At 71.4% G+C, this 114,820-nt stretch carries 94 protein-coding genes and 1 CRISPR repeat array (2 of these 95 only partly in view); of the genes, 36 read left to right on the top strand and 58 right to left on the bottom strand.

The annotated features are described in order from the left end of the window. The 4 genes from FF100_RS21020 to FF100_RS21005 all read left to right on the top strand — a co-directional run. Positions 1-1,587, top strand: partial view of a catalase gene (locus FF100_RS21020; RefSeq protein WP_139037693.1) — the 3' portion only. It extends 3 nt beyond the left edge of the window; 1,587 of the gene's 1,590 nt are visible here — the last part of the coding sequence; the start codon falls outside the window, past its left edge; it ends in the stop codon at positions 1,585-1,587. 143 nt (positions 1,588-1,730) lie between these two features. After that, positions 1,731-2,144, top strand: coding sequence for a CCDC90 family protein (locus FF100_RS21015; RefSeq protein ID WP_139037692.1), 414 nt, complete (start codon positions 1,731-1,733; stop codon positions 2,142-2,144). Positions 2,145-2,186: 42 nt separating this feature from the next. Further along, positions 2,187-2,654: a cupin domain-containing protein gene (locus FF100_RS21010; protein WP_139037691.1), complete on the top strand. Its 468-nt coding sequence runs from the start codon at positions 2,187-2,189 to the stop codon at positions 2,652-2,654. A 42-nt stretch (positions 2,655-2,696) separates the two neighbouring features. Beyond that, a complete protein-coding gene (locus FF100_RS21005; RefSeq protein ID WP_139037690.1) occupies positions 2,697-3,083 on the top strand; it encodes a RidA family protein in 387 nt (128 codons plus the stop codon). Between the two features lie 138 nt (positions 3,084-3,221). Here FF100_RS21005 and FF100_RS21000 read toward each other — a convergent pair whose 3' ends face one another. Beyond that, on the bottom strand, positions 3,222-6,974 hold the full coding sequence (locus FF100_RS21000) for a vitamin B12-dependent ribonucleotide reductase (protein WP_139037689.1): 3,753 nt from the start codon (positions 6,972-6,974) through the stop codon (positions 3,222-3,224). 501 nt (positions 6,975-7,475) lie between these two features. Between FF100_RS21000 and FF100_RS20995 the strand changes: the two genes are divergently transcribed. The 4 genes from FF100_RS20995 to FF100_RS20980 all read left to right on the top strand — a co-directional run bounded on the left by FF100_RS20995 (position 7,476) and on the right by FF100_RS20980 (position 10,948). After that, positions 7,476-7,892: an NADH:ubiquinone oxidoreductase subunit NDUFA12 gene (locus FF100_RS20995; protein ID WP_139037688.1), complete on the top strand. Its 417-nt coding sequence runs from the start codon at positions 7,476-7,478 to the stop codon at positions 7,890-7,892. A gap of 131 nt (positions 7,893-8,023) precedes the next feature. Further along, positions 8,024-8,689 carry a DUF2155 domain-containing protein gene (locus FF100_RS20990; protein WP_139037687.1) on the top strand — a complete coding sequence of 222 codons (666 nt, stop codon included), beginning with the start codon at positions 8,024-8,026 and terminating at the stop codon, positions 8,687-8,689. Positions 8,690-9,198: 509 nt separating this feature from the next. Beyond that, positions 9,199-9,960, top strand: a complete 762-nt coding sequence (locus tag FF100_RS20985) for a bacteriorhodopsin (RefSeq protein WP_139037686.1) — start codon at positions 9,199-9,201, stop codon at positions 9,958-9,960. 4 nt (positions 9,961-9,964) lie between these two features. Beyond that, the gene (locus FF100_RS20980) at positions 9,965-10,948 is read left to right on the top strand and encodes a Brp/Blh family beta-carotene 15,15'-dioxygenase (protein WP_139037685.1); all 984 of its coding nucleotides are present in this window, start codon (positions 9,965-9,967) and stop codon (positions 10,946-10,948) included. A gap of 110 nt (positions 10,949-11,058) precedes the next feature. Here the strand turns inward: FF100_RS20980 and FF100_RS20975 are convergent, their stop codons facing one another. Continuing rightward, positions 11,059-13,266: a transglycosylase domain-containing protein gene (locus FF100_RS20975; RefSeq protein ID WP_139037684.1), complete on the bottom strand. Its 2,208-nt coding sequence runs from the start codon at positions 13,264-13,266 to the stop codon at positions 11,059-11,061. 202 nt (positions 13,267-13,468) lie between these two features. Here FF100_RS20975 and FF100_RS20970 point away from each other — a divergent pair, with 202 nt between their 5' ends. Further along, on the top strand, positions 13,469-14,320 hold the full coding sequence (locus FF100_RS20970) for a type 1 glutamine amidotransferase (protein WP_139037683.1): 852 nt from the start codon (positions 13,469-13,471) through the stop codon (positions 14,318-14,320). Positions 14,321-14,324: 4 nt separating this feature from the next. On the opposite strand, the gene FF100_RS20965 is transcribed toward FF100_RS20970, so the two are convergent. Further along, the gene (locus FF100_RS20965; RefSeq protein WP_139037682.1) at positions 14,325-15,461 is read right to left on the bottom strand and encodes an acyltransferase family protein; all 1,137 of its coding nucleotides are present in this window, start codon (positions 15,459-15,461) and stop codon (positions 14,325-14,327) included. A 496-nt stretch (positions 15,462-15,957) separates the two neighbouring features. Here FF100_RS20965 and FF100_RS20960 point away from each other — a divergent pair, with 496 nt between their 5' ends. The 4 genes from FF100_RS20960 (at position 15,958) to ppx (ending at position 22,020) form a co-directional block, all read left to right on the top strand. Further along, positions 15,958-17,103 carry an AI-2E family transporter gene (locus FF100_RS20960; protein WP_425463329.1) on the top strand — a complete coding sequence of 382 codons (1,146 nt, stop codon included), beginning with the start codon at positions 15,958-15,960 and terminating at the stop codon, positions 17,101-17,103. A 24-nt stretch (positions 17,104-17,127) separates the two neighbouring features. After that, on the top strand, positions 17,128-17,862 hold the full coding sequence (locus FF100_RS20955; protein WP_139037681.1) for a P-loop NTPase family protein: 735 nt from the start codon (positions 17,128-17,130) through the stop codon (positions 17,860-17,862). Between the two features lie 294 nt (positions 17,863-18,156). Then, positions 18,157-20,421, top strand: a complete 2,265-nt coding sequence (locus FF100_RS20950) for an RNA degradosome polyphosphate kinase (RefSeq protein ID WP_425463333.1) — start codon at positions 18,157-18,159, stop codon at positions 20,419-20,421. 63 nt (positions 20,422-20,484) lie between these two features. Then, positions 20,485-22,020 carry an exopolyphosphatase gene (gene ppx, locus FF100_RS20945; protein ID WP_139037680.1) on the top strand — a complete coding sequence of 512 codons (1,536 nt, stop codon included), beginning with the start codon at positions 20,485-20,487 and terminating at the stop codon, positions 22,018-22,020. Positions 22,021-22,424: 404 nt separating this feature from the next. Here ppx and deoA read toward each other — a convergent pair whose 3' ends face one another. From deoA to FF100_RS20930, 3 genes are read right to left on the bottom strand one after another with little or no spacing between them, the layout of a single operon-like run. Beyond that, positions 22,425-23,738 carry a thymidine phosphorylase gene (deoA, locus tag FF100_RS20940; protein ID WP_139037679.1) on the bottom strand — a complete coding sequence of 438 codons (1,314 nt, stop codon included), beginning with the start codon at positions 23,736-23,738 and terminating at the stop codon, positions 22,425-22,427. Positions 23,739-23,759: 21 nt separating this feature from the next. After that, positions 23,760-24,581, bottom strand: coding sequence for a purine-nucleoside phosphorylase (locus FF100_RS20935; protein ID WP_139037678.1), 822 nt, complete (start codon positions 24,579-24,581; stop codon positions 23,760-23,762). Further along, positions 24,578-24,976, bottom strand: a complete 399-nt coding sequence (locus tag FF100_RS20930; protein WP_139037677.1) for a cytidine deaminase — start codon at positions 24,974-24,976, stop codon at positions 24,578-24,580. Before FF100_RS20930 ends, FF100_RS20935 begins: the two co-directional genes overlap by 4 nt. 152 nt (positions 24,977-25,128) lie before the next feature. Between FF100_RS20930 and FF100_RS20925 the strand changes: the two genes are divergently transcribed. After that, positions 25,129-25,350, top strand: a complete 222-nt coding sequence (locus tag FF100_RS20925) for a DUF2093 domain-containing protein (RefSeq protein WP_139037676.1) — start codon at positions 25,129-25,131, stop codon at positions 25,348-25,350. On the opposite strand, the gene lpxK is transcribed toward FF100_RS20925, so the two are convergent. Genes lpxK through FF100_RS20910 form a run of 3 tightly spaced genes read right to left on the bottom strand, consistent with a single transcriptional unit; the run spans position 25,336 to position 28,336 of the window. Next, on the bottom strand, positions 25,336-26,307 hold the full coding sequence (gene lpxK, locus FF100_RS20920) for a tetraacyldisaccharide 4'-kinase (RefSeq protein WP_139037675.1): 972 nt from the start codon (positions 26,305-26,307) through the stop codon (positions 25,336-25,338). The two genes, FF100_RS20925 and lpxK, sit on opposite strands and share 15 nt — an antisense overlap. Next, positions 26,304-27,608 (bottom strand): 3-deoxy-D-manno-octulosonic acid transferase, encoded by a 1,305-nt coding sequence (locus tag FF100_RS20915; RefSeq protein WP_139037674.1) that lies wholly within the window; start codon positions 27,606-27,608, stop codon positions 26,304-26,306. The genes lpxK and FF100_RS20915 overlap by 4 nt, the downstream gene beginning before the upstream one ends. Beyond that, positions 27,605-28,336 (bottom strand): lysophospholipid acyltransferase family protein, encoded by a 732-nt coding sequence (locus FF100_RS20910; protein ID WP_139037673.1) that lies wholly within the window; start codon positions 28,334-28,336, stop codon positions 27,605-27,607. Before FF100_RS20910 ends, FF100_RS20915 begins: the two co-directional genes overlap by 4 nt. A 237-nt stretch (positions 28,337-28,573) precedes the next feature. Then, positions 28,574-29,639: direct repeats of the CRISPR family, unit length 29 nt; unit sequence GGGTCCATCCCCGCGTAGGCGGGGGAGCC. A gap of 234 nt (positions 29,640-29,873) precedes the next feature. On the opposite strand from FF100_RS20910, the gene mbfA reads away from it, so the two are divergent. Further along, positions 29,874-30,842 carry an iron exporter MbfA gene (mbfA, locus tag FF100_RS20905; RefSeq protein WP_139037672.1) on the top strand — a complete coding sequence of 323 codons (969 nt, stop codon included), beginning with the start codon at positions 29,874-29,876 and terminating at the stop codon, positions 30,840-30,842. 143 nt (positions 30,843-30,985) lie between these two features. Next, on the top strand, positions 30,986-32,329 hold the full coding sequence (gene glcF / locus FF100_RS20900) for a glycolate oxidase subunit GlcF (protein ID WP_139037671.1): 1,344 nt from the start codon (positions 30,986-30,988) through the stop codon (positions 32,327-32,329). Between the two features lie 320 nt (positions 32,330-32,649). Here the strand turns inward: glcF and gatB are convergent, their stop codons facing one another. From gatB to FF100_RS20870, 6 genes are all read right to left on the bottom strand, one after another. Then, complete coding sequence (gatB, locus tag FF100_RS20895) at positions 32,650-34,122, bottom strand: Asp-tRNA(Asn)/Glu-tRNA(Gln) amidotransferase subunit GatB (protein WP_139037670.1); 1,473 nt, start codon at positions 34,120-34,122, stop codon at positions 32,650-32,652. Positions 34,123-34,220: 98 nt separating this feature from the next. Next, positions 34,221-34,535, bottom strand: coding sequence for a hypothetical protein (locus tag FF100_RS20890; protein ID WP_425463328.1), 315 nt, complete (start codon positions 34,533-34,535; stop codon positions 34,221-34,223). Further along, positions 34,526-36,058, bottom strand: a complete 1,533-nt coding sequence (gene gatA, locus FF100_RS20885) for an Asp-tRNA(Asn)/Glu-tRNA(Gln) amidotransferase subunit GatA (RefSeq protein WP_171070276.1) — start codon at positions 36,056-36,058, stop codon at positions 34,526-34,528. The genes FF100_RS20890 and gatA overlap by 10 nt, the downstream gene beginning before the upstream one ends. Before the next feature lie 78 nt (positions 36,059-36,136). Then, entirely contained in the window at positions 36,137-36,424 is a 288-nt protein-coding gene (gene gatC / locus FF100_RS20880; protein ID WP_139037667.1) for an Asp-tRNA(Asn)/Glu-tRNA(Gln) amidotransferase subunit GatC, read from the bottom strand. Between the two features lie 111 nt (positions 36,425-36,535). Beyond that, a complete protein-coding gene (locus FF100_RS20875) occupies positions 36,536-36,979 on the bottom strand; it encodes a hypothetical protein (RefSeq protein ID WP_139037666.1) in 444 nt (147 codons plus the stop codon). Positions 36,980-37,125: 146 nt separating this feature from the next. Continuing rightward, entirely contained in the window at positions 37,126-37,827 is a 702-nt protein-coding gene (locus tag FF100_RS20870; protein ID WP_139037665.1) for a metal-dependent hydrolase, read from the bottom strand. Between the two features lie 116 nt (positions 37,828-37,943). Here FF100_RS20870 and ruvX point away from each other — a divergent pair, with 116 nt between their 5' ends. Next, positions 37,944-38,441, top strand: coding sequence for a Holliday junction resolvase RuvX (gene ruvX, locus FF100_RS20865; RefSeq protein ID WP_139037664.1), 498 nt, complete (start codon positions 37,944-37,946; stop codon positions 38,439-38,441). On the opposite strand, the gene FF100_RS20860 is transcribed toward ruvX, so the two are convergent. Next, positions 38,366-39,658: an MFS transporter gene (locus tag FF100_RS20860; protein WP_139037663.1), complete on the bottom strand. Its 1,293-nt coding sequence runs from the start codon at positions 39,656-39,658 to the stop codon at positions 38,366-38,368. The two genes, ruvX and FF100_RS20860, sit on opposite strands and share 76 nt — an antisense overlap. A gap of 384 nt (positions 39,659-40,042) precedes the next feature. Between FF100_RS20860 and FF100_RS20855 the strand changes: the two genes are divergently transcribed. The 7 genes from FF100_RS20855 (at position 40,043) to FF100_RS20825 (ending at position 48,130) form a co-directional block, all read left to right on the top strand. Next, positions 40,043-41,374, top strand: a complete 1,332-nt coding sequence (locus FF100_RS20855) for an MFS family transporter (RefSeq protein WP_139037662.1) — start codon at positions 40,043-40,045, stop codon at positions 41,372-41,374. 115 nt (positions 41,375-41,489) lie between these two features. Beyond that, the gene (locus tag FF100_RS20850) at positions 41,490-43,343 is read left to right on the top strand and encodes an ATP-binding protein (protein ID WP_139037661.1); all 1,854 of its coding nucleotides are present in this window, start codon (positions 41,490-41,492) and stop codon (positions 43,341-43,343) included. Positions 43,344-43,347: 4 nt separating this feature from the next. Next, positions 43,348-44,691 (top strand): sigma-54-dependent transcriptional regulator, encoded by a 1,344-nt coding sequence (locus FF100_RS20845; protein ID WP_139037660.1) that lies wholly within the window; start codon positions 43,348-43,350, stop codon positions 44,689-44,691. Positions 44,692-44,800: 109 nt separating this feature from the next. Next, positions 44,801-45,229: an acyl-CoA thioesterase gene (locus FF100_RS20840; protein ID WP_139037659.1), complete on the top strand. Its 429-nt coding sequence runs from the start codon at positions 44,801-44,803 to the stop codon at positions 45,227-45,229. A gap of 242 nt (positions 45,230-45,471) precedes the next feature. Then, a complete protein-coding gene (gene nudC / locus FF100_RS20835) occupies positions 45,472-46,386 on the top strand; it encodes an NAD(+) diphosphatase (RefSeq protein WP_139037741.1) in 915 nt (304 codons plus the stop codon). A gap of 2 nt (positions 46,387-46,388) precedes the next feature. Beyond that, a complete protein-coding gene (locus FF100_RS20830; RefSeq protein WP_139037658.1) occupies positions 46,389-47,282 on the top strand; it encodes a dihydrodipicolinate synthase family protein in 894 nt (297 codons plus the stop codon). Positions 47,283-47,332: 50 nt separating this feature from the next. Beyond that, the gene (locus tag FF100_RS20825; RefSeq protein WP_139037657.1) at positions 47,333-48,130 is read left to right on the top strand and encodes an inositol monophosphatase family protein; all 798 of its coding nucleotides are present in this window, start codon (positions 47,333-47,335) and stop codon (positions 48,128-48,130) included. Between the two features lie 263 nt (positions 48,131-48,393). Here FF100_RS20825 and FF100_RS20820 read toward each other — a convergent pair whose 3' ends face one another. The 7 genes from FF100_RS20820 to FF100_RS20790 form a co-directional block, all read right to left on the bottom strand. Next, on the bottom strand, positions 48,394-48,729 hold the full coding sequence (locus FF100_RS20820) for a DUF3325 domain-containing protein (RefSeq protein ID WP_139037656.1): 336 nt from the start codon (positions 48,727-48,729) through the stop codon (positions 48,394-48,396). Continuing rightward, positions 48,726-50,279 (bottom strand): PepSY-associated TM helix domain-containing protein, encoded by a 1,554-nt coding sequence (locus tag FF100_RS20815; RefSeq protein ID WP_139037655.1) that lies wholly within the window; start codon positions 50,277-50,279, stop codon positions 48,726-48,728. The genes FF100_RS20820 and FF100_RS20815 overlap by 4 nt, the downstream gene beginning before the upstream one ends. Then, entirely contained in the window at positions 50,276-50,584 is a 309-nt protein-coding gene (locus FF100_RS20810) for an iron transporter (RefSeq protein WP_139037654.1), read from the bottom strand. Before FF100_RS20810 ends, FF100_RS20815 begins: the two co-directional genes overlap by 4 nt. Before the next feature lie 9 nt (positions 50,585-50,593). Continuing rightward, a complete protein-coding gene (locus FF100_RS20805) occupies positions 50,594-52,954 on the bottom strand; it encodes a TonB-dependent siderophore receptor (RefSeq protein WP_139037653.1) in 2,361 nt (786 codons plus the stop codon). 826 nt (positions 52,955-53,780) lie between these two features. Beyond that, a complete protein-coding gene (gene poxB / locus FF100_RS20800; RefSeq protein ID WP_139037652.1) occupies positions 53,781-55,514 on the bottom strand; it encodes a ubiquinone-dependent pyruvate dehydrogenase in 1,734 nt (577 codons plus the stop codon). 380 nt (positions 55,515-55,894) lie between these two features. Continuing rightward, positions 55,895-56,176, bottom strand: a complete 282-nt coding sequence (locus tag FF100_RS20795; RefSeq protein ID WP_139037740.1) for an adenylosuccinate synthase — start codon at positions 56,174-56,176, stop codon at positions 55,895-55,897. A gap of 46 nt (positions 56,177-56,222) precedes the next feature. After that, a complete protein-coding gene (locus tag FF100_RS20790; RefSeq protein WP_099898683.1) occupies positions 56,223-56,477 on the bottom strand; it encodes a hypothetical protein in 255 nt (84 codons plus the stop codon). A 541-nt stretch (positions 56,478-57,018) separates the two neighbouring features. Between FF100_RS20790 and FF100_RS20785 the strand changes: the two genes are divergently transcribed. Both FF100_RS20785 and FF100_RS20780 read left to right on the top strand, forming a co-directional pair. Beyond that, a complete protein-coding gene (locus FF100_RS20785) occupies positions 57,019-57,948 on the top strand; it encodes an AEC family transporter (RefSeq protein ID WP_139037651.1) in 930 nt (309 codons plus the stop codon). A 185-nt stretch (positions 57,949-58,133) separates the two neighbouring features. Further along, a complete protein-coding gene (locus FF100_RS20780) occupies positions 58,134-59,306 on the top strand; it encodes an MFS transporter (RefSeq protein WP_139037650.1) in 1,173 nt (390 codons plus the stop codon). A gap of 200 nt (positions 59,307-59,506) precedes the next feature. On the opposite strand, the gene paoC is transcribed toward FF100_RS20780, so the two are convergent. Genes paoC through paoA form a run of 3 tightly spaced genes read right to left on the bottom strand, consistent with a single transcriptional unit; the run spans position 59,507 to position 63,285 of the window. Next, positions 59,507-61,726 carry an aldehyde oxidoreductase molybdenum-binding subunit PaoC gene (paoC, locus tag FF100_RS20775; protein WP_139037649.1) on the bottom strand — a complete coding sequence of 740 codons (2,220 nt, stop codon included), beginning with the start codon at positions 61,724-61,726 and terminating at the stop codon, positions 59,507-59,509. A gap of 3 nt (positions 61,727-61,729) precedes the next feature. Continuing rightward, on the bottom strand, positions 61,730-62,680 hold the full coding sequence (locus FF100_RS20770) for an FAD binding domain-containing protein (RefSeq protein WP_139037648.1): 951 nt from the start codon (positions 62,678-62,680) through the stop codon (positions 61,730-61,732). Further along, positions 62,677-63,285 carry an aldehyde dehydrogenase iron-sulfur subunit PaoA gene (gene paoA, locus FF100_RS20765; protein ID WP_246102192.1) on the bottom strand — a complete coding sequence of 203 codons (609 nt, stop codon included), beginning with the start codon at positions 63,283-63,285 and terminating at the stop codon, positions 62,677-62,679. Before paoA ends, FF100_RS20770 begins: the two co-directional genes overlap by 4 nt. Before the next feature lie 557 nt (positions 63,286-63,842). Here paoA and FF100_RS20760 point away from each other — a divergent pair. Beyond that, positions 63,843-65,249 (top strand): GGDEF domain-containing protein, encoded by a 1,407-nt coding sequence (locus FF100_RS20760; RefSeq protein ID WP_139037646.1) that lies wholly within the window; start codon positions 63,843-63,845, stop codon positions 65,247-65,249. A gap of 243 nt (positions 65,250-65,492) precedes the next feature. On the opposite strand, the gene FF100_RS20755 is transcribed toward FF100_RS20760, so the two are convergent. The 11 genes from FF100_RS20755 to FF100_RS37210 form a co-directional block, all read right to left on the bottom strand. Further along, positions 65,493-66,071: an amino acid synthesis family protein gene (locus tag FF100_RS20755; protein WP_139037645.1), complete on the bottom strand. Its 579-nt coding sequence runs from the start codon at positions 66,069-66,071 to the stop codon at positions 65,493-65,495. Next, positions 66,068-66,958, bottom strand: coding sequence for a UPF0280 family protein (locus FF100_RS20750; protein WP_139037644.1), 891 nt, complete (start codon positions 66,956-66,958; stop codon positions 66,068-66,070). Before FF100_RS20750 ends, FF100_RS20755 begins: the two co-directional genes overlap by 4 nt. A gap of 3 nt (positions 66,959-66,961) precedes the next feature. After that, a complete protein-coding gene (locus tag FF100_RS20745) occupies positions 66,962-67,444 on the bottom strand; it encodes a MarR family winged helix-turn-helix transcriptional regulator (RefSeq protein ID WP_139037643.1) in 483 nt (160 codons plus the stop codon). Further along, positions 67,441-68,943, bottom strand: coding sequence for a 6-hydroxynicotinate reductase (locus FF100_RS20740; RefSeq protein WP_139037642.1), 1,503 nt, complete (start codon positions 68,941-68,943; stop codon positions 67,441-67,443). The genes FF100_RS20745 and FF100_RS20740 overlap by 4 nt, the downstream gene beginning before the upstream one ends. Next, positions 68,940-70,628, bottom strand: a complete 1,689-nt coding sequence (locus FF100_RS20735; RefSeq protein WP_139037641.1) for a hydantoinase B/oxoprolinase family protein — start codon at positions 70,626-70,628, stop codon at positions 68,940-68,942. Before FF100_RS20735 ends, FF100_RS20740 begins: the two co-directional genes overlap by 4 nt. After that, positions 70,625-72,661 carry a hydantoinase/oxoprolinase family protein gene (locus FF100_RS20730; RefSeq protein WP_139037640.1) on the bottom strand — a complete coding sequence of 679 codons (2,037 nt, stop codon included), beginning with the start codon at positions 72,659-72,661 and terminating at the stop codon, positions 70,625-70,627. The genes FF100_RS20735 and FF100_RS20730 overlap by 4 nt, the downstream gene beginning before the upstream one ends. 287 nt (positions 72,662-72,948) lie before the next feature. Beyond that, positions 72,949-73,674 (bottom strand): ABC transporter ATP-binding protein, encoded by a 726-nt coding sequence (locus FF100_RS20725; protein ID WP_139037639.1) that lies wholly within the window; start codon positions 73,672-73,674, stop codon positions 72,949-72,951. Then, complete coding sequence (locus FF100_RS20720; RefSeq protein ID WP_139037638.1) at positions 73,674-74,456, bottom strand: ABC transporter ATP-binding protein; 783 nt, start codon at positions 74,454-74,456, stop codon at positions 73,674-73,676. The genes FF100_RS20725 and FF100_RS20720 overlap by 1 nt, the downstream gene beginning before the upstream one ends. Next, positions 74,453-76,339, bottom strand: a complete 1,887-nt coding sequence (locus FF100_RS20715) for an ABC transporter permease (RefSeq protein ID WP_139037637.1) — start codon at positions 76,337-76,339, stop codon at positions 74,453-74,455. The genes FF100_RS20720 and FF100_RS20715 overlap by 4 nt, the downstream gene beginning before the upstream one ends. Before the next feature lie 31 nt (positions 76,340-76,370). Continuing rightward, the gene (locus tag FF100_RS20710) at positions 76,371-77,615 is read right to left on the bottom strand and encodes an ABC transporter substrate-binding protein (protein WP_139037636.1); all 1,245 of its coding nucleotides are present in this window, start codon (positions 77,613-77,615) and stop codon (positions 76,371-76,373) included. 174 nt (positions 77,616-77,789) lie between these two features. Then, complete coding sequence (locus tag FF100_RS37210) at positions 77,790-77,927, bottom strand: hypothetical protein (RefSeq protein ID WP_171070275.1); 138 nt, start codon at positions 77,925-77,927, stop codon at positions 77,790-77,792. 147 nt (positions 77,928-78,074) lie between these two features. Here FF100_RS37210 and FF100_RS20705 point away from each other — a divergent pair, with 147 nt between their 5' ends. Beyond that, positions 78,075-78,341, top strand: coding sequence for a hypothetical protein (locus tag FF100_RS20705; protein WP_139037635.1), 267 nt, complete (start codon positions 78,075-78,077; stop codon positions 78,339-78,341). 45 nt (positions 78,342-78,386) lie between these two features. Here FF100_RS20705 and FF100_RS20700 read toward each other — a convergent pair whose 3' ends face one another. The 7 genes from FF100_RS20700 to FF100_RS20670 all read right to left on the bottom strand — a co-directional run bounded on the left by FF100_RS20700 (position 78,387) and on the right by FF100_RS20670 (position 90,071). Then, a complete protein-coding gene (locus FF100_RS20700; protein ID WP_139037634.1) occupies positions 78,387-79,427 on the bottom strand; it encodes a histidine kinase in 1,041 nt (346 codons plus the stop codon). Between the two features lie 160 nt (positions 79,428-79,587). Continuing rightward, positions 79,588-80,589, bottom strand: coding sequence for a PAS domain-containing protein (locus FF100_RS38385; RefSeq protein WP_139037633.1), 1,002 nt, complete (start codon positions 80,587-80,589; stop codon positions 79,588-79,590). 148 nt (positions 80,590-80,737) lie between these two features. Then, entirely contained in the window at positions 80,738-84,073 is a 3,336-nt protein-coding gene (locus FF100_RS20690) for an ATP-binding protein (RefSeq protein ID WP_139037632.1), read from the bottom strand. A 26-nt stretch (positions 84,074-84,099) separates the two neighbouring features. Continuing rightward, a complete protein-coding gene (locus FF100_RS20685; protein ID WP_139037631.1) occupies positions 84,100-84,750 on the bottom strand; it encodes a hypothetical protein in 651 nt (216 codons plus the stop codon). Continuing rightward, a complete protein-coding gene (locus FF100_RS20680; RefSeq protein ID WP_246102190.1) occupies positions 84,747-85,742 on the bottom strand; it encodes an endonuclease domain-containing protein in 996 nt (331 codons plus the stop codon). Before FF100_RS20680 ends, FF100_RS20685 begins: the two co-directional genes overlap by 4 nt. Positions 85,743-86,072: 330 nt before the next feature. Further along, positions 86,073-87,698: an alpha-D-glucose phosphate-specific phosphoglucomutase gene (locus FF100_RS20675; protein WP_139037630.1), complete on the bottom strand. Its 1,626-nt coding sequence runs from the start codon at positions 87,696-87,698 to the stop codon at positions 86,073-86,075. 96 nt (positions 87,699-87,794) lie between these two features. Continuing rightward, the gene (locus FF100_RS20670; protein ID WP_342779017.1) at positions 87,795-90,071 is read right to left on the bottom strand and encodes a bifunctional diguanylate cyclase/phosphodiesterase; all 2,277 of its coding nucleotides are present in this window, start codon (positions 90,069-90,071) and stop codon (positions 87,795-87,797) included. Between the two features lie 347 nt (positions 90,072-90,418). On the opposite strand from FF100_RS20670, the gene FF100_RS20665 reads away from it, so the two are divergent. Beyond that, positions 90,419-90,955 carry an ankyrin repeat domain-containing protein gene (locus tag FF100_RS20665; RefSeq protein WP_139037628.1) on the top strand — a complete coding sequence of 179 codons (537 nt, stop codon included), beginning with the start codon at positions 90,419-90,421 and terminating at the stop codon, positions 90,953-90,955. Between the two features lie 214 nt (positions 90,956-91,169). Here the strand turns inward: FF100_RS20665 and FF100_RS20660 are convergent, their stop codons facing one another. The 8 genes from FF100_RS20660 to FF100_RS20625 form a co-directional block, all read right to left on the bottom strand. Continuing rightward, on the bottom strand, positions 91,170-92,228 hold the full coding sequence (locus FF100_RS20660; RefSeq protein WP_246102188.1) for a lysylphosphatidylglycerol synthase domain-containing protein: 1,059 nt from the start codon (positions 92,226-92,228) through the stop codon (positions 91,170-91,172). Beyond that, positions 92,225-92,557, bottom strand: a complete 333-nt coding sequence (locus tag FF100_RS20655; protein WP_139037627.1) for a (2Fe-2S) ferredoxin domain-containing protein — start codon at positions 92,555-92,557, stop codon at positions 92,225-92,227. The genes FF100_RS20660 and FF100_RS20655 overlap by 4 nt, the downstream gene beginning before the upstream one ends. Positions 92,558-92,648: 91 nt before the next feature. Next, entirely contained in the window at positions 92,649-93,668 is a 1,020-nt protein-coding gene (locus tag FF100_RS20650) for an ABC transporter ATP-binding protein (RefSeq protein WP_139037626.1), read from the bottom strand. A gap of 7 nt (positions 93,669-93,675) precedes the next feature. Further along, on the bottom strand, positions 93,676-94,716 hold the full coding sequence (locus FF100_RS20645) for an ABC transporter ATP-binding protein (RefSeq protein WP_171070269.1): 1,041 nt from the start codon (positions 94,714-94,716) through the stop codon (positions 93,676-93,678). Beyond that, on the bottom strand, positions 94,713-95,627 hold the full coding sequence (locus tag FF100_RS20640; protein ID WP_139037624.1) for an ABC transporter permease: 915 nt from the start codon (positions 95,625-95,627) through the stop codon (positions 94,713-94,715). Before FF100_RS20640 ends, FF100_RS20645 begins: the two co-directional genes overlap by 4 nt. Before the next feature lie 4 nt (positions 95,628-95,631). After that, a complete protein-coding gene (locus FF100_RS20635) occupies positions 95,632-96,585 on the bottom strand; it encodes an ABC transporter permease (RefSeq protein ID WP_139037623.1) in 954 nt (317 codons plus the stop codon). A 133-nt stretch (positions 96,586-96,718) separates the two neighbouring features. Continuing rightward, on the bottom strand, positions 96,719-98,347 hold the full coding sequence (locus FF100_RS20630) for an ABC transporter substrate-binding protein (RefSeq protein WP_139037622.1): 1,629 nt from the start codon (positions 98,345-98,347) through the stop codon (positions 96,719-96,721). Positions 98,348-98,508: 161 nt separating this feature from the next. Then, the gene (locus FF100_RS20625) at positions 98,509-99,066 is read right to left on the bottom strand and encodes a TetR/AcrR family transcriptional regulator (protein WP_171070274.1); all 558 of its coding nucleotides are present in this window, start codon (positions 99,064-99,066) and stop codon (positions 98,509-98,511) included. An 80-nt stretch (positions 99,067-99,146) separates the two neighbouring features. Between FF100_RS20625 and FF100_RS20620 the strand changes: the two genes are divergently transcribed. Both FF100_RS20620 and FF100_RS20615 read left to right on the top strand, forming a co-directional pair. Continuing rightward, the gene (locus FF100_RS20620) at positions 99,147-99,542 is read left to right on the top strand and encodes a DUF2306 domain-containing protein (RefSeq protein WP_139037620.1); all 396 of its coding nucleotides are present in this window, start codon (positions 99,147-99,149) and stop codon (positions 99,540-99,542) included. A 135-nt stretch (positions 99,543-99,677) separates the two neighbouring features. Then, the gene (locus tag FF100_RS20615; protein ID WP_139037619.1) at positions 99,678-100,919 is read left to right on the top strand and encodes an NAD(P)/FAD-dependent oxidoreductase; all 1,242 of its coding nucleotides are present in this window, start codon (positions 99,678-99,680) and stop codon (positions 100,917-100,919) included. A gap of 10 nt (positions 100,920-100,929) precedes the next feature. Here FF100_RS20615 and FF100_RS20610 read toward each other — a convergent pair whose 3' ends face one another. Further along, on the bottom strand, positions 100,930-101,679 hold the full coding sequence (locus FF100_RS20610) for a sulfate transporter family protein (RefSeq protein ID WP_139037618.1): 750 nt from the start codon (positions 101,677-101,679) through the stop codon (positions 100,930-100,932). Between the two features lie 134 nt (positions 101,680-101,813). Here FF100_RS20610 and FF100_RS20605 point away from each other — a divergent pair, with 134 nt between their 5' ends. Further along, a complete protein-coding gene (locus FF100_RS20605; protein WP_139037617.1) occupies positions 101,814-102,203 on the top strand; it encodes a DUF3775 domain-containing protein in 390 nt (129 codons plus the stop codon). 57 nt (positions 102,204-102,260) lie between these two features. On the opposite strand, the gene FF100_RS20600 is transcribed toward FF100_RS20605, so the two are convergent. Beyond that, positions 102,261-102,584, bottom strand: a complete 324-nt coding sequence (locus tag FF100_RS20600) for a hypothetical protein (protein WP_139037616.1) — start codon at positions 102,582-102,584, stop codon at positions 102,261-102,263. Positions 102,585-102,595: 11 nt separating this feature from the next. Further along, entirely contained in the window at positions 102,596-103,834 is a 1,239-nt protein-coding gene (locus tag FF100_RS20595) for a porin family protein (protein WP_139037615.1), read from the bottom strand. A 548-nt stretch (positions 103,835-104,382) separates the two neighbouring features. Between FF100_RS20595 and FF100_RS20590 the strand changes: the two genes are divergently transcribed. Continuing rightward, a complete protein-coding gene (locus tag FF100_RS20590; RefSeq protein WP_139037614.1) occupies positions 104,383-105,471 on the top strand; it encodes a helix-turn-helix transcriptional regulator in 1,089 nt (362 codons plus the stop codon). A gap of 72 nt (positions 105,472-105,543) precedes the next feature. Here the strand turns inward: FF100_RS20590 and FF100_RS20585 are convergent, their stop codons facing one another. Beyond that, a complete protein-coding gene (locus tag FF100_RS20585) occupies positions 105,544-109,626 on the bottom strand; it encodes a Pls/PosA family non-ribosomal peptide synthetase (RefSeq protein ID WP_139037613.1) in 4,083 nt (1,360 codons plus the stop codon). A gap of 168 nt (positions 109,627-109,794) precedes the next feature. Then, positions 109,795-110,388, bottom strand: coding sequence for a histidine phosphatase family protein (locus FF100_RS20580; RefSeq protein WP_139037612.1), 594 nt, complete (start codon positions 110,386-110,388; stop codon positions 109,795-109,797). 95 nt (positions 110,389-110,483) lie between these two features. Between FF100_RS20580 and FF100_RS20575 the strand changes: the two genes are divergently transcribed. Continuing rightward, positions 110,484-111,437, top strand: coding sequence for a polyphosphate kinase 2 family protein (locus FF100_RS20575; RefSeq protein ID WP_139037611.1), 954 nt, complete (start codon positions 110,484-110,486; stop codon positions 111,435-111,437). A gap of 247 nt (positions 111,438-111,684) precedes the next feature. On the opposite strand, the gene FF100_RS20570 is transcribed toward FF100_RS20575, so the two are convergent. After that, on the bottom strand, positions 111,685-112,341 hold the full coding sequence (locus FF100_RS20570) for an alpha/beta hydrolase (protein WP_048436017.1): 657 nt from the start codon (positions 112,339-112,341) through the stop codon (positions 111,685-111,687). A gap of 253 nt (positions 112,342-112,594) precedes the next feature. Here FF100_RS20570 and FF100_RS20565 point away from each other — a divergent pair, with 253 nt between their 5' ends. Together FF100_RS20565 and sufB are read left to right on the top strand one after the other, a co-directional pair. After that, positions 112,595-113,770, top strand: a complete 1,176-nt coding sequence (locus FF100_RS20565) for a cysteine desulfurase family protein (RefSeq protein ID WP_139037610.1) — start codon at positions 112,595-112,597, stop codon at positions 113,768-113,770. Between the two features lie 69 nt (positions 113,771-113,839). Then, positions 113,840-114,820, top strand: partial view of a Fe-S cluster assembly protein SufB gene (gene sufB / locus FF100_RS20560; RefSeq protein WP_139037609.1) — the 5' portion only. 489 nt of this gene lie beyond the right edge of the window; the window shows 981 of its 1,470 coding nt (coding positions 1-981); its start codon is at positions 113,840-113,842; its stop codon lies off the right edge, out of view.

Below are 114,820 nucleotides of genomic sequence, written 5' to 3'. Positions count from 1 at the left end.
AGCGACCAACGCCCGATCCTGACGACCCGCCAGGGCCACCCGGTCCGCGACAATCAGAGCCTGCGCACGGTCGGCGAGCGGGGCCCGGCGACCCTCGAGAACTACCAGTTCATCGAGAAGATCACCCATTTCGACCGCGAGCGCATTCCGGAGCGCGTGGTGCACGCCCGCGGCGCCGGCGCCCACGGCTATTTCGAGGCCTACGGTACGATCGGCGGCGAGCCGGCCTCCAAGTACACCCGCGCCCGCGTCCTCAACGAGACCGGCGTGAAGACGCCGATGTTCGTGCGCTTCTCGACCGTGGCCGGCGCCAAGGAGAGCCCGGAGACCGCCCGCGACCCGCGCGGCTTCGCGGTGAAGTTCAAGACCGTCGACGGCAACTGGGACCTCGTCGGCAACAACCTGAAGGTCTTCTTCATCCGGGACGCGATCAAGTTCCCGGACATGATCCACGCCTTCAAGCCCGATCCGGTGACCAACCGCCAGGAGGCCTGGCGCTTCTTCGACTTCGTGGCGGCGCACCCCGAGTCGATCCACATGGTGACCCACCTGAAGTCGCCGTGGGGTATCCCGGCCAACTATCGTGAGATGGAAGGCTCGGGCGTCAACACCTACAAGCTGGTCAACGACCAGGGCGTGGCCCATCTCTGCAAGTTCCACTTCATCCCGAAGCAGGGCGTCCGCAACCTGACCTCGGCCCAGGCCGCCGAGATCCAGGGCCGCGACGTCGGCCACGCGACGAAGGACCTGTACGACAACATCGCCGCCGGCAACTTCCCGGAGTGGGAGTTCGCGGTGCAGATCATGCCGGACGGCCCGAACGAGCACCTGTCGTTCGATCCGCTCGACGACACCAAGCTGTGGCCGGTGGACCAGTTCCCGCTGCTGCCCTGCGGCCGCATGGTGCTCGACCGGGTGCCGGACAACTTCTTCGCCGATGTCGAGCAGTCGGCCTTCGGCACCGGCGTTCTCGTCGACGGGATCGACTTCTCGGACGACAAGATGCTCCAGGGGCGCACCCTGTCCTACTCGGACACCCAGCGCTACCGCGTCGGCCCGAACTACCTGCAACTGCCGATCAACGCGCCGGCGCCGGGCGTGAAGACCAGCACCAACCAGCGCGACGGCCAGATGACGTTCTACGTCGACGGCGTCGGCGAGAACAAGCACATCAACTACGAGCCGAGCACCATCGGCCAGGGCCTGCGCGAGGCGCCGAAGCCCGCCAAGGAGTACCACCAGCCGGTCGAGGGCAAGCTCGGCCGCTATCAGACCAGCCGCACCGAGGACGACTACACCCAGGCCGGCGTGCGCTACCGTTCCTTCGAGGAGTGGGAGCGTGAGGACCTGATCGCCAACCTGGTCGCCGACATGAAGGAGTGCCCCGAGGCGATCCAGCTCCGGATGGTCTGGCACTTCTGGCACGCCGACGAGGATTACGGCCGCCGCGTCGCCGAGGGCGCCGGCATCGATCTCGAGAAGGCCAAGGCCCTGCCGCCGCTGCCGGGCCGCGCCGCCCCGCACAAGCGCCTGGCCGCCGAGACCTACACCGACGGCACCCAGGCCCATAAGGTCGCGGCCGAGTAAGGCCTCAGGTCTGATGGTTTGAGTAAGTGACGAGCCCCGCCCGGAGCGATCCGGGCGGGGTTTTTACGTTGGGGAAGGATGGTGGCGGAACCGACGCGGTGCTACCGTCATTCCCGGCACGGTCGCGTGCCCGGACGTTCTGTATGACCGCCGTTGTCTTCGACACCCTGAAGCTCGCCCGCACCCTGCGGGACAAGGCGAAGCTGTCGCCCGATCAGGCCGAGGGCTTCGCCGAGGCGATCTCCGAGGCGGTGCAGGGTGATCTCGCGACCAAGGCCGACGTGAAGGCTTCAGAATCGGCATTACGCGCCGATATCAAGGCGGTCGAGACGAGTCTGCGTGCTGAGATCACGAGCGTCGAGACGAGCCTACGTGCCGAGATCAAGGTTGTCGCCAACGATCTCCGTACGACCGAAGCGACCCTCCGGGCCGAGATCAAGTCTCAGGTCGCAGATGCGAAAGCCGACATCATCAAATGGATGGTCGGTGCAGTCGGCCTGCAGACGGTTGCTATCATCGGGGCAATGATCACCCTGGTCCGCATCCTGAAGCCCTGAACCGGCGTTGTCCCGGGCGCTCTCACGCCCAGGAGCCCCGCCATGGACATCACTCCCGAACCCGGCACCGGCGTCACCATCGGCGGGATGCGGGTGCGCTACCTCGCCCGCAGCGACTCCACCGGCGACGCGATCGGCATCTACGCCGTCACCCTGGCGGCGCGCTCGCCCGGGGCCGGGCTGCATCGCCACGCCCGGCTCACCGAGGCGTTCGAGGTCCATGACGGCGCGCTCACCCTGCGGCTCGGCGAGCGCGACGTGACGGCGGGGCCGGGCGATTTCGTGCTGGTACGGCCCGGCGAGCCGCACGCCTTCGCCAATCGCGGCGACACTCCCGTGCGCTTCACCCTGACCTTCACCCCGGCGCTCCACCGCGAGGGCTTCTTCGAAGGGCTGGCGGCCCTCGCGGCGGAAGACCGCCTGCGGGACGAGGGCGCGATGCGGGCGCTGATGGCGGCCTACGACCAGGAGCCGCTCGCGGGCTTTGCGGGCTGGAGCGAGGTCGGCTGACGCGGCATGCTCGCCCGGTCACGAATCGGGAGGGCAGGGGACATGCGGCGGCGGATCGACGGCGGCTCGCGCTTCGAGCACGACTACGGCTATTCCCGCGCGGTGGTGCAGGGCGGCGTCGTGTTCGTCGCCGGCACCACCGGCTACGATTATGCCGCGATGACGATGCCGGAGGAGGCCGGCGCCCAGGCCGAGGCGTGCTGGCGCACCATCGCGGGGGTGCTGGAGCAGGCCGGCTCGTCGCTGGAGCAGGTCGTGCGCGCGACCTACTACGTCACCGACCGCTCGGACGCCGAGGCGGTGCTGACGGTCTGCGGCCGGGTGCTGCGCGAGATCCGCCCCGCCGCGACCCTGGTGGTGGTCGCAGGCTTGCTGCGGCCGGAGATGAAGGTCGAGATCGAGGTGACGGCGGCGCTCTCTGGGGCCTGACGCGGCGCCTGCCGAGTCGATGCGCCAGGAACGGAGTACGGCTATCCTCCGAAAGAAGAGAGGCGCGCGGTCCTCGTCGAACCGCGCGCCCCCGATCTCACCAAGCCGGATCTATCCGGCGCAGGCCGTCACCGGCCGTCAGCTGCACCCGGTCGTCGAACCGCAGGTGTCGCACTTCAGGCAGGTCCCGTTCCGCACCAGGGTGAAGTTGGCGCATTCCGGGCAGGCCTCGCCGACATAGCCCTTCATCCGGGCCTCGGCGCGACGGTCCGAGACGCTGCGGCCGGCGGCCGCCGTCTCCGGCTTGGCCAAGTCCGCTTTGGTGAAGGGCAGGGCCTCCACCAGGGCCTCGACCTTGCCGGCCAGGCTCGGCTCGGTCTTCAGCGCCACCGCGCCCCGCACCGCGTGGACGGTGCCGCCGGCCGGCGCGGTCTGACCCGCGCTCGGGGCGGCGACGCCGGGGGTGGTGCCGCCGGGGCCGCCATGGATCAGGGTCAGCCGGTCGCCGGAGCCGCGCAGGAGGCCGCGCGACACGACGTTGTGGGCCGGCACCGGGTCCGAGGCGGAGGGCTTCGCCGGGGTCATGCCGCTCGCCGTGTTGCCGATCTCCGAGAGGTCGACATGGGCGAGGTCGTTGCGACCGAGATACGAGATCGCCAGCTCGCGGAATACGTAGTCGAGCACCGAGGTGGCGTTCTTGATCGCGTCGTTGCCCTGGACGAAGCCGGCCGGCTCGAACCGGGTGAAGGTGAAGGCGTCGACGTACTCCTCCAGCGGCACGCCGTATTGCAGGCCGAGCGAGACCGAGATCGCGAAGTTGTTGATGAAGGCCCGCAGCGCCGAGCCCTCCTTGTTCATGTCGAGGAAGATCTCGCCGAGGCGTCCGTCGTCGTACTCGCCGGTGCGCAGGAAGATGGTGTGGCCGCCGATCTTGGCCTTCTGGGTGTAGCCCTTGCGGCGGCTCGGCAGCTTCTCCTGGGAGCGCAGGCGCTCGACGCGCTCGACGATCCGCTCGACGATCTTCTCCGTCACCGACACGGTCTTGGCGACCGCCGGCTGGGCCAGGATGGCCTCGACGGTCTCGTCCTCGTCCTCCGATTCGTCGCTGATCAGGGCGGCGTTCAGGGGCTGCGACAGCTTCGAGCCGTCGCGGTAGAGGGCGTTGGCCTTCAGCGCCAGGGTCCAGGACAGCCGGTAGGCGTTCTTGCAATCCTCGACCGTGGCGTCGTTCGGCATGTTGATGGTCTTGGAGATCGCCCCCGAGATGAACGGCTGCGCCGCCGCCATCATGCGGATGTGGCTCTCGACCGAGAGGTAGCGCTTGCCGATCCGGCCGCACGGATTGGCGCAGTCGAAGACCGGGTAATGCTCCACCTTGAGGTGCGGCGCGCCTTCGAGCGTCATCGCCCCGCAGACATGGACGTTGGCGGCCTCGATGTCCTTGCGGCTGAAGCCGAGGAAGCTCAGCAGGTCGAAGGACGGGTCGGCGAGCTTGTCGGCCGGCACCGTCAGGGTCTGGGTGAGGAAGTCCTCGCCGAGGGTCCAGCGGTTGAACACGAACTTGATGTCGAAGGCCGACTTCAGGCCCGCCTCGACCGCGGCGATCTTGTCGTCGGTGAAGCCCTTGGCCCGGAGCGAGCCCGGGTTGATCGCCGGCGCCTGGCCGAGCGAGCCATGGCCGACGGCGTAGGCCTCGATCTCGGCGATCTCCGCCTCGCGGTAGCCGAGGCTGCGCAGGGCGTCCGGCACCGCCCGGTTGATGATCTTGAAGTAGCCGCCGCCGGCGAGCTTCTTGAACTTCACCAGCGCGAAGTCGGGCTCGATGCCGGTGGTGTCGCAATCCATGACGAGGCCGATCGTGCCGGTCGGCGCGATCACCGTGGACTGGGCGTTGCGGTAGCCGTGCTCCTCACCGAGGGCGAGCGCCCGGTCCCAGGCCGCCTTGGCGTGCTCGACCAGCTCGCCCTGCGGGCAGCCGGCATGGTCGAGCGGGACCGGGTTGGTGTTGAGGAACTCGTAGCCCGTCGCCTCGCCATGGGCGGCCCGGCGATGGTTGCGGATCACCCGCAGCATCGCGTCGGCATTCTCCTCGTAGGCCGGGAAGGGACCGAGCTCGCGCGCCATCTCGGCCGAGGTGGCGTAGGACACGCCGGTCATGATCGCCGTGAGGGCGCCGGCCAGCGCCCGGCCCTCACGGGAATCGTAGGACAGGCCCATGGTCATCAACAGGCCGCCGATATTGGCGTAGCCGAGGCCGAGCGTGCGGTACTTGTACGAGAGGTCGGCGATCTCGCGGCTCGGGAACTGCGCCATCAGCACCGAGATCTCGAGGACCACGGTCCAGAGCCGGCACAGGTGCTCGTAGCCCTCGACGTCGAAGCGCTTGGCGGCGCGATCGTAGAGCGCCAGCAGGTTCGCCGAGGCGAGGTTGCAGGCGGTGTCGTCGAGGAACATGTACTCGGAGCACGGGTTCGAGGCCCGGATCCGCCCGCCCACCGGGCAGGTGTGCCAGTCGTTCATCGTGGTGTTGAAGTGCAGGCCCGGATCGGCCGAGGCCCAGGCGGCCTCGGCGATCTTCTCCCACAGCTCCGCCGCCTTGACGGTCTTGGCCGGCTTGCCGGTCGTACGCTGGCTCAGGGTCCAGTCCGCGTCGGCATCGACCGCCCGCAGGAAGTCGTCGGTGAGCGAGACCGAGTTGTTCGAGTTCTGGCCGGCGACGGTGAGGTAGGCTTCCGAATCCCAGTCGGTGTCGTAGATCGGGAACGAGATGTCGGTGTAGCCCTGGCGGGCGTACTGGATCACCCGCTTGATCGCGGCGTCCGGCACCATCGCCTTGCGGGCGGCCTTGACCTCGCGCTTGAGGGCCGGGTTGCGCTCCGGATCGAAGCAGGCGTCACCGGCGGCCTCGCAGTTGACGCAGGCCTTCATCACCGCCTTGAGGTGCTTGGACACCACCTTCGAGCCGGTGACCAGCGCCGCGACCTTCTGCTCCTCCTTGACCTTCCAGTCGATGAAGGCCTCGACGTCCGGGTGGTCGATGTCGACGATCACCATCTTGGCGGCGCGGCGCGTGGTGCCGCCCGACTTGATGGCGCCGGCCGCCCGGTCGCCGATCTTGAGGAAGCTCATCAGGCCCGAGGACTTGCCGCCGCCGGCGAGCCGCTCGTTCTCGCCGCGCAGGCGGGAGAAGTTCGAGCCGGTGCCCGAGCCGTACTTGAACAGGCGGGCTTCCCGCACCCACAGGTCCATGATGCCGCCCTCGTTGACGAGGTCGTCGGCGACGGACTGGATGAAGCAGGCGTGCGGCTGCGGGTGCTCGTAGGCCGTGGCCGACTGGGTCAGCTCGCCGGTCTTGTAGTCGACGTAGAAGTGGCCTTGCGCCGGGCCGTCGATGCCGTAGGCCCAGTGCAGGCCGGTGTTGAACCATTGCGGCGAGTTCGGCGCCACCATCTGGCGGGCGAGCATGGCGCGCAATTCGTCGTGGAACGCCGCGGCGTCCTCCTCGCTCGAGAAGTAGCCCCCCTTCCAGCCCCAGTAGGTCCAGCAGCCGGCCAGCCGATCGAAGACCTGCACCGCCGAGGTCTCGGAGCCGGTGCGCTCACCCTCGGGGAGGGCGGCGAGCGCCGCCTCGTCGGGAACCGAGCGCCACAGGAACGACGGGACACCGTTCTCCTCGACCTTCTTCAGCGCCTTCGGGACGCCGGCCTTCCGAAAGTACTTCTGGGCCAGCACGTCGCAGGCGACCTGGCTCCAGGCCTCCGGCACGTCGATGCCGTCGAGGCGGAACACCACCGAGCCGTCGGGATTGCGGATCTCGCTCACCGCCTTGCGGAACGGGATGCTGGCATAGGGCGACTGCCCCGCTGAGGTGATGCGACGCTCGAACCGCATGGGATACTCTCCGGTCACGAACAGCCGGGGACCGCCCGCATGGAAACGGGGTCCGCCGGTTACAGGAATGGCGGGGCGCTGGAGGCTCGGCGGAGGGGCGCGACCCCGCTCGGGGAACGCCCGTCCTCTACCCTGGAAACTACCGACCCTGGCGGCCACACGTCAACAACTAGTGTCGACGGACTCCGTTCCTCCCTACATATAGTGTTAAGGGCTGGATTCCTGTGGATGGCCGCGAACCGGGGCGTAAGCCCGCGGAGGGTATGGGAGAATCGCCGTGGGGCTCGTCGTCGCCCACAGCACGCAGGCCACTCGACCACCGACTTGTTCACAGACCGTTGACGAATCCGGGGCCGAACCGGACCGCCGCCGGGCCGGGCGCGCGGATTTTCGCTGCGACGCGGGACGTGCTGGACATCCGGGGGCCATCTCACCATAGTCCCGCGCGACGAAGGGGGCCTCCCCCCATTCCCGCGGGCCCGAGCCCCAGAGACGGTCGCGATGGCGCTGAAAGACACCCTGCTTCGGATCTTCACCTGGTGGAGCGGCTCGACCGTCAGCCTGGAATTCTACACCAAGCGCCGCGGCAGCTTCGTGGGTACGGACGAGCTCGGCAACCGGTACTACCGGGCGCAAGGCCCGCTGATCGACGCCTCGGTCGGCTCGGAGCGGCGCTGGGTGATCTATAACGGCTATGCCGACGCCTCGAAGGTGCCGCCCGGCTGGCGCGGCTGGCTCTGCCACGCCACCGACGTGGCGCCCTCCGAGGAGACCTACGTCCCGCGCGAGTGGCAGAAGCCGCACGAGGAGAACCTCACCGGCACGGTGGCGGCCTATCGGCCGCGGGGGTCGCAGCTCTCCTACGGCCAGCGGCCGGCGGCGACCGGCGACTACGTGCCGTGGGTTCCCGGCGAGTAAGGGTTCCTGGCGAATAGGCCGCCCTTTTTCCACCATCCTCCTTGTGTCTATCGCGGGCGGGCCGGGAACGGCCCGCGCGTCCGCGTGACCGGACGCGGGAGACCGGGATTTTGAGCCGGGAGCGATCGGGTTTGAGCCGCATGACTGCACGCCGCGCCGCGGGCGCCTTCCTGCTCCTCGGCGGCGTCGTGCTGGGCGGCGCTCTGACGCCGGCGCCGGCCCGGGCCGACAAGATCCGCAACCCGACCGCGGTGTTCGCCGGCCTCGACAAGATCACCGGCCGCACCGTCTCGTTCGAGGTGGCGGTGGACGAGACGGTGCAGTTCGGCGCGCTCCAGCTCACCCCGCGGGTCTGCTACACCCGGCCCCCGACCGAGAGCGCCAAGACGACCGCCTTCCTGGAGGTCGACGAGGTCACGCTCGAGAACAAGTACCGGCGGATCTTCACCGGCTGGATGTTCGCCTCGAGCCCCGGCCTGCACGCAATCGAGCATCCGATCTACGACGTCTGGCTCGTCGACTGCAAAGGCGGCACCGACCTGATCGCCGAGCCGAAGGAGCAGGAGGACGCGCCGGTGGCCGCCGCCAAGCCCGAGGGCCGCAAGCGTCGCGAGCAGGCGCGCGGCGGCGAGGAGGCGCCTCGTGCCCGCCAGGTCAACCGCCAGGGCCAGGTCGATGTCGAGCCTCTGCGCGGCACGCCGGTGCAGCCGCGTCAGTCGCCGTCGCGGCGCTTCTTCCCGACCAATGACGGGCCGATGCCGGCCGGCGCCGATCCGATGAACCCGAACCCGCGCTGAGGCGCGGGCGGAGGACGGATCGCGTCCGGTCGTCTCAGGTGCGGGTGCGTCGGGATTTCCGTCGTCGCCCTCCCGTTCGGCCCACATCCTGCCGAACGAGCGGATTGCCGGTGTGGAGCGGGCTCGGGCCGGGTGCCCGAAACGTCGATGCCCGGCCATGACCTCCGGTCCTTTCGATGACGATGCGCGATGAGGGGCGCCCGCCTGCCCTGCGCCAAGCCGGGTCACGATCGGGTGGACCCGCCCAAGCGTCCTGAAATTTTTTTGACTGGGTCGCCCGGCCTCGGTCGCAGCCCGCAACGCTGCTTTGACGACATCCGCCTCCTCTTGCGCCTGTTCTCCCTGCGCTGCGATTGATCGACATCGCACGCGATGCCGCCAATTCCTCACCTGCGGCAGGATGGGTCACGTCCCGCAGCGGAACCTCGTGCGGAGTACCCGGTTGTCCGGCGCCTCGCGGCTGCACGTTCGGGCCGTCGCGATAATCCCGAGCAACGACGGATTTTCCGATGACCCCTCAGTTTTGGCTCTGGCTCGGCTTCGCCGGCATGAGCGTGGGCGCCGCCCTCATCCTATTCATCGGCAAGCGCCGTAGCCATGCCGAGGAGGCCGACACCATCATCCACGGCCTGGTGCCGATCATCGCGGCCTGCTCCTATCTGGCGATGGCCACGGGGCAGGGGAGCGTGATGCTGCCGGCGGGGCCGGATGCCGGCACGGCGACCCGGGCGTTCTACTTCGCCCGCTACATCGACTGGTCGTTCACGACGCCGCTGCTGCTGCTCGGCCTCGCCAACACCGCGATGCATAGCGGGATGCGCCGCCCGGCGATCGTGTGGGGCATGATCGGCTCCGACCTGATCATGATCGTCACCGCCTTCGTGTTCGGCCTGACCCAGGTGGCGTGGCTGAAATGGACCTGGTTCGCGATTTCCTGCGGTGCCTTCCTGGGGGTCTATTACGGGATCTTCGTGCAGTTGCGCGAGGAGAACGCCCGGGAGCGCGACGACGTCCGTGCGTCCTTCATGCGCAACGCCATGTTCCTGTCGGTGGTCTGGCTCGCCTATCCGATCGTGCTGCTGCTGGGCGACGACGGCCTCGGCCTGCTCGGGCCGGCGCTCGGCCTCGGGATCATCGCGGTCCTCGATCTGGTAGCGAAGGTCGTCTACGGCCTGATGGCTACGGCACAGACCGCCAAGCGGGTCGACCGCGACCTCGCCGAGGGCAAAGTCACCACGACGGCGCGGCCCCACCTCGCGGCGGCGGAGTAGGACAATGGCGCGCCGGCCCGCCCCGATCCCGGCGCCGGCCAGCGCGCGGCTGATCCCCGTCCCCGTCCCCGGGCCATGGCCGAGCCTTGCCCGGGGAGCGGCCTCCTGCCTGCTCCCCGCCGCCGCGGCCCTCCTTGCCGCGACGGCCCTGCTGCCGCGGGAGGCCGGCTGGGCCGCCGTGCTCGCCCTGGTGATCGGCCTCGGGGTCCCACACGGCGCCCTCGACGGCGAGGTCGCCAAGCCCTTCCTGGCTCCGCGTTTCGGCCGGGCCTGGTTCCCGGTCTTCGCCGCGCCCTACCTCGCGCTCACCGCCGCGGTGCTGGTCGCCTGGCGGGTGGCGCCGGACGCGACGCTCGCCGGCTTTCTCGGCCTCTCGGTTCTGCATTTCGGCTACGAGGATGCCGGTCCCGGCCGGCCCGTCGAGGCGCTGGTGCGCGGCGGCCTGCCGATCGCCCTGCCGGCCCTGGTCCAACCGGACGAGACCGCCCGGATCTTCGCGGTGGTGACCGATACGGCGATGCCGGTCCTGCCGGTCTGGTGGACAATCCTCGCCTGGGCATGGCTCGGCCTTGCGCTCGTCTGGCTGTGCCGCCGGCCGTCCTTCGATCTCCTCGCCGAGCTCGGGGCCTTGAGCCTCGCCTTCCTGGTCCTGCCGCCGCTCAGCGCCTTCGGGCTCTACTTCGTCTGCCTGCACGCGCCCCGCCACATGCGGGCGCTCGCCGAGGATCCGGCCCGGGCGCCCCGGGTCGACGGCATGGGCCGGGCGGTGGTCCTGGCGCTGCCGGTCTTCGGGCTGACGCTGCTGATCGGCCTCCTGCTGTGGCCGACCTACCCTCAGGCGGATGCGGCCGCGCGCCTGCTTGCGGTCACGCTCCAGCTCCTCGCGGCGCTGACCCTGCCGCACCTGCTGTTGGACCGGTGGGTGGAGGGGAGGGGCCGGATGACGACACCGGCGGGCGCCGGACACGATGGATCTCGATCAGAATAGAACGCAGTCCCCTGCTCCCAGACGGGAGACGGGGGACTGCGCTTGACCTTCGATCGTCGGCGAAGCTTACGCCCTGAGCGATGTCGCGCCAGGACTGCGCGGTCGCCGACTCAGTCGATCCCGAACAGCCGTTCCAGGAAGTTCTTGTCCTCCCGGGTCGGCCCACCGCCCCGCGGCGGCGGTGCCTGCCGCGCCGGAGGCTGGCCGCCGCCGACGAGGTCGTCGATCAGCCCGCCGAGGGTCTGCGGCTCCCCGGGGGCCGCGGCGGCGGCGACGGCGTTGCTGCCACGGCGCCAGCGGGCGGCGCCGGGAAGCGGCACCGCCTTGTCGCCGCGCAAGGCCGCGGTCATGACGCGGTTCCAGATCTCGACCGGTAGGTTGCCGCCCGACACCTTCTTCGTCGGCTCGCCGTCGTCGTTGCCGAGCCAGACGCCGGTGACGAGGGTGCCGGAGAAGCCGACCACCCAGGCATCGCGAAAGTCCTGGCTGGTGCCGGTCTTGCCGGCGAGGTCCCAGCCCGGGATGTCGCCCTTCTTGGCGGTGCCGCTGACGAAGACCTCGTGCAGCATCGCGTTCATCATGCCGACCGCGCCCGGCTCGATCACCCGGCCGAGGCCGCTCGCGGCGCGCTTGTAGATGGTGCGGCCGTCGACCGTCTTCACGCTGGCGATCACGTAGGGGATCACCCCCATGCCGCCATTGGCGAAGGTGGCGTAGGCCCCGACGAGTTCGAGCGGCGTGACCTCGGAGGTGCCGAGCGCGATCGAGGCGTTGGCCTGGAGCGGGGAGGTGATGCCGAGGCGCTGCGCCGTCTGCACCACCGCCTTCGGGCCGACCTCCTGGCCGAGCCGCACCGCCACGGTGTTGAGCGAGTGGGCGAGGGCGTCGCGCAGGGTGACGGGGCCGCTGTAGTTGCGCGAGTAGTTCTCGGGGTTCCAGCCCTTGACGGTGATCGGCGCGTCCTCGCGCACGGTGTCGGGGGTCAGGCCGCGCTCGACCGCCGCGAGGTAGACGAAGGGCTTGAACGCCGAGCCGGGCTGGCGCTTCGCCGTGGTGGCGCGGTTGAACTGGCTCTGGGCGTAGTCGCGCCCGCCGATGAGCGCGCGGATCGCCCCGTCCGGGCGCATCGATACAACGGCGCCCTGGCCGACATTGTAGCGTGCGCCCTTCTGGTTCAGCTCGTCGACCAGGGCCCGCTCGGCCACGGCCTGGATCGCCGGATCGACGGTGGTCTGGACCGCGACGTCGGTCTCGATCTTGCCGACGTAGTCGTCGAGCACGTCCATCACGAGGTCGGCGACGTAGTTGGCCGAGCCGCCGCCCTTGGCGCGAGCCGGCTTGGCGGGCTTTGCCAGCGCCGCCTGCACGTCGGCGGGCTTGGCAAAGCCCAGTTCCTGCATCGCCGCCAGCACCTGGGCGGCGCGGGCCTGGGCGGCCGGGAGGTTGCGGTTGGGGGCAAGCCGCGACGGCGCCTGGACCAGGCCGCCGAGCATCGCGGCCTCGGCCAGGGTCACCTCCTTGGCGGGCTTGGCGAAGTAGCGCTGCGCCGCCGCCTCGACGCCGTAGGCGCCGGCGCCGAAATAGACCCGGTTGAGGTAGAGTTCGAGGATCTCGTCCTTGGTGTACTTGTGCTCCAGCCAGAGCGCCAGGATCGCCTCCTGGATCTTGCGCGAGGCGGTGCGCTCCTGGGTCAGGAACAGGTTCTTGGCGAGCTGCTGGGTCAGGGTCGAGCCGCCCTGGGCGACGCCGCGCCGGGTCAGGTTCTGGCCGATGGCCCGGGCGATGCCGACCGGGTCGATGCCGAGATGGCCGTAGAAGCGCCGGTCCTCGATCGCCACGAAGGCGCGCGGCAGGTAGGGCGGCAATTCGCGGATGCTCACCGTGCGTCCGCCGGTCTCGCCACGGTTGGCGAGCAGCGAGCCGTCCGAGGCCAGGATCGCGATGTTGGGCGGGCGCTTCGGGACCGCGAGCTGGTCGATCGGGGGCAGCTGCGAGGCGTGGTAGGCGACGATGCCGGCCACCGCCACCAAGCCCCACAGGCCGAGGATCACCGTGCCGTAGACGAGGGTGCCGAGGAACGAGCGCCGCCGCCGCCGCGGCGCGGCCGCGCGCAGGGCCCGCGCCGGGGCGGGCTTGGAGGATCCCTTGATGGATCCCTTGGCGGATCCCCTGGATGATCCTTTGGAAGCACCTTTGGCCACGTCACCCCCCGCCCGGTCGCCGCGCGAGAGGCGCAGGTCGAGGGACGCCGGGTCCGCGGGTCCGTCCGCCTCGAAGCGCGGCTCGACCCGACCTGTCCGCTCGCGACCCTTCGCCATCCTGCCGAGTTCCCCTTCGCCCCGGACATGCCGGCCTCGCGGGGCACTCAAAAGACCCTAAATGAGGCGGGTTTAAGGGCCGTTAACCGAAATTTTGTCCAAGGATCACCGTGACTTACCCGGTGGAATAGGAGGCTGCGGCAAGCCGTGCCGGAACGGCGCCGGCAAGCGGGCGTTGCGCAGGCTCTGACGAGGAGCCGACATGTTGCACCTGCTGGTGGCGGATGGGAACGACCGGTCGGGCCGCGAGACACATCTCACGGTCTGCGACAAGACTTCCGCCCAGACCTATGCCGGCATCCTGACCACCTTGGCCCCGGATGCGCGCTGCCACCTCGTGGCGCCGGCGGATGCCGATGCGGTGCTGCCCCGGGCACTCGCCGATTGCGACGCCCTGGTGCTCACCGGCTCGACCCTCCACGTCGAGGAAGGCGGTCCCGCCGTGACCCGGCAATGCGATCTGGTGCGGGCTGCGCTCGAGGCGGGCGTGCCGGTCTTCGGCTCGTGCTGGGGCGTGCAGGTCGCCGCCACGATCGCCGGCGGCCGGGCGGCGCGCAACCCGCGGGGGCCGGAATACGGTCTCGCCCGCGCCATCAGCCGGACGCGGGCCGGGACCGGACACCCGCTCCTCGACGGAAGGCCGCCGTCCTGGGACGCGCCGGCGATCCACGACGATGCGGTGATCGACCCGCCGCCGGGTTCCACGGTGCTCGCCGGCAACGACCGCCTCGACGTCCAGGCGATCGAGATCCGGCTCGGCGACGGGGTCTTCTGGGGCACGCAGTACCACCCCGAGCTCGACCTCGACGAGGTGGCGGCGATGCTGCGGCTCTCCGCCGGGGGCGTGGTCGAGGCCGGTTTCTGCGGCGACGAGGCGGCGCTCCACGCCTATGCCGATGCCTTGCGCGACCTGCATCACGACCCGCAGGGGCGGCCCGATCTCGCCTGGCGCCTCGGCGTCACCGCCGAGGTGCTGGTGCCGGAGCGGCGCCGGCGCGAGATCGCGAACTTCCTCGACCGGGTGGTCCGGCCGAGGGCCGGGGCGAAGCGCTGAGGCCTCAGGCCGTGCGCGCGGGGGCGAGGCCCCGCGCCTCCTGCCGCTCTTCGCCGACGAGGTGGAAGGCGGCCGGGCGGCGGAACAGGAACCGCGCCGGGGTGTGGCGGACCAGCCGCTCGATGGCGAGGGGAACGGCGACCGCGGCCAGCGTCACGAAGAGCGAGATCAGCCCGATGTCGTCGATGAGTCCGCTGCGGATCAGCACGGTGCGCAGGCCGGCCATCGGCAGGAAGAAGGCAAGGTAGATCACGATCGAGCGCTCGCCGCAGGCCCGCAACGCGGCGGTGATCGGCCCGCCCGCCTTGGTCAGCAGGGCGGCGCTCGCCACGATGGCGAGCGCCCCGGCGGCCCCGAGCACCAGGCTCACGCCCGGCAGGCTCGCGAGATTGGGGCGCGACGGGATACCGGAGGGCAGGACGGTGAACACGGTCTCGATCACCGCCCAGAGCGCCAACCCGAGGAGCGCCGGACCGGTCCTCGCCCGGACCAGGTCGGCGAGGGCGAAGATGCGGGCGGCGAACAGATACCCGGCGACGAAATAGACGAAGCGCTCGCAGAACTCGTCGATCAGGGTCGACCCGGTATGGATCGGCGCGAGCTGAAGGAGCGCCGCGCCGATCAGCAGCACCGGGCCGGGCACCCGCCGCAGGAGCTTCACGGCGACCGAGAACACCGCCAGCAGGTAGATGAACCACAGGGTCGAGTACGGCTCGACGAGACCGTAGGCGAGGTGGGCCAGGAAGGCGCCCGGGCCCGCGCCCTCGGTGATCTGGGCGTATTTCACCGCAGACTGGAGCACCAGCCACAGCAGGTAGAAATAGGCGAAGTGGACGATGCGCCGGTCGGCGAAGAGCCGCCAGTCGCGGTCGACCACGCGACCGAGGAACAGGCCCGACAGGAGGAAGAAGTCCGGGATCCGGAACGGTTTGGCGAACTCGACGACGTGGTGCATGAAGCCCTCGCCCCCCATCGCCTCGCCGACCCCGAGGGTGGAGTGCATCATCACCACCAGGATGATGCAGATGCCCTTGGCGACGTCGACCCAGGCGAGCCGCCCGGATTCGGACGCGGCGCGCGGGCGCACCGGATCGTCCGGCCGGACCGAGAGGACGGGTTCGGTGTTGGGGCGGGCGGACATCGACGGACTCCACGAAGCCGCCCGAGGCTCGCAGGGAGACGTAAAGAACGGGGCAGAGGCGGCCCGTCGAATCGCCAGGAATGCGGCAATCCGGGATTTACCTTGATGGTTCTTCAACCGGGCTCGGGTGTGCGACCTCCGGGGAGCGCCTGCGTCGACCGGCGACCATGACACCCGCCTCGTCGTTGCGGGGCTGCGTCGTGCCGCCCGGAATCCCGATGCGCAGGTGTCAGAGAACGAAGCGGGTCGACATCCGTTCTCTCGTGGACGACTTGCCGTTCCGGATCCCGGGTTCCGCGTTCGCGGCCTCGGCATGACGAGGAGCATGTCGAACTTGCCAGGGCGGGTCGGGCAGGCGCTCCAGGACTTCGCCGATGTCCCGTCGGATCCGCACGAACCGCACCGGCCAAGCCGGACTTGACCCTGCGGCGCCCCGCTTCCATCTCGGAGCCGCCGGGGCGCGACGGATTCGCGCGTGCGACGGGCTCGAACCGCGATGCCGATCCAACGCCGGGCGGCCCTCACCCTGGCCGTCCTCGCCGTGCTGGTCTTCCTGCTCTACCAGCTGCGCGACGTGCTCCTGCCCTTCGTCGCCGGCGCGGCGCTGGCCTACGCCCTCGATCCGGTCGCGGACCGGCTGGAGCGCCTCGGGCTCGGGCGGCTCACCGCGACGCTGATCATCCTGGCGGTGTTCCTGTTCGGGTTGATCCTCGTCCTGATCCTGGTGGTGCCGCTCGCGGCGAACCAGGTCGCGGCCCTCGTCGCCTCGCTGCCGGCGATGATCGCGAAGCTCCAGGCGATCATCGTCGAGCGGGCTGGGCCCCTGATCGAGCGGGCCGGCGGGCACGGGGCGCTCCAGGAGCTGCAATCCTCCGTCGGCAACCTGATGGGCCAGGCGGTGGCCTGGATCCTCGGCTTCCTGCGCTCGCTGTGGTCGGGGAGCCAGGCGGTCGTCGGCATTGTCTCGCTGCTCGTGGTGACGCCCGTGGTGGCGTTCTACCTGCTGGTCGATTGGGACCGGATGATCGCCACCCTCGACCGCTGGGTGCCGCCGCGCCATCGCGACACCGCCCGGATGCTCGCCCGCGACATCGACGGCGCCATCACCGCCTTCATCCGCGGCCAGAGCCTGGTCTGCCTGATCCTCGGCACGTTCTACGCCGTCGGCCTGTGGCTGGTCGGGCTGAATTTCGGCGTGCTGATCGGCCTGATGGCCGGTTTCCTCACCTTCATCCCCTATGTCGGCTCGCTCACTGGCTTCCTGCTCTCGACCGGCGTCGCCCTGGTGCAGTTCTGGCCCGACTGGGTCTCGGTGGTGCTGACGGTCGGGGTGTTCCTGGTCGGGCAGTTCCTGGAAGGCAACGTGCTCCAGCCCAAGCTCGTCGGCGACGCGGTGCGGCTGCACCCGGTCTGGCTGATGTTCGCGCTCCTGGCCTTCGGCTCGCTGTTCGGTTTCCTCGGCCTGCTGCTGGCGGTGCCGGTGGCGGCGGCCCTCGGCGTGATCGCCCGGTTCGGGGTGAAGCGCTACCTGGAGAGCCGGCTCTACCACGACGGGACGCCGATCCTCGGCGCCGACGCGGCGGTGGTGGTGGCCAAGCCGGTGGTGGCGAAAGCCGTGCCGCCCGCCATATCGAAGCCCTGACCGCTCAGAGACCCCGCGCCCCGCATGTCCGACCAGCCGCGACAGCTCGCCCTCGACCTGCCCGTCGCCCCGCGCTACGGCCTCGAGGACTTCCTGGTCAGCCCCTCCAACGAGGGGGCGTATGCCCGCATCGAGGCCTGGCCCGACTGGCCGGACCGGGTGCTGGTGCTCACCGGCCCGCCGGGCAGCGGCAAGACTCACCTCGCGGCGATCTTCGCCGAGCGGTCCGGCGCCCTCACGGTGCCGGTCGCTGCGGTGACGGCGGAGGCGGTACCGGACCTCGCGCACGCCGACGCCCTGGTGATCGAGGATGCCGACCGGGCGGAGGGCCGCGACGAGAAGGCCCTGTTCCATCTCCTCAACCTCGTGCGCGAGCGGGGCCTCAGCGTCGTGGTGACGGGCTCCGGCCCGGTCGAGGCCTGGGGCCTCGCGACGCCGGATCTGCGCTCGCGCCTGCGCCTCGCGCCCGGCGTGAGCCTCGGGCCGCCGGACGAGGCGCTGCTCAAGGTCGTGCTGGTGAAGCTGTTCCTCGATCGCCAGCTCGTCGTCGATACCAGCGTGGTCGACGCGCTGACCCTGCGCCTCGACCGGTCGCTGGCGCGCGCCCGCGACGTGGTGGCGCTCCTCGACCGCGAGGGGTTGAGCCGGCGCCGACGCATCACCCGGCCGCTGGCGCTCGCCACGCTCGCGGCCCTGGAAGGCGGCGAGGAGGATGGGCGCGACGACGAGGGCGGGGAGGAGCCGGACGACGAGGGTTAGGCCGTCCTTCGCTCGCCCGTGCCACCGGACGCTGCTCTAGGTCTTTGATTTTGCCGGATTTTCCGAGGCGGTCCGGTATCCCCTTCGCCGGGCGCTGCACTAAGTCCTGCCCGACGGGTCCGCAGGGCGAAGTGGGCGGGGTGCCGCCGGCCTTCATGCAAATGTCAAACTGTCCTGTCACCGGGGAGGGCTGCAAGCCCTGACCCGGCGTCGATCCAAGGAGGAGCAAACGTGTCGGACACCGCTGCCGGAGCCAGTGCCATCCCGGTCCTCGACGAGACCGAGGCGACGCCCGTGGCCGAGGGTGCCCGTCACGACGCGACCGAGGGGCTCGCGACTCCCGAGGCGGTGCGCGCCGCCGACGAGGCCGAGGCCGCGCAGGCGGCGGCCCGCCGGGCCAAGGCCGAGGCGGTGGAGGCCGGCCGGGCCCTGCGCCACGAACCCGGCCGTTTCGTGAACCGTGAATTGTCCTGGCTGCAGTTCAACCGCCGGGTGCTGGAGGAGGCCTCGAACACCGGACACCCGCTGCTGGAGCAGCTGCGCTTCCTGTCGATCTCGGCCAACAACCTCGACGAGTTCTTCATGGTGCGGGTCGCCGGCCTGCACGACCAGGTCCGGGCCGGGCTCACCGCGCCCTCCGCCGACGGCCTCTCGCCGGCCGAGCAGCTCGCCCGCATCGACGCCGAGGTGTCGGGCCTCGCCCGCGACCAGCAGCGGCGCTGGCGCGAGCTGCGCGAGTTCCTGCACGAGCACGCCATCGATCTCGTCGAGGCGATGGACCTCACCGCCGAGGAGGCGGCCTGGCTCGAGGACTACTTCCTCCAGCACATCTTCCCGGTCCTGACCCCGCTCGCCATCGATCCGGCGCACCCGTTCCCGTTCATCCCGAATCTCGGCTCGACCATCGCGCTCACCCTGGTGCGGCCGCGCGACGCGCGGGTGCTGCGCGCGCTGATTCGCCTGCCCTCGATCATCGACCGCTTCGTGCGCCTGCCCGATCCGACCGGCAGCGGCACCGCCCGGTTCATCGCCATCGAGCAGGTGATCGTGCTGTTCACGAGCCGGCTGTTCCCGGGCTACCTCGTCAAGGGCCAGGGCAGCTTCCGGGTGGTGCGCGATTCCGACCTCGAGATCGAGGAGGAGGCCGAGGATCTGGTGCGCCACTTCGAGACGGCGCTCAAGCAGCGCCGCCGCGGCGTGGTGATCCGGCTCGAGGTCGATGCCGGCATGCCGGAGGACCTGCGCAACTTCGTCGCCGACGAGCTCGAGATCTCCGTCGATGCGATCTTCCTCGTCGAGGGGATGCTCGCCCTCAACGAGTTGTCCCAGATCGTCGGCATCGACCGGCCGGACCTCAAGTTCAAGCCCTACAACCCGCGCTTCCCCGAGCGCATCCGCGAGAGCGGCGGCGATTGCTTCGCGGCGATCCGCCAGAAGGACTTCATCGTCCACCACCCCTACGAGTCGTTCGATGCGGTGGTGCAGTTCCTGTCCCAGGCCGCCCGCGACCCGAACGTGGTGGCGATCAAGCAGACGCTCTACCGCACCTCGTCGAACTCGCCGATCGTCGCGGCGCTCGCCGAGGCGGCGGAGGCCGGCAAGTCCGTCACGGCCCTCGTCGAGCTGAAGGCGCGCTTCGACGAGGAGGCCAACATCCGCTGGGCCCGCAACCTCGAGAAGGCCGGCGCGCAGGTGGTGTTCGGCTTCATCGAGCTGAAGACCCACGCCAAGCTCTCGATGGTGGTGCGCCGCGAGGGCGACCGCCTGGTGAGCTACTGCCACGTCGGCACCGGCAACTACCACCCGATCACCGCCAGGATCTACACCGACCTGTCGTTCTTCACCGCCGACCCGGTGATCGGCCGCGACGTCTCGCGGATCTTCAACTTCATCACCGGCTATGCCGAGCCGGCGGAGCTGGAGCGGATGGCAGTCTCGCCGCTGACCCTCAAGGCGCGGCTCCTGGAGCACATCGCCGAGGAGATCGCCCATGCGAAGGCCGGGCGGCCGGCGGCGATCTGGATCAAGTGCAACTCGCTCGTCGACACCCAGATCATCGACGCGCTCTACGATGCCAGCGAGGCCGGCGTGCCGATCGACTGCATCGTGCGCGGCATCTGCTGCCTGCGGCCCGGGGTACCGGGCCTGTCGGAGAACATCCGGGTCAAGTCGATCGTCGGGCGCTTCCTCGAGCACGGCCGGGTCTACGCCTTCGGCAACGGCGCCGGGCTGCCGCACCCCAAGGCCCGGGTCTACATCGCCTCGGCGGACCTGATGAGCCGCAACCTCGACCGCAGGGTGGAGGCGATGCTGCCGATCCTCAACCCGACGGTGCACCAGCAGGTGCTCGACCAGATCATGATGGCGAATCTCCTCGACAACCAGCAGAGCTGGCGTGTACTGGCCTCCGGTGCGAGCGAGCGGATCGAGCCCGCCGTGGGCGAGGAACCCTTCAACGCGCACAAGTATTTCATGACCAACCCGAGCCTGTCGGGGCGCGGGAAGGCATCGAAGAAATCGAGTCCGCGCGCGCTCAGCCGGCGCGCCCAGCGCGCCTGACGCGGCGGTCCGGGCCGGTCCCGGGGCCTTTCGTCGGGCGGCGCTCCCGTCATGAGGACCTGGATGGGCCTGGATCAGACCGCCCTGAACGAAGCCGCGCTCGCCCGGATCGAGCCCGGCGCTCCCGTCGCCATCATCGACATCGGCTCGAACTCCGTCAGGCTGGTCGCCTATTCGGGCATCGGCCGGGCGCCGACGCCGCTCTACAACGAGAAGGTCCTGTGCGGCTTGGGCCGCAACGTGCTCACCACCGGCCGCCTCAACGAGGAGGCGGTGCGCCGGGCGCTCCAGGCGCTGGCCCGGTTCCGGGTCCTGTGCGAGACGATGCATGTCGGCCAGGTCTTCGTCCTCGCCACCGCCGCCGCCCGCGACGCCGAGAACGGCCCGGCCTTCCTCGAGGCGGCCGACGCCGCCTGCGGCCACCCGATCGAGCTGCTCTCCGGCCGGCGCGAGGCGGAGCTGTCGGCCTACGGCGTCATCTCGGGGTTCCACGCGCCGGACGGCGTGGTGGGCGATCTCGGCGGCGGTAGCCTCGAACTCGTCGACGTGCGCGGCTCGGCGATCGGCAGCGGCGTGACCATGCCGCTCGGCGGGCTGGCGCTCCAGGACCTCAGCGGTGGCTCGCTGAAGAAAGCCCGCAAGCTCGCTGCGGAAGCCCTCAAGAAGGCCGGCCCGCAGCTCGACACGTTGAAGGGCCGTACCTTCTACGCCGTCGGCGGCACCTGGCGGGCGCTGGCCCGCCTGCACCAGGCGGCGCGCGACTACCGCCTGCACGTGATGCACGGCTACACCATCGAGCCCAACGACGAATTGTCGTTCCTCCAAGTCGTCGAGCAATCCGACGCCGCGACGCTCGCCGCGGTCGAGAGCGTGTCCGAGGCGCGCCGGCCGCTGCTGGCTTACGGGGCGGTGGTGCTGGAGGAGGTGATCCGGTCGGGCCGCCCGCGCGAGATCGCGGTGTCGGCCACCGGCGTGCGCGAGGGCCTGCTGTTCGAGAAGCTCGACGCCGCCGCCCGTGCCCGCGACCCGCTGCTGCTGGCGGCCGACGAGCTCAACCGCCTGCGCTGCCGCAGCCCGGGCCACGGCCCCGAATTGCAGGCCTGGACCGACGCCTTCATGGCGAGCCTGTCGACCCCGGAAACCGCCGACGAGCGCCGGCTGCGCCACGCCGCCTGTCTCCTCGCCGATGTCGGCTGGCGCACCCATCCGGATTATCGCGGCGAGCAGAGCCTCAACGTCATCGCCCACGCCTCCTTCGTCGGCATCGACCATCCGGGCCGGGCCTACCTCGCCGTGGCGGTGTTCTTCCGCCACGAGGGCGTCGCCCCCGAAAAGGCGAGCCCGCTCCTGCGCCAGCTCGCCGGTCCGCGCTTGTTCGAGCAGGCGCGGCTGCTCGGCGCAGTGCTGCGCGTCGCTTTTCCGGTCTCGGTGGCGATGGCGGGTATCCTGCCGCGCACGCCGCTGGCGATGCGCGACGGCGCGATCGTTCTCACCCTGCCGCACGACCTGAAGGACCTCGCCAGCGACCGGTTGTCGAACCGGCTGCGCGGGCTCGGGCGGCTGCTCGGGGTCGAGGCGCGGATCGAAATTGGGGGGTGAGGGGAGATCCCCGCTCTTCGGGGGCGGCTGGCAGGTGACGTCGGATGACCGCCGGTCCGACGCCTGGCCTCAATAATACCCCCGCGCCCTGGCATCGACACGTCGATGCCAAGGCGTCCGGCGCATCAGCGCCGACGCCCGTTCGGGCTTGCCTTGCGCTTTCGAACAGATCTGTTCGAAGGCGCGACGGTATGATAGCCGCTGCCACGTCCCCGGATTCGCGGAGCAATTTCTGGATAGGGCCCCCTTTCCCCTCGGGAGAGGGGACCCGCGCGAGCATCGAAAGTCGACGCTCATCGGCATCGTCCTGTGCCGGACGGACAAAACGTCATCCGTGAAAGAACGACGGTGCGGGGCACGGGTCCCGATGCAGATCCAACCATCTTCCCCGTACGCGCAGATCGCTACCCGACCCGTTCGAGGATCACCTGCCGTTCCGCCGCCGCGTGCCCCCCGATCGAGTAGGCCGCCACGATCGCGGCCTCCGCCCGCGCGGCCTCCGCTTCGCTGCGGGCATGCACCCAGGCCAGCGGCCGCTCCGGCCCCACCTCGTCGCCGACCCCGGCCAGCCCGGTGAGGCCGACGGCGTGGTCGATCGCGTCCTGCGGGCGCGTGCGGCCGCCGCCGAGGCCGATCACCGCGACGCCGACGTCCCGAGTCGCAATGGAGGTGACCCGGCCCGCCTCGGGAGCGTGAACCGGACGGATCACCGGCGCCCGCGGCAGGTGGCGTTCGGGATGCTCGATCAGGTCGGCGGGCCCGCCGAGGGCGGCCGTCATGCGGGCGAAGACCTCCGCGGCACGGCCGGAGGTCAGGGCCTCCTCCAGGCGGGCGGTGGCCTCGATCGTGTCGGGGCTCAAGCCCCCCAGCACCAGCATCTCGGCGCCGAGTGCCAGGGTGACGGCGTGGAAGCGCGGCTCGCGCCGGCGCCCGGCGAGGTAGTCGAGGGCGTAGGCGACCTCGACGGCGTTGCCGGCGGCCGAGGCCAGGGGCTGGTCCATGTCGGTGAGGAGCGCCCGGGTCGGCAGGCCGGCGCCGTTCGCCACCGTGACCAGGCTCTCGGCGAGGCCGCGCGCCTCCTCGGTGCGCGCCATGAAGGCCCCCGAGCCCGCCTTCACGTCCATCACCAGGCCCTGGAGCCCGGCGGCGAGCTTCTTCGACAGGATCGAGGCGGTGATCAGGTCGAGGGATTCCACCGTGCCTGTGACATCGCGGATGGCGTAGAGCCGGCGGTCGGCCGGGGCGAGGTCCGGGGTCTGGCCGATCACCGCGCAGCCGGCCTCGCGGGTGACGCACCGGAACAGGTCGAGATCCGGGGCCGTGGTGTAGCCCGGGACGCTGTCGAGCTTGTCGAGGGTGCCGCCGGTATGGCCGAGGCCGCGTCCCGAGATCATCGGCACGTAGCCGCCGCAGGCCGCGACCATCGGGGCGAGGGGGAGGCTCACCGTGTCGCCGACGCCGCCGGTCGAGTGCTTGTCGAGGACCGGCCCGGGCAGGTCCCAGGTCAGCACCGTGCCCGAGCGCGTCATCGCCCGGGTGAGCGCGACGCGCTCGGGCAGCGAAAGGCCGCGGAAGAACACCGCCATCGCGAAGGCCGCCGCCTGTCCCTCGGTGACCCGGTCCTCGGTCAGCCCGGCGATGAAGGCCTCGATCGCCTCCGGAGGCAGGGCGTGGCCGTCGCGCTTGAGTCGGATCAGTTCCTGCGGCAGCAGCGTCATGGTGCGTCCTGGAGACAGAGGTCAGAGATCGCGGGCGAGGAGTGCCGCGACGAGGCGCCCGACATCGTCGGCCGCCTGCGCCGCCACCCGCTTGGTCTCCGCGTGATGCGGGGCGCCGGACTCGAAACCGGCGGCGTAGTTGGTCACCAGCGAGAGTGCGGCGACCCGCAGGCCGAAGAACCGTGCCAGGATCACCTCGGGTGCCGTCGACATGCCGACGAGGTCGGCGCCCAGGGTCTTCGCCATGCGGATTTCGGCCGGGGTCTCGAAGCTCGGGCCGGAGAACCAGGCATAGACGCCGGCATGCAGCGTGATGGCGCTCTCCGCCGCCGCCGCCGTCAGCGCCGCCCGCAAGGCCGGATCGTAGGCCTCGACCATCGGCACGAAGCGGGTGTCGGACGGCTCGCCGTAGAGCGGGTTCAGTCCCGACAGGTTGATGTGGTCAGTGATCAGCGCGAGGCTGCCGGGCCCGGCCCCGGGCAGGAGCGAGCCCGCCGCGTTGGTGAGGAGGAGCGGCGGCGCGCCCAAGGCCGCCACCACGCCGACCGGCACCCGCATCACCGCGGCGTCGCCGTGCTCGTAGGGATGAGCGCGTCCCTGGAACAGCAGCACCCGTTCCCCGCTCAAGGTCCCCGCCACCAGCCGCCCGGCATGGCCCGACACCCCGGATGCCGGAAAGTGCGGGATCTCGCCGTAGGGCAGGACGATCGTGCCGGTCAGCCGCTCGGCGAGGGATCCGAGCCCGGTCCCGGTGACGAGGGCGAGCCTGTACCCGCCGGCGAGGCCGCGCGCCCGCAGGAAGGCGGCGGCCTCCGCCACGCGCGGATCGTCGGGCGCGCTCACGCGAGATTGTCCGGCCCGAACGAGGCGGGCAAGAGCTCGTCGAGGGTGAAGGTCCGGCGCAGCCCCTCCGGGCCGGCGACGTGGATCGGGGTGTCGGGCCCGGCGAATTCGCGGATGCGCTGGCGGCAGGCGCCGCAGGGCGTGACGAGCGCCGCGCCGTCGCCCAGCACCAGGATGGCGGCGATGCGCCGGCCGCCCTGCGCGATCATCGCGGCGATCGCGCCGGCCTCGGCGCAGGTGCCGACCGGGTAGGCGGCGTTCTCGACGTTGCAGCCGGCATGCACCGCGCCCGCCTCGTCGCGGATCGCCGCGCCGACGCGGAAGCGCGAATAGGGCGCGTGCGCCCGGCCTTGCGCCGCGCGGGCGGCGGAGAACAGGGTCTCAATCGGGTCCATTCTCGGCCCTTGCTCGCTCTCGGGAGCGCGATGGTCGGGGCCGCGATCATGGCCCCGCGCGCGTCCCCCGTCGAGCCCGTCGACAAGCCGGCGCCGGCGCCCTAAACCCTCGGACATGCCGCCTCGGATGGGCCGTTGAGAGGAATGACGCGATGCTGGGACGGTTCGAGCGCGGCGGGTCCGGCGAGGCCGTGGTCGAGTACGGCGACAGCAACCTGCGGGTGGTGCGGCCGGGCCGGTTCGTGCGCTGCGCCGTGACCGGGGTCGAGATCCCCCTCGACGCCCTGCGCTACTGGAGCGTCGAGCGCCAGGAGGCCTATGCCGATCCCGACGCCGTGATGGTGCGCCTGCGGGCGGCGTCACAGGCGCCGTAGCCGTTCCACCAGAATCTCCGCCCCGTCGAGCGCCAGCACCACCGGCAGCGTCGCGACCGGCATGCCGGCGGGGAGCCGCACCCGGTCCTTCTCGGTCGTCACCAGCATGAGATCCCGGCGCGCCGCCTCCGCCGCCAGGCTCTCGGCCTCCGCCGCCGTGAAGGCGTGGTGGTCGGGAAAGGCGCGGGTCTCGCGCAGGTCGGCCCCGAGGTCGCGCAGGGTCGCGAAGAATTTCTGTGGCCGGCCGATCCCCGCGAAGGCCAGGATCCGGCGGCCGCGCAGGGATGCGGCGGCCTCCGGGGCGGGCACCAGCCGCCCGCCCAGGGCCGGCAGCCCTCGCCGCCGCGCCTCCGCCAGGATCCGCGCGCCGGGTGCGCCCTCGCCGATCACCAGGGCGGCGTGGATCCGCGGCCATTGCATCTCGGCCGGGGCCCGCAGGGGACCCGCCGGAACGACAAGCCCGTTGCCGATCCCGACCGCGCCGTCGAACACCGCCAGCGCCAGGTCCTTGACGAGGCTCGGGTTCTGCAACCCGTCATCCATCACCACCACGTCGGCGCCGGCCTCCCGGCAGGCCGCGGCCCCCGCCATCCGGTCGCGGGCGACGATCGCCGGGCCGGCGCGGGCGAGGAGCAGCGGCTCGTCGCCGACATCGCCCGCGCCGTGGCGCGCCGGATCGACCCGCACCGGGCCGGGCAGGCGCCCGCCATAGCCCCGGCTGAGGAAAGCCGGGCGCCGGCCGAGGTCGCGCAGCAGCGCCGCCACCGCGAGAGCGGTCGGGGTCTTGCCGGCGCCGCCGAGGGTGAGATTGCCGATGCAGACCACCGGGCAGGGCGCCGCCGCCCCGGGCCTTACCATCCGGCGGGCGGCGAGCGCGCCGTAGACGGCCGCGACGGGGGCGAGCAGCCGGGCGGCCGGCGTCGGTGCCTCGTGCCACCAGAAGCCCGGCGCCCTCACGAGGCGAACCGCCCGGCGATCTTCAATTGGCAGATGAAGGGTTCGAGGGCGGCCATCGCCCGGTCGGTGGCGCCGCCGGCGGACGCGATCGCCTCATGGCCGGCGCGGGCCAGCGCCTGACGGCCGGCGGCATCGCCCAGGAACTCGTCGAGGGCGGCGGTCAGCTCCTGCCCGTCCCGCACCGCGCGGGCGCCGCCGGCGCGCGCGAGGGCGGCGTAGACCGGGGCGAAGTTGCGCACGTGCGGGCCGTACAGGATCGCGGCGCCGAGGCGGGCCGGCTCGATCGGGTTCTGGCCGCCGTGGCGGGCGAGCGAGCCGCCGACGAAGACGAGCGGGCACAGGCGGTAGAACAGGCCGAGCTCGCCCACCGTGTCGGCGACGTAGAGATCGACCTTGTCGTGCGGCTGGCCGCCCGCCGACCGGCGCCCGACCCGGAGGCCCGCCGCGGTGGCGTCGGCGGCGACGAGAGGACCGCGCTCGGGATGGCGCGGCACCACGATGGTGAGCAGACCCGGATGCCGGCGTGCCAGCGCCTTGTGGGCGGCCGTCGCCGCCGCCTCCTCGCCCGGATGGGTCGAGGCGGCGAGCCAGACCGGGCGGTCGCCGATCACCCCGGCGACCTGGCGCAGCTGCTCGGGATCCGCCGGCGGCGGGCCGGCGTCGAATTTCAGGTTGCCGCCGGCCACGACCCGCGGCGCGCCGAGGCGGGCGAAGCGCTCCGCCTCCTCCTGGCTCTGGGCGAGGCAGAGGGCGACGCGCGACAGGATCGCCCGGGCCACCGCGGGGGTGCGCGCCCAGCCGCGGGCCGAGCGCTCCGACATCCGCCCGTTGACCAGGATCAGCGGCACGCCGCGCGCGTGCAGCGCCAGGATGGTGTTGGGCCACAATTCCGATTCGGCGACCAGCGCGAGGTCCGGCCGCCAATGGTCGAGGAAGCGCGCGACGTAGCGCGGCGCGTCGAGGGGCGCGAACTGGTGCAGGGCGCCGCGGGGCAGGCGCCGCGCCAGCAGCTCCGCCGAGGTGCGGGTGCCGGAGGTGACGAGCACCGTGAAGCCGCGCCCGGTCAGGCGCTCGACGAGGCCGAGGAGCGACAGCGCCTCGCCGATGCTGGCGCCGTGGGCCCAGACCAGGGGACCCGCGGGGCGCGGCCGGCCCGGCCGCCCGGTGCGCTCGGGCAGGCGGACCGGATCCTCCTTGCCGCGCCGACGGCGCCAGGCCAGCAGGCCGGCCAAAGCCGGCTCGCCGGCGATCAGCCCGTAATGGTAGGCGCGCAGCAGCGCCGGAACGCCCTCGTGCCTCATCGGGCGGTCGTCTCCCTGCGGGTATGCACCGGATCGACCCGGCCGACCTGCGCGAAGGCTCGGGCATGCACGGCGTTGAGGTCGGTCTCGATGCGCAGGCGCGCCGCCTCGATCCCGTCCGCGTCGAGGTCGCGGGGCACCGTGATCGGTGCGCCGAAGGCCATCACGCCGCGGCCGAAGGGCAGGCCGAGGCTCGCCCGGTCCCAGCTGTCGAACTGGAGATAGCGGCTCGTCACCACGGCGGTCGGCACGACCGGGCGGCCGGAGAGCCGGGCCAGCATCACGATGCCCTCGCCGCAGCGCCGCGACACCTTCGGCACGTCGGCGCTGAACGCCACCGATTCGCCGTCCTCCAGCGCCTTGAGGCAGCCGCGCAGGGCCGCTACCCCGCCCTTCGCCCACATGTCGCTGGCGCGCCGGGCCCCGGAGCCGCGGATCACCCGCACGCCCATGCGTTCGAGCACCGCGGTGTTCACCCCGCCATCGACCGAGCGGGACACCATGGTGGCGGCCCGGTCCTGCGGCCGGCGCACGAACGGCACCATCAGGTGCTGGCCGTGCCACATGCCGATGATGAACGGCCGCAGCGGCGACAGCCAGTCATAGGCCTCCGGCGGATCGAGGCTGAAGCGGTTGGTGCGCCGCACCAGCGAGAGGTAGCTCGCGCCGAGGAAGCCGAGGCTCTCCTGGGCGGCCCGGCTGCGGGCGATGCGGGTGACGGCGCTCATGCGGGCACTTCGTGGCGGGGACGCTCTCGCGAGGGACGCGCCGATTCCGCCCCGGACAGGGCGCGAGGCCCCCCGCGAATCCGGGCGCCGTCATGCTCCGTTCGGGCCCGCGAGGCAACCGCCGGCAGGTTGTAGCGGCCGGTGGGGACGTGCGGTGCCGCACGCGGGAGGGGGCCTTGCCGGTCCCCGCTTGGGCGGGGGAGACGCCTTGACGACCGAGACGCCGAACCCGGGCGTGGGTCCATTCCCGCTTGGGCGGGGGAGCCTCGGTCGCCTGGTACCTGGACGAGGTCGCCCCGGGTCCATCCCCGCGTAGGCGGGGGAGCCACCGCTGTTGCCGGACGCGTAGCACTGCCCGAGGGTCCATCCCCGCGTAGGCGGGGGAGCCGCTCGCGCAGGCACGAAGCGTCATCCGAGGAGGTGTCCATCCCCGCGTAGGCGGGGGAGCCGTCTATGCGGACCCCTGGACAGACCATTTTGAGGGTCCATCCCCGCGTAGGCGGGGGAGCCGGTGCCACAACGCCGCGACGGCGAGCGATAGGGGGTCCATCCCCGCGTAGGCGGGGGAGCCGCCGGTGCCGGTGACCGTAACGGGGACGAGCCGGGTCCATCCCCGCGTAGGCGGGGGAGCCAGTCTCGAACAGACCCTCGCCCTGTCGCCCGGGGGTCCATCCCCGCGTAGGCGGGGGAGCCTCCTTGTAGCCCTCGTCACCCTCGAACGGCCGCGGTCCATCCCCGCGTAGGCGGGGGAGCCTCCCAGTCCGGGCAGATCGTCGCCACGTCGGCGGGTCCATCCCCGCGTAGGCGGGGGAGCCTTTTCGGCCGAGACCGGCGGGGGCTGCGCGACGGGTCCATCCCCGCGTAGGCGGGGGAGCCGGCCAATACATCGGCTCCCCGTATTTTTACGGGGGTCCATCCCCGCGTAGGCGGGGGAGCCGACGGCGCTGCCTGCTTCTACTGCGACGAGCCGGGTCCATCCCCGCGTAGGCGGGGGAGCCGAGCCCTGACCCTGTCCGACGCCGAGCGCCGCGGGTCCATCCCCGCGTAGGCGGGGGAGCCAGCATCTGCTCGCCCTCAACCCCGAGGGCGGCGGGTCCATCCCCGCGTAGGCGGGGGAGCCCAGGGCCCGAACGACGTGCTTCGGCAAGCCGCGGGTCCATCCCCGCGTAGGCGGGGGAGCCCCGAGGAGGAGGCGGGCCGGGCGACATAAAGGGGGTCCATCCCCGCGTAGGCGGGGGAGCCGCCTGCGCCGGCCCCCGACCCGGCCACGACGGGGGTCCATCCCCGCGTAGGCGGGGGAGCCTCTACGAGCTAAGTCGCTGTCACGATTCACAATATCAAACAACGACGGTGAGATAGGAAAAAATATCTATCTCCTCGTCTCTGGAGAATGCCGGCTCCGGCCTTGGCCGTCCAGCGCGATCGCTCCCTGGTCCCGGCGCGCCGGCAATCCTGCGCTCACCGCAACCCCGCGCCAGCCCTTGTTTAGAATTAGTCCAATCTATAAATTGGAGCCATTCCAAACAGGAGTCCGCCCGTGAAAGCCCTGACCGATCTCACCGAGCGCGAGGTGCTCGCGCTGGCCATCGCCAGCGAGGAGGAGGATTCGCGCATCTATCGCAGCTTCGCCGAAAGCCTGCGGGCCGAGCTGCCGGGCTCGGCCGGGCTGTTCGAGGCCATGGCCGACGAGGAGCAGGGTCACCGCGACGATCTCACCGCCGCCTATCGCGAGCGCTTCGGCGAGCACCTGCCGCCGCTGCGGCGGGAGGACGTGAAGGGCTTCCCGCGGCGCCGGGCGGTGTGGTGGCAGGGGCTCGATGCCGCCCGGCTGCGGCGGGAGGCGCAGGCGATGGAGGAGCGGTCCGCGGGCTTCTACGAGCGGGCGGCGGCGCTGACCCGCGATCTCGGGGTGCGCCAGCTCTTCGTCCGGCTCGCCGAGATCGAGCGCGGCCACGGCCGCCGGGCTGGGGCGCTGACGGCCGAGCAGGAGACCGGCGACGCCGCCGCCGAGGAAGCCCGCGCCGCCCATCGCCTGTTCGTGCTGCGCTACGTCCAGCCGGGCCTCGCCGGGCTGATCGACGGCTCGGTCTCGACCCTGGCGCCGCTCTTCGCCGCCGCCTTCGCCACCCACAACAACGGGCAGACCTTCCTCGTCGGCCTCGCGGCCTCGATCGGCGCCGGGATCAGCATGGGCTTCACCGAGGCCCTGTCCGACGACGGCAGCATCACCGGCCGCGGCTCGCCCTGGCTGCGCGGCGTCGTCTGCGGGGTGATGACGGCGGTCGGGGGCCTCGGCCACACGCTGCCCTACCTGGTGCCGGATGCCTGGCCGAACGCCTTCGCCATCGCCACCGTGCTGGCCGCCCTGGTGGTGGCGGTGGAGCTGCTCGCCATCTCGGCGATCCGCACCCGCTACATGGAGACGCCGTTCTGGCGCGCCGCCCTGCAGGTGGTGCTCGGCGGGGTGATGGTGCTCGTCGCCGGGGTCGTGATCGGGAGCGCGTGAGGCGGTTCCGTCGCCCGATCTCCATGCGGCACCGTGCGCGGGGGGCGGTCGCGAAAGCCGCTCCCGCCACCTTGAAAATGGTCTAGAAACGGCGCGAAGGCCCTGAAGAATCGCCCCCTAAAGAACCGTCCCGAGGAACCGCCGTGCAGACCAGTTTCACCCCCGCGCAGCTCGCCGACCCGGCCATGGCGGCCTCGGAGAAGATCCTGCGCACCTGCGTGCATTGCGGCTTCTGCACCGCCACCTGCCCGACCTACCTGCTGCTCGGCGACGAGCTCGATTCGCCGCGCGGGCGCATCTACCTGATCAAGGACATGCTGGAGGGCGGGAAGCCGGCGAGCCCCGAGGTGGTCAAGCACGTCGACCGCTGCCTGTCCTGCCTGTCCTGCATGACCACCTGCCCGTCAGGGGTGCATTACATGCACCTCGTCGACCATGCCCGCGCCCATATCGAGAAGACCTATACCCGCCCGGCGGAGGACCGTGTCCTGCGGGCGGTGCTGGCCCGCGTGCTGCCCTACCCGAACCGCTTCCGCCTGGCGCTGCTCGGCGCCACCCTCGGCCGTCCGTTCCGGGGCATTGCCGCGAAGATGCCGAAGGTCGGCAACCGGCTGGCCGCGATGCTCGACCTCGCTCCCGGCGCGCTCCCGACCCGCTCGGCCCATGACAGGCCCGGCCGTTTCCCGCCCGCCGGCCCGCGCCGCGGCCGGGTGGCGCTGCTGCGCGGCTGCGCCCAGAGCGTGCTGCGGCCGGACTTCAACGAGGCGGCGATCCGGCTGCTCAACCGCCACGGCGTCGAGGTGGTTCAGGCCAAGGGGGAGGGCTGCTGCGGTGCGCTCACCCATCATATGGGCCACGAGGACTCGTCGCACGCGCTCGCCAGGCGCACGATCGATGCCTGGATCGCCGAGATGGACGGCGAGGGGCTGGACGCCATCGTGGTCACGGCGTCCGGCTGCGGCACCACGATCAAGGATTACGGCTTCATGTTCCGCGACGACCCGGCCTATGCGGCGAAGGCCGCCCGGGTGTCGGCCATCGCCCGCGACGTGACCGAGTACGTGACAGGCCTCGGCCTGTCGGCGCCGGTGGTCGAGACCGACCTCGTCGTCGCCTACCACTCCGCCTGCTCGATGCAGCACGGCCAGGGCCTGCGCACCGAGCCGAAGGCGCTGCTCGCCCGCGCCGGCTTCACCGTGAAGGACGTGCCCGAGGGCCATATCTGCTGCGGCTCGGCCGGGACCTACAACATTTTGCAGCCGGAGCTGGCCGCGCACCTGCGCGCCCGCAAGGTCGCCAATATCGAGCGCGTGCGGCCCGACGTGATCGCCACCGGCAATATCGGCTGCGCCACCCAGATCGGGAAGGGCACGGAGATCCCGATCGTCCACACGGTGGAACTGCTCGACTGGGCCACCGGCGGCCCGCGCCCCGCTGCCCTCGACGGCGTGGCCGACCGGCGCCCGGCGCTGGCGGCGGCGGAGTAGTTCGGCTCAAGACAGAGGCGCTGGTTCTTCCTCTCCCCAAGGACCTCGGGCTTGCCCGAAGTCCCTATCCACTTGCCCAGGTCGGGGGGAGGGTGCCCAGCGGAGCCGGGGCAGCGGGACGCAGTCCCGCCGAGAGGGGCAGCGCGCGCTGATCCAGGGGGCGCCCGTCACCACGGTTGTGACCTCTCCGGAAGCGGCGTCCCCTCTCCCGGCTCACTTCGTTCGCCACCCTCCCCCGCAGAGGGGGGAGGGGGAAGGCCCGCGCTGTTTCTTTTGCCCGACAGTCCTGCACCCGACGGGGAGAAGGAAGACTTCCGCCCTCACTCGATCCCGAGCTTCGCCTTCAGGAGCGCGTTCACCGCCGCCGGGTTGGCCTTGCCGCCGGTGGCCTTCATCGTCTGGCCGACGAACCAGCCGAGCAGGGTGGGCTTCGCCTTGGCCTGCTCGACCTTGTCGGGGTTCGCCGCGATGATCTGATCGATCGCCGCCTCGATCGCGCCGGTATCGGTGACCTGGCGCAGGCCCCGGCTCTCGACGATCTGGCGCGGCTCGCCGCCCTCGCTCCAGACGATCTCGAACACGTCCTTGGCGATCTTGCCCGAGATGGTGTTGTCGCCGATGAGATCGACGATCGCGCCGAGCTGAGCCGCCGAGACCGGGCTGTCCTCGATGCTCTTGCCCTCCTTGTTCAGGCGGCCGAACAGCTCGTTGATGACCCAGTTCGCCGCGATCTTGCCGTCGCGGCCCTTGGCCACCGCCTCGTAGTAGTCGGCGGAGGCGCGCTCGGCCACCAGCACCGTCGCGTCGTAGGGCGACAGGCCGTAGGACTCGATGAAGCGGGCCTTCTTGGCGTCGGGCAGCTCCGGCAGGCCGGCGGCGAGGCGATCGACGAAGGCCTGGTCGAATTCGAGCGGCAGCAGGTCCGGGTCGGGGAAGTAGCGGTAATCGTGCGCCTCTTCCTTCGAGCGCATCGAGCGGGTCTCGCCCTTGGTCGGGTCGAACAGGCGGGTCTCCTGGTCGATCGTGCCGCCATCCTCGATGATGGCGATCTGGCGCCGCGCCTCGACCTCGATCGCCTGGCCGATGAAGCGGATCGAGTTGACGTTCTTGATCTCGCAGCGGGTGCCGAAGGGGTCGCCGACCTTGCGCACCGAGACGTTCACGTCGGCGCGGAGGTTCCCCTTCTCCATGTCGCCGTCGCAGGTGCCGAGGTAGCGCAGGATGGTGCGCAGCTTCGTCACGTAGGCTTTCGCCTCCTCCGACGAGCGCAGGTCCGGCTTCGAGACGATCTCCATCAGCGCCACGCCCGACCGGTTGAGGTCGACGAAGCTCATCGACGGGTGCTGGTCGTGCAGCGACTTGCCGGCATCCTGCTCGAGGTGCAGGCGCTCGATCCCGACCCGGATGCTCTCGCCGTCGGGGAGATCGACCAGCACCTCGCCCTCGCCGACGATCGGGCTCTTGTACTGGCTGATCTGGTAGCCCTGGGGCAGGTCCGGGTAGAAGTAGTTCTTCCGGTCGAACACCGAGCGGTGGTTGATCTGCGCCTTGAGGCCGAGGCCCGTGCGCACCGCCTGCGCGACGCATTCGCGGTTGATCACCGGCAGCATGCCGGGCATCGCGGCGTCGACCAGCGAGACGTTGTCGTTCGGCTCGGCCCCGAAGGCGGTCGGCGCGCCGGAAAACAGCTTCGAGCGGCTGGTGACCTGGGCATGGATCTCCATGCCGATCACCACCTCCCAGTCGCCCAGCGCGCCCTTGATCAGCTTCTTGGGGTTCACGGGAGCGTTCATGAGGGTCTTCTGTCTCTCAAGCGGTTCCCCCCTCTCCCATGCGGGAGAGGGGAGCGGTTGCGCCTAGTAGGAAGGGCGGCGCCAGCCGGTCAAGCGCGTCAAGCGCGCGGCGCGATCACCCGCCGGGCGGCGTAGCCGATCACCGCGTAGGCGAGGGCCGCCGCGGTGCGGACGGGGAAGAAGGTCGGGAGTTCCCGCCCGATCGGGGCCGGCCACGGCACGCCGATCCCGGTCAGAACCCACGACACCAGCACCGAGGCGACCAGCGCCATCATGGCGACCAGCACCACCTTGCCGAACTGGTCCGCCTTCCAGCCGAGATAGAGCGCGAGCCCGATCAGCACCGGATCGAAGGCCGCCAGGATCCAGACTTCCGGCGGGTAGTAGGGGACGGTGGGGTGGTTCACGCCCACCACGCCTGCGGCAGGGCGGTGCGGCCGGCCGCGTCCTCGATCACCTGCCCCGCGGCGAACAGCGTCTCCTCGTCGAAGGGACGGCCGATCAGCTGGAGGCCAAGCGGCAGACCCTGCGCGTCGAGGCCGGCCGGCACCGCGAGGCCGGGGAGGCCGGCCATGTTCACCGTCACGGTGAACACGTCGAGAAGGTACATCTCGACCGGGTCGGCCTTGGCCTTCTCGCCGAAACCGAAGGCGGCGGACGGGGTGGTGGGCGTCAGGATCGCGTCGACGCCGGAGGCGTAGACCTGCTCGAAGTCGCGCTTGATCAGGGTGCGGATCTGCTGCGCCCGGACGTAATAGGCGTCGTAATAGCCGGCCGACAGCACGTAGGTGCCGATCATGATCCGGCGCTTGACCTCGCGGCCGAAACCGGCGGCGCGGGTCGCCTCGTACATCCCGGCGATGTCCTTGCCGGGCACGCGCAGGCCGTAGCGCACGCCGTCGTAGCGGGCGAGGTTCGAGGACGCCTCGGCCGGCGCCACGATGTAGTAGGCCGGCAGGGCGTACCGGGTGTGCGGCAGCGAGACCTCGACCACCTTGGCGCCGGCATCGCGCAGCCAGTCGGCGCCCTGCTGCCACAGCCGCTCGATCTCGGCCGGCATGCCCTCGACCCGGTACTCCTTCGGGATGCCGATGGTCAGGCCCTTGACGCCGCGGTTCACCGCCGCCTCGAAATCGGGCACCGGCAGGTTGACGGACGTCGTGTCCTTGTCGTCGTGGCCGGCCATCGAGGTCAGCAGGATCGCGGTGTCGCGCACCGTGCGGGCGATCGGCCCGGCCTGGTCGAGGGACGACGCGAAGGCGACGGTGCCCCAGCGCGAGCAGCGGCCATAGGTCGGCTTGATGCCGACGGTGCCGGTGAAGGCCGCCGGCTGGCGGATCGAGCCGCCGGTGTCGGTGGCGGTGGCCCCGAGGCACAGGCGCGCCGCGACCGCCGCGGCCGAGCCGCCCGACGAGCCGCCGGGCACCAGCTTGGTCTCGTCACCCGTTCCGTCGGGACCCTTGCGCCGCCAGGGCGAGATCACCGGGCCGTAGGCGCTGGTCTCGTTCGACGAGCCCATGGCGAACTCGTCGAGGTTCAGCTTGCCGAGCATCACCGCGCCGTCGCGCCACAGGTTGTGGGTGACGGTCGATTCGTAGTGCGGCTGGAAGCCTTCGAGGATCTTCGAGGCCGCCGTGGTGGTGACCCCGTGGGTGCAGAACAGGTCCTTGATGCCGAGCGGCAGGCCCTCGAGCGGGCGGGCCTCGCCGGCGGCGAGCTTCTGGTCGGCGACCTCGGCCATGGCGAGCGCCCGGTCGGGCGTCTCGAGCAGGTAGGCGTTCAGCACCCGCGCCTTCTCGATCGCGTCGAGATGGGCCTGGGTCAGCTCGCGGGCGGAGAAGTCCTTCGCCCGCAGGCCGTCGCGGGCCTGCGCCAGGGTGAGGTCGGTCAGCTCTGCCGGCTTGGTGCTCACGATCGTCTCGTCCTGTCGGGGCATAGGCTCCTGGCGGGGCCTGGGTTCCTGCCGGGGCCTGTGGGCCGCCATGGGTGCCTTGATGCGGGTCGTCTCGGTCGATTACTCGACGACCTTCGGCACCAGGAAATAATGGTCCTCGGTCAGAGGCGCGTTGAACACGATCTCGCGGGCATGGCCGCCATCGGTGATCACGTCCTCGCGGCTTTTCATCGCCATCGGGGTGACCGAGGTCATCGGCTCGATGCCGGACACGTCGACCGCGTCGAGCTGCTCGACGAAGGCCAGGATGGCGTTCAGCTCGTCCTGCAGCGGCGCCACCTCGTCGTCGGTGACCGCGATCCGCGCCAGATGCGCGATGCGCCGGACCGTCTTGGCGTCGACCGACATGAGCACTCCGTTCGGGCAGGCAGGAAACCGGGCGTGGCACGGCCCGCAGCCGGGCCACGGCCGCCGCGCGCTATAGCACCGGCTTTCGCGCTGCCGCAACGGGCGGGGCGGTCAGGCCGCCGGCATCCGCACCGGCAGAGCCGCGATGGCGTTGGCCCGGGTGCTCGGCACCTCGATCAGCACCGCCCGCGGCTTGAAGTGCCGGCGCGCCTCCATGCCGCCGGTATAGAGCACGGCGGCCGCGGTCAGCAGCATCAGCTTGTGCTTGCGCGGCATCCGCGGGCGCGCCGGGGCCGGATCCTGCGCGGCCGGCGCGGACCGGAGCATCCGGCGGCCGATCGCCAGGATGGCCTCGGCCGGCACGCGCCGGGCCTGGGCAGCCGGCGGACCGGGGAAGCGGCCGGTCGCGTCGGGCAGCTTGCCGCGCAGCGGGCTCACCGCGCCGTCGAGATCGACGGTCATCCAGCCGTGGTCGCGCGGGGCCGGATCCTGCGGGGCGGGGCCCTGCACCTGACGGCCGGCAGCGAGCGCGAAGGGAAGGATGACGGCAGCCACGGCGACCTCGTTCACGGGAGACGGCAGGTTAACGCTTCGTTAATCCCGCCGGCCCCGCTTCGCCATGTCAACCTTTCGTTAACCTTAACGTGGGCGCCCGCCCCCGCCGGCTTCGGCCGCCCCCGGGGGAGGGCGGCCGGCCGGTCCTACTGCACCGTGACGGCAGTGCCCTTGTGCGGCACGATCACCTGCACGCCGCTGCCGTCGAGGGCGGCGACGAAGCGGTCGGCGCTCGGATCGACGATCGGGAAGGAGCCGTAATGGCAGGGGATGACGGCCTTCGGCTTGAAGAACCGCGTCACGGCGAGCGCCGCGGTGTCGGCGCCCATGGTGAAGCGGTCGCCGATCGGCACCATCAGCACGTCGGGGCGGTAGATCTCCTGGATCAGCGCCATGTCGCCGAAGATGTCGGTGTCGCCCATGTGGTAGACGGTCGGTTCGCCGTCGGCGCGCACGATCACGCCGTTCGGGAGCCCCAGCGGGACCGTGACCCCCGCCTCGCTCATGCCGGCCGAGTGGTCGGCCCGCACCAGGCTGACCCTGAACCCCCCGACATCGACGGTGCCGCCGGTGTTCATCGGCTCGAACTGCGTCACGCCCTTCGAGGCCAGCCACATGCACAGGTCGTAGTTGGTGACGACCCTGGCGCCGGTCTCGGCGGCGATCTCGACCGTGTCGCCGACATGGTCGCCGTGGCCGTGGGTGACCAGGATGTGGGTCGCCCCCTCGGTCGCCGCCTTGCGGTCGCCCTCGAAGGCCGGGTTGCCGCTGAAGAACGGATCGATCAACACGTGGGAGGATCCGAAATCGAGGCGGAAGGTGGAATGGCCGAACCAGGTGATGCGCATCGGATGATCTCCGGGCCAAGAGGTGTCGCGGACAGGGGGCCGAGCGCCCGCATGCGGGGGCGATGTGCGATGGCGGACGGGGCCGGCACGGCCTACCTAACGCGCGGAGGCCGGCCGTGAACCGGGAGACGATCGAAGCCTTCGCGGCCGAGTCGCGCGGCGGCGCCCGCCTGCTCGGGCTCGACCTCGGCACCAAGACCATCGGCCTCGCTCTCTCCGACGTGCAGCGCCGGATCGCCTCGCCGCTGGAGACGATCAAGCGGGTCAAGTTCACCCCCGATGCCGCGGCGCTCTCGGCCATCGCCACCAAGCACGCCGTCGGCGGCCTGGTGGTGGGGCTGCCGCTCAACATGGACGGCAGCGAGGGGCCGCGGGTGCAATCCACCCGCGCCTTCGTGCGCAACCTGAAACCCATCCTGCCGCTGCCGGTGCTGTTCTGGGACGAGCGCCTGTCGACGGCGGCCGTCACCCGGACCCTGCTGGAGGCCGACGCCTCCCGGGCCCGGCGCGGCGAACTCGTCGACAAGCTCGCCGCCGCCTACATCCTGCAGGGCTGCCTCGACGTGCTGGACGGGCTGCGCGACGACGGGGAGGACGACTCCTCCGGGTGGTGAGGCGGTCCCGCCGGCAGGCGCGCCAGCCGCACCGCCGGCGAGGTCCAGATCAGCAAAGCCTGGAGCGCGAAGATCCCGACCGCCAGGACGAGGCAGGCCTCGGCTCCGGCAAGCCCTCCGACGAGCGCCGCCAGCGCGGCGCCGAGGGGCCGCGCGCCCTGGGTCATCACGGCGAGGCCCGAGACCCGGCCGAGGAGGGCGGCCGGCGTCACGGCCTGACGCAGGGTCGTGGTGCTGATCACCCACAGGATCGGCCCGACGCCGAGCAGGAACAGCCCGAACCCGGCGATGCCGGCGCTTGGCAGCGGGATCGTCAGCGCCACCGTGGCGGAGGCGGCGAGGCCGGCGAGGGGCCCGATGCCGACGACGTGGCCGAAGCGCAGGCGCCCCAGGATCGACGGCGCGAGGAGCGCGCCCACCATCATGCCGAAGCCGTAGAGCCCCAGCACCACCCCGATGCCGGTGGCGTCGAGCGTCAGGTGACGGGCGGCGTAGGGCACGAAGGCCGCGAGGAGCAGGAAGAAGGCGGTGTTGAACACCACCTGGGTCGCCAGGACCGGGCGCAGCAGCGGGTGCCGGAGCGCGAAGGCGGCGCCCTCGCGGATCTCGCGCCCCGGATGGCGGCGGGGCACAGCCGGCCGCGGCGGCTCGGCGATGCCGATCAGCGCCAAAGCGGCCGTCAGGGAGAGCGCCACCGCCACGCCGAAGGCCGGTGCCGCCCCGGTTCCGCCGACGAGGGCGCCGCCAAGCGCCGGCCCGCCGGCGAAGGCGACCGTGCGGGCGAGCTCGATGCGGGCATTGGCGGCGGCAAGGCCCGCCGGCGGCACCAGGGCCGGCACCAGGGCGGGTCCGGCGACGCTGAACACCACCGTGCCGCAGGCCGACAGGAAGCCGAGCCCGGCCAGCAGCGGCCAGCTGGCCTGGCCCGAGGCCGCCAGGACCAGGATCGTCGCCAGAGCCGCGGCCCGCACCAGCTCGGCTCCCGCCATCAGGCCCCGGCGGGGCAGCCGGTCGGCCAGCAGACCCGCGGGGATCGCCGCGACCAGGAAGGGCAGGGTGAGGGCGGTCTGGAGCAGGCCGGCCTCGCCCTCCCGCGCGCCAAGGCCGAGCACCGCCACGATCGGGATCGCCGCCAGCGCGATCTGCTCGGCGGATTGCGCGGCGAGGTTCGCCGCAGCGAGGCGCGTGAAGGCGCGGGGCAGGGGTGTCGAGGGCATGGACGGATCTCGGAAGGGGGACGCGGCACCGTGGCCGGCTCCCGGCCCGCCCCGAAACCCGGTTCTTGCGGTCGAATCCGGCTGCGCCGCGCTCGCCGCAGGAAAAGCGGGGCACCGGGTGGGGAGGCGCCGTCGGGTCGGCGGAAATCCGCCCGCCCCTCGGCCCTGTCGGCGGCGATCCGCTCGCCGGGCGGACGCGGATCGCGTCCAAGGCATTGCCGGATAAGAGTTTTGATATTCCTCCAGGCTTGGCCCCGCGCTTGCCATCACGCTTTCCGGATCTCGCCGATCCCACCCGCGAAGAGGCCTCGACAAGCCCCCGGACGGTCGGCCGGGACGATGATGCCCGCACCCCGCGGGACAACGACATCAGGGAGAACGTCCATGACCACGGCTGCACCAGCGGCGCTCGCGGCCGCTCCGGCCTCCGCCGAGACGACCGATCGTCAGAAGATCAAGGCCATCGTCGCCGCCTCGTCCGGCAACCTGGTCGAGTGGTACGACTTCTACGCCTACGCCTTCACCTCGATCTACTTCGCCTCCGCGTTCTTCCCGAGCAGCAGCCCGACCGGCCAGCTGCTGGCGACCGCCGGCATCTTCGCGGTCGGCTTCTTCATGCGGCCGCTCGGCGGCTGGATCTTCGGGCGCATCGCCGACCGGCGCGGCCGCAAGTCGTCGATGGTGTTCTCGGTGCTGCTGATGTGCGCCGGCTCGCTGATGATCGGCCTGCTGCCGACCTACGAGACGATCGGCGTGCTGGCGCCGCTGCTGCTCCTCGTCGCCCGGCTCGCTCAGGGCCTCTCCGTCGGCGGCGAGTACGGCACGGCGGCGACCTACATGAGCGAGATCGCCGGCAAGGGCCGCCGCGGCTTCCTGTCGTCGTTCCAGTACGTCACCCTGATCGGCGGCCAGCTGCTGGCGGTGCTGGTTGTGTTCGCGCTCCAGCACGTGCTCTCGGCCGAGGAGATGCGGGCCTGGGGCTGGCGCATCCCGTTCCTGATCGGCGCCGCGGCGGCGGTCGTCGCGATGATGCTGCGCGGTTCGCTCAAGGAATCCGCCTCGCACGCGGCCATGCAGAGCAAGGAGGCCGGCTCGGTCCGCGCCCTCATGCAGCACAAGCGGGGCCTCCTGATCACGCTCGCCTTCACCATGGGCGGCTCGCTCTACTTCTACACCATGACGACCTATATGCAGAAATTCCTGGTCAACACGGTGAAGCTCGACCTCAAGACGGTCTCGACCGTGATGACCCTGGCGCTCGTGGTCTTCATGCTGCTGCAGCCGGTCTTCGGTGCGCTCTCCGACCGGATCGGGCGGCGCAACAACATGATCCTGTTCAGCGGGCTCGCGATGCTCGGCGCGGTGCCGCTGCTCTCGACATTGTCGCTGGTGACGAGCCCCTACGCCGCCTTCGCGCTGATTCTGACCGGCCTCGTCATCGCGACGTTCTACACCTCGATCAGCGGCGTGGTGAAGGCCGAGCTGTTCCCGGCCGAGGTGCGGGCGCTCGGCGTCGGCCTGCCCTACGCCATCGCCAACGCGCTGTTCGGCGGCACGGCGGAATACGTCGCGCTGTCGTTCAAGACCTACGGCAACGAGGGCCTGTTCTACTGGTACGTCGCCGCGATGGCGGCGGTGGCCTTCGCGGCCTCGCTGTGGATGCCCGACACCCGCAAATACGGCTACCTCGACGGCAACGGCCGGATGGGCGACTGAGCACGGGCGATGGGCCGGGCCCTGCCGGGGCCCGGCCCTCGTTCGTCCCTTGCGGGTGCGCATCGTCCTGCCGCACGCCAGGATCCCGCGACATCCCGCAGCGAGGCCTCCGGCCATGCGCCACGCCCAGCCCGCCGATCGCGCTTCGCCGTTGCGGACGCGCCTCGCCCGCGTCGGAGCCCGGCGCGGGGCGCTGGCCGTCGCGATCCTGGCGCTCACCCTCGCGGCCTTCCTCGTCACCCTGGAAGCCGGGCGCGACCAGGTGCGGCGGGCCTCGCGCCAGCGCCTCGTCATCGCCGAGGCGGTGATGCGGGCGGCGGTCGATCGCTTCCAGTACCTGCCGACGGTGCTCGCCCTCGACACCGAGGTCCAGGCCCTGCTCGCCGATCCGGACGCGACCGCGCGCCTCGCGAACGTGAATGCCAAGTTCGAGGCGATTGCCCGGGCCTCCGACGTCGCCGCGATCTACCTCATGGACGCGCACGGCCTGACGCTGAGTGCCAGCAACTGGAACCAGCCGATGAGCTTCGTCGGCTCCTCCTATGCCTACCGCCCCTATTTCCGGGAGGCCGTGGCGACGGGCGCCTCGCGCTATTTCGGCGTCGGCTCCACCACCCAGCAGCCGGGCCTGTTCATCGGCAAGGCGGTGCCGGTACCGGTCGCGCCAGCCGCGGGCGGCCGGGTCCGGGGCGTCGTGGTGGTCAAGGTCGATCTGGAGGGGCTTCAGGGCGAGTGGCGTCGGGCCGGCGAGCGGATCCTGGTCTCCGACGCGGCGGGCGTCGTCTTCCTGGCGAGCGAGCCCGCCTGGAAGTACCGCCCGTTCCGGCCGCTCCCGGCCGCCGAGACGGAGCGCATCCGCGCGGCGCAGCAATACGGCGACAGCGACCTGACGCCCCTCCTGGGCGACGGCCGGGGCGACTTTGCCGGGACGATCAGCCTGGCCGCCGGCAGCCGGAGCGTGAGCGGCCTCGTCGAGCGCGTCGCGATGCCGGATCTCGGCTGGACGGTCTGGTACGTCGCGCCGACCGGGCCGGCCTTCCGCCAGGCGCTCCTGGTGGCGGGCGCCACCGGCATCGCCGGCCTCGCCCTCGCCTTCGCGCTCGCCGCGGCGGGCCAGCGGCGGCAGCGGCTGCGGGCCGAGCAGGCGATGCGGGCCGCCCTCGAGCGGCGGGTGGCGGAGCGCACCCACGATCTGAGCCAGGCCAATGCGCGCCTGCGGGCGGAGATCACCGAGCGCGAGCGCGCCACCGCGGCCCTGCGGGCGACCCAGGACGAGCTGATCCATGCCGGCCGGCTCGCGGCGCTCGGCCAGATCTCGACGGCGATCAACCACGAGATCAACCAGCCGCTGGCGGCTTTGCGCACCTTCCTGGCGAGCACCGTGCTGTTCCTGGAGCGCGGCGACGAAGGCACCGTGCGGCGCAACCTCCAGCGCATGACCGAGGTGACGCAGCGCATCGCCGAGATCATCCGCCACCTCAAGGATTTCGCCCGCAAGACCGGGCCGGGTCACTGCGAGCCGGTGCGCCTCGCGGCCGCGGCCGAGGCCGCCCTCGACCTGCTGCGGGTCCGGCTGCGGGCGGAGGACGTCGCGGTGACCTGCACGATTCCGCCCGACGCCCTGGTGCGGGCCGAGCCGGTGCGCCTCGAGCAGGTGCTGCTCAACCTGATGGTCAACGCCCTCGACGCCATGCGCGGCGCCCCCGAGCGGCACCTCGCCTTGACCGCCTCGCGCGAAGCGGGTTCGAGTTGGCGCCTCGCCGTCAGCGACAGCGGCGGCGGCATCCCTCCGGAGCACATGGCCCAGATCTTCGACCCCTTCTTCACCACGAAGGCCGCCGGCGAGGGGCTGGGGCTCGGCCTGTCGCTGTCCTCGCTGATCGTGCGCGATCTCGGCGGCAGCCTGACCGCCGGCAATGGCGGCCCGGGCGCCGTGCTCACCCTCGTCCTGCCGGCGGCGGAGGCCTGAGCGCATGGCCGGACGGGTGGACCGCGTCCTGTTCGTCGACGACGAGGAGACGGTGCGCGAGGCGCTGCACCAGTGGCTGACGCTCGCCGGCTACGCCGTCTCGACCCACGAGGATCCGGACGACGCGCTCGCGGCGATCGACGCGGGCTTCCGCGGCATCCTCGTCACCGACATGCGGATGCCCCGGATCGACGGCCTCACGGTGCTGGAACGGGCGCTCGCCCGCGACCCGGACCTGCCGGTCCTCCTCGTCACCGGCCACGGCGACGTGCCGCTGGCGGTCGAGGCGATGCGCCGTGGCGCCTACGACTTCATCGAGAAGCCCTTCGCCCCCGAGCGGCTGACCGACGCGGTCGGCCGCGCCTGCGAGAAGCGCCACCTGTCCCTGTCCTTGCGCCGGCTCCGCGGCACGGCGGATGCGCAGGGCATCGAGCGCCGCCTGATCGGTACCTCGCGGGCGATGGAGACCCTGCGGCGCGAGGTGCTCGACCTCGCCGCGACCCCGGTCAACGTGGTGATCAACGGCGAGACCGGCTCCGGCAAGGAGCTGGTGGCGCAGTGCCTGCACGCCTTCTCGCGCCGGCGCGACGGCCGCTTCGTCGCGGTCAATTGCGGCGCGATCCCCGACACGATGGTGGAGAGCGAGCTGTTCGGCTACGAGGCCGGCGCCTTCACGGGTGCGGTCAAGCGGCGGATCGGCAAGCTCGAATACGCCCACCGCGGCACGCTCTTCCTCGACGAGATCGAGGCGATGCCGCTTCTCGGCCAGGTCAAGCTGCTGCGCGTCCTCCAGGAGAACCGGGTCGAGCGGCTGGGCGCCAACGAATCGGTCGCCGCCGACCTGCGCACGCTCTGCGCCAGCAAGGTCGACCTGCGGGCTCACGCGAAGGACGGCGGGTTCCGGCCCGACCTGTATTACCGCCTCGGCGTCGCCGAATTGCGCATCCCGCCGCTGCGCGAGCGGCGCGAGGACATCCCGCTCCTGTTCGAGCATTTCGCGGCCTGCGCCGCCGAGGCGCATGGCCGGGCGATGCGCCCGTTGAGCGCCCGCCAGGTCCAGGACCTCGTCGACAACCCCTGGCCGGGCAACGTGCGCGAGCTGCGCAACGCGGCCGAGCGCTACGCCTTCGGCCTCGACCGGCTCGGGGCGGCGCCCGAGCCGGCGGAGACCGGGACGCAACCGCTCTCCACCCGCGTCGAGGCCTACGAGCGCGGCCTGATCGAGCAGGCCCTGCAGCAGGCGCACGGGAATATCGGCGAGGCGATGCGCCTCCTCGACCTGCCGCGCCGAACCCTGAACGAGAAGATGCAGCGCTACGGCCTCAACCGGGGCGACTTCGTCGGATAGACGCGTCTCCCGGCACGGTCCTTGCGGCCGTACGGTCAGTCCGAACGTCCCACCGAGGCCGGCACGGACCGCCCGCCTCTCTTCGTCCACCCTCGCCCCGACCTGCCCGATGTCCGACACGCCCTCCGCCCCGCCCGCCGCTCCGCCGGCCGCCTGGGGCCCCCCGGTGATCCGCACCATCGCCATGCCGGCCGACACCAACCCGGCCGGCGACATCTTCGGCGGCTGGCTGATGGCGCAGATGGATCTCGCCGCCGGCAACGTCGCGGCCCGCCGTGCGCGCGGCCGCTGCGCCACCATCGCGGTCGAGGGCATGACCTTCCTGCAGCCGGTGGTGGTCGGCGACGAGGTCAGCCTCTACGCGCACATCGTCTCGGTCGGCCGCTCCTCGATCCGCATCCAGATCGAGGCCTGGCGCCGCGCCCGCGAGAGCGAGGAGACCATCAAGGTCACCCAGGCGCTCTTCACCTTCGTGGCGATCGACGAGAACCGGCGGCCGCGGCCGGTGCCGGTGGAGGCGGGCGCCGGGGCGGCGTGAGGGGTGGGCTTGGCCCGGAGGGCAGGGTTCGTCCGAGACACGAGGCGGCGCGGGGTCGCTCTCCACTCCCCGATAGCCCGGCCGCCGACGGGCGCAGCTCCGCCCACTGCACCGCAAGCATGGCGCATCCCCGCCCAGCGCCTTGCTTTTGCATCATTTTGCCTGCCCATGCTGGCTCCGACGCGAGGGGCCGCGCCGGGCTCCGCACGATGATGCATGGGGTCTCCGCCTTGTCCGCTTCCTTGCCCGTCCCTCAGGATCGCCTCGGCTACGCCCAGAGCCTTCTGGAGCGCCACTCCGCCGAGCGCAGCGGCCCGACCCCGACCCTCGCGGACAGCCCCGACGCGAGCCTGCTGCTGTTCTGCGGCGACGTGCCGGTGCTGCGGGCGACGGAGGGGGGCGCCACCTGCCTGCTGAAGCCGGACGACGTCGCCCGGGCCGGCGCGCCTGCGCTCGAACTCTTCCTCGGCCGGGTCGGCGGGCGGCCGGCCTTCGCCGGCGCCCTGCCGGCGGATGCGGCGGCCCATTATCGCGACGATCCGGCCTTCCGCGTGCTCGATGCCCGCTCGGTCGCGGTCGAGGGCGCGGTGCCGGCGCCCGAGATGGGGGTGCTGGCCACCGCCAAGTCGCTGCTCGGCTGGCACGCCCGGCACGGGTTCTGCGCCAATTGCGGCACCGCCACCACGCTCGCCTGCGGCGGCTACCGGCGCGACTGCGCGGCGTGCGGCACCGAGCATTTCCCGCGCACCGACCCGGTGGTGATCATGCTGGTGACCCACGGCGATCGCTGCCTGCTCGGCCGCCAGGCGCGTTTCCCGCCGGGGGTCTATTCCTGCCTCGCCGGCTTTCTCGAGCCCGGCGAGACGATCGAGGACGCGGTGCGGCGCGAGACCTTCGAGGAGGCCGGCGTGCGGGTCGGCGCCGTGCGCTACCACCTCTCGCAGCCCTGGCCGTTCCCGTCCTCGCTGATGATCGGCTGCGAGGGCGAGGCCGACGGCGACGCCCTGGTGCTCGACCGGACCGAGCTCGAGGATGCGCGCTGGTTCAGCCGCGACGAGGTGCGGCAGATGCTGGAGCGCACCCATCCGGACGGCCTGGCGACCCCGCCGGCGATGGCGATCGCCCACGCCCTGGTGCGCCGCTTCGCGGAGCGCTGACGATGGCGCGGTTCCACGGCATCATCCCCTACCTCGTGACCCCGCTCGACGCCGAGGGCCGGGTCGAGGCCGGGGTGATGGCGGCGCTCTGCGACGACCTGATCACGGCGGGCGTGCACGGTCTGACGCCGCTCGGCTCGACCGGCGAGTTCGCCTATCTCGACGAGGCGCAGAAGCGTGACACCGTTGCGGCGGTGGTGACCGCCGCGGGCGGCCGGGTGCCGGTGTTGCCCGGCGTCGCCTCGACGTCGATCCGCGGCGCGGTCGCGCAGGCGAAGGCCTGCCGGGCGGCGGGGGCGGACGGGATCGTGCTGATCCTCGACGCCTATTTCCCGCTCACCGAGACGGAGGTCGAGCGCTACTTCCTGAGCGTCGCGGATGCCACCGACCTGCCGATCATCCTCTACACCAACCCGAACTTCCAGCGTGCCGACCTCTCGGTCGCCTCGATCGCGCGCCTTGCCCGCCACCCGACCATCGTCGGCATCAAGGACGCCTCGACCAATACCGGGCGCCTGCTCTCGATCATGAACCGCGTCGGCGACGATCTCGACGTGTTCGCCGCCTCCTCGCACATCGCCGCGAGCGTGATGATGCTCGGCGGCAAGGGCTGGTTCGCCGGTCCGGCCTGCGTCATCCCGCGGGAATGCCTGGCGCTCTACCGCCTCTGCCGCGAGGGGAACTGGCCGGAGGCGGCGGCCTTGCAGAAGCGGGTCTGGGCCTTCAACGAGGTCTTCGCCCGCTACAACCTCGCGGCCTGCGTCAAGGCGGCGCTCGGCCTCCAGGGCTACGCCGTCGGCGATCCGGTGCCGCCGCAGAGCCCGGCCTCGCAAGAGGCCAGGGCCGCGATCGCGGCGGCGCTCGCTTCCGTGACCGGCACGCCGTCGCATCTCTGAGACACACGGCCGTGTAGGACGGCCGCATCCATCCCGTCGAAGGACCGATCATGACCACCGATCCCGCCCGCGCGCGCTACGACGCCGCCCTCGCCATCGCCCGCGCCGCCGGCGAAACCGCGCTCGGCTTCTTCAACGCCCGCGACGACCTGGTGATCGAGCAGAAGAGCGGCGCCCAGGACCTCGTCTCCCAGGCCGACCGCGAGGTCGAGTTGCTGATCCGCGCCCGCATCGCGGAGGCGTTTCCCGAGGATGGCGTGATCGGCGAGGAGCACGATCCGGTCCCGAGCCGGTCGGGCTACGTCTGGGTCGTCGATCCGATCGACGGCACCAGCCCGTTCCTCAACGGCCAGCCGAACTGGTGCGTGTCGATCGGCGTGCGCGGCCCCGAGGGGCTGGTCGCCGGCGTGATCGAGGCGCCGGTCCTGCGCGAGACTTACGCGGCGCTCGCCGGCCACGGCGCGACCCTGAACGGTCGGCCGCTGCGCATCGATCCCGCGACGTCGCTCAGCTCGGCCAATATCGGCTTCGGCGCCACGCAGAAGACCCCGGCCGCGGAGGCCGCTGCCTTCGTGCACGGGCTCTATCGCGAAGGCGGCGTGCTGTTCCGCAACGGCTCGGGCGCCCTGATGCTGGCCTATGTCGCCGCAGGCCGTCTCGCCGGTTACTACGATCCCGGCCTCAACGCCTGGGACTGCTATGCCGGCCTGCTGCTGGTGCGCGAGGCCGGCGGCGTCGCCGACTACCTCGGCTCCGACGACATGCTGACCGGCGGCCTGCTCTATTCCGGCACGCCCGCCGTGGTGGCCGACCTGCGGCGGCTGGGGGAGGCGTCGCGGCGGGCGTGAGAGGGGGGCGGCGGGGTTTCAGGCCTCCTGAAACGGCGCCGACCGAAGCGACACCTTTCGAAGCGACGGCCTCCTCCGTCATTCCGGGGCTGCGCAGCGGGTCCGGAATTCAGGATCGCTGAGGGTTCAAAGCGAGGCGCACAGCGTTCCGCGTCACCCTGGGCTCCTGCAGTTCCGGATCCGGCGCTCCGCCGTGCGCAGCCGGGATGACCCGGAGGCTGTCGATGCAGCCGGGGACAGTCTCCCCCATGCAGGATTCAGCCTCAGGCCAGCGCCCCCAGCGCCGCCACGGCGGTGATCGCCGCCGCGACCGGGACCAGCCAGAGCAGGACCCGCGGCCGGTACGACTGGACGACGATCAGCAGAAGACCCGCCCCGGTCAGCGAGCCGAGCCAGTCGACCGGGCCGAAATTCCAGCCGTCGAGGCGGATCGCGGCGGCGAGCGACAGGCCGATCAGCGTCCAGCCGGCGACCCGAAGCCCGAGGACGCGCCGGCTTTCCGGCGGCACCGGCCACAGGGCCTGATGGTGCCGGCCCATGCTCAGGCACAGGGCCGCGAGCCCGAGGAAGCTCAAGCCGGCGCCGATGAGGAGGGTCATGCCGCCTCCATCCGCGGCGCGGGCTCGGGAACGGCCCGGCGGGCCCGGCGCGGGCCGGCATACCGCGCGATCTTGTGCGAGATGAGCGCGAAGCCGGCGGCGAGCGCCAGGAGCGCGGCGTCGAAGCCGAGGAACCAGGCCGGATCGTCCCACAGCCCGCGGGCGGTCGCGGCGTCCGCGACCACGACCGCGGCGAACAGGGCGGCGACCGCCGCGAGCGAAAGGCGCCAGGCCCGGCGCGGCGCCGGCCACGCCCCGAGCCCCGCGACGAGGATCCAGGTGCCGAAGAACACCCGCACCTCCCACTCCGCCCGGCCCGCGAGGTCGAGGGGGAGCAGCCGGTTCGCCAGGAAGTAGGCGGCGACGGCACCCGGCAGCCCCGCGATCGTGCCGAGATTGAGGGCGTGGACGAGGCGCCAGCCGAACCCGGGGACCGCTCCGGATTTCGGCAGGCGGGCGACGCTCCACAGCACCAGCCCGCTCGCCACCATGGCGCAGCCCATCAGCCCGCACAGGAAGAACAGCACCCGCAACGCCGCCCCGGCGAAATGCGCCTCGTGCAGGCCGACCAGGGTGGTGAAGGTCTTGGCCGCCGGCTGCAATCCCCCGGACAGGACCTCGACGACGTCGCCGCTGGTGCCCGCGAAGGCGACCTGCGGGTGCTCGTGCGAGAGGCCGTGCGGCTCCTCGAACACCGCCACGACGGTGGAATTCGCGTCGCGCGGGTTGGCGATGGTGAGCCGTTCCAGCGGCTCGGGAATCGTTGCCAGCGCCTGCCGCACCATCGGCCCGACCGGAGCGAGCGTCCCGGGCTGCCCGGCCGCCGGCCGGTTCCGGGTGATCTGCCCGGTCTCGGCGAAGAAGGCGAACTGGTCGCCCTTGTAGGCGGCGGTGACGCCCCAGGGCATGTACATCAGCGCCAGCGTCACCACGCCGGTATAGGTGATCATGAGGTGGAACGGCAGCGCCAGCACGCCGCTGACGTTGTGGGCGTCGAGCCAGCCGCGCTGCGCCGCCTTGTCTCGCCGCAGGGTGAAGAAGTCGGAGAAGATCCGCCGATGGGTGACGATGCCGCTCACCAGCGCCACCAGCATCACCATGGCGCAGAGGCCGACGATCCAGCGCCCCCAGAGCGGCGGCAGATTCAGTTCGAAGTGGAAGCGGTAGAAGAAGTCGCCGCCCCGCGTGGCCCGCATCGCCGCCGGCGCTCCGGTGCGCGGGTCGAGGAGGACGTGGCCCGGGGCCGCGCCGGGCTTCGTCCGCCAGAACAGCTCGACGAGCGGCTTCTCCGGTGTCGGCAGGCCGATGAACCAGGTCCGGGCCGCGCCTGCCTGCGCTTGCAGGTGGGCGACCGCGAGGTCGGCCGAGGCCGCCAGGGTCTCGGGCGTCACCGTCGCCTCGCGCCGCAGCTCCGGCTGCATCCAGCGCGAGATGTCGGCCCGGTAATAGGTCGCGGTGCCGGTGACGAAGACGGCGAACAGCACCCAGCCGACGACGAGGCCCGACCAGGTGTGCAGCCAGGCCATCGACTGGCGGAAACCCTGCTTCATGACCCGAATCCGAACGGGAACGACCCGGTGACGAGCCGGAGCGCCAGTCCGAGCCCGAGACCGATCGCGCCGACGATCGCGGCGGCGCGCCCGAGCGAGCGCGCGGCGAAAACGACGACGACGATCGCCACCATGATGGGAAAGCTCAGAAGCGTCGCCGCGGTCACGGCCTCCGCCCGGGGCATCGGCAGGGTCAGCGACAGGAATGCGGTGGCGAGTGCCGCCACTGCGTAGCCGCCGCCCATCGCGAGGACGATGCGGCCCGCCACCGCGGCGCGGGCGTTGAGCGTGAGTGGCCGGGTCATGGCGCTCCCTTACCAGCGGTAGCGCAGGGTCGCATAGACCGTGCGCGGCAGGCCGTAGAAGCAGGTCGCGTAGGAGAAGCAGCCGGTGACGGTGCGGTCGTCGAGCAGGTTCTGGGCGTTGACCTGGAGGTCGAAGCCCTTCAGCGTCGGGTTCAGGTGCTTGAGGTCGTAGCGCGCCACCGCGTCGACCAGCACGGCCTCGGGCACCCGGAAGGTGTTGGCCGCATCGCCCCAGGAACCGCCGAGGTAGCGAAAACCCCCGCCGAGGCTCAGGCCCAGGAGCGGGCCGGACTGGACCGTATAGTCGAGGAACAACGAGGCGGTGCGGTCCGGGATCGCGGTCGGGCGCAGGCCCACGATCGGCACCTGCCGGCCGGTGACCTGGTTGAAGGTCGTGTTGGTGTCCTGGGTGTTGCGCACATCGAGGAAGGAGACGCCGCCGATCAGGTTCAGCCCCTCGGCGAGGTTGGCCCGGGCCTCGAACTCGACGCCCTGCACGCCGATCTCGCCGGTCTGGAGGCTGAAGGTCGGCCCGTTCAGGGGATCCGGCGTCAGGGTGTTCGAGCGCTTGATGTCGAAGGCCGCCGCGGTGAGCAGCAGATCGGTGCCCGGCGGCTGGTATTTGATCCCGGCCTCGTATTGCCGGCTCGAGATCGGATCCGGCAGGCGCCCGGTCGCGCCGAAGGCCGGATCGAAGATGCGCCCGCTTGCGATCGGCTCGAACGCCTCGCTGTAGGAGACGTACGGGGCGATGCCGGCGTCGAAGAGGTAGAGCAGGCTCGCCCGGTAGGTGAGCGCGTCGGAGGGAACGTCCTGGAACGCGACGGCGCCGGTGGCGAGCGTCCGGGTCGGCCCGCCCGTCCGGGCGCTGTCGTAGCGCCCGCCGAGCGTCAGGACGAGGCGGTCGAACTTGACCTGATCCTGGATGTAGACGCCGGTCTGCTGCGCGGTGATGCGGGCGTTGCTGGTGAAGCCCGGCACCGCGATGGTCATGTCGTAGTTCGGCGCCAGCGCGTTGAGGTCGGGCGCGGCGGGGAAGGGCGTCGCGAGCGTGCGGGTCTTGATCGTCTGGTGGTCGACGCCGAGGAGCGCCGTGTGGGCGAAGGGCCCGGTGTCGAACTTCGCCTCGAAGTAATTGTCCATCGTGTAGGCGTCGATCGCCACGTCGGTGGCGATGCGCGAGCGGTTGATCAGCGGGCCGGTGGTCAGCGCCGAGGGCATCGTGATCGGGGTGGCCGCGCTGAAGGCGCCGTAGACGCTGCGATACTGGCCCTCTGTGCGCAGGAAGCGGCCCGAGGAGTGGAACCGGAACGCGTCGTTGAAGCGGTGGTCGAGGATATAGGTCACCGCGGCCTGCGTGCGGTCCGACTGCTCGAAGTTGCGGTCGCCGTCGTAGAAGTCGGCCGGCAGGCGGCCGACGACGCCGTTGCCGAAATTGCGCGGGAACACCGTGCCGAAGGCCGGGAAGCCGCCGTAGAAGCCGGAGAACGGGTCGCGCTGGTAGAGGCCGAGCACGGTGAGCGAGGTATCGGCCGACGGGCGCCAGGTCAGGCTCGGCTGGATGAAGGCGCGTTCGACCCGGGTCGTCACCGCCGGCCCGTCGCCGTTCCAGCCGAGGCCCGTCACCCGGTAGGCGAATTCCTCGCTGCCCGGAAGGGTCGTCTCGGAGGTGATCGGCCCGCCGACATCGAAGCCGCCGCGGACCTCGCTGAAGCCGCCGCCCTGGACGAAGACCTCGCCGTGGCGGACGAATTGCGGCATCTTCGACGTGAGATTCACGATGCCGCCGGGGCCGGACTGGCCGTAGAGCACCGAGGCGGGGCCCTTGATGATGTCGATGCGCTCGATCCGGTAGGGGTCCACCGTCGGGAAGGCGTCGCGGCTGGTCGGCAGGCGCATCCCGTCGAGGAACAGCGGCGCGGTGAAGCCGCGGATCGAGAATTGCTCCAGCCGGGTCCCGCCGGCGCCGCCGCGCTGCTCGGTCGTCACGCTCGGGCTGTAGCGCAGGGCCTGGTTGATGGTGAGCGCGTTCTGGTCCTCGATCTGCTGCCGGCCGATGACGGTGATCGACTGCGCGGTCTCGAGGATCGGGGTGTCGGTCTTGGTCGCCACCACGCTGCGCGAGGCGACGTAGCCCGGCACCGGCCCGCGGGCGCCGCCGGGCTGCGTGCCCGCTGCGGTCGCTGTCGCCGGCCTCGCGACGCCGTCGACGCTGATCGTGTCGAGGGCGATCTCGGCCGCATCCTGAGCTTGCGCTGCCGCCGCCATGCCGGCCGACAGGACAACGCCCGACAGCAACGACCAGGTCAGCCGGCGTCGCCGTCCCACGACCGAGAGGGGGGAGACGCGACGCGACGACAGGACGGGCATGACGGGATCCAGGACGAGCATTGAGCGCCGCCATCGACCAGAACAGCGTGAGGTACGGCACGGCGGGTCGCGGCTGGAAACCGAATGGCAAAAACAGCGTAGCTGAACAAGAACTATGTTTTGTAGCTGTTATAATGTAAGTTTCGATGCTTTGTGCTTGCTGGTAGGTGAAAAAATCAGATTTGTATTATCACTGTCGTGGGCAAGACGATGCAATGTGTCCAGCCCGTCGGATCAAGAAACAATGCTCCGTGCGGCCGGTGCAGGATGAATGCCGCCGCAGGGTCACCACAGCATCGACCCTGACGACATAGGCCGTAAGACATAGGTGCCGCACCGTCCCCTTGGGCGCGGCGCTGCCGTCGCGGCCCGAGGCGTGCTGCCGGATCGCGGGCCGGAAACAGGACCGGCTCGATCGACCACGCCCGGTCCGGGCACTCCGCAGCGGGATGGGCGCGACATCGACGCGGCGCTTCCGCGCCGGGCTGCGGGATCGTGACGAGGCTTGGCGGTTTGCGGCGATGTCCTGGGACCGCTGTATCGAAGGCTGCGCCGTGCACTTGGCCGGCCCGTGCATGGCGGGTTCCTCGTCCCTTTTCCGGCCGAGCGAAACGACGTGGAAGGAGATCCGGGACCCGCACACAAAGCCGCGGAGCATCCGCGCGGCTGCAATGGTGCGGCATACGGAGCCGCTTCGCGGCACCCCGTAGTCTGGATCCCGGATCCCCTTCCGCCGGTGCCACCCGCGTCCGGGACAGCGGCGGGGTCATGCGAAGCCGTCTGGCCGCAAGGATCCGCTAGCCCGCGTCGCTGACCGTATCCCGGCTCACCGGATCAGGTTGCTCTTGGCGAGGTCCAGGATCTCGTCGCCGCGGCCGTTCATCACCGCGCGCATCACGTACAGGCTGAAGCCCTTGACCTGCTCGGCCTGGATCCGCGGCGGCATGGCGAGTTCCTGGCGGTTCGTCACCACGTCGAGGAGGGCCGGGCCGTCATGCGCCAGCATCTCGGCCAGCGCCGCTTCCAGCTCGCCCGGATCCTGGACCCGGCGACCGTGCAGCCCGGCGGCGCGGGCGATGGCGGAGAAATCCGGGTTCTGGAGCGCCACGCCGGTCTCGAGGTAGCCGGCGGCCTTCATCTCCATCTCGACGAAGCCGAGGGTACCGTTGTTGAACACCACGACCTTCACCGGCAGCTTCTCCTGCACCAGGGTGAGGAGGTCGCCCATCAGCATGCTGAAGCCGCCGTCGCCGGCGAGCGCGATCACCTGCCGGCCCGGCTGCGCCGCCTGCAGCCCGATCGCGTGCGCCATGGCGTTGGCCATCGAGCCATGCGCCCAGGAACCGATCAGCCGCCGGCCCGTGGACATCGTCAGGTAGCGCGCCGCCCAGATGGTCGGCGTGCCGACATCGGCCGTGAACGCCGCGTCCGGGCCGGCGGCCTCGCTGACCATGCGGGCGAGGTATTGCGGGTGGATCGGGGTGCGGCCGGGCGTGCCGGTGGCGAGGTCGTCGAGGCCGTCCCGCGCCTTGGCGTAGTGCTTCAGGCAGCGTTCGAGGTGGCTGGAATCCCGCCGCGCCGTCAGCCGCGGCAGCAATCCGGCGATCGTCACCGCGACGTCGCCGACGAGGCCGAGATCGAGCCGGCAGCGCCGGCCGAGATTCTCTGGCCGGATGTCGATCTGGGCGATCTTCGCGTGGTCGGGATAGAACTGGCGGTAGGGAAAGTCGGTGCCGAGCAGCAGCAGGGCGTCGCAGGCTTCCATCGCGGCGTAGCCGGAGGAGAAGCCGATCAACCCGGTCATCCCGACATCGTAGGGATTGTCGCTCTCGACGTGCTCCTTGCCGCCCAGCGCGTGCACCACCGGCGCCTTCAGGGCCTCCGCGAGCTGGATCACCTGGTCCCGCGCCCCGGCACAGCCGCGCCCGCAGAACAGCGTGACCTTCCCGGCGCCGTCGAGGAGGCTCGCCAGCGCGTCGAGCTCGGCCGCTTGCGGCAGCACGATCGGGGGCTTCGGCGCCAGGGTCGCGGGGGCGGCGAGCGCCCGCGCAGGCGCGTCCTTGAGGGCGACGTCGCCCGGGATCACCACCACCGACACGCCGCCCTTGGCCACTGCCGTGCGGATCGCGATCTCCAGCACGTAGGGCAATTGGGCCGGGTCCGAGACCAGCTCGCAATAGTGGCTGCACTCCCGGAACAGCTCCTCCGGATGGGTGGCCTGGAAGTAGCCGGTGCCGATCTCGGCCGAGGGGATGTGGGCGGCGATCGCCAGCACCGGGGTGCGGGTGCGGTGGGCGTCGTAGAGGCCGTTGATGAGGTGGAGGTGGCCCGGGCCGCAGGACCCGGCGCAGACCGCGAGGCCGCCGGTCGCCTGCGACTCGGCCGAGGCCGCGAAGGCCGCCACCTCCTCGTGGCGCACATGGACCCAGCGGATCTTGCCCCGGGCGCGGATCGCCTCGGTCAGGCCGTTCAGGCTGTCGCCGACGACGCCGTAGACGCGCTCGACGCCGACCTGTTCCAGGGTCTCGATGCAGAGATCGGCAACGTTTCGCTTCGCCATGGCCAGTTTCCTCAGAGCGGTGCCGCCGCGGGCACGAATTCCGACGTCTCGACGGACGATCTGTCTCTGGGGCGCCCCATCCCGAGGCCGCATCTAGGGCGCCGCGAGGGGAAGGGGACTGGGCGAATGGATGTGGTTCGGCCGCGGGTGCGGGGGATCGTACGAGGACGAGGGCAGGCAAGAAAAAAGGCCACCCTTGCGAGTGGCCCGAAGTCTAGGGAGGAAACGCCCAAGAGGGCTGGCAAGTCCGCGACGCCATCGCGTCCTTGCGTGAACCCTGTATCCCACGATTTTTTGCGCTGCACAATCCGGACTTTCGTGCAGGGCGGCATGCGCCGGGTGCATGGTGCCGCCCGGCATCCGGCTCCGTCATGTCCGCCCTACGCGTCGGCGGCGGCAATCGCGAATTCCATGCCGCGTCCGGGCCCCTGGTCGGCATAGTCGACGAGGGTGTAGCCCCGCTCCGCCAACGCTGCCTCCAGGTCGTCGCGGTGGCGGCGGAACATCTGCCCGATCGCCAGCGGGGTCAGGCGCGGGCTCGCCCGGCGCAAGGCATCCACGCCGACCTGGACCGGCACGCCGTCCCGGTCCGCGACCCGGACCAAGATCGCCGCCAGTTCCGCGGCCTTGGTCTCCGCCGCCGATTTCGCCTTGAAGGCCATGGTCATGCTCCCATCCTCGGCCGCCGCCGAGTTGCTCGTCCTTGCGTCAGCCGCCGCTGACCTGCTCGGCGAAGTCGTCGGGGATCTCCCCGAACTGGCCGAGGATCGTCACGCTCTCGAGCTCGCCCGTCTCGTCGTCCGCCACGATCCGCAGGGCCGCCGCCCCCGGCATCCGTCCGGCGATCGCCTCCGCGCGCTTGAGCGCGCCGCTCTCCGTCGGCGCCACGTCCCGCGCACCCGGCCGCAGCCGCTTCCGGTGCACCTCGAACGTCTGCACCATGAAGGTCGTCCGCATCGCCATCCCGCTCTCCCGCCACCATTCCGTCCCGACCCGAAGCACGGCCGTAAACGGCCGCCGGATCTGTTCTTTTTCCGTTCTATCAGGCCGATCGCCGCGTCTCCACCGCGCCGTCGTCGCGGCCGGACATGCGGGAGACCCCGTACCCTGGATCGGCACCCGGGGCGGCGAGGCGGTCTCCGCCCTGCGCGCCCCGTTCGCGGCGCATGAACTCATATGGTGATGCCGGATTTCCCGTCCAGGCGATCGTGACCCGCCTCGCGCGACGCCGCCGCCCTCTGCCTCGGCTTCCTGCCGGCCCCGCGCCGCCGGTCGAGGGCCGCACCGGGCTCGCGATCCGCGACCGCATGCGGGACAAGGCCGCCCGGTGACGGTCGCCGCCGCCCTCGGCGGGCGCGGGGCGTGGCCTTCGGCAGCATCCGCTGATCCCGCCATTCCCGCCGGAGGCGCAGGGCTCCCGCCCGGGCGGCACCCTTGCGCCTCCGCCCAAGCTGCACCAAAGCGGCTCTCGCCGGCGCTCCGCCCGGTCCCGGCGCACTTCCCGATGCAGGCCGTCCTCAACGCCGCCCTTCCGATCTTCGCCCTGATCCTGGCGGGGTTCCTGTCCGGCCGCACCGCCCTGTTCGGGCCGGCGGCGGCCGACAGCCTGAACCGGTTCGCGATCTACCTCGCCCTGCCGGCGCTGATGTTCGGCGCGATGGCGAAGATCACGCCCGATCAGGTCGCCCAGGTCGGGTTCGCGGCGGCCTTCGCGGGCGGCATCGCGGCCGCCTTCGCGGTCGCCTACCTCCTGGGCCTCGGGCGGTCCCTGCGCAGCGCCCAGGCCTGCATCGAGGGGCTGGATGCCGGCTACAGCAATGTCGGCTTCATGGGTATCCCGCTCTGCCTGCTGGTGTTCGGGCCGGCGAGCCTGCCGGCGGCGGTGATCGCGACCTTGTTCACCGCCTGCGTGCTGTTCCTGTCCGCCATCGTGCTGATCGAGCTCGACCTGCAGAAGGGCGCGGGCTCGGGCACCGCCCGCAAGGTGGTGCTGGCGCTGGTCCGCAATCCGCTCCTCATCGCGCCGCTCGCCGGCCTCGCCGTCGGCCTCACCGGATCGTCGGTGCCGGGGCCGGTCGAGCGCTTCACGGCGCTGTTGGGAGGCGCCGCCTCGCCCTGTGCGCTGGTCTGCATCGGGCTGTTCCTGGCGCAGGAACGGGTCGGGTTCTCGGATGTCCGCCCGATGGCGGTGCTCGTCGTCCTCAAGCTGGTGCTGCAACCGGCGGTGACGGCTCTCCTCGTCTACAAGGTCTTCGTGGTGCCGGACCTGTGGGCGCGCGCGGCGGTGCTGCTCAGCGCCCTGCCGATCGGCTCGGGACCGTTCACGCTCGCCAAGCTCTACGGGCTCGAGGCCGGGGTGACCTCGGGGGCGATCCTGCTCTCGCACCTCGCCTCGGTGGTCACCGTGTCGCTGCTGGTGGCGTGGCTCGCCTGAATCCGGTGGCCCCCGGCGGGGGCGGCCATATGACCGCCCGCGACGGCGGAATGGCTGCCCTGCCGGCCGCTCGCGCCGCTCCGCCTCCGGGCGGCCATGTTTCGGCGTAGACCACGCTCGTCCATCGGCTCGGATCCAACCCCTGACGGCCCGCTTCCCCACGGAGCGCGGCCGAGGTCGCGCACGTGTCCACCACCCGTCAGTTCCACCTGCTCACCCTCCATTGCGCCGGGGCGCAAGCCGCCACCTCCCTGGCGGGCGGCTTCGTCGGCGCCTACCTGATGAAGATCGGCCTCGGCCTGTCCGTCGCGCTCTGCGTCTACGCCGCCATCCTGGCGGCGCGGTTCGCCCTGCGCCTCGCGGTGCTGCCGCTCGTGCGGCGCATCGGCCTGCGGCGCGCCCTGCTTCTCGGCATCGCCGTCAACGCGCTGCAATTCGGGCCGCTGGCGCTCGCCGAGGATCCGCGCTGGCTCGCCGCCTGGATCGGCATCGTCGCGCTGTCGGAATCGCTCTACTGGCCGATCCTGCACGCGGCCTCCGCGGTCACCGCCGCCGGCGAGACCCGCGGCCGGCAGATCGCCGCCCGCCAGGCCGCGACCGGCTCGATCGCCGTCGTGGCGCCGCTCCTCGGCGGCGCGATCCTGACGCAATTCGGGCCGGCGGCGGATTTCGGCCTCGCCGCCGCGATCCTGCTCCTCTCGGCCGTGCCGGTCGTGCGGATGCGCGCGATCGAGGCCGGTCCGGTCCCCGCCATGCGTGCCTCGTTCCGCGACGTCGATCGCCGTGGCATGGCGGTCTTCGCGGCCGATGGCTGGATGGCCTCCGGCCTCGCCCTCGCCTGGCCGATGGTGCTGTTCACGACGCTCGGCTCGCATTACGAGGCCTTCGCCTGGTCGGGCTCGCTCGCCGCCCTCGCCGGCGTCGTCGCCGGCCTCGCCTGCGGCGCGGCGATCGACCGGGGCCGGCGCGGCACGTATCTCGTCATGGTGGCGGGAGCGCTCGCGGCGGTGTTCGCCTTGCGCACCGGCCTGTCCTGGCTGCCGGCGGCGGCCCATCTCGCCAACGCCGCGGGCGCGGCGGCGAATGGCCTCTACGTCCCGGTCATCATGAGCGCGATCTACGAGCGCGCGAAGCGCTCGGGCGCCGCCTACCGGTTCCATCTCGGGGCCGAGACCGGCTGGGACCTCGGCGCCATCGGCGGCTGCCTCGCGGGCGCGGCCATGGCCTCGCTCACCGCCGCGCCATCCCTGGCGATCCTGCCGGCCTCCCTCGGGATCGTCGCGATGGTCGCCTGTGTCCGCGACCGGCCGGCGCGGGGGGAGGGCCTGGCGCTGCCGGACGAGGTGTTGGCGGCGTAGAGACATGCCGACGGGGAGGGTGAGGACAACCGATCTCGGTCCCTCACCCTCGGCGTCGTCCCGGGCGCCGCCATGCGGCCCCGGGACGACGGGGGACGATGCCGGATCCGGTCGGGCCGGCGTTCAGCTTTCCTTCCCGACCCGCTCTTGCGCCCGCATCGCCCTGCCGTCGCTTGCGCGCCGGTCGTCCCCGCCGGACGTCATGCGGCGTCCGGCATCTGCGCGAGCAGCTTGTCGAGGGTGAGGGGGAAGTCGCGCACGCGGATGCCGGTGGCGTGGGTGATCGCGTTCGCCACCGCGGCGCCGACGCCGCACAGGCCGAGCTCGCCGACGCCCTTGGCCTTCATCGGCGAGGAGGTGGGATCGACCTCGTCGAGGAAGATCACCTCCTGGTGCGGGATGTCGGCATGGACCGGCACCTCATAGCCGGCGAGATCGTGGTTGACGAAGAAGCCGCGCTTCTTGTCGACCGACAGCTTCTCCATCAGGGCGGCGCCGACCCCCATGGTCATGCCGCCGATGACCTGGCTGCGGGCCGATTTCGGGTTGAGGATCCGCCCGGCGGCGCAGACCGCCAGCATCCGGCGCACCCGCACCTCCGCCGTGTCGACATCGACCCCGACCTCGACGAAATGGCCGGCGAAGGTCGATTGCTGCTGACGCTTCGCGAGGTCGCCGTACTCCATCGCGTCCTCGGCGACGAGCTCTCCCGCCTGCGCGGCCTGCGCGAGCGGAACGGACAGGTTGCCGGCCCGGACCTCGCCCCCGGCAAAGTCCGCATCGGCCGAGTTGATGCCGAGACGCTGCGCCACCGCCTCGCGCAGCTTGGTGCAGGCGGCGTAGACCCCCGCCGTCGCGCTGTTGGCGCCCCATTGCCCGCCGGAACCCGCCGCGGCCGGGTGGTCGGAATCGCCGAGCCGCACCACGACCCGGTCGAGGGGAACGCCCATCATCTCGGCGGCGGTCTGGGCGATGATGGTGTAGCTGCCGGTGCCGATATCGGTCATGTCGGTCTCGACCGTGACCGTCCCGGCGGCGTCGAGCCGGACCCGGGCGGCGGACTTCATCACTAGATTGTTGCGAAACCCGGCCGCCACGCCCATCCCGACGAGCCACTGCCCGTCGCGGGCCTGGCCCGGTGCCGGATTGCGCGCCGCCCACCCGAATCTCTCGGCGCCGAGCCGCAGGCAGCCGACGAGGTCGCGGTGCGAGAACGGGCGATCGGGCTGGTTCGGATCGACCTGGGTATCGTTGCGGATGCGGAACTCGACCGGGTCGATCCCGAGCATCGACGCCATCTCGTCCATGGCGACCTCGAGCGCCAGCATCCCGGGCGCCTCGCCCGGGGCCCGCATGGCGTTGCCCTCGGGCAGGTCGAGCTCGGCGAGCCGCAGGGCGGTCAGGCGGTTGGCGCCGGCATAGAGGAGCTTGGTCTGGTCGACCGCGGTCTCGGGCACGCCGCCCGGCACGTTGCCGGACACGCTTTCGTGGGCGATCGCCGTGATGGTGCCGTCCCGCGTCGCGCCGATGCGCACGCGCTGGATCGTGGCCGGGCGGTGGGTGGTGTTGTTCGCGACCAGCGGGCGGGTGAGGGCCACCTTCACCGGCCGCCCGGCTGCCTTGGCGGCGAGCGCCGCCAGCACCGCGTCGGCGCGCACGAAGAGCTTTCCGCCGAAGCCGCCGCCGATATAGGGTGAATCGACCCGCACGTTCTGCTTCGGAATCCCCAAGATCTTGGCGATGCTGCCCTTGGCCCAGGCGATCATCTGGTTCGAGGTCCAGAGCGTGAGCCTGTCGCCGTCCCAGGCCGCGATCGTCGCATGCGGCTCCATCATCGCGTGGGACTCGTCGGAGGTGGTGTAGGTGGCGTCCAGCTGCACCGGCGCCTGCGCGAAGGCGCCCTCGAAGTCGCCGACCCGCTCGGCGCCGTCGGCCCCGCTGCCCTCGCCGCTATCGGCCTTGGCCGGCGGCGCGTGCGGCGCTTCCGCCGCGAGGTCGAAGCGGCCGGCCTCCGGGGCGTAGTCGATCCGGACCAGGAACGACGCCGCGCGGGCCTGCTCGAAGGTCTCGGCCACCACCACGGCGACCGCCTGATGATAGTGCTGGATCCGGTCTCCGCCGAACAGGCTGGCGTAGTTCATCGTGCCGAGCCCGAGCTTCGGCACGTCGAGGGTCGTGACGACCGCGATCACCCCGGCGGCCGCCTTGGCGGCGGCGGTGTCGACGGCGCGCACGCGGCCCTTGGGGATGGTCGCACCCAGCACGTAGCCGTAGGCCTGGTGGTCCGCCACGTCGTGGCGCTCGTAGGCATAGGCGGCTGTGCCGGTGGTCTTGTACTTGCCGTCGATGCGGTCGGTGGGGCAGCCGACCACGCGGAGGCGGTCGATCGGGTTCTGGCCGGCTGGTGTGTCGAACTTCATCGGTCAGGCCCTCGCCTGCTTGAGCGCCGCACCGAGGGTCCGCTCGGCCAGCGTCAGCTTGAACGCGTTGTCGGGAGTGGGAGCCGCACCGGCGAGCGCTGCCGACGCCGTCGCCTTGGGCCCGCGCGGCAGCTCTCCCTCGGCCGCCTCGACCCGCCAGGGCTTGTGGGCGAGGCCGCCGAAGGCGACCCGGCCGGTCCCGTCCGGCTGAATCACCACGGCGACCGAGACCAGGGCGAAGGCGTAGGACGCCCGGTCGCGCACCTTGCGGTAGACCTGCACGCCGCCGAGCGGCTTCGGCAGCGTCACCGCGGTGATCAGCTCGTCGTGCTTGAGCACCGTGTCGCGCTCCGGTTCGTCGCCCGGCAGGCGGTGGAACGCGGCGATCGGGATCGTTCGTCCGGTGCCGCCCGCGTCGACGGTCTCGACCGTGGCGTCGAGCACCCGCATCGCCACCGCCATGTCGGACGGGTTCGTGGCGATGCAGGCGTCGCTGCCGCCGATCACCGCGAGCTGGCGGCTGACCCCGTCGAGGGCGGAGCAGCCCGAGCCGGGCTGGCGTTTGTTGCAGGCCTGCGCCGTGTCGTAGAAATACGGGCAGCGGGTGCGCTGCAGCAGGTTGCCGGCGGTGGTGGCCTGGTTGCGCAGCTGGCCGGTGGCGCCGGCGAGGAGAGCCCGGGCGAGCACGCCGTAATCCCGTCGCACCCTGTCATCCGCCGCGAGATCGGTGTTGCGCACGAGCGCACCGATGCGGAGCCCGCCCTCCGGCGTCTCCTCGATCGCGTCGAGGCCCAGGCCGTTGACGTCGACGAGGTGGGACGGCGCCTCGACCTGCAGCTTCATCAGGTCGAGGAGGTTGGTGCCGCCGGCGATGAACTTGGCATCGGGCCGCTGCGCCATCGCGGCGGCGGCCTCGGCCGGGGTGCCGGGGCGCTCGTAGGTGAACGACTTCATGCGCGGCTCCCGGACGCTTGCTCGGCATAGTCCGTCATCGCCTCGACGATGTTCGAATAGGCGCCGCAGCGGCAGAGATTGCCGCTCATCCGCTCGCGGATCTCGGCCTCGCTCAACTCGGGCGGCCGGGTGAGGTCGCCGGTGGCGTGGCTCGGGATGCCGGCCCGGATCTCCTCCAGCACCGCGACCCCGGAGCAGATCTGACCGGGCGTGCAATAGCCGCACTGGTAGCCGTCATGCGTCACGAAGGCGGCCTGAAGCGGGTGAAGCGCGTCGGGCTGGCCCAATCCCTCGATGGTGGTGATCTCGGCGCCCTGGTGCATCACCGCGAGCGTCAGGCAGCCGTTGATGCGCCGCCCGTTGACGATCATCGTGCAGGCGCCGCACTGGCCGTGATCGCAGCCCTTCTTCGAGCCGGTCAGGTGCAGGTGCTCGCGCATCGCGTCGAGCAGGCTGGTGCGCAGGTCGAGGTCGATCTCTCGGCGCACGCCGTTCACCGTGAGCGCGACACGGGCGGTCACCGGCGCGTCGTCGCCGGGGCCGGGGACGGCCCGGGCGATCCCGGGCAGGGCGGCGAGGGAAGCGGGGGCGGAGGCTCCGGCCATCAGACGTCTCCGGTTGCGGTCGTGGCGGTCAAGCCGATGGCGGTCGAGGTCGTGGCGGTCGTGGTCATGCGCAGTGAATGCGGGACGGGCTTCCGGGATCCCGGGGCGCGACGCCGTTGCCCGGCCGGCGCGCGCCGCGCGTCCTCCGAAGCCGGCCGCCATGCACCGGTCAATCGACCGAGAACGCGGAATCCGCTTGAGCCGGGACCGCATTCTCGGGGATAAAAATATCCCATCCGGCGTGATCGTCTCGGACCGACAAGATCGAGAGGGGCAGGCCCCTCCTTCCGGTCGGACCTGCCGCAGCACCGGCGGCCCGGACCAGGGCGATCGGGCGTCAGTATTTTTAGGAATTTAGTGCTACGGTCCCGTCTCGCAGGCGATTAACGGGATCTTGAATGTCGGGCCCGAGTCTAACAGACAGAGTTGTGGCTGGGATAAGGGGGGCGGGAATGAAGCAGCAGAGGAGTCATGTCCCGCTCGCCGCGGCCGTTTTCCTCCTGCACGATGCGAGACGGGACGCCCGGCCCGGCAGCCTCGGGGGTCGCGCTTAAGGCATGGCGGTTCTACGTTACCTTCGCGGGATCTTCGGCAGCGACGGGAATTCCGGTGCGCCCCTGCGCGACCGCGCGCTCGCCGGGCGCCTGATGAGGGTGATGTTCGGCTGCTACGTGGTGGTGGCCGTAGGCCTCACGGCCGTCCAGATGCTGGTGGCCTATCAGGCCGCGAGCCAGCGTCTGCAGGACGACGTGGATTCGTTGCAGCGCACCTTCAGCCCCGGCATTGAGGACGCGATGTGGCGGTACAATACCGAGGTGCTGCGCGGCATCCTGGCGGGCATGCGCGAGGTCCCGGCGGTCGTAGGGGTCGAGGTCCGCGACGAGGCCGGCCAGCGCGTCCAGGCGATCGGCACCTTCTCCGACGATTCGGGCAAGATCTGGCATGTCGGACGCAATGAGGAGCTGCAGCCCGCCAGCCGGAGCTTCGGCACCGCGTTCAGCCGCACCTTCCCGGTCGTCCATACCGACGAGAATGGCCGCCTCTACCCAATCGGCTCCTGGACCGTCCATTCCGACGACAGCATCGCCATCGAGCAGGTGAAGAACACGCTCTACGTGATCCTGATCAACTCGGCGGTCAAGTCGCTGATGCTGTGGTTCATCTTCTATCTGGTGATCCGCACCATGGTCGGCCGGCCGCTGGCGCAGATCCGGGACTACCTGGCGCGGATCGATGCCGACACCCTCGCGGCGGCGCCGCCGCTCACCATCGAGGCGGGCGGCCGCAACGAGCTGCATGCGCTCGCCGGCGCGCTCAATACCATGCGCGACCGGCTGCGACGCTCCTTCGAGGAGAACGCCGCCCTGATGCGCGACCTGCGCGAGATGAACGCGACGCTGCAGGACCGCATCGCCGAGCGCACCCGCGACCTCGAGACCCTGGCCCATACCGATCTGCTCACCGGCCTGTTCAACCGGCGCAAACTCGACGAGGCCCTGGCCGAGACGGCCGAGCACGCGACGGAGAGCGGGGCCCCGCTGTCGCTGATCCTCGGCGACGTCGACAACTTCAAGTCGGTCAACGACCGCTACGGCCACAAGGTCGGCGATCAGGTGCTGATCGCCTTCGCGGCCCTGCTGCGCGATGCCGTACGCCCCAGCGACACCCTCGGCCGCTGGGGCGGCGAGGAATTCATGCTGCTCTGCCCGGCCGCGGATCTCGCCACCGCCACGGCGATTGCCGAGCGCCTCCGGGTGCGGGTCGAGGGCACGGCCCTGCCGGAGGTCGGCCCCCGTACCTGCTCGTTCGGCGTCGCCACCCTGGCCCCGGGCGAGAGCACCGACAGCCTGGTCGCCCGCGCGGATGCCGCGCTCTATCGCTGCAAGCGCAACGGCCGCAACCGCGTCGAGGCGAGCCCGGGGCCGCGCCCGGATGCGGTGATGCCGGAGCGGGGGGCCGCTTAGAACGCCGCCCGGCGGCGACGTGTCCCGGCGATGGACGCCCCGCCCGACGATCCCGGCACCCCCGGTCGTCGCGGAGCCCGCAATCCAGCTGCGCGCGTCCTTCCGGATATGGCGGGACGGGATTCGCTCGCTTCCGTCCGACCTGCGATTCTGGATCCCCGGCTGCGCTTCGCGGTCCCGGGACGATGCGACGGGTTCGACGCCGCCGCACCGGCTGGTCCCGGTTCTCTCCCGAACCCGCGGTTACCGCTGCCCGTCCCACTTCCCGATCGCGTCCTTGGTCAGCCCCCCGACCCGGGCATGCGGCCGGCCGCCGGTGGTCATCGCGAGGGCGAACAGGATCTCGTCGGCCCGGGGCGCATCCGCCACCGCCACGGTGATGCCGTCGAAATGCGAGCGGACATAGGCCGCATCCTTGTGGTGGATCGGCACGTCGAGAGACGCGCCCATCGGCCCGAGCTTGGTCATCGACGGCACGATGGCCAGCGCCTGGCCGAGCAGCTCGCGCATGGCGTAGCCGCCCGGCACGTGCCACAGCGCCCCGTGCTCGAGCTCGCCGGAGGCCCCCACCAGCGAGCCCTTGCCATAGGCCTCGATCCGGCCCGGATCGCCGCCGAGCGCGTCGAGGAGCTTGCGGGCGCATTCGACGCCGAGCGGCTTCAGCGCCTCCATCATCGGGGTGATCTCGGCCTCGTAGCGCCCGGCGAAGGGGTTCTTGAGCACGCAGGCGACCGCGCCCTTCAGGATCGGGGCGGCCAGCGCCGGACCGCCATCGTGACGAACCTCCTCGACGGTGACGACGATCTTGCGGACCTCGATCATGAGCGGATCTTCCTTCTGCCTTCGAGAATGCCTGGAGTGTCGAGAATGCCCGGGTCGTCCAGGACGACGGAGCGGCCTTGCAGCATCAGGGCGGCGGAGCGGATCAGGCCGGCGGCGCGCAATTGCGCCGCCCGGCGCCGCCCCGCCTCGAGCGCCTCCGCGACCGCGTCGACGGAGAGCACCGGCACCGCGACGGTGACGAGGCGGGGGCCGAGATCCGAATCGGGATCGAGGTCGGTGGCAGGCACCCGTTCGACGCCCGCATGACCGGGCAGATCGACCGCGTTGGCGATCAGCGTCGCGGCGGCATCCGCGCCGGCGGCGTCGCGGGCGAGCACCGTCACCGAATCGGCGAGGCCGAGGGAGAAGGAGCGGCCCTGCCGCCCCGAGGTGGCGATGCCGCCGATGCCGTCCTCGCAGGCCAGGATCACCCGTCCGTTCAGCGCCGGGACCGGGCCGCCGGAGAAATCCGCCGCCACGCCGACGGCCAGGGTCTCGCCCTCGGTCAGGTGCAGGGCGATGTCGCCGCCATCGTTGACGAAGGCCTTGTCGAGGGGGGCGGCCTCCCGCATCGCCTCCAGGATCTCGTCGGCCACCGCGCCCGCGACCGCGGCCATCGGGGTGATGAATTCCCTGTGCGGCCGGCACGCCGCGACCATCCGGCGGGCGATCGTGCCCTGGACCCGCGGCCGCTCGCTCATCGCCTTCCGCAACTCGGGCAACTCGCCGACGAGTTCGCCCAGAACCGTGGCGAAGCGATCCACCGCCGCCCGGTGCGCCTCCGCCACCGCCCCCTCGGTGCCGTAGGCACGCAGCACGAGGTCGATCGGCCCGTGCTGCAGGTGCAGCCGGCCATCGGCCAGAAGCTGGTGCGCCGGACCGTCCATGGCTCAGCCGAGCCTGCCGATGAGGCGGACCAGCATGTCGGCCTCCGCCGGCGTGAGGGGCGCCAGGGTGCGGGCCGTCACCTCGGGCCCACGGTTCTTCATCGCCTCGATCACCCCGAACCCGATGTCGGTCAGCGCCAGCAGGACGAGGCGGGCGTCGGTGTCGTCGGCGGTCGGGCGGATGAGGCCGCGGGAGGTCAGCCGCCGGGCGACGCCGAACATCGTCGCCGGATCGACGCCGACCAGCCGTCCGACCTGGTTCTGCGAGGTCGGCCCGAGGTCGTGCAGCTTGCACAACACGGCGAACTGCACCGGCGTGACGGAAAAGTCCCGCATCACCGCCTCGAAGATCGAGGAGGCGCGCTGGTGCGCCCGCCGGACCAGGTAGCCGATCTGGTCCTCGACCCGGTAGGTGCGGATCGCCTCGGCATCGACCTCCGGCTCGGGGTCGGGCAGGGGTGCGGGCGTCGCGCGCGGAGCGTTCATGCGACCTCACCGGGCGGCCAGGGATGGTCGGGGTTCCACCCGTCGATCCGGGCGGTCGGGCCGACCTCGCGCAGGATGTCGGACATCGTCACCACGTCGCTGTCATGCCCTCCGAGGCGGGCATAGAGGTCGCGCGGCAGGGTGAATTCCATCGGCGCGACGATCGCCGGAGTCGGCACCGACCCGAAGGCGTTCCGCGGCAGGCGCGTCACGTCGGCCATCACCGTGATGCCGCCGCCGGGCCAGACCGTCACCGGTGCGCCGCCCATCGTCACCTTCGTCTCCCCGGCGGCGACCGAGCGGGTGAGCAGCACCGGGTTCTCGGTGACCCCGGCCCGCAAGGAGCCGCCGGCGCCGGCCATGAACAGGACCGTGCAGAGCGAGGGCTCGCAATTCTCGCCGATGCGGTCGACCACCGCACCCACCGGGGCCGGCATCGCCGCCGGGACCGGCTTCAGGTCGTCGTCGAGGACGAGCCAGAGGGCGTGCTCGCCGGTGGTCGAGGTCATGAGGAGGCGAAGGCCCGGCCAGGCGGTGGCGGGGTCGATCGCCTGGATGATGCCGAGCGGATCGGCGATGTCGGTGCCGCCCCAGCCCACCCCCGGATTGGCGACCTGGAAGTAGCGCCCCGGCGTCGAGCGCCGGCCCCGAACCCGGATGCCGGCCGGGCGCATGCCGAGGACCTTGCCGGCCTGGTGCTCGGTGAGCACGCCGGTGATGTGGTCGTCGACGACGATCACCTCGTCGGCATGGCCGAGCCATTGCCGGGCGAAGATGCCGACCGTCGCCGAGCCGCAGCCGACGCGCATGCGCTGCTCGGGGATGCCGTCCACGATCGGGGCGTGGCCGGCCTGGACCACGACCTCGTGGCCGCCCTCGATCGTCATCGTGACGGCGTCGCCGGAGCAGAGGCGGAGCAGCGTGTCGCAGGTGACGCTGCCCTCCTTCTTCGAGCCGCCGGTGAGGTGGCGCACGCCGCCGACCGACAGCATCTGCGAGCCGTACTCGGCGGTGGTGACGTGGCCGACCTCCTCGCCGTTGACCCGGATCGCCGCCCGCTCGGGGCCGAGATGACGGTCGGTGTCGATCTTCACCTTCACGCCGCAATAGCTGAAGATGCCCTCGGTCACGACCGTGACGGTCTCGACGCCCTCGTGCTCGCTCGCCACGATGAACGGGGCGGGCTTGTAATCCGGATAGGTGGTGCCGGCGCCGATGCCGGTGACGAAGGTGCGCGAGGGATCGAGTACCCGCCCGTCCCACTCCGCCGCCCCGAACGGCACCAGTCTCCGGCCGGATTCCGCCGCATCGTGCAGCAGCACGACAGGATCGGTGCGGACCAGGTGGCCGTTCTCGTTGGCGTAGCGCGAGCAGGCGCCGGACCGCCCGGGGCGGATCCGGCACAGGACCGGGCAGGCATCGCAGCGCACGATGCCGTCGGCTTCCTGCGCGCCGAATTTCTTCGAGCGCGCTTCCGTGCTCAGGCTCTCGGCGCTCATGGCTGGGTCCCCCACAAGGTCTCGGCCTCGTCCGCCCGATAATAGCCCCGGCGCCGGTCGCGGGCGACGAGGGCGGGGTCACGGGTCTGAGGTGCGCCGTAGCCGCCGCCGCCCGGGGTCATCACCTCGACCCGGTCGCCGGCCTGGATGGCGATGTTCTGGTCCTTCGACAGGTGGAGCGGGGTGATCGTCTCGCCCCCGCGGTGGATGCGCACCACGTTCGGCGCCCCATCGCCGCCGCCGAGCACCCCCGGCGGCCCGAACCGGCCGTGATCCATCACGAACGAGGCCCGGGCCTCGCCGCGCAGCAACTCCACCTCGTAATGGACGCCGAAGCCGCCGCGATGGGCGCCGGCTCCGCCCGATCCCTCGCGGAGCGCGAAGCGGCGGAACAGCACCGGATAATACTGCTCCATCACCTCGACCGGCGCGGTCTTCGAGATGCCGATGGTCGAGCAGCCGTTCGACAGGCCATCGTGGCCGGCATTGCCGCCGTAGCCGCCGCCGGTGATCTGGTACATCACGTAAGGGGCGTTCTTGACCGGGTCGAAGCCGCCGAGCGCGAAATTGCCCGAGGTGCCGGCGGGCGCCGCCGTGACGCGCTCGGGGATCGCCTGGACGAGGGCCAGGAACACCGCCTCGGCGATGCGCTGGCTCACCTCCGCCGCGCAGCCCGAGACAGGACGGGGATAGCGCGCATCGAGGAAGGTGCCCTCGGGGCGGATGATCGTCAGCGGCTCGAAGGTGCCCGCATTGATCGGCACGTCCGGGAAGACGTGCTTCACCGCGAGGTAGACCGAGGAATAGGTCGTCGCCACCACCGAGTTCATCGGGCCGCGGCAGGGTGGCGACGAGCCCGAGAAGTCGAAGGTGAGGTGATCGCCGGTCTTGGTGACCTTGAGCGCGATGCGCAGCGGCACGTTCACGACGCCGTCGGAATCGACGAAGGCTTCGGATGCGTAGGTGCCATCCGGGATCTGGCGGATCTCGGCCCGCATCCGCTCGGCCGAGCGGGCGCGGATCTCCCGGATCGCGGCGTCCAATGTCTCGCGGCCATACTTCGTCAGGAGGTCGTTCAGCCGGGTCTCGCCGACCATCAGCGCCGCGGCTTGCGCCTTGATGTCGCCGATGCGCTGGTCGGCGACGCGGATGTTCGAGGCGATGATCGAGAAGATCTCCGGATCCATCGTGCCGCGCTTGAACAGCTTGACCGGCGGCAGGCGCAATCCCTCCTGCTCGACCTCCGTCGCGTGGGCTGAGAAGCCGCCCGGCACCATGCCGCCGATATCCGGCCAGTGGCCGGTATTCTGCAGCCAGCAGAACAACGTGCCCTCGACGAAGATTGGGCGCACGAAGCGCACGTCCATCAGGTGCGTGCCGCCGAGATAGGGATCGTTGACGATGTAGATGTCGCCGGGCTCCGGCGCCCCGACCCGGCCCTCGCGGATCAGCCGGATCAGCTCGCCGGTCGAATACTGCATCGTGCCGACGAAGACCGGCAGGCCGAACTCGCCCTGCGAGATCAGCGCGCCGGTGTCGCGGTCGTAGATCCCGTCCGAGCGGTCGTCAGCCTCGGCGATGACCGGCGAGAAGGCGGAGCGCGAGAAGGCGATGTCCATCTCGTTGCAGACCTGCTGCAACCCGGCCTGGATCACCGCCAGGGTGAGGGCGTCGAGCTGACTCATACGCGGATCCTCAAATTGCCGATGGCATCGACCCGGGCCACGGCGCCGGGCTCGATCACCGTGGTGGCGTCGATCTGCTGGATCACCGCCGGCCCGGAAATCTCTGCGCCGAGCGGCAGCGCCTCGCGGGCATAGATCGCCGCCTCGTGCCAGGCGCCGCCGGCATAGACCGGCCGCGTGCCGAGGCGGGCGCCGGCGAGGTCGGTGCGCCCTGCCTCGTCGATGAGCGCGGCGAGCGGGAACGGCTTGCGCCGCCCGATCACCGAGGTGACGAGGTTGACCAGCACCGCCCGGATCTCCGGCAGCCGGACCTGGAAGCGGCGGAAATAGGCGGCCTCGAACAGCTCCTGAAGCGTCGCGCGGTCGATGTCCGGGGAGGGCAGGGCGACGCGGATCAGGTGGGTCTGGCCGCGGAACTGCATGTCGGCGCCGTAGGTGACCGCGGTCTCCTCGATCTCGGCCTGCTCCTCGGCCACCATCGCCAGCGCATCCGCCGCCTGCTCCTCCAGCACGGCGCGGAGATCCGCCATGTCGAGCCCGTCGAGGGGCCGGTTGAGGGTGCGGACCCGGTCCTGGCGGAGATCCGCGACGAGGCAGCCGAGCGCGTTGGTGAGGCCGGGCCTAGCCGGCACCAGCACCTCCGGGATGCCGAGCTCGCGGGCGAGCGCCACGGCGTGGAGCGGGCCGGCGCCGCCGAAGGCGAACAGCACGAACTCGCGCGGGTCGTAGCCGCGCGACAGCGACACCATGCGGATCGCCCCGGTCATGTGCACGTTGCCGAGCCGGATCACCGCCTCGGCCGCCGCCTCGACGCTCATGCCGAGCGGGCCGGCGAGGTCGCGGGCGAAGGCCGCGCGGATCGTGTCGAGGGAGACGCCCGCCCGCACCGCGGTGAGCCGGGCCGGATCGAGGCGGCCGAGCACCAGGTTGGCGTCGGTGATGGTCGGCCGCGTGCCGCCGCGGCCGTAGCCGATCGGGCCGGGCTCGGAGCCGGCGCTCTCGGGGCCGACCCGTAGCATCCCGGCCCGGTCGACCGAGGCGATCGAGCCGCCGCCGGCCCCGACCGTGTGCACGTCGACCATCGGCAGGTGGATCGGCAGCCCGTAATCGATGGTGAGTTCCGCCGAGACCTCCGGCACGCCGCCGGCGATCAGCGCCACGTCGGTCGAGGTCCCGCCCATGTCGTAGGTGATGGCGTTGGTGAGGCCCGACTGGGCGAGGGTGGCGGCGGCGGCCATCACCCCGGAGGCGGGGCCCGACATCACGGTCTTGGCCGCCGCCTCGACGACGAGGCCCGCCGGCACGGTGCCGCCATTGCCGTTCATCACCAGGAGGTCGCGGGCAAAGCCCTTGGCGCGCAGCTCGTCCTGGAGGCGGCGGATGTAGCGGTCGAGGATCGGCTGCACCGCAGCGTTGACCGAAGCGGTGGTGCCGCGCTCGTACTCGCGGAACTCGGACAGGAGGGCGTGGCCGAGGGTGACGTAGGAATTCGGCCAGAGCGCGCGGGCGATGGCGCCGGCGCGCAACTCGTGCTCCGGGTTGGCGTAGGCGTGCAGGAAGTGGATCACCAGGGCCTCGCAGCCCTCCGCCAGCAGGGCACGGACGGCGTGAGCGACCGCGTCCTCGTCGAGGGGGGTGCGCACCGCGCCGTCGGCCATGACGCGCTCGGGCACCTCGCGGCGCCACTCGCGCGGGATCAGCGGCTCGAAGGTGCCGAACAGGCCGTAGGGCTTCGGCCGGGTGCGGCGCCCGAGTTCGAGGACGTCGCGGAAGCCCTCCGTCGTGATCAGCCCGACCTTGGCGGTCATGCGCTCCAGCACCGCGTTGGTGGTGGCGGTGGTGCCGTGAATGACGAGATCGAGATCGGCCGGCGCCACCTCGGCGGCAGCGATTGCCCCGAGCACGCCCTCGGCCTGGTTGCGGATCGTGGTCGGCACCTTGGCGAGGCGTACCCGCACGCCGGATGTATCCGCCTCCGTCAGGAGAAGGTCGGTGAAGGTGCCGCCGACATCGATGCCTGCCACGCGTCTCACGTCACACCTCGATCATTCGTCTACGAACGGTCTCGTTGGTGGCCGGCTGTGGGCCGGCCTTGTCTACCATCATCGTGCCACCGCTCCCGTTGAGAGGTCGGCGCGATCCCCCCCTCTCCCATGTGGGAGAGGGGCCGGGGGTGAGGGTGCTACGGTCCTGAGTCAGGCTCGTAACGTTGTGCTGGCAGCGGAACAGTGCAGTCTTCTTGCGGCACCGTCGCCACCCTCACCCCTACCCCTCTCCCACACGGGAGAGGGGATCCCGCGCCATTCTCGGGGTCTGCCTCTCACACCGTCAGGTACGCCTCCCGCACCGCCTCGTCCGCCTCGAGCGCCGCCATCGTGCCCTCGAAGTGGATCGCGCCTTTCTCGATCACGTAGGCCCGGTCCGAGACCGCGCCGGCGAAGCTCAGATTCTGCTCCGAGAGCAGGACCGCGATGCCCTCGCGCTTCATCCGAAGCACCGCGTCGGCCATCTGCTCGACGATGACCGGGGCGAGGCCCTCCGACGGCTCGTCGAGCAGCACCGCGTGCGGGTTGCCCATGAGCGTGCGGGCGATGGTGAGCATCTGCTGCTCGCCGCCCGACATCGCGGCGGCGCGGCGGGTGCGCATCTCGGCGAGGTTGGGGAAGATCGAGAACAGCGTATCGGGCGTCCACGCCGGGCGCCCGTCCGCCGGCACCTTGCGGCCGACCTCGAGGTTCTCCATTACCGTGAGGTCGGTGAAGATGCGCCGTTCCTCCGGGACGTAGCCGAGGCCGCGGCGGGCGACGCGGAACGGCTCCCACCCGGTCACCGCTTGGCCCTCGAACCAGACCGTGCCGCCGGTCGGCGGCAGCACGCCCATGATCGCCTTGAGCGTCGTCGACTTGCCGGCGCCGTTGCGGCCCATCAGGGCCACGACCTCGCCGGGCCGGAGCGTCAGGGTGACGCCGAACAGCACCTGGGCCCGGCCATAGGCCGCCGTGAGGCCCGAGACGTCGAGGAGCGGTGTGTCGAAGGATTTCGGCATCACGCCACCGCCTTCCGGCGGGCGCGCATCGCCGCCTCGGTGCCGGCCTCGCCGAGATAGACCTGCTTCACCCGCGGGTTGGCGCGGATCTCCTCCGGCGTGCCGGCGGCGATGATCTCGCCGCGCACCAGCACCAGCACCCGGTCGGCATGGGCGAACACCGCTTCCATGTCGTGCTCGGTGTAGAGGACCCCGATGCGGTTCGTCCGCGCCACCTCGGCGGTGAGCGCCATCAGCCCCGAACGCTCCCGCGGTGCCATGCCGGCGGTGGGCTCGTCCATCAGCAGGAGCTTCGGGCGCGAGGCGAGAGCCACCGCTAGCTCCACCCGCTTCACGTCGCCATAGGCCAGTTCCGAGACCGACCGCTCGGCGTCCTGGCGCATCCCGACCCCGGCGAGGAGGCCGAGGGCCTCGTCGCGATGGAGGGCGCGGGCGTCGCGGAACAGGCTGCGGCTGCGGCCGTGATGGGAGAGCAGCGCCATCTGGACGTTCTCGGCCACCGTCATCGACACGAAGGTCTGGGCGACCTGGAAGGTGCGCCCGACGCCCGCCTTCCAGATCGCGCGCGCCGGCAGGCCGGCGATGGAGCGCCCGTCGAGGGCGATGGTGCCGGAATCGGGCTTGAGCTGGCCGCCCACCATGTTGAAGGTGGTGGACTTGCCGGCGCCGTTCGGCCCGATGATCGCCAGCATCTCGCCGGCGTCCAGCGTGAACGACACGTCCTTGGCGGCGGCGACGCCGCCGAAGCGCTTGGTCAGTCCCTCGACGACGAGCAGCGTCATGCCGAGGCCTCCACCGGCTCAAGTCCCGCCTTGCGCCCGCGCAGGGACTCGGCGGCGCCAGCGAGCCCGCGCGGGAAGGCCAGCACGGTCGCGATGATCGCCAAGCCCAGCAGCAGGCGCCAGAACTCGGTCAGCGGCATCACCGCGTCCTTCAGCGCGTGGAAGAAGGCGGCGCCGACGAGCGGCCCCATCACGGTCTGGATGCCGCCGACCAGCACCATCACCAGGAAGTCGATCGAGAGCGGGATCCCGGTGAGCGTCGGGTCGATCGAGCCCTTCATGAAGGCGTAGAGCCCGCCGGCGAGCCCGGCCGCGGCGCCCGCCAGGGTGAAGGCGAGCCAGCGATGGGTGCGGACGTCGAGGCCGATCGCCTCGGCGCGGGTGGCCGAGTCGCGCGCCGCCCGCAAGGTGTAGCCGAACGGCGCGTAGATCACTCGGCGCAGGGCGACGATCGCGGTGAGCGACAGGGCGGCGACGAGGTAGAAGTAGGTCGTGCGGCCGGACGCCCACGACGACGGCCAGACCCCGACGACGCCGTTGTCGCCCCCCGTCACCTCGACCCACTGGAAGCAGATCGCGTAGACGATCTGCCCGAAGGCGAGCGTCAGCATGGCGAGGTAGATGCCCGACAGCCGCACGATGAAGAAGCCGAACAGGGCCGCGCCGATCCCCGCGGCGAGGGGCGCGGCGACCAGCGCCAGCTCCATCGGCGCCTTGAACGGGCCGGTGACGAGCAGACCGGCCGCGTAGGCGCCGAGCCCGAAATACGCCGCGTGCCCGAACGACACGAGGCCGCCGACCCCGACCAGGAATTGCAGCGAGAAGGCCGCCAGCGCGAAGACCAGGATCTCGGTCGCGACCTTGACCTTGTAGGCGTCGCCGAGGAGCGGCACCGCCAGGAGCGCCAGCACTGCGAGGCCGGCGAGCACGGTTTCCGCCGGACGGAAGCGGCGCAATCCCGGGATGCCCTCCGGCGGCATCACCCGGCCGGACGCGGCTTCCGGCCGGCCGAACAGGCCCCAGGGCTTGACCACCAGCACCACCGCCATGAGCGCGAAGACCAGGACCAGCGTCACCTTCGGGAAGATCAGGATGCCGAAGGCCTGGAGCTGGCCGATCAGCAGGGCGGCCACGAAGGCGCCCGGCACCGAGCCCATCCCGCCGATCACCGTGACCACGAAGGCGTCGGTGATGACCGAGAGGTCCATATGGGCGTTGGCCGGGAGGCGCGGGATCTGGAGCGCGCCGCCGAGCCCCGCCAGGCTCGCGCCGAGGAACAGCGTCAGGGTGAACAGCCGCGCCTGGTTGACGCCGAGCGCGCCGACCATCTCGCGGTCCTGGGTCGCGGCCCGGATCAGCACGCCGAAGCGGGTGCGGTGCATCAGGAGCCAGAGGAGTCCCAGCACCAGCGGGCCGACCGCGATCAGCACCAGCTCGTAGGCGGGAAAGCGCTGCCCCAGGATCTCGACGCCGTGGCGCAAGGAGGGCGCCCGCGGTCCGGCGATGTCGACCGGCCCCCAGACCTTGAGCACCAGGTCCTCGACGATCAGCACCACGCCGAAGGTGGCGAGCAGCTGGAACAGCTCGGGCACCCGGTAGATGCGGCGCAACAGCAGCACCTCGACCGCGACGCCGATCAGCCCGACGAGGAGGGCCGAGAGCAGGACCCCGAGGAAGAACGCGGCGGGGGAATAGGACACATCGAGCAGCCGCGGCACGATCGTGACCGCGAGATACGCCCCCAGCATGTAGAACGAGCCGTGGGCGAAGTTCACGATCCGGGTGACGCCGAACACGATCGTCAGCCCGGAGGCGATGATGAACTGCGACGAGGCGCTGGCGAACCCGGACAGCGCCTGAAGGACGAGGAAGGACGGGTCCATGGGGCCTCCGCTCCGGCGCGTTTCAGACGGGTCAGGCCTTGCGGGCCGCCTTCACCTCGGCCTCGGGGAACATGTAGTTCGCCCCGTCGGCGTAGCGCACGGACTTCATCGTGCCCTGGCGGCCGTTGAGCGCCGTCTCGCCGACCCAGGCTCCCAGCGTCGATTGGTGGTCGAGCGCCCGCATCGTCACCGGGCCGGCGATGGTCTGGGAGGTGAGGCCTTCGAGGGCGGAGATCATCGCCTCGGTCTCGGTCGAGCCCGCCTTCTCCAGCATGTCGCGGATCATGCCCACCACGACGTAGCCCAGCAGCGAGCCGAGGCGCGGCGTGTCGTTGAACCGGGCCCGGTAGGCGGCGACGAATTCCTTGTGGCCGTTGGTGTCGATGGTCTCCCACGGATAGCCGGTGGTGACCCAGCCCTCGGGCGTCTCGTCGCCGAGCGGGATCATGTATTCCGGCTCGCCGGTGAGCAGGCTCGCGACCTTGCGCTTCTCGAACAGGCCGCGGGTGTTGCCCTCGCGCACGAAGGCGGTGAGATCGGCGCCGAACAGCACGTTGAACAGGCCGTCAGCCTTCATCTGCGACAGGGCGCCGACCGTGGCGCCGGCATCGACCTTGCCGAGCGCCGGGAACTGCTCGCCCACCACCTCGAAGCCCGGCACCGCGGCCGCCATCAGGCGCTTGAAGTTGGCGGCGGCCGACTGGCCGTACTCGTAGTTCGGCGCCACGATCGCCCAGCGCTTGACGCCGCTCGCCTTCACCGCGTCGAACAGCATCCGGGTCTGCATGTAGGTGTTGGGCCGCACCCGGAAGGTGTAGCGGTTGCCGCTGCCCATGGTGAGCGCGTCGGTGAGCGGCTCGGTGGCGAGGAACAGCGCCTTGCGCTGGTTGGCGAAATCCGCCACCGCGAGGCCGACGTTGGACAGGAAGGTGCCGCACAAAAAGGCGACGTTCTCGCGCGTCAGCAGCTCCTCGGCGACCCGGGTCGCGTCGCCCGGCGTCGAGCCGTCGTCGCGGAACACGATCTCGATCGGGCGGCCGCCGAGCGCCTTGATGCCGCCCGCCTTGTTGACGGTATCCTGTGCGAGCTGCATGGCATTGCGGTAGGGGACCGCGAAGGCGGCCATACGGCCGTAGGAATTCAGCTCGCCGATCCGGATCGGCCCGGCCCCCTGAGCCAGCGCCCGGGACGCCGCGAGGCTCAGAGGGGCGGCGGCGAGCCCGCCGAGGACCGTGCGGCGGGACAGAGGCAGCAACGTCTCGTCGCGGGTCGACATGGCGAGAACCTCCGTCCGTTCCGGCGCGAAGGCTCTGCGCCGGAATGCCAATTCGTTCGTCTACGAACGATGTCGGGCCACGATACTTGGCCTGTGCCGGGACGCAAGAGTCACGTCTGCGGAAAAACCGGGCGGTGTCTGTCGCGCAAGCGTGCAACGCCGCAAGACCGGGGTCTAGAGACCCGCCTCGCGGGCGAGCCAGGCATCGAGGGCACGCTCCCGCTCCGCCTCGATCATCGCCGCGACCCAGGCCGCCTGCTCGATGCGCGCGGTCTCGCCCGCATCCTCGTCGCGATCAGATGCGTGCTGCATCGCCGTTCTCCATCCTGCCCTGTCTCGATTAGAACAAAATAGGAACACACGTCGGGGCCGGCAAGGGAACGACCGTGTGGAAAACGGGGAGCTTGGCCGGCCGGTCGCGCGTTGCCGCCCCACGAGACCTCGGAGAAGGACACATCCATGCGTACGACGCTGATCGCCCTCGCCGCCACCGTCGCGATGACCGGCGCCGCCCTGGCCCAGACCGGCGTTCCCGGCTCGGCCGAGAACAACATGAACAACCCCGGCAGCGTGAAGAGCAATGCCGAGAAGGGCATGCCGAACCGCGACCTGACCACCGGCACGGTGGCGCCGACCGCGCCGGGCGCCGCCGCCCGCACCGACGACCTGCCGAGCCACAGCGGCGGCAACGCCACGGCGACCAGCCCGACGAACCGGGCCCGCTGACGCGAAACCGGCGACGGGCGGGGCCAGCTCCGCCCGTTCCGGCGTTCAGGTCTTGGCCAGCGCCAATGTCCCGTCATCCATGGCGATGAAACGGATTCCGCCCCGGCGCAGGGCCGCGACCGCCCTGTGGCGGGATTCGTCGATCCTGCCTCCGGCATCGTCCTCGAGACGCCGAACCGTCGAGAGCGACAGGCCGCTCGCCGCCGCGAGCGTCGCCATCGACCAGTCGAGCATCGCTCGCGCCGCCCGCAGGTGACGTGCGTGGACGGTCTGCTCGAGGGCGCGGCGGATCCGGCCGTCCTGCGGCGCCCCTTGCGCCTGGACCGGCGCCCCGGATTCATGGACGGGATACTTCATCCCGGCGCGGCCGATATAGCGCCCTGCTCCGTCCCAGAGCGGGACCCCGATGATGCGGAAGCGCCAGACCTCGCCGTCGGCGAGGCGCTCGCGCGAGATTCCCTGGAACCGGGTCTGCGGGTCGTGGACGCCCATGGCCCGCTCGCGGAACGCCGCGCGCTCCTCCGGTACGACCATGACGAACGGATCGTCGTTGATCTCGTGCAGGGACAGGCCGTGCACCTGCGCCATCTCGCTCGGGAAGCTGTGGAGACGGTCCGCGCTCACCGCATAGGTCGTGCTGTAGGTGCTTCGGTAGAGGGCCTGGCGATGGCGCTGCTCGATCGCCTGCATCCGCCGCAACCGCGAGAGCTCGGTCACGTCGAGGACGGCCCCGCTCGCCATGAGCGGCCGGCCCTCCGGCGAGACGTGAAGCTCGGACAGGATCGAGACGTTGAGCAGCTCGCCGGTCGGGCGGATCAGCCGGACCCGGGCCGGCGCCGACACGTAGCCCTGCAGGACTTCACCCGGGCTTGCCAGCCGCGTCCGGTCCTCCGGGTGGATCAGGTCCACCAGGAGATCATAGCCCGCCGCTCCGGATGACGGGCTGACCCCGAGGAGCCGGAGCAGGCCGGGCGACCAATACTGTGCGCCGGAGGCGAAGGACCAGCTCCAGAACCCGACACATCCGCATTCCTCGATCAGATGCAGGTAGGGGGAGGAGCAGGACTTCAGGTCGACGGCGTTCATTCGCAATGCGGTCGAGGCTGATGATCATCGCGGGACGGTTGAATCGGCCCCGTCCTAGACCATCCTGCCGCGGCCTCAAGCCGTGGCGCCGCGCGTCACGGTTAGCTCGGCTCACCGGGCCCGGATCGTCGTCGCGCGGGAGGAGGGCGGCTCCCGCGCCTCAGATCTTCGCCAGCGCGATCGAGCCGTCCTCCATGGCGATGAAGCGGATGCCTGCCTTGCGCAGGGCGTCCACGGCCTTGTGGCGGGAGCGGGAGCCCTGGCCTTCGGCCTCCTCCTCGAGGCGACGCACCGTCGAGAGCGACAGGCCGCCGGCCTCGGCGAGCGTCGACATCGACCAGTCGAGCAGGCCCCGCGCCGCGCGCAGGTGACGGCCCCGCACCGCCTGTTCGAGGCCGCGCCGCACGCCGTTCTCCGTGAAGGCATGGGGCGCCACCGTGGGCGCACCGGAGGCGTGGATCGGGTACTTCATCCCGGCCCATCCGACATAATCGCCGGCGGCCCCCCAGACCGGGACACCGAGGAGGCGGAACCGGACCAGCTCGCCGTTGGCGAGGCGCTCGCGCGAGATCGCCTGGAACGGCAGCTGGCGGTCGTGCCGCTCCCAGCCCCGGTCGCGCAGGGCGACGCGGTCCTCCGGCACGGTCATGAGGAACGGGTCGAACTGCAGCTCCTCCCGGGTCAGACCGTGGACCTGCGCCACCTCGCCGGGAAATTCGTGGACGAGGTCCGGGCCGACGAAGAACGACGCCGTGTAGGAGGTCAGGTAGAGCACCTCGCGGCGGCGCTTCTCGGCGGCCTGCCACAGCCGCAGCCGCTCGCGGTCGGTGACGTCGAGGGCGACCCCGGTCATCGCGAGCGGCCGACCCTCCGGCGAGGCGCGGATCTCGGACAGGACCGAGAGGATGCGCATCTCGCCGGTGGGCCGGATCACCCGGACGGTCGCCCGCGGCAGGACGATGCCGTGCGCGACCGCCTCCGGAGCGGCCAGCCGCATCCGGTCGTCGGGATGCACGAGATCGATGAAGAGATCGTAGCAGGGGGCCACGACGTCCGGCCTCAGCCCGAGAAGCCTGAAGAAGCCCGGCGACCAGAGTTGCTCGCCCGACAGGAGCGACCATTGCCAGCCGCCTGCCAGGCCGCACTCCTCGATCGAATACATCAAGTTGCTTGAGAATATCTTGAGGTGTTCGGTATCCATTCGCGCGACGACCGGGCCTGCGGTTTTCGAGCGCCGACCATAGGAAATTTTCCCACCAGCTCAAGATACCCCGTGACGAGTATAACCGTGAAAACGGCCGTTCCCTGGGTCACGGCCGAGACACCGACCCGCCATCCGCTGCGGCAGAGGCTCGGGCACGGTCGGCGACCTGCTCGGGCGTCGGCGGGTTCGCCGGGTGGTGGCTGAGGCAGAGCGGCGTGCGCAGCTTGGCCGGCTTCCCCGAGCCCTCGGTGGCGAAGTAGAACTCGCCTGCTCCGAGCCGGCCGAGATCGGGCGCCGCCCCGCCGCTCGCCGCCATGATCTCCTGGGCGGCCGCGATGGTGGCGGGGGCGCTCTGGCGGCCGAAGAACTGGGTCGTGCAGTTCGACACGATCTGGTTGTGGATGCCCTTGGGCACCTGCGTCGCCACGATCATCCCGAGGCCGTATTTGCGGCCCTGCGCCACCAGCTTGATGCCGCTGCCGAGGCTCGGCGGCGTGCGGCCCGAGGGCAGGAAGGTCTGGGCCTCGTCGACGACGTAGAGCAGGCCCCGCGGCGCCGGATGCGCCTTGATCCAGCCGAACAACGCCATTTGCAGCCGGTTGACGAAATCCTCCCGCGCCGCCTCCGAGGCGAGGCCCGACAGGTTGACGACCGAGACCCGGGTGCGGGCCGGGTCCTGGCCGTGGAACAGCCGGGCGGGATCGAGCACCGCGCCCTCGACCCGCAGGAGCGGGTTGGTGGCCACCGCCGCCAGCAGCTGGTCCGCCATGATGGCGGCGAGGCTCTGCGCCTTGCCGATCTGGCTGGTGCCGTCCGGCAGGTCGGCCAGCATGGCGGTGAAGGCCGCCAGCGTGCCGCCGCCCCGCGCCGCGAAGGCCCGGAGCGCGTCGGCCAGCACGCCGCGTTGCAGAGTCTTGGTCGCGCCCGCGAGCGGCCCGATCGTCTCGGTCGCCATCTCGATCGCCTGGGCCCGCTCGTCGCGGTCGTCGCTGCCGGCGAGATTCGGCATCACCGAGAGGAAGAGCGGGTTGCCGGCATGCAGGCCGGGCGTCCACACCACCACCTCGACCCGCTCGGCGTAGGACGCCGCCTTGCGCTCATCCTCCGGCGTGAACCGCTCCGGCCGCTCCGGCCAGGCGTCGCCGAGGCGCGACAGGTCGTTGTTGGGATCGACCACGATCGCCGGGATGCCGGCGAGCGCCGCCTCCTCGACCAGGCGGCGCAGCAGCACGGTCTTGCCCGAGCCGGACCCGGCGATGATCGCGGTGTGGCGCGGCAAGAGCCGCAGCGGCAGGGCGACCGGCGGGGCCTCGGGGGTGAGGCGGTGGCCGACCGGGATGGCATCGGGGCCGGGCGATGCTGGAGCGCCGCGGTGGCCGGCGCCCGCATCGGGCGGGATGGCCGCGGGCGTCGCGATGCCGGCGGGACCACGCGCGGCCGGCTCGCCAGCCGGGGAGGGCGCGGGGGTCCGCATCTCCGTCGGGTGGCTCGTGGCGGCACGGATCGCGGCGGCGCGGGCGGCCGGACCGCTCCGCGGTGAGGGAGAGACCGGGTCCTCGGAGGATCCGGGTGACGGATCGGCCTCGATCCTCGGCTGCCGGGGTGGCAGCGGAGGCAGGGGCGTGCGCCCGCGCCGCGGGCGCGCCGGCTCCACTGCCGTCCCGTCCCCCGGAAGGCCGATCCGACGGAAGAATTCGGTCCCGCGCACCGGGAGGGTATCGCGCATCCAGCGCTCGAACCGGTCCATCTCGCCGTCCCGCACCGCGCCGTCGCGCACGTTGCGCAGGGCGACGAAGGTGCGCAGGTCGTCGTCCGAAGGGTCGATCAGCTTGCCGCCGGCGGCCAGGAACCGGTCGACGAGGGTCTCGGTCTTGGCGCCGGCCGGCACCGGGCCGCGCCGCACCAGCAGCAACTCGCGGCCCGGAATCTTCGTCGAGATGCCGGAGGCGGTCAGCGCGGCGCGCAGCCGGGCCTGGAACGCGATCGGATTCGCCTGGAGCAACGCACGGTAGCAGACGTGGCGCTCGCGGTCGTTCTCGTCGCGGTGGAGGAAGGTCAGCCGGCCGTGCAACGGCGGCAGCCGCTGCTCGGGCTCGCCCTTGCTCACCACGTCGACCTCGTCGTGCGGGTCGTCCTCCAGGGCGTAGAGGTCGAAGGCGGCGCGCAGGAGCTCGCCGAGCCCGGTCTCCTCGTCGTCGAGGATGCCGGAGATGTCGGCGGCGCGGATGGCACCCGGGAGGTCGAAGGGCGGCTCGATGGTGGCCGCGGGCGGTTTCGCGCCGGGCTCGTTGAGGGTGTCGCAGACGGCGACGGTGCCGTTCGCCAGGCAGTCGCGCCGGAAGGCGTCGCAGCGCATCAGCAGCGTGCGCGGCCGCATCGCGGCACGGGACGCGACGGTGATCGCCGTCTCGCTGAACGGCCAGGTCGGGAAGGGCGGCGTGAAGCCGGCCTCGGCATAGGCGGGGGCAAGACGGCCGCGGATGAGCGCCAAGGCCGCGGCCGGCTTGGTCAGGCCGGTCAGCAGCATCGGCGGCTCGAACCGGTCGAAGGCGGATTTCAGCCCGCGCTCCTCCAGCCGGCGCCAGGATTCCGGCAGGCAGGTCACCAGGGTCATGCCGCGGCCGCCGCCCTCGTGCAGCTCCATCAGGCCCGCCGCCAGCATCTCGGCGAGGCCCGGGCCGGCGTCGAAATCGTCGTCGAGCGTCAGGCGGGTCGCGTCGACCACGCCGTCGATCTGGTCGACGGCGACCAGGGTCGGACCGCTGAGGCCCATGATCCAGGCCATGCCGCGCACGAGGTCGATCGGGGCCGGGGGCGGGGTGGTGAAGCCCAGGCCTGCGCGGGCGACCGGGTCCGCCTCGTAGCCCTGGAGCCAGGCATGGGCGAGCCCGACGGCGGCGAGGTCCTGCGAGCGCAGGAGGCACAGGGCGCGGAAGACGTCCTGGTGCTTGAGCGCCCGCCCCGTATCGACGTGCATCAGCGCCCTGACCAGGAGATCGACGATCCGCCGCGTGTCGATGTTGGGGGTGTTGAACGCCTGCTCGACCTGCTCCTCGACCCGGAAGCGGCGCGCGACCCCGGCCAGCACCGCGTCGGACTGGCGCCGCCCGTCCGGCATCGGGTGCATCATCGCGGTGAGGTAGCTCAGCGCCGCGCTGCGCCAGAAATCGGTGAGCCCGAGCACGTCGAGGAGCACGAACCAGCCGCCGCTCGCCCACACCTCGCGCCGGATCTGGCCGACGAGGTGGGTCTTGCCGATGCCCGGCTCGCCGAGGAGCACCCGGCCCGGCGGGCGGGCACCGGGCGCGTGGAGCGCGCCGACGACCCTGGGGACCAGGGCCTCGTTGGGGGCGCCGGTCGGCTCGGCGTCGAGCCAGACGCTGTCGAGGGTCCGCACCCAATCGAAGTTGATGCGGCGCAGGGCGTCGAGGGCGTCGCTCATGCCAGGATTGCTCATGCCAGGATTGCTCATGCCTGGATCCAGATCTCGTGGAAGGGCTCGCCGGCGGGGCTGAAGGCGGCCGCGCGCTCGGCGGCGTCGAGGGCCTTCGGGTCGCTGATCCGGGTGAGCCGGATGGTCTCGTCGTCCTGTAGGATCGCCGCCAGGGCGGCATCGACGGTGGCACGGTCGAGGTCGGGCAGTGCGGCCCGCAGGGCGCTGAGGCGTACGGCCTTCGCCGTCTGCCCGCCGGTGCAGGCGAGATACGCTTTCGCGATCCGGGCGCGAAGCTGGCGCGGGCCCGGCTTGCGCGGGGATGGGCGGGGGGAGGGTGTCGGCTTCGCCTTCGGCGGCGCTCGCTCGGGGGCGGGGCCGACGAACTCGGCGAGCGTTCCGCCGGTGGCGGCGAGATGGTGATGGAGGCGCGTCAGCCAGTCCTGCAGCACCCGCATCGTCGGCGGCAGGGGCTCGCCGAGGTGGGTGCCGGCCCAGTTCCAGCCCTTGTCGGTCACGGTCAGGCGCGAGGAGCGGCCCTCCTTCTCGACCGCGAGCATCCCGGCCTTCGCGAGGGCGTCGCGCTCGGCCTTCTTCGGCGCGATCTCGTTGTTGAGGGCGGTGCCCTGCCGGCCAAGCAGCCGCCAGAGGATCAGCGCCTGGGCCGGCGTCGGCGTCTCGCTCATCGGATCGTCTCTCCGGCGGGGATGGGGCGGCGCAGCCGGACGACCCGACGGATCTTCTCGATCGCGTAGGGCAGGTCGTCGGCGACCTGCGCGTTGGTGAGGCGCAGCACGAGGTAGCCGGCGACCAGCAACTCGTAATCGCGGTGGCGGTCCTCGGCGAATTTCGGGTTGCCCTGGTGCTCCGGCCCGTCGATCTCGACGACGACGCGGTGCTCCCGGCAGACGAGGTCGACCCGGGGCTGCCGGCCGTCGCCCTTCACCGTCACCACCTCGTTGCCGGTGAACAGGCCGGCGAGTTCCGGGTCCCGGGCGAGCGCCGCCTCGACCCGCTGCTCGCTCGCACTGGCCGGGTGGGCCCGCGAGCGCGACGGGATGAAGCGCGCGGCGGCCGGGCTCGCGGCGCGGCCGATCTCGCAGGCGCCGTAGAGGATCCGGTCGTAGGGCGGGGCGTCGGGCGGCACCGCCGGCAGGGCCAGGACGCAAGCGGCGCCGTGCCCGGCGCACCATTCCAGCGCCTCGATCACCGGGGCGGCCCGCGCCGGCGCCGCCGGATCGACCTCCGCCACCAGGATCACGCTGGCGGCCTCGATCGCCTGGAGGAGCTGGCCGAATTCGAGCGCCGGTGCCACCCGCCGGAACCGCGGCCGAAGCCCGGCCGCCGCGCGTTTCGCCGCCGCCTTGAGCCAGGGATGCGAGACGTCGGGCGCGGTCCCGTCCCGCTCCGGCCAGTCCGGCCAGCGGGCGAGCGCCACATCGGCGAGGTCGTCGAGCAGGCGGTCGATCACCGCCCGGGGGTGGCGCGCCTCCCCGGCGGCGACCAGCAGCACGCCGCGGCCGATCTCGCCCGCCGCCAGCGCGTCACCGACGCCGTCGCGCGTCAGGCCGATCACCGCGATCCGCCCGCCGGGCCCGAGCGCGCCGACACGCTCGGCGAACGCCTCCGGCGTCAGCCGCGGCCGGCCGGTGGCTGTGCTCTCTCCGGACCTGCGCAAGATGAGACCGCATCCCCGGGCTTGGCCGACGACGCACGGGGCGTTCCACGGCAGTGACGCAGGGATATCCAGCACAGGTTGCCGGTCTTGGCCAGGGGGTTGTGTGGCCGGCGGCGGTGGAAGGGTGTTTTCCGTGACGCGGGACCGGCTCGGCCTCAACCCTCCTTCCTCTGCGGGAGAGGGCTGGCCGGGGAAAGTTGGGTGTCAGACGAGGCACGGGCCCTCTTCTCTCCCCGACGGATCCCGGGATCCGTCGGGGAGAGGAGGAAACCACGCCATCTGGTGTCCCCGGACGGCCCTGCGCCGCGACGGGGAGGGCTGTCGAGGGACCTACGTCACCACCGACGGCTCGGTGCGGCCGGTATGCTGCGCGATCCCGGCGATCGCCTCGGCGGCGGCGACGACCGGGGCCAGCATCTCGGCGGTCGGCGCATCGAGTCGGTCCTTCGAGAAGCGCTCGAGATAGACCCGGAGGGTCGCCCCGACCGTGCCGGTGCCCGAGAGCCGGAACACCACGCGGGCATCCTCGCGGAACAGGATCCGCACGCCCTGGCGTGCCGTCACCGAGCCGTCGACCGGGTCGGTATAGGCGAAGTCGTCCGCGGCCTCGACGGTCAGACCGCCGACGCTCCGCCCCGGCAGCCCGGCGAGCGTCTCGCGAAGCGCGCGCATCAGGCCCTCGGCGGCGGCGCTCTCCACCTCCTCGTAATCGTGGCGGGCGTAGTAGTCGCGGCCGTAGGTCGCCCAATGGTCGCGCACCACCTGATCGGCGGGCGTCTTCGTCGCGGCGAGCAGGTTGAGCCAGAGCAGCACCGCCCACAGCCCGTCCTTCTCGCGCACGTGGTTCGAGCCGGTGCCGGCGCTCTCCTCGCCGCACAGCGTGATCCGCCCGGCATCGAGCAGGTTGCCGAAGAACTTCCACCCGGTCGGGGTCTCGAAGGCCGGGATGCCCAAGCGCGCGGCGACCCGGTCGGCGGCGCGGCTCGTCGGCATCGAGCGGGCGACGCCGGCCAGGCCGCCATGATAGCCGGGCGCCAGATGGGCGTGGGCGGCGAGGATCGCCAGGCTGTCGCTCGGGGTGACGAAGAGGTGGGGGGCGACGATCATGTTGCGGTCGCCGTCGCCGTCGGACGCCGCGCCGAAATCGGGTGCGTCCGGGCCGGTCATCAGCGCCATCAGGTCGGCGGCGTGGACCGGGTTCGGGTCCGGGTGGTGGCCGCCGAAATCGGGCAGCGGCTCGGCATTGACCACCGTGCCGGCGGGGGCACCGAGGCGCCGCTCCAGGATCTCCACCGCGTAGGGGCCGGTCACGGCGCTCATCGCGTCGAAGCGCATCCGGAAGCCGGAGCGGAACAGGGCCGCGATCGCCCCGAAATCGACCAGCGTCTCCATCAGCGCGGCGTAGTCCGCGACCGGATCGATCACCGTGACGGTGGCCTCGCCGAGGCGCACGTCGCCGAGCGTGTCGAGGTCGATGTCGTCGGCCTCGACGATGCGGTACTCGGTGATGACCTTGGTGCGGGCAAAGATCGCCTCGGTCACCGGCTCGGGCGCCGGGCCGCCGTTGCGGCCGTTGAACTTGATGCCGAAATCGCCATCGGGCCCGCCGGGATTGTGGCTCGCCGAGAGCACGACGCCGCCGATCGCCCCGGACTTGCGGATCACGCAGGAGGCCGCCGGGGTCGAGAGCAGGCCGCCGCGGCCGACCAGGAGGCGCGAGAAGCCGTTCGCCGCCGCGATCTTCAGGGTCGTCTGCACCACCTCGCGGTTGAGGAAGCGTCCGTCGCCGCCGATCACCAGGGTGGTGCCGGCGCGGTCCGGCAGGCAGTCGACGATCGCCTGGACGAAGTTCTCGACGTAATGGGGCTGTCGGAAGACCGGCACCTTCTTGCGCAGGCCCGAGGTGCCGGGCTTCTGGTCGGGGAAGGGCTGCGTGGCGACGGCCTTGACGGTCATGGGGTCTCGTCTCGGTAAGCGGGGAGGGCCGGGGGCGGCCCCTCGGCCAGGCTTATGCCGCCTCAAGCCGCCGCCTGCCAACCCGCACGGCCCGTTTCAGGCCGCATCCTCCGCCGCCCGCAGCCGGCCGGCGGTGAGGTGGCCGAAGGCGCCGATCGGCGCCGGGCGGCCGAGGAGGTAGCCTTGCGCCTCGTGGCAGGCCTCCGCGCCGAGGAAGGCCAGCTCGGCCGAGGTCTCGACGCCCTCCGCCAGGACCGGGAGCCCCAGGCCCCGGCCGAGGCCCAGCACCGTGCGCACGATGGTGGCGGCCTGCTCGCTTGTATCGACCGAGCGGGTGAAGGAGGAATCGATCTTGATCTTGTCGAACGGGAAGGCGCGCAGGTTCGACAGCGACGAGTACCCGGTGCCGAAATCGTCCATCGCGATCCGTACCCCCAGCGCCTTGATCCGCCGCAGGGTCGCGAGCGCCCGCGGCAGGTCGCGGATCAGCGCCGTCTCGGTGATCTCGAGCTCGAGCCGGGCGGGAGCGAGGCCGGTGGTGAACAGGACCTCGTGGACCAGCTCCGCGAAGCCCGGGGCGTGGAGCTGGACCGCCGAGACGTTGACGGCGATGCGCAGGGGCTTCTCCCAGGTGGCTGCCTCGCGGCAGGTCTCGCGCAGCACCCACTCGCCGATGGGCAGGATGCTGCCGGTCTCCTCGGCGATCGGAATGAACAGGTTCGGCGGCACCGTCCCGCGCTCCGGGTGCTGCCAGCGCAGCAGCGCCTCGAAGCCGACCGCCTCGCCGCTGTCGATGCGGGTCTGGGGCTGGTAGAACACCTTGAGCTCGCCGCGCTCGACCGCGTGGCGCAGGTCGTGCTCGATCTGGCGCCGCTCCCGCACCTGCAGGCCCATCCGCGCCTCGTAGAAGCGCAGGCGGCCACGGCCCTCCTGCTTGGCGCGGTAGAGGGCGGTATCGGCCTGGACCATCAGGCTCTCGGGGTCCTCGCCGTCATGCGGGAAGAGCGCGATGCCGAGGCTCGCTGCCGCGATGGCTCCGGCTGGGCCGGTCTCGGCCTGGCGCAGGGCGGCGAGGATCGCCTCGCCGAGGGCCTCGGCGGCGGTGGCGTCGAGGTTCGGCGCCAGCACGGCGAACTCGTCGCCGCCGAGCCGCGCGAGCATCTGGCCGGGGGCGAGCACCCCGGTGATCGCCGCGCAGACAGCCCGCAACAGGGCATCGCCGGCGGCGTGGCCGAACAGGTCGTTGACCTCCTTGAACCGATCGAGATCGGCGCACAGCACGGCGAGCGGCCGGCCGGCGGCCCGGGCGAGCGCGATCTCCTGTGCCAGCCGCTCGTTGAAGCTGGTGCGGTTCGGTGCGCCGGTGAGGGCGTCGTGATGGGCGAGATAGGCGATGCGCGCCTCGGCGCGCTTGCGCGCCCGGAGATCGCGCACCGCCAGTGCCGCGTGCGGCCGGCCGGCGAAATCGATGACGCGGCGGATCACCTCGACCGGGATCGTCACCCCGTCGGCCCGGCGCAGCGGCGCCTCGGGCATCTCGGCGTCGCACGATGGCGGGGCGGCCGCCCCGCCGAGGAAATCCGACAGGGCCGCGCCGGTGAGCGCCTCGGCGGCGACGCCGACGAGATCGGCGAAGCTGTCGTTGACGGTGACGATGCGGTCGCCGTCGCAGACGACCAGCCCCTCGACGGCGGCGTTGGCGAGGCCGCGCATCCGGTCGCTCTCCAGGGCGGTGCGGCGCTCGTCGCGCAGGTGCAACCAGAGACCCGCGAAGGCCAGGACCAGGATCGTGCTGCTGGCGAGCGCCACCGCCACCGCCAGGATCTCCGCCGGCACCGCGGTGCCCGACAGGGCGACGGACGGGTCCGGCACGATCACGGCGGCGGCCATCGCGGTGAAGTGCAGGCCGCAGATGCCGGCGACCATCAGGAGCCCGCCGGTGAGCTTCACCCGAACCGAGCCGTCCCGCAGGGTCGTGGCGAGCGCCAGGCTCCCGAGCCCGGCGCCGGCAGCGAGGGCCGCCGCGACGAGGCCGGCATCCCAGGCGACGCGGCCGGCGACCTCGAAGGCCGCCATGCCCGTGAAGTGCATGGCGCCGACGCCGAGGCCGATCTGCGCGCCGCCGATCCAGGCCGCAGCGGGCAGGCCCGGCCGCAGGGCGATCCAGAAGCCGCCCGCCGTCATGCCGATCCCGATCATCAGGGATAGGCCGGTCAGGCCGAGGTCGTAGGCCGAGGCGATCCCGGGCGAGAAGGCCAGCATGGCGATGAAGTGGGTGGCCCAGATCCCGGTCCCGCCCGCCAGGGCGGCGGTGAGGAGCCAGAGCCGGCGCGGCTTGCCGGTGCTCACCCGGGCGTGATCGAGGAGTGTCAAGCTGGTCGCAGCTGCGAGGTTGCATACAACCGCCGCGAGAAAAACTAACTTGAGGTCGTGATTTCCAATAATGCAATTGTAGAGGGTTGTCACGACTGCGTCTCGCGTTAAGGCCCGCTCTCGCCGTTTAAGTGCCCGAACCAGTGCTAACATCCATGCGACACTTGCACTGTCCCTGCTCTTTCCAGGGCGCGTAGTGAATGCGGTGCTAATGCGTTGCCGCACGATGTGCGGGTGTCGCCTCTCGCCGCCGGCCGCCCTCGGGCACCTCTTGGCATCCGACCCTCCCGCCCGATATCCGGGCCCGGGACGAACGAGACGAACCCGACGGAACGGACGCGAGTGCGATGCAGAACGAGGAGCCGGGCGCGACGGCGCTGCCGACGCTGGACGAGGATACGATCGCCTTCGCGGGCCGGGTGTTCCAGTACGCCCGGCTCGGCCATCACGCCGAGTTGTCGGACCTGCTCGGGATGGGCCTGCCGCCGAACCTCCGCAACGACAAGGGCGACACGCTGCTGATGCTCGCCGCCTACCACGGCCATGTCGAGACGGTCGGCGTGCTGATGGCGCACAAGGCCGATCCGGAGATCGCCAACGACCGCGGCCAGACCCCTCTTGCCGCAGCGGCGTTCAAGGGAGCGATGCCGGTGGTGCTGGCTCTCCTCGACGGTGGCGCGGCCATCGACGGTGCCGGTCCGGACGGCCGCACCGCGCTGATGACAGCGGCGATGTTCAATCGGGTCGAGATGGTGGAGACGCTGCTTGCCCGCGGCGCCGACCCGGCCCGCCGCGATGCCGGCGGCCACACCGCTGAAACCGCGGCGCGGGCGATGAACGCCCCGGATACGCCGGACCTGCTGGCCCGGGCGGTGGCGGGGTGAGAACCCACTTCGTGGGTCTGGGCCGATCACCTGGGCCAGCTCAGGTCACGCGGCGCACGGATCGACTCATCGCCGGCGCGGCCGGACGCGGCGGCAGGCGGGCCGAGCGGCCTTGAACCGTCAGCGGCGATGGATCCCGGGTTCCGCTGCGCGGCCGCGGGACGACGTCGGCGCACCTCGACGATGGTGCGGCCAGAAGCCAAGCTTCGGCGCGCTAGATCCCCGGCGGCACCGCCTTCGCCACCAGCCCGCGGCGGGCCTCGATTGCCTGCCAGGCCATCAATCCCGGCAGGCCGAGCACCACGTCCGGCACCCGCTTGACCAGGGAAAGGGCGAGGGCCGTGTGCGGATCGATGCCGAACAGGCTGCCGAGGAGCACGAAGCCGCCCTCCTGCACGCCAAGCCCGCTCGGGACCGGGAAGGCGGCGGACTTGATCGCCTGGCTCAGGGATTCGAGCACCACCGCCTCGGCGAGGGTCACCCCTTGGATGCCGATGCACTGGAGCGCGATCCAGATCTCCAGGGCGCCGAGGAACCAGGCGGCGAGGTGGAGCAGCATCCCTTGCATCAGGGGCCACCATCGCCGGCGGTCCCAGACCGCGTCGAGCGCCGCCTGCACGCCGCCGCCGGGCGGCGCCGTCCCGCCCTCGGCGGCGAAGCGCCGGGCGAGGGCCGTCACCCGGCGCTCGACGAAGGCGGCGCCGCCGTAGCGTTGCACCGCGAAGAAGGCGGCGAGCACGAGGCCGGTGAGGACCAGCCCCTTGGTGCACCAGGCCGCCAGCGTCGCGGCCTGCTCGCCCTCGATCCGCGACAGCAGCACCACGCCGGTCAGCGCGAACAGGGCCTGGGTGACGACCTGGAAGAACATGTCGACCAGGATGCCGGCGGCGCTCGCCGCACCCGCGACGCCCCAGAAGGTGAGGAGCCGCGCCCCCAGGACCTCGCCGCCGACCGAGGCGACCGGCAGCAGCACGTTGACGCCCTCGCGGACGAAGCGCAGCACCACGAACGGCCCGGCGCCGACAGCGACGAGCCCGGCGAGCACCCGGGCCCAGGCCAGCCCGCACAGGGCGATGATCGCGACCCGCACCAGCACCACCGCGACGATGCCGAGGATCCCGACCCGCCCGAAGGCGTCCGCCACCGCCCCGACATCGTTCGAGGCGACGAGCCACAGGGCCAGCACCACGCCGAAGGCCGCTCCGAGGAGCGGCACCCGCCGCAGCAGCCGGCGTCCGAATCCCGGGCGCGCCGCGGAGGCCGGCGCCGTCACGGCCCCTCCGCCCGCGCGGGCAGCAGGGCGTCGAGCATCGCCGCGGGGTCGAGGGCCGGATCCAGCACCAGCAGGCGGCCGGCGCCGAGGGAGCCGGCGGTGGCGAGCGTCAGGCTGCGCTTCGGGCACAGGCCGAGGCACCCGGTCTCGACCACCCGCACCTTGCGGCCGCGGTGTTCCGCCTTGAGGGCGCGCTTCAGCCCGCCCCGGACTGCCTTGGCACCGAGGCCCTGGCGCTTGGCGCACTTGGCGCACACCATCACGATCTCGGCGAAGGGCGCCGTCGCCGCCTTGGCCGGCCCACGTTTCGTCACCGCCGCCTTGCTCACCGCGTCCCGGTCTCCCGCTGCCTGCCCGATCGTCGACCCGGAGTTAACCTCCGGTCGGATCTGGCGCAACGTGGCATGACGCGGCGTCGTATCAGGCTTCGCCCACCCGCACGCAGCGCGCGGCATGGCCCGGCGACACCGCGACCCGCACCGGCAGGCGCTCGCGGCAGGCCGGTACGACGAGGCTGCAGCGTGGTTCGAACGGGCAGCCGGGCGGCGGGTCGGCGAGGTCCGGCGGCGAGCCCGGAATGGTGGCGAGCCGCACGCCCTTCGGCGAATCGGGGGTGATGCGCGAGGCGAGCAGCCCCCGGGTATAGGGATGGGCCGGGGTGCCGATCACCGCGCCGCTCGCCCCGACCTCGACGAGGTGGCCGCCATACATCACCGCCACCCGGTCGGCGACCTGCACCGCCACGCCGACATCGTGGGTGACGAAGATCACCGCGAGGCCGAGGTCGCGCTGCAGCTCGCGCAAGAGGAGCAGGATCTGGATCTGCACCGTGGCGTCCAGCGCCGTGGTCGGTTCGTCGGCGAGCAGCACCTTGGGCCGGCAGGCGAGCGCGAGCGCGATCATCGCGCGCTGGCGCATGCCGCCGGACATCTCGTGCGGATAGGCGTCGAGGCGGCGGGCCGGCGAGGGGATGTGGACGCGCTCGAACAAGTCGAGCGCCCGCGCCCGGCCGGCGGCGCGGGAGACGCCCTCGTGGCGCATCACGGCCTCGGCGATCTGGTCGCCGATGCGGTAGACCGGATCGAGGGCGAGGCCGGGATCCTGGAAGATCATCGCGACGGTGCCGCCGCGATAGGCCGAGAGCGCCCGGCGCTTCAGGCTCAGCACGTCGTGCCCGTCGACCCGGAGATGGCCGCCGATCCGGGTGCGGGATTCCGGCAGGAGCCGCATCAGGGCGCGCAGGGTCACCGACTTGCCGGAGCCCGATTCGCCGAGCAACGCCAGGGCCTCGCCGGCCCGGATCGAGAAATCGACGCCACCGACCGCCCGGACCGGCTTTCGCCCGCCGAGGAAATCGACCGTGAGGTCGCGGACCTCGATCAGGGCGTCGGAGGTCGCGGCGTCGTCGGCGCGCAAGGGCACTTTCGATGGTGCGTTCATGGGTGCCTCACGCCGCCAAAGGGACCGGGGGAGCGTCCGGATGGCCGGAGCCCGCCACCGCCCTGTGGCAGGCGGCGAAATGGGCCGGCGCCACCGGGTCGAGGCCGGGCTCGCGCGTCTGGCAGACCTCGGCGGCGAAGTGGCAGCGGGTGTGGAAGCGGCAGCCCGGGGGCGGGTTGATCGGGTTCGGCGGGTCGCCGGTGAGCGGCGCCTCCTCCAGCCGGGCATTCGGGTCGGTCGAGGGCTGGGAGGCCAGCAACGCCGCGGTGTAGGGGTGGCGCGGCGACCCGAGGATCGCGTCGGCCGGGCCGATCTCGGCGATCCGGCCGAGATACATCACCATCACCCGGTCGGACATGAAGCGCACGACGTTGAGGTCGTGCGAGATGAAGATGTAGGTCAGGCCGAATTCCTGCTTGAGATCGGTGAGCAGGTTCAGCACCTGCGCCTCCACCGACTTGTCGAGGGCGGAGACCGCTTCGTCGAGGATCAGGAGCCGCGGCTCGAGGGCGAGCGCCCGGGCGATGTTGACCCGCTGGCGCTGGCCGCCGGAGACCTCGTGCGGATAACGCCCGCCGAAGCGCCGCGGCTCGAGGCCGACGCGGCGCAGGAGGTCGTGGGCGCGGGCGAGCGCCGCCGCGGAGGACAGGCCATGCGCCTTCGGCCCGAAGGCCACCGATTCCTCGACCGTCAGCCGCGGATTGAGCGAGGCGTAGGAATCCTGAAACACCATCTGGACCTGGCGGCGATAGGCCTTCAGGTCGAGGGCGCGGGAGCCGAGCAGCTCGCCGTCGAAGACGATGTCGCCCTTGTCCTGTTGGGCGATCTGCATCAGCAGCCGCGCCGTCGTCGACTTGCCGCAGCCGGATTCGCCGACGACGCCGAGGGTCTCTCCCTTCATCACCGTGAAGTCGACGCCGTCGACGGCCCTCACCGCCGGGCCCTTGCCGAACAGGCCGCCCTTACCGGCGAAATGCTTCACCAGCCCGTCGACGGTGAGGAGCGGCTGCGCGGGACCGCCGCGGTCGCGCGGATCGAGATCGGTCACTGGCGCACCTCCATGGCCGAGCGCAGGCCGTCCGACAGAAGATTGAACGAGATCGAGGTGATGAAGATCATCACGCCGGGCAGCGCCGCGACGACCGGGTTGACGTAGATCGCGGTGCGCAGGGTGTTGAGCATCAGGCCCCATTCCGGCTCCGGCGGCTTCACGCCGAGGCCGAGGAAGGACAGGCCCGAGGCGAGGATCATCGAGACCGAGATCAGGCTGGTGGCGTAGACGAAGACCGGCCCCAGCACGTTGCCGAGCACCTGCACCCGCACCACCGTGAACGGGTTGGCGCCCGAGACCCGGGCCGCCTCGACGTAGTCGCGGTTGCGGATCTGGACCGTGACGCTTTCCGCCACGCGGGTGATCTGCGGCACGAACACGACCGTCAGCGACACGATGGAATTCAGGATGCCGGCCCCCAGCGCCCCCGACAGCGCGATGGCGAGCAGCACCGACGGGAAGGCGAAGAACACGTCGACCACCCGCATGATCACCGTGTTGATCCAGCCGCCGGCATAGCCCGCCAGGACCCCGAGGCTCGAGCCGACGAAGAACGCGATGACGACCGGCAGCACGCCCATGAACAGCGACAGGCGGCCGGCATAGAGGAGGCGGGTCAGCATGTCGCGGCCGAGCTCGTCCGAGCCGAGCCAGTAGGTCGCGTCGCCGACGTGGCGCAGGCGCCGGACCATCGAGCCCTTGAACGGGTCCATCGGGGCGATCAGCGGCGCGAAGATCGCCGCGAGCACGATGGCGAGGATCACGCAGGCCGCCGCCATCGCGACCGGATCGCGGACGAGACGGCGCAGGACGCTGCCCCAATAGCCGCGGGAGGCCTGGACCGGGATCTCGGGGGCGGCGACCGCCGCGACGGGATCGCCGGTGGCGAGGGAGGTCTGGATGGTCATGCGGTCAGGCCCTCTCGATGCGGGGGTCCAGCGCGGTCTGCACCACGTCGACCAGGAGGTTGAGGGTGACGAAGAACATCGCCAGCACCAGGATCGTGCCCTGGAGCAGCGGCAGGTCGCGCTGGAAGATCGCGGCGTTGAGGAGGAAGCCGGTGCCCGGCCAGGCGAACACCGTCTCGATCAGGATCGACCCGCCGAGCAGGTAGCCGAGCTGAAGCCCCATGATGGCGATGGCGGTGGGCGCCGCGTTCTTCACCACGTGGCGGAAGACGCCGAACTCCGACAGGCCCTTGGCCCGAAGCGCCTGGACGAAGTCCTGGTGCAGGATGTCGCCGACCAGCGCCCGGACCGTGCGGGAGATCACCCCCATGGGGATCACCGACATGGTGACGGCCGGCAGCAGGATGTAGCGCAGGTGCTCGAAATCCGGGACCCAGTTGCCCGACCCTTGCGGTCCCGCTCCCGTCGGCGGCAGCCAGCCGAGGGTGGCCGAGAAGATGATCACCAGCACGATGCCGAGCCAGTAATGCGGCACGCTGACCCCGAACACCGCGATGGCCGAGGCCACCCGGTCGAGCCAGGAATCGCGGGCATAGCCGGCGACGAAGCCGAAGAAGGTGCCGAAGGTGAAGCCGATCAGCGTCGCGACGGAGGCCAGGATCAGGCTGTTGCCGACGGCGCGGCCGACCTCGGACAGGACCGGGCGGCCGGTGGCGATCGAGGTGCCGAGGTCGCCGTGCAGGATCTTCCAGAGCCACAGGCCGTATTGCACCGGCAGCGGCTTGTCGAAGCCGTAGGCCGCGCGCATCTGCGCCTGCATCTCGGCGGTGGCGTCCACCGGCAGGATCGCGCTCAGGGGATCGCCGGGGGCGAGGTGGACGAGGAGGAAGCACACCAGGCTGACGCCCAGGGCGACCGGGGCGGCGTAGCCGATGCGCTTGAGGATGAAGAGGATCATGGGCGAGAGGATCCCGGGGCTGCGCCGGTTGTCGGTGTCGTGACCCGCCCGGCCGGGGCCGGGCGGGGGATCGGTCAGGCGCTCACTTCGCGATCGTGATCACTTCGCGATCGTGATCACTTGGCCATGGTGATCACTTGGCCATGGTGATCGGCGAGAAATCCTGGAACCAGCTCTGGGCCTGAACGAAGCCCTGGACCTTCTTGCTCATCGCGCGCGGGTTGACGTCGTGCGTGACCATCAGGAACAGCGCGTCATCGACGAACTTCTCGTGGATCTTCTGGAGTACCGCGACCTGGTCCTTCGGCTCGAAGGTCGTGCGGACCTGGTCGAACAGCTTGTCCATCTCCGGGTCGCAGAGATAGCCCCAGTTGGTGCCGTTCGGCGGCGCCAGGTTGCACTGGGCGTGACGGATGAAGGCGGTGAACGGGTCCTGGATCAGGTAGGAGTAGTTCATCGCGGTGCCGCCGCGGGCGCTGTCCGACTTCGAGCCGGCGCGCCAGATGTTGATGAGCGTGTTCCACTCCACGACCTCGTAGTCGACCTTGATGCCGACCTCGGCGAGGTTCTGCTGCAGGAACTCGTTCATCGGCAGCGGCTGCATCTGGCCGGAGCCCGAGGCCGAGATCAGCACCTTGGTGACGAGCGGCTTGTTCGGGCCGTAGCCGGCCTCCTTCAGCAGCTTCTTCGCGGCCTCCGGATCGTAGGCGAGCTTGAAGCTCGGCTTGCCGAACCACGGATGACCGGGGGTGAGGAAGCCCTCCGCCGGGGTGGCGAGGCCGCCGAGGAACTCCTTCAGCCCCTCGCGGTCGATGGCGAGGTTGGCGGCCTTGCGCACCCGGACGTCGTTCCACGGCGAGCCTTCGGCCCGCGACAGGTGCCAGGTCCAGTTATGCGGATAGAGGTTGGTGACCAGCGCAAAGCCGGCGGCCTTGAGCGAGGGCACCGCGTCCGGCGCCGGCGCCTCGATCCAGTCGACCTGGCCGGAGCGGAGCGCCGCCACCCGGGCATTAGCCTCGGGCAAGGGCACCAGGACCATCTTGTCGAGCTTCGGCACCCGCGCCTTGTCCCAGTACTCCTTGTTGGACGCGAGCTCCAGGCGCTCGCGGGGCACGAAGCCGGTCACCTTCCACGCCCCGGTGCCGGACGGCGCCTTGGCGACGGCGTCCCAGCTCTTGCCCTGCTTTTCCCAGTTGGCGGGAGACGACATCAGGATCCAGGCGATCTGGTAGGGGAAGGTGGCGTCGGGGTTCTTGGTGACGATCTCGACCGTCATCGGGTCGACCGCCTTGTACGAGGCGACGGCCGGGATGCGGGTGCGGCCTTGCGCCGACTGGCGCGGGTCGAATTGCGGGCTGTCCGACTTCAAGAGCTTGTCGAGGTTCCACACCACCGCGTTGGCGTCGAAGGCCGAGCCGTCGTGGAAGGTGACGCCGGGCCGGAGCTTGAAGGTCCAGCGGGTCTTGTCGGCAGGATCGATCGTCCAGGAGGTGGCGAGGCCGGGCGTGAGGTCGGAGGCCTTGTCGGCGCGGCTGAGGTCCCAGTTGATCAGCGCGTCGTAGACCGTGTAGCCGGCGAAGCGCATGCCCTCGCCGCCGTTGTCAGCCTGGCCGGTGGTCAACGGGATGTCGGAGGCGGTCATGCCGATGCGCAGCACGCCTTGCGCGCTCGCTGTCCCCGTGAGCGCGAGGGCGAGGGCGAGCCCGGACAGGGTTCGCCCGAGCGCGGACCGGCGCAGGGGCAGGCGGGTGAGCCGCGGCATCGTGGATGATCCTCATCGGTGATTGACGGGGACGGGGCTGCAAGAGCCCTGCCAACCGCATTCCCGACCGGGACGCGTCCAGGAAACCGACCCTCAACGCCGAAATGCCTAAATTTTAGTCTGCCTTATTCGTATACAAAAAATCGGTAGGGGGCATGGCGCTAGGATAGGCAGGCCTCCGCCTCCGCGGCGTCGATCTGCCGGTCTGCGACGAGATGGGCGAGGCCGTGGACCAGCGCCCAGGCCCGCAGGGCGTCGCGGCCGACGAAGCCGGTGCCCGGGGTGGCATCGTCCCCGGCCACGCTCTCCAGGGCGCCGTAGGTCCTCTTCGCGACGGCGGCCAGCTCGGGGTGATCGGCCGGATCGAGCGCGCCGCCGAACATCAGCCGGAAGCTGGCCCGATCCTCCGCGGCGAAGCGCAGATAGGCCCGCCCGAACGCCTTGAGGCGATCGGCCGGCGCCGCGCCCTCCGCCGCATCGGCCTGGGCGCGGTGCAGAATCCGGAACCCCTCCGCGGCAACCGCCGCCAGCAGCGCCTCCCGGCTCGGGAAGTGCCGGTAGGGCGCGTTGTGCGACACCCCGGCCTGACGGGCCGCCTCCCGCAGCGTGACGGCCTCGATCCCGCCGGTGCGCAGCAGCGCCTGCGCGGCCGCGATCAGGCTGCGGCGCAGGTCGCCGTGGTGATACGCGCCGTCCCCCGATGTTGACAATGTCCACATTCCTCCTATGTTGCGCCTGTCAACATAGGCGCGCCGGGCGATCACGCAAGCGGCGTGCGGTCCGCGGAGAGATGTCGGGCATGACGCTGCAGCCACTCCTCCAGGCTTCCCCGGTGATCCAGATCCACGCCGCCGCGGCGATCGGCGCTCTCGTGCTCGGAGCCTTGCAGTTTGCCCTGCCGCGGGGCGGGGGGCGGCATCGCCTGATGGGCAGGCTCTGGGTCGGGCTGATGGCGGTCGTGGCGCTCAGCTCCTTCGGCATCTCGGAACTGCGCCAGGTCGGGCCGTTCAGCTGGATCCACCTGCTGTCGCTGGGGACGCTCTTCACCCTGGTGCGGGCGGTGGTCTACGCGCGGCAGGGCCGGATCTTGGCCCATCGCTGGACGATGATCGGGCTCTTTCTCGGGGCCTTGGTGATCACCGGGCTGTTCACGCTGCTGCCGGGGCGGATCATGGGGCAGGTCGTGTTCGGGTGAGGGACGGCCTCGAAAACCTCCATCATCCCCCGCCTCCGACGGCGCAACCGGCCCACCGCCTTTCGGCGATGATGAGGCCGGCACCGCTCGGCTGCTACCATCACGCCCGGCTGGTCCGGCGGGGAGGGATCCGCGATGGCAGGGCGCATCGTCGTGGTGGGGGGCGGGTTCGCCGGCCTGTGGGCGGCCGCGTCGGCGGCGCGGACCCGGGACGCGATCGGGCGCGACGACAGCATCATCCTGGTGGCGCCCGGCCGGTCCCACATCGTGCGGGTGCGCTGCTACGAGACCGACCTCGCGCCCCTGCGCGTTCCCTACGACGACGTGCTCGGCCCGATCGGGGTGGAGCACGTCGACGCGACGGTTGCGGCGGTCGACTCGGTTGGGCACCGGGTGGTGCTGCAGCCCGATCCGGCGGGCGCCACGCCCGTCGCGCTCGGCTACGATCGCCTGATCCTGGCCGCCGGCAGCGCGCTGCGGCGCCCGGACGTGCCCGGTGCCGATTCGGCCCAGGACGTCGACACCCTGGCGGGCGCGCAACGCCTCGCCGCCCATTTCGAGCGGCTCGCCCGCGCGGCGGCCGGCGCCCGTCAGGCCGGGCGCTGGGAGGCGGTCGTCATCGGCGGCGGTCTCGTCGGCCTCGAGATCGCCTGCGAGCTGCCGGCCCGTCTCGCGCGGGCCCGCGACCAGGCAGGCGATGCCGGCCCGGTCGGCACCACGATCGTCGATCCCGCCGCGCAGGCCGGGGCGGCGGTGGGGGCGGCGGGCCCGGCGATCCGCCAAGCCCTGGCGGCGGCCGGCGTGACGTATCGCGGCGGTGCCGGCGTCGCGGCGATCGACGCGGCCGGGGTCACCCTGTCCGACGGCGCGCGGCTGCCGGCCCTGACGGTCGTGCTCGCCACCGGCCTGCGGGCGAGCCCGCTCGCCGGGACGCTCGGGGTGCCGCTCGATTCGCTCGGGCGGGTGCCGGTCGACGCGCTGCTGCGGGTCGAGGGCGTGCCGGACGTGTTCGCCGCCGGCGACGTCGCGGTGGCGCGAGCCGACGCCGCCGGCCACGTCACCGCGATGTCGTGCCAGCACGCCCGGCCGATGGGCCGAATCGCCGGCCACAACGCGGTCTGCGACCTCGCCGGGCGCCGGGAGGACAGCCTGGCCTTCGCGGCGCCGGACTACGTCACGGTCCTCGATCTCGGCGCCTGGGGCGCCGCCTACACGGCGGGCTGGGAGCGCGAGCACCTCGTCTCGGTCGGGGCGGCGGCGAAGTCCGTCAAGCAGACGATCAACGGCAGCCGGATCTACCCGCCCCCCGGCCGCGACCGCGCCGCGATCCTCGCCGCGGCCGCCCCGGTGATCCAGGCCCGCCCGGCCCCGGCGTGAGCCGGCGCGCTCAGCGCCTGGGCACGTCGAGCCGGTCGCGGTTCATCGTCACCGGCGGGCGGGAGGTCGGCGCCCGCAGCAGCCGGTCGCGGCTCAGGCCCTTATGGACGTGGACCATCAGGGCGATGCCGAAGAGCGGCGTGATCAGGTTGACGATCGGCACCAGCATCAGCCCGGCGAGCAGCGCACCGGCCAGCATCACGGTCGTGGTGTGGTGGCGCCGCATGGCGCCGGCCTCGGACAGCGGCCGGAACCGGGCGGCAGCAAGCTCGAAATACTCGCGGCCGAGCAGGTAGGTGTTGGCGAGGAAGAACGCCGCGACGTTGATGCCCGGCACGAGCAGCAGCGCCAGGGCCGCCAGGTTCACGGCGAGCGCCAGCGCGGCGAAGCGGGCCGTGTACAGCATCGCCTGACCGAACGGCATCGCCTGGCCCGGCACCTCGTCGGGGAAGTCGGTGCGCTCGACGATCGCCGCGGCGTCGTCGAGGAAGTAGCCCGCCACCAGGATCGAGACCGGCGGCAGGATGTAGGCGAGCCCGACGAACAGGCCGGCCCCGGCGAGGAACGACGCCACCGCGTTGACCATCGCGTAGTCGGTCGAGATCGGGTGGGCGGCGATCAGCGCCGCGATCGCCTTGGTGAGGCCGAACCACACCAGCACCAGGAGCCCGACCGTGAGGCCGAGCGACTTCCACAGGATCTGGCGCAGCGGCGGGGAGAAGACCTGCCGCAGGGCCGCGAAGGCGGCATTGATCAGCATCGGGACCTCGGGCGTGGATGCACGAAGCGTCAGGTGAGGGCAAACGCCGCCGCCGTCCAGAGGCGAACCCGGTTCCGGTTCGCGGGTTGAGGCTGCACCAAACGTCGCGTGCACATCACGAGGAGGTTCGACCGATGGACATCGCCGTTGACAAGGTCTGTGAGTTCATCCTGCGGGTCCGTGCCCTCGACGTGAAGGAGGGCCTGAGCGATCCCGATTCCGGCTCGAACCCGATCGACGACGGGGCCCGCGACGTCCTGGTCGACGGCACCGACGATGCCACCGAGGAGGAACTGCGCGAGGTGATCGCCGGCCTCAACGACGACGAGCGCGCCGAGCTGGTGGCGATCCTGTTCGTCGGCCGAGGCGACATGGAGCCGGAGGAGTTTCCCGATGCGGTCCGCCTCGCCCGCGAACGCGAAGCCGCCGGCACCCGCACCGCCGATTACCTGCTCGGCATCCCGAATGTCGGCGACCTGCTCGACGAGGGCCTCGCGGCGATGGGGTTGAGCTGCGACGTGTGACGCGTCGCGCACCGCGCGGGCGTCGCGCCCGTGCGGTCCGTGGACGATCCGCGCCCGTTACCGCTCGAGGATGAAGTTCAGCTCGGTCTGGCGCTCGGTCAGGACGTTCCAGGGGAACTTGTAGCGCGTGTCGACGGCGGGCAGCGTGCCCGGGCAGGCGATGTAGGACAGCTTGAACTGGCTGTAGCAGACCGCCTGCTGCCGGGCGAGGAAGGCCAGGCGCGGATTCACGCACCCACCGTCGGCGAGCCGGCCCTCCGGGCAGGCGGCCGGGCGCGGCTGTGCCGCCGTTGCCCCCGTAAGGGCGCAGAGACCTGCTCCGGCGAGCACCAGGGCGATGATCGGACGCGTGACGAGACGGGTCATGATGGTCTGGTCCATGGGGTGCCTCCTCAGAACCGGATCGTCGCGCCGCCGCCGATCGACCAGCCGGTATAGCTCAAGCGTCCCTGGCCGGTGCCGGTATTGGCGGCTTCATGAATCCACAGGCGCTCGCCGCGGAGGTTGAGCGAGACCCGCTCGCTGAGCGTGTATTGCAGCAGGCCGCCCGCTCCGTAGCGCTCGCGGGCCGGCAGGAATTGCAGGGTGGTGGGGTCGTAGGAATTCGCGTCGCGATACAGGTAGCTCAGCGTCGGCCCGAGGGCGAAGGCGCCAGTCGTGTAGAGGGTATCGAGCCCGACGCGGTAGAGGTTGCTGTTCGAGTTGCGCGGTTCCGCAACCAGGCCAGGCAGGAAGGCGCCGGGGACGAAGTTGCGTTCGGTATGGTTGAACGACGCGCTCAGCGTCGTGCGCCAGGCCTCGCTCCAGGCATAGCCGAGCTGGCCCGAGACGCCGAGGCGCGAGCCGGAGCGGATCACCGGCACCCGCTCGATGAAGGTCGTGCCGTCCTGGGAGTAGAGCAGGGCGACGTTGCCGGTCCACGGGCCGTCCTCGTAGAACAGGGACGCGGTGACCGAGGTCGTATCGCCGGAGCGGGTGTGGATGAAGGCGTCGATCCCGGTCAGCGGATCCGGTGGTCCCTCGCGGAAATAGGCGCCGCGGGCGGTGTAGCCGAAGGTCAGGTTGAACAGCAGGGTCTGGCCGATCGGCACGTTCACGCCGAGGCTCGGGCCGATGTTGAATCCCTCGCCGAAGGTCGGGACGTCGACGAGGTCCGAGTCGAACCGTGTCAGGAAGCGCGAGCCGGCGAGATACGAGGTGCCGGTCGGCAGGTTGAGGTTGAGCGAGGCGAAGGGCTGCACGCCGTCGAGGCCGAGATAGGTCGCGGTGGCGGAGAGCTGGGTGTCGAGGGTGGTGCTCAGGGCGCCCGACAGACCCGGCGTCGATTGCCGGGTATCGGCATAGCCGCCACGGGCCACGAGGTCGATCTTGAGATCCGGCACTGGCTGGCCCGAGAAGGACAGGCCGAAGGGCAGGTAGAATTGCGAGCCGCTGCCGCGGACGCCCAGCGGCGCGATGCCGACCGGCTGGCCCCTGGTACCGCTGAAGCTGAAATAGCGGAACTCGGTGTTGAACGTCGTCGTCCAGACCGGCTCGAACGCCGCCGGGGCGACCGGGGCGACCGCGAGGTCGGCCGCTTCCGCTGTGCTGCAGAGAAGGCCACAGGCGGCCGCCCATCGTAACAGTTTCATCCAGTCCCCCATCCCTCTCGGCGCCGGCGCCGTTCCGGCGCGATCATTCGGTCCTGTGCGCCCTGCTTGGCCAAGTTTCACGTAGTTTATCATGGTTAATTTTTCGTTAATGGCCGTAAAACTAGTTACAATCGATCCATAAAAGTATTGATATATACAATATTATGTAAATTTGATGGGGATATTTTCATGAAAGTGCCAGAAAATTACTTATAAAATTTGATACATACTTTATTGATGCCAGCGCGACTGAACGCAGCAATGCGCGATCACGAGACCTAAGTACAAGTGGGGAGTACGTGCCGCCGATGAGCAGAAAGATCGCATTGCGATGACGTTTCCGCTTCCTCACAAGTGAGGATGGAAGATACAATTTGCAACATTTACGCAGGCTTGAAACCCGCACGTGAGCTGCGGGGCACACAACCTTTGGTCCTCGGAGACGACCGATGCGTGTTTTCCCATTCTCGACTGCCCTCACGCAGCAGCACGACCAGCCGTGACCTCGATGTTCGGCCCGGCGGGACTGGCACGCGGAGGAGGGGGATTTGTGTGACGAGATTACGCCGGCGCTGATCGCGGAGATCTACGAGGCGGCCACGGTCGATGACGGGCTTGTGCGGCTGGTCGACATCGTCCGCCGGGTCGTCGACGTCGACAATGCCGGCATCTGGCTCCGTTGCGGCTCCGAGATCCGCGAGCTGACCGTCAGCGACTCGATCGCGGCCTCGGTCGCGCCGTATCTCGCCTATTACTGCCAGATCGATCCGTGGTCGTCCGTCGCCAAGATGCGCGACCGCGTCACCATCGGCAACGAGATCTACAGCGAGGACAGGCTGCTGAAGGGGGAGTTCTACACCGACTTCGCGCGCCATTTCGAGATGCTGCGGCCGATGGGCGTGACCTTCGACATCGCGACGAACACGACCGTGATGATCTCGACCAACCGGGCGAGCCCGGGGCGGCTGCTCGACGACCTCGACAAGGCCCGCTTCACCGACCTCGTCGTCCACATCAAGGGCGCGCTGAAGCTCAGGCACCGGCTCGGGATCGAGCGAAGCGCGCAGGGCGCCCTCGCGACCGCCTTCGAGCGGCTGGCTTTCGCGGCCCTGGTCTGCACGCCGGAGGCCGAGGTGCTGTTCGCCAACGACGCGGCGCGCGCCCTCGAGGCCGAGCGCGCGATCCGGCTGAGCGGCAGCCAGGGCAGCCTCTCGGCCGCGACCGCCGAGAAGACCAGCGCGCTACGCCGCCTGATCGCCGCGGCGGCGATCCGGGGCGAGGCCGGGAGCCTCGCGCTCGGGACCGACAGCCTCGTCCTCGCCCTGGTCACGCCGCTGCCCGGAACGCGGCCCGAGCAGCACCAGGGCCGGGCCCTCGTGACGTTGCGCCGGGCCGATGCGGTCGCCGGACCGTCCCTCGAATTGCTGCGCGAGCTGTTCGACCTGACGCCGGCCCAGGCGCATCTCTGCGTCCAGCTGGCACGCGGATTGACGTTCGAGGCCGCGGCGGCGGAGCGCGGCGTCGCGCTCAGCACGGCGCGGACGCATTTCAGCACGATCCTGCGCAAGACGGGCACGGACAACCTGCGGGATCTTCTGCGATTGCTCGGGGCGATCCCGCAGGTCAGCTACAAGTAGAAGATCCGCTGGTCCCGTGCCGGCAGAAGGCGGGCCGCGCCCAGCAGCGACGCGGCCGGGCGCGGCCCGCGTCTATTCCGCCGCCATCGCCTGATGCACCACCGGCACCGCCGGCGCGCCCTCCCAGCGGGAATTGGCCGGGATCGTCTCGCCCTTCATCACGATGGTGAGCGGGCGCAGCTGGGCGTAATCGCCGACCTTGGTGTCGTAGAGCACCGTCGCGAAGGCGCCGACGCTGACGCCGCGACCGACCTCGACCCGGCCGACCTTCATCACCCGGTCCTCGTAGAGGTGGGTCTGGAGCGCCGACATGCGGTTGATCGAGGCGAAGTCGCCGATGGTGACGCAGTCGAACTCGGTGATGTCGGTCGCGAGCATGCACACGCCCTCGCCGGTGCGGGTGCCGAACAGCCGCAGCACCCAGGGGAGGAACGGCGTGCCCATCAGGTGCTCGAGCAGAACCTTGCCGGCCAGTCCCCAGTACATCACCGCGACCGCCTCGGTGCGCATCGCCCACCACGACCACATCGGGTGCATGCCGGGCTCGTAGCGGCCCATCAGCAGCCACTTGACGGCGATCACCACCAGGGTCTGCAGCACCGCGATCACCACGCTGGCGGCAACGAAGCTGATCGCCAGGCCGCCCCAGTCGCCGGCCAGGATCGCCGGGTAGAATACGAAATCGATCGCCAGGATGGCGAAGGTGATGAACAGCATCGGCGAGAACGAGGAGGTGAACGCCTCGAAGATGCCGCGCCGGACCCGCGGCCAGATCCCGGGCTCGAAGGTCTGGGCCTGGCCGAGATCGACCTTCTGGCGGACCGGCAGCTTGATCGGCGGCGAGCCGAACCAGGTCTCGCCCGGCGCCATGCGGTCGTTGGCCGGGGGCTTCGACTTGATGCCGATCAGCACGTCGTCCGGGATGACGGCGCCCGGCGGCACCACCGCGTCGTTGCCGACGAAGACGCGGGCGCCGGTGCGCACCGGTGCCAGCTCCATCACGCCGCGGCGCACCTCCTCCTCGCCGTAGACCACCTCGTCGGCGATGAAGTTGCGCGGGCCGACCTCCGCCAGGTCGTAGCGGCCGGCGAGGTTGGTCGAGATCTCGGCGCCCTGGCCCATGCCGGCGCCCATCAGCCGGTACCAGGCCCGCATGTAGACGGTGGCGAAGAGCGACGAGAGGGTCTCCAGCGTCACCTCGGCGGCGAGCGCCACCGCCCATTTGCGCAGGTAGGTCCCGCTGTGGATCGAGTAGCTGCCTTCGCGCAGGCGTGGCAGCACCAGCCAGCGGATGCCCGCGATCAGCCCGACCGTGCCGGCGGTCATCAGCATCGCGGTCGGCCAGGTCAGGAGCGGCAGGTAGACGTGGTAATCCACGTCGGTCATCGTCGCGAGCGAATCGCTGATCTGGTCGAAGATGTAGAAGGCGGGGAAGATCGGCAGCAGGCCGACCGCCGGGATCGCCGCCAGCAGGACGGCATAGATCACGAAGAACACCGCCCGGCGCTGGGGCGAAGCGTCCGGCACCGGGGGCAGGTGCGAGATATCGACCATGCCGACCTTGCGGCCGGGGGAGCCGTCCCAGGCCTCGGCCCGGCCGACGAGCGTGCCGGAGGGCACGGTGGTCAGGTCGGCCAGCTCCGCATGGTCCTCGATCCGCGTATCGTAGCCGATGACGCAGGAGGTGCCGATGGCGACGTCGTCGCCGATCGAGACCCGGCCGATCACCAGCTCATTGCCGACCACCTCGGCATTGGCGAGCGTCAGCCGGCCGCCGAGGGAGGCGCCCCGGCCGATGCTGACGAGGTCCGGTGCGCCGATCTCGATGTCGGAGATCAGCGCGTCCTCGCCGACCTTGGCGCCGAGCAGCCGCAGGTAGATGCGGATCATCGGCGAGCCCTGCAGCCACTTGACGTGGACGAGCGGGGTCAGGCGCTGGGTCAGCCACCAGCGGAAATAGTAGGTGCCCCAGAGCGGGTAACGGCCGGGCCTGGTCCGCCCGAGCACCAGCCACTTCATGGCGATGGCGATCAACGCCGTCGCGGCGTTGAGCCCGATATAGACCAGCAGCAGCACCGCCATCTCGGCGAAGAAGCCGAGCTCGCCGCCGGTGATCAGCAGGTAGGTGACGAAGATGCCGAGCCACTGCGCGGTCGCGAGCGCGATCACGAAGGGCAGCACCACGCCCTGCGCGAGGCCGCACAGGAAGCGCCGCAGGAGCGGCGGCGGCGCGAAGGACAGGTCGTGGGTGGCGGCGGCCGCGCCGGCGCCGCCGGTGCGGGCGATCAGGGTCTCGGCCATCGCCCTCAAGGTCCGGCCGTTATAGACGTCCTGGAGCGTGATGGCGGCCAGCGCCGGCACCTCGCGCACCGCCGAGACGAAGCGGGCGGCGAGCAGCGAGTGGCCGCCGAGATCGGCGAAGAAATCGGCCTCGAACGGGATCGGCTGGTTGCCGAACACCTTGTGGGCCGCTGCCAGCAGCGCCTCCTCGGTCTCGTCGCGGGGCTCCTCCTGCTCGCCGGAGGTCTCGACCACCGCGAGGGGCGCGGCGCGCAGGGCCTTGCGGTCGACCTTGCCGGACGCGGCGAGGACGGGGAGGATCTCGACCACCTCGAAATGCGCCGGGATCATGTAGGGCGGCATCGTCTCGGCCAAAGCCGCGCGCAGGCGACCGCGGTCGAACGCCGAACCCCGCTCGGGGACCACGAAGGCGACGAGCCGGTCGACGCCGTCATCCTGGCGCAGGACCACTGCGGCGGAAGCGATGCCGGCTTGCGCCCGGATCCGCGCCTCGATCTCGCCGAGCTCGACCCGGAAGCCTCGGACCTTGACCTGGTCGTCGATGCGGCCGTGGAACACGATCCGCCCGGCACGGTCGAGCGACACCGCGTCGCCGGAGCGGTAGAGCACCGGGTCGGACCCGTCGCCGCCATAGGGATTGGCGACGAATTTCTCCGCGGTCAGCTCCGGCCGGGCGAGGTAGCCCTGGGCGACGCCGGGACCGCCGATCAGCAATTCGCCCTGCACGCCCGGCCCGACGAGAATCAGCGCCTCGTCGGCGATGTAGGCGGTGTAATTGGCGATCGGCCCGCCGATGGTGACGGGGTCGCCCGGCCGCATCTCGGCGGCGGTTGCCACCACCGTCGCCTCGGTCGGCCCGTAGGTGTTGAACAGCTTGCGGCTCGGCGTCGCCCAGCGGGCGATCAGCGGCTCGGGCAGGGCCTCGCCGCCGAGCAGGATCAGCCGCAGGCGCGGCACGTCCTTGGTCATCAGCCCGAGCAGGGTCGGCACCGTGTCGAGGACGGTGATGCCGGCCTCGTTCAGGATGTCGGGCAGGGCCTCGGCGTCACCCATCTGGGCCGGGCTCGCGACGAACAGGGTCGCGCCGGCCAGATACGGAACCCAGATCTCCTCCATCGAGAGATCGAAGGCGACCGAGGCGCCCTGGAACACCACGTCGTCGCCGGTGACGCCGTAGAGGTCGTTGGCCGAGCGCAGGAAGTGGCAGATGTTGCGGTGGCTGATGACGATGCCCTTCGGCACGCCGGTCGAGCCCGAGGTGTAGATCAGGTAGGCCGGATGCTCCGGCGTCAGGCCGGCGGCGCGCAGGTCCGGCGCAGGGCCGTCGGCTCGCGCGGCCACCTCGCCGGGGGTCAGGGCCGGGCAGGTCCCGGTCGGCGCCTTGTCCTTGAGGGCGCCCGAGACGACGAGCGCCTTGGCGCCGGCATCCTTCAGGCACACGGCGACCCGGTCGGCGGGCGCCTCGGCGTCGAAGGGCAACCACGCGGCGCCGGCCTTGGTGATGCCGATCTGCGCCACCAGCAGGTCGGGCGAGCGCGCCATCCACAGGCCGACCACGTCGCCGGGGGCGACGCCGCTTGCGGCGAGGCCCGCGGCGATCGCATCGGAGCGGCGGTCGACCTCGGCATAGGACAGGCGGGTGCGTGACGCTGACTCGCTGCCGCTCGCCGCGTCGATGAGCGCGGCGTGGTCGGGCCGGCGCCTCGCCGTCTCGCGGAAGATCTCGGCCAGGACCTCGTCGCGCAGCAGGTCCGGCCGCACCGGGCCGCGCAGCACCGCCGCTCCCGCGGGCGGGACAGCCGTCTGGCTCATCCCGTGGCTGGACGGGCGGACGGTCCCGGCGGTGTGGTTCATCAAGCGACTCCGCTGGCCCGGGCGGGCCGTTGAGCTCGAGGGCGCCGGTCCGGGACCGGCATCACGCGCGGATTGCGGCCCGCGGGCGGGCCTCGTCACGGGCGGGCAGGCGGGAGGTGGACGAGAACCGGGGCCGGTTCAAGGCACGTCGTGGGACAAAACGCGGCGTCAGACCCAGCGCCGCGTGCCGCCCTCGAGCAGCAGGATCCGGCCCTGCAGGATCTCCAGATGGGGCGCGTCCTCGGTGCCCGCCGCTCCCAGCGTCACCATGACGGCGCGGGCGACGCCGCCATGGGCGACGATGACCGTCGGCCGGTCGAGGGATTCAAGGAGCGGGCGCACCCGCTCGGCCACCATGGCGTAGCTCTCCGCGCCCTCGCCCGGCGGGCAGAAGCCCCAGCGGTCGCGGTCGCGCGCCTGGGACCGGGCGGGATCGCTGCGGCGCACGTCCTTCCAGGTCAGCCCCTCCCAGGCGCCGAAGCCGATCTCGCGCAGGCGCGGATCGGTCGTGTAGCCGGCGGGATCGAGGCCGAGCGCGCGGCGCAACCCCTCCATCGTGTGCCGGGTGCGCTCCATCGGGCTCGCCAGATAGGGCAGGTCGCCGAGACCGGTGCCGATGAGGCCGCGCAGCCGCTCGCCAGCCTCCGCGGCCTGGCCGTGGCCCTTGGCGTTGAGGGGCGTGTCGCGCTGGCCTTGCAGGCGGCCCTCGGCGTTCCAGTCGGTCTCGCCGTGGCGCACGAAGTAGATCGGCGCCCGGATCACCGGCCCGTCCTCTCGGAACGGCCCCGCTTGCCCGCCGTTGTTCTCGTCACGATCCGTCGCACGCCGTCATCCCCGCCGGAGCCCTCAGCCTCCCGATGTCGAAGAAGCACCCGAAAGACAAGCCGGTTTCGCTGCCCGGCCGCCCGCGGCCGTCCTCCGCCGCCTGGGCGAGCGATGCCGGATCGCTGGCGCAGGCAAGCCCGGGCTTCCTCGCCGAGCACGGCGCGACCGTCCCGGCACCGCCGCCGGGCGTGGTCCAGTGCCGGCCCGAGACGCCGTGCCGGCTCGCCGAGATCGACCCGGACGCGCCGGGCTCCTCCGACGGCAAGGCGGCGGCCGAGGAGGAACTGGCGGAGGTGCGCGCCCGCATCCAGGCGCTGCAGGAGCGGCTCTACGCCGAGCGCAAGCGCAGCCTGCTGGTGGTGCTCCAGGCGATCGACACTGGCGGCAAGGACGGCACCATCCGGCACGTCTTCGAGGGGGTGAACCCGCAGGGCTGCCAGGTCTCGTCCTTCAAGACGCCGAGCGCCGAGGAGCTCGACCACGATTTCCTCTGGCGCTACCACCGCCAGGCGCCGGCCCGCGGCATGATCGGGGTGTTCAACCGCAGCCATTACGAGGACGTGCTGATCGTCCGGGTGAAGCGGCTGGTGCCGGAATCGGTCTGGCGCCCGCGCTACGACCTGATCAACGACTTCGAGCGCCTGCTCACCCTCTCGGGCACTACGGTGCTCAAGATCTTCCTGCACATCTCGAAGGACGAGCAGAAGGAGCGGCTGGAGAGCCGGCTCGCCGACCCGACCAAGAACTGGAAGTTCGACCCGGCCGACCTCGTGGAGCGGCAGGCCTGGGATTCGTACCAGGCGGCGTTCCAGGATGCCCTGACGCTGTGCGGCACGCGGCTCGCCCCCTGGCACGTGGTGCCGGCGAACCGGAAGTGGTTCCGCAACCTCGCCGTGGCCCGGCTGATCGCCGGCACGCTGGAGGCGATGGATCCGCAATTTCCGGAGCCGAAGGCGGATTTGAGCGGGATCACGGTGCCGGAGTGATGGACCGTCGAGGGGACCGGATCTCGCAACCTCGATAACATCCACCCGTCACCCCGGGCTCCGCATTCGCGGCCCCGGGATGACGCGGCGGTTGGACGATCCGTCATCCGACCGACGAATCCAACGTCTCATACCCTTGCGCCTTGGCATCGGCATGTCGAGGCCAAGGCGTCCGGCGCATCAGCGCCGGTGCCCGTTCGGGCTCGCCGTGCGCCGTCGAACGGATCCGTTCGACGGCGCGGCGGTCTCACGCCGCCTCGTCGCGCTTGCCCAGGCGCTTGTCGAGGTAGGTGTCCACCGTCTGGGTCAGCTCGTCGACCTTGCCGTCGAAGAAGTGGTTGGCGCCCTCGACGATCTGGTGCTCGATGATGACGCCCTTCTGGGTCTTCACCTTCTCGATCACCGGCATCACCTCGCGGGCCGGCGCGACCCGGTCCTCGGAGCCGTGCACGAACAGGCCCGAGGACGGGCAGGGGGCGAGGAAGCTGAAATCGTAGCGGTTGGCCATCGCGGCGATCGAGATGAAGCCCTCGATCTCGGGGCGCCGCATCAGCAGCTGCATGCCGATCCAGGAGCCGAACGACACGCCGGCGATCCAGCACGCCCGCGCCTCGGGGTTGACCGCCTGCACCCAGTCGAGGGCGGCGGCGGCATCCGACAATTCGCCGACGCCGTGGTCGAACGAGCCCTGGCTGCGGCCGACGCCGCGGAAGTTGAAGCGCAGCGCCGCGAAACCGCGATTCGCGAACGTGTAGAACAGGTTGTAGACGATCTGGTTGTTCATCGTGCCGCCGAATTGCGGGTGCGGGTGCAGCACGATGGCGATCGGGGCACCCTTCTGCTTCGGCGCCTGGTAGCGACCCTCCAGCCGACCGGCGGGACCGGCGAAGATGACCTCGGGCATGAACGACCTCTTTCGGCTTCCAGGGTGCGTGGGCGCGACACCGGAGCGGGCAGGGAGCCCGGGCCCGTCGCTTGACTCGGGTCCCGTCTCCCATAAAAGCACCCTTAGAACAGTTCTAGATGACTAGAACTGTTCTAAACAACGGGTGCCGGGATCCTGCTCTCCGCGTTGGCGGGCACGCACCCTCTGATTACGCGTATCCGGGGCGGGCCTTAGCACGGCCCCCGGGGGGAAAGGCAAAGGAATTCAGCGCATGGAGCGCCAGCGCGCCTATCTCGACCACAACGCGACCTCGCCGGTGCGGCCGGAGGTGGCGGAGGCGGTCGCGCGCGCGCTGACGGAGTTGCCCGGCAACCCGTCCTCGATCCATCGCGAGGGGCGAGCCGCCCGCTCCGCCATCGAGGCGGCGCGGGGGCAGGTCGCGGCCCTCATGGGGGCAGCGCCCGCCCGGGTGGTGTTCACCAGCGGCGGCACCGAGGCGGCGAACGCCGTGCTGTCGGGCGCTCTTCGCCGACGCGGCCTGCCGGCGCCGACCCGGCTGCTGATCGGCGCGACCGAGCATCCGTGCTGTCTCCAGGGCCACGGCTTCGCGTCCGCGGCGACGGAGATCCTGCCGGTCGATGCGGACGGCGTGTTGCGCCTCGACGCGCTGGAGGCGCGCCTCCTCGCGCTGGCCGCGGAGGGCGTCACCGCCCTCGTGTCGGTTCAGGCAGCCAACAACGAGACCGGGGTGATCCAGCCCCTGGGGAGGGTTGCGGCGCTGACATGCCAGCATGGCGCCCTGCTCCACAGCGACGCGGTCCAGGCGGCTGGACGGGTTTTGGTCGCGCACAATATAAGTGGCGTCGACGCGCTGACCCTCTCGGGCCACAAGCTCGGCGCTCCGAAGGGGATCGGCGCCGTCGTGCTCGGCGACGGCGCGACCCTTGAACCCGGCCTGGTTCGCGGCGGCGGGCAGGAATCGCGCCTGCGCGGCGGCACCGAGAACGTGCCGGGCATCGTCGGGTTCGGGGTTGCGGCGCAGAGCGCGCGGGCGGCCCTGGCCGCGGAGGCGGATCGCCTCGCGCGGCTTCGCGACGCGATCGAGGCCGGCGTCCGGGCTCGGGCACCGGACGCGGTGGTGTTCGGGACGGGGGCGGAGCGCCTGCCCAACACGCTGTGCCTGGCGATGCCGGGGCTCAAGGCCGAGACGGCCCTGATCGCCCTCGACCTCGACGGCGTCGCGGTCTCGTCCGGGGCGGCCTGCGCCTCGGGAAAGGTTTCGCGCTCCGGCGTGCTCGCGGCGATGGGGGTCGATCCGGCCCTGTCCGCGGGGGCGCTGCGCGTGAGTTTGGGGTGGAACAGCCGGCAAGACGACGGGGAAAGGTTCCTGGCGGCCTTCGATCGGCTGGTTTCATCCCTATATAAGCGCCGGGAGCGGGCCGCGTGATCGCGCCCCCCGCCACCGGCCGTGTCATCACCTCGCGGCCCTTGAAGCCGTAAGCGGTAGGAGACGGGTATGCCTGCAGTGCAGGAGACGGTCGATCGCGTCCGCGCCATCGATGTCGATCAGTACAAGTACGGTTTCGAGACCACGATCGAGATGGAGAAGTCCGAGAAGGGCCTCTCCGAGGACGTGATCCGCTTCATCTCGGCCAAGAAGGACGAGCCGGAGTGGATGCTCGAATGGCGCCTCGACGCCTATCGCCGCTGGCTCACCATGAAGGAGCCGAACTGGGCGCGGGTCGAGTACGACAAGATCAACTACGACGAGCTGTACTATTACGCTGCGCCGAAGCGCAAGGCGGCGCAGTCGCTCGACGAGATCGATCCCGAGATCCTCAAGACCTACGAGAAGCTCGGCATCCCGCTGCGCGAGGTCGAGGTGCTGGAGGGCATCGCCCCCGAGCGCCGCGTCGCCGTGGATGCGGTGTTCGATTCGGTCTCGGTCGCCACCACCTTCAAGGCCGAGCTGGCTAAGGCCGGCGTCATCTTCATGCCGATCTCGGAGGCCGTGCGCGAGCATCCCGAGCTGGTCAAGAAGTATCTCGGCTCGGTCGTCCCGGTCACCGACAACTACTTCGCGACGCTGAACTCGGCCGTGTTCTCGGACGGCTCGTTCGTCTACATCCCGCCGGGCGTGCGCTGCCCGATGGAGCTGTCGACCTATTTCCGCATCAACGAGCGTGACACCGGCCAGTTCGAGCGCACGCTGATCATCGCCGACAAGGGCTCGTACGTCTCGTATCTCGAGGGCTGCACCGCCCCGCGGCGCGACGACAACCAGCTTCATGCCGCGGTGGTCGAACTCGTCGCCCTCGACGACGCCGAGATCAAGTACTCGACCGTCCAGAACTGGTACCCGGGCGATTCCGAGGGCCGCGGCGGCATCTACAACTTCGTGACCAAGCGCGGCGATTGCCGCGGCGCGAACTCGAAGATCTCGTGGACGCAGGTCGAGACCGGCTCGGCGATCACCTGGAAGTACCCGTCCTGCATC

It is taken from the genome of Methylobacterium terricola (assembly GCF_006151805.1).
Lineage (GTDB): Bacteria > Pseudomonadota > Alphaproteobacteria > Rhizobiales > Beijerinckiaceae > Methylobacterium > Methylobacterium terricola.
This window is presented reverse-complemented; position numbering and strand designations above follow the sequence as displayed.

Coding starts and splice junctions, on each gene's coding strand:
- FF100_RS20630 (WP_139037622.1), bottom strand. CDS start 98,347: ATGCCGCGGCTCACCCGCCTGCCCCTGCGCCGGTCCGCGCTCGGGCGA.
- FF100_RS20850 (WP_139037661.1), top strand. CDS start 41,490: ATGCGCCACGCCCAGCCCGCCGATCGCGCTTCGCCGTTGCGGACGCGC.
- FF100_RS20635 (WP_139037623.1), bottom strand. CDS start 96,585: ATGATCCTCTTCATCCTCAAGCGCATCGGCTACGCCGCCCCGGTCGCC.
- FF100_RS21005 (WP_139037690.1), top strand. CDS start 2,697: ATGCGGCGGCGGATCGACGGCGGCTCGCGCTTCGAGCACGACTACGGC.
- FF100_RS21000 (WP_139037689.1), bottom strand. CDS start 6,974: ATGCGGTTCGAGCGTCGCATCACCTCAGCGGGGCAGTCGCCCTATGCC.
- FF100_RS20975 (WP_139037684.1), bottom strand. CDS start 13,266: ATGGCGAAGGGTCGCGAGCGGACAGGTCGGGTCGAGCCGCGCTTCGAG.
- FF100_RS20755 (WP_139037645.1), bottom strand. CDS start 66,071: ATGATCGAGGTCCGCAAGATCGTCGTCACCGTCGAGGAGGTTCGTCAC.
- FF100_RS20740 (WP_139037642.1), bottom strand. CDS start 68,943: ATGAGCGCCGAGAGCCTGAGCACGGAAGCGCGCTCGAAGAAATTCGGC.
- FF100_RS20840 (WP_139037659.1), top strand. CDS start 44,801: ATGTCCGACACGCCCTCCGCCCCGCCCGCCGCTCCGCCGGCCGCCTGG.
- FF100_RS20855 (WP_139037662.1), top strand. CDS start 40,043: ATGACCACGGCTGCACCAGCGGCGCTCGCGGCCGCTCCGGCCTCCGCC.
- FF100_RS20785 (WP_139037651.1), top strand. CDS start 57,019: ATGCAGGCCGTCCTCAACGCCGCCCTTCCGATCTTCGCCCTGATCCTG.
- FF100_RS20960 (WP_425463329.1), top strand. CDS start 15,958: ATGCCGATCCAACGCCGGGCGGCCCTCACCCTGGCCGTCCTCGCCGTG.
- FF100_RS20725 (WP_139037639.1), bottom strand. CDS start 73,674: ATGCCGAAATCCTTCGACACACCGCTCCTCGACGTCTCGGGCCTCACG.
- FF100_RS20820 (WP_139037656.1), bottom strand. CDS start 48,729: ATGACCCTCCTCATCGGCGCCGGCTTGAGCTTCCTCGGGCTCGCGGCC.
- FF100_RS21010 (WP_139037691.1), top strand. CDS start 2,187: ATGGACATCACTCCCGAACCCGGCACCGGCGTCACCATCGGCGGGATG.
- FF100_RS20640 (WP_139037624.1), bottom strand. CDS start 95,627: ATGACCATCCAGACCTCCCTCGCCACCGGCGATCCCGTCGCGGCGGTC.
- FF100_RS20870 (WP_139037665.1), bottom strand. CDS start 37,827: ATGCGCATCACCTGGTTCGGCCATTCCACCTTCCGCCTCGATTTCGGA.
- FF100_RS20685 (WP_139037631.1), bottom strand. CDS start 84,750: ATGAGCGAGACGCCGACGCCGGCCCAGGCGCTGATCCTCTGGCGGCTG.
- FF100_RS21015 (WP_139037692.1), top strand. CDS start 1,731: ATGACCGCCGTTGTCTTCGACACCCTGAAGCTCGCCCGCACCCTGCGG.
- FF100_RS20930 (WP_139037677.1), bottom strand. CDS start 24,976: ATGGACCCGATTGAGACCCTGTTCTCCGCCGCCCGCGCGGCGCAAGGC.
- FF100_RS20565 (WP_139037610.1), top strand. CDS start 112,595: ATGGAGCGCCAGCGCGCCTATCTCGACCACAACGCGACCTCGCCGGTG.
- FF100_RS20690 (WP_139037632.1), bottom strand. CDS start 84,073: ATGAGCGACGCCCTCGACGCCCTGCGCCGCATCAACTTCGATTGGGTG.
- FF100_RS20625 (WP_171070274.1), bottom strand. CDS start 99,066: ATGTGGACATTGTCAACATCGGGGGACGGCGCGTATCACCACGGCGAC.
- FF100_RS20715 (WP_139037637.1), bottom strand. CDS start 76,339: ATGGACCCGTCCTTCCTCGTCCTTCAGGCGCTGTCCGGGTTCGCCAGC.
- FF100_RS20665 (WP_139037628.1), top strand. CDS start 90,419: ATGCAGAACGAGGAGCCGGGCGCGACGGCGCTGCCGACGCTGGACGAG.
- FF100_RS20770 (WP_139037648.1), bottom strand. CDS start 62,680: ATGAAGTCGTTCACCTACGAGCGCCCCGGCACCCCGGCCGAGGCCGCC.
- FF100_RS20570 (WP_048436017.1), bottom strand. CDS start 112,341: ATGCCCGAGGTCATCTTCGCCGGTCCCGCCGGTCGGCTGGAGGGTCGC.
- FF100_RS20965 (WP_139037682.1), bottom strand. CDS start 15,461: ATGTCCGCCCGCCCCAACACCGAACCCGTCCTCTCGGTCCGGCCGGAC.
- FF100_RS20575 (WP_139037611.1), top strand. CDS start 110,484: ATGTCGAAGAAGCACCCGAAAGACAAGCCGGTTTCGCTGCCCGGCCGC.
- FF100_RS20985 (WP_139037686.1), top strand. CDS start 9,199: ATGACCCCTCAGTTTTGGCTCTGGCTCGGCTTCGCCGGCATGAGCGTG.
- FF100_RS20910 (WP_139037673.1), bottom strand. CDS start 28,336: ATGAGCGCCGTCACCCGCATCGCCCGCAGCCGGGCCGCCCAGGAGAGC.
- FF100_RS20810 (WP_139037654.1), bottom strand. CDS start 50,584: ATGACCCGGCCACTCACGCTCAACGCCCGCGCCGCGGTGGCGGGCCGC.
- FF100_RS20675 (WP_139037630.1), bottom strand. CDS start 87,698: ATGACCGTCAAGGCCGTCGCCACGCAGCCCTTCCCCGACCAGAAGCCC.
- poxB (WP_139037652.1), bottom strand. CDS start 55,514: ATGGCGAAGCGAAACGTTGCCGATCTCTGCATCGAGACCCTGGAACAG.
- FF100_RS20700 (WP_139037634.1), bottom strand. CDS start 79,427: ATGAACGCCGTCGACCTGAAGTCCTGCTCCTCCCCCTACCTGCATCTG.
- ppx (WP_139037680.1), top strand. CDS start 20,485: ATGGGCCTGGATCAGACCGCCCTGAACGAAGCCGCGCTCGCCCGGATC.
- FF100_RS20830 (WP_139037658.1), top strand. CDS start 46,389: ATGGCGCGGTTCCACGGCATCATCCCCTACCTCGTGACCCCGCTCGAC.
- FF100_RS20760 (WP_139037646.1), top strand. CDS start 63,843: ATGGCGGTTCTACGTTACCTTCGCGGGATCTTCGGCAGCGACGGGAAT.
- FF100_RS20620 (WP_139037620.1), top strand. CDS start 99,147: ATGACGCTGCAGCCACTCCTCCAGGCTTCCCCGGTGATCCAGATCCAC.
- FF100_RS38385 (WP_139037633.1), bottom strand. CDS start 80,589: ATGTATTCGATCGAGGAGTGCGGCCTGGCAGGCGGCTGGCAATGGTCG.
- FF100_RS20980 (WP_139037685.1), top strand. CDS start 9,965: ATGGCGCGCCGGCCCGCCCCGATCCCGGCGCCGGCCAGCGCGCGGCTG.
- FF100_RS20860 (WP_139037663.1), bottom strand. CDS start 39,658: ATGCCCTCGACACCCCTGCCCCGCGCCTTCACGCGCCTCGCTGCGGCG.
- FF100_RS20650 (WP_139037626.1), bottom strand. CDS start 93,668: ATGAACGCACCATCGAAAGTGCCCTTGCGCGCCGACGACGCCGCGACC.
- FF100_RS37210 (WP_171070275.1), bottom strand. CDS start 77,927: ATGCAGCACGCATCTGATCGCGACGAGGATGCGGGCGAGACCGCGCGC.
- FF100_RS20595 (WP_139037615.1), bottom strand. CDS start 103,834: ATGAAACTGTTACGATGGGCGGCCGCCTGTGGCCTTCTCTGCAGCACA.
- FF100_RS20720 (WP_139037638.1), bottom strand. CDS start 74,456: ATGACGCTGCTCGTCGTCGAGGGACTGACCAAGCGCTTCGGCGGCGTC.
- FF100_RS20610 (WP_139037618.1), bottom strand. CDS start 101,679: ATGCTGATCAATGCCGCCTTCGCGGCCCTGCGGCAGGTCTTCTCCCCG.
- FF100_RS20790 (WP_099898683.1), bottom strand. CDS start 56,477: ATGGCGATGCGGACGACCTTCATGGTGCAGACGTTCGAGGTGCACCGG.
- FF100_RS20955 (WP_139037681.1), top strand. CDS start 17,128: ATGTCCGACCAGCCGCGACAGCTCGCCCTCGACCTGCCCGTCGCCCCG.
- FF100_RS20845 (WP_139037660.1), top strand. CDS start 43,348: ATGGCCGGACGGGTGGACCGCGTCCTGTTCGTCGACGACGAGGAGACG.
- FF100_RS20615 (WP_139037619.1), top strand. CDS start 99,678: ATGGCAGGGCGCATCGTCGTGGTGGGGGGCGGGTTCGCCGGCCTGTGG.
- paoC (WP_139037649.1), bottom strand. CDS start 61,726: ATGAAGTTCGACACACCAGCCGGCCAGAACCCGATCGACCGCCTCCGC.
- FF100_RS20750 (WP_139037644.1), bottom strand. CDS start 66,958: ATGGACGGTCCGGCGCACCAGCTTCTGGCCGATGGCCGGCTGCACCTG.
- FF100_RS20815 (WP_139037655.1), bottom strand. CDS start 50,279: ATGAAGCAGGGTTTCCGCCAGTCGATGGCCTGGCTGCACACCTGGTCG.
- FF100_RS20970 (WP_139037683.1), top strand. CDS start 13,469: ATGTTGCACCTGCTGGTGGCGGATGGGAACGACCGGTCGGGCCGCGAG.
- gatC (WP_139037667.1), bottom strand. CDS start 36,424: ATGTCGGTCGACGCCAAGACGGTCCGGCGCATCGCGCATCTGGCGCGG.
- FF100_RS20705 (WP_139037635.1), top strand. CDS start 78,075: ATGCGTACGACGCTGATCGCCCTCGCCGCCACCGTCGCGATGACCGGC.
- FF100_RS20995 (WP_139037688.1), top strand. CDS start 7,476: ATGGCGCTGAAAGACACCCTGCTTCGGATCTTCACCTGGTGGAGCGGC.
- FF100_RS20585 (WP_139037613.1), bottom strand. CDS start 109,626: ATGAACCACACCGCCGGGACCGTCCGCCCGTCCAGCCACGGGATGAGC.
- FF100_RS20735 (WP_139037641.1), bottom strand. CDS start 70,628: ATGAGTCAGCTCGACGCCCTCACCCTGGCGGTGATCCAGGCCGGGTTG.
- FF100_RS20710 (WP_139037636.1), bottom strand. CDS start 77,615: ATGTCGACCCGCGACGAGACGTTGCTGCCTCTGTCCCGCCGCACGGTC.
- FF100_RS20805 (WP_139037653.1), bottom strand. CDS start 52,954: ATGCCCGTCCTGTCGTCGCGTCGCGTCTCCCCCCTCTCGGTCGTGGGA.
- FF100_RS20825 (WP_139037657.1), top strand. CDS start 47,333: ATGACCACCGATCCCGCCCGCGCGCGCTACGACGCCGCCCTCGCCATC.
- FF100_RS20600 (WP_139037616.1), bottom strand. CDS start 102,584: ATGGACCAGACCATCATGACCCGTCTCGTCACGCGTCCGATCATCGCC.
- FF100_RS20795 (WP_139037740.1), bottom strand. CDS start 56,176: ATGGCCTTCAAGGCGAAATCGGCGGCGGAGACCAAGGCCGCGGAACTG.
- FF100_RS20605 (WP_139037617.1), top strand. CDS start 101,814: ATGGACATCGCCGTTGACAAGGTCTGTGAGTTCATCCTGCGGGTCCGT.
- paoA (WP_246102192.1), bottom strand. CDS start 63,285: ATGGCCGGAGCCTCCGCCCCCGCTTCCCTCGCCGCCCTGCCCGGGATC.
- FF100_RS20925 (WP_139037676.1), top strand. CDS start 25,129: ATGCTGGGACGGTTCGAGCGCGGCGGGTCCGGCGAGGCCGTGGTCGAG.
- gatA (WP_171070276.1), bottom strand. CDS start 36,058: ATGCCCCGACAGGACGAGACGATCGTGAGCACCAAGCCGGCAGAGCTG.
- FF100_RS20915 (WP_139037674.1), bottom strand. CDS start 27,608: ATGAGGCACGAGGGCGTTCCGGCGCTGCTGCGCGCCTACCATTACGGG.
- deoA (WP_139037679.1), bottom strand. CDS start 23,738: ATGACGCTGCTGCCGCAGGAACTGATCCGACTCAAGCGCGACGGCCAC.
- gatB (WP_139037670.1), bottom strand. CDS start 34,122: ATGAACGCTCCCGTGAACCCCAAGAAGCTGATCAAGGGCGCGCTGGGC.
- FF100_RS20745 (WP_139037643.1), bottom strand. CDS start 67,444: ATGAACGCTCCGCGCGCGACGCCCGCACCCCTGCCCGACCCCGAGCCG.